Source organism: Parafannyhessea umbonata (genome assembly GCF_900111255.1).
GTDB classification, from domain to species: Bacteria; Actinomycetota; Coriobacteriia; order Coriobacteriales; family Atopobiaceae; genus Olsenella_J; species Olsenella_J umbonata_A.
In genome coordinates, this window is sequence record NZ_FOGP01000004.1 from 1 (window position 1) to 115,343 (window position 115,343).

Below are 115,343 nucleotides of genomic sequence, written 5' to 3' on the forward strand. Positions count from 1 at the left end.
GAGGCTATGCCGAACCTCTCCATGGCCTCGGGCTTCGTCATGCCCTCGTCGACGACGGCGCGCGCGGCGGCGACCTTGGTCTCATATGAGTAGACGGCGTATTTCTTTCCCATGTCTGTCAGCCCCTCGATGCCGACGGATCTGTACGTGTCGATCCATTTTCTCACGGCCTCGTAGGGAACACCGATCAGGCTGGAGATGGCTTTGACACCGTTCCCCGCGTCGTAGAGCTCGGCGGCTTTCGACCTCGTGGCGGCGTCGTACAAAGTTCTTCGGGTCATGAAAGAAGCCTCCCTTTTCTCATGTCCAAGAAAAGGGAGGCGGTTCAGCGCTTCTCTCCGGGCCCTTTTTCATTCTTGTCCGACAGCTTTTTGGCCGCCTTTAGCCAACGTCCGGCCTGTCGCCTACTCCTGCGGGCACCTGGAAAGGGCCGCCTCGTCGGCAATGACGACGCAGTTGGTGTGCAGCTGCAGGATAGACGCGGGACAGTCGGGGTCAACCGGACCGTAGCACATGCGATAGACGGCGTCGGCCTTAGCCTCGCCGCTTGCGATGACCAGGATCATGCGCGCGTACATGATCGTCTGCACGCCCATGGTGTACGCCTGGCGGGGGACGTCCTCCTCACGCTCAAACAGGCGGGAGTTTGCCTTGATGGTGCTCTCGGTGAGGTTCACGCAGTGGGTGCCCTTCGAGAAGCAGCTGTCAGGCTCGTTGAAGCCGATGTGACCGTTGTTGCCGATACCCAGCAGCTGCAGGTCAGGGTAGCCGGCCTCCCTCACCATGCGGTCGTACTCGGAGCAAGCGGCCTCGGCGTCGGGGTTGGAGCCGTCGGGCACGTGCGTGCGAGCCAGGTCAATGTTGACCTTGTCGAAGAGGTTCTGGCGCATGAAGTAGTGATAGCTCTGCGGATCGTCGTTGGTGAGACCACGATACTCGTCCAAATTGTAGGTACTGACGTTGCTGAAGTCCACGTCGCCCTTGTCGCACCACTCGACGAGCTGGCTGTAGGCGCCCAGCGGCGTCGTGCCGGTCGCCAGACCCAGCACGCAGTCGGGCTTCATAATTACCTGTGCAGAGATGACGTTGGCCGCCTTGCGGCTCATATCCTTATAGTCAGTGGTACGAACGATGCGCATGCTTCCTACCTTCCCCTAGACGTGCGTCTACAGCAAAAAATGCCAAGGGCGTCCGCGTGCCCGACGCCCGATTGCCCCACAAAACGCAGGCCGTGCATCCCTTCTCAAGGGATTGCGCAAGGCCCGCGCCCGCATCGCACGAGCGACGAACCTAAAGCTTTGCCCTCAGGTCCTCAAGCGCGTGGAAGCGGTGAGAAATAGCGTTCTTCTCCTCCGGCTCAAGCTCTGCCATGGTCTTACCCGGCGTGTCTTGTGGAAGGAAGAGCGGGTCGTAACCAAACCCGTTGTCGCCGCGGCCCACGAAGCCGATCATGCCCTCACAGTCGCCGTCGCCGCGCAGAATGCCCTCGCCGTCCTCGTCGGACTCGACCAGCACCACGCTCGAGTGGAAGCGCGCGGTGCGCTTGGCCTCGGGAACGTCCGTCAGCTCGCGAAGAAGCTTCTGGTTGTTGGCTGCGTCGTCGCCATGGCCGCCGGCAAAGCGTGCCGAGAAGATCCCCGGCGCGCCGTCGAGGGCGTCAACGCACAGGCCGGAATCGTCCGCAATCGCAAAGCGCAGGCCCGTCTCGACCAAAGCCGCACGGGCCTTGATGAGGGCATTCTCGTAGAACGACTTGCCGTCCTCGATGGGATCGGGGAACGACCCGAGCTCGCCAAGGGCGACAAAGCGCGTGCCCGGCATGCCGGGAGACAGAATCGCCTCGATTTCGGTCACCTTGTGCGCATTGCCCGTCGCAACAACAACAGTATGGCGAGGATCAAGCGTGTTGATATCTACCTTTTGCATTGGAACTCCTATCGTTGGGACTCGCTGCCCCGAAAGCGTCGCGTGTGGCGCGTGGCGTTTCGCGACAGGCTAGCTGCGAAAGCCCGTCACCTGGTTCTGAAGGTCGACAAGCTTCGCAATGGCATCCTGCCCCATGTCGAGCAGCTGGTTGAGCTGACCGCGGTCAATCGTCGAGCGCTCGCCCGTACCCTGGACCTCAACGATGCCGCCGGCGTCGGTGCCCACGAGGTTAAGGTCGACCTGAGCATGGCTGTCCTCGGGATAGTCAAGATCAAGCAGAAGCTCGTCATGAACCAGCCCCATGGATATTGCCGCAACCTGCCCCGTTAGGGGGAGCCGGTTGATCAGGCCCTTCTCGACCATGGACATGAGGGCATTGTGAAGCGCCACCCATGCACCTGTGATGGACGCCGTCCTGGTACCGCCGTCGGCCTGGATGACGTCGCAGTCGCAAGTGATGGTGTACTCGCCCAGGCGATTCATGTCGACCACGGCACGCAGGCTGCGACCGACCAGACGCTCGATCTCCATCGAGCGACCTTTGCGCTTGCCGTACTCACGCTTGGAGCGACGGTTGGTGGAGGCAGGAAGCATCGCGTATTCGGCCGTGACCCAGCCGGCACGCGAGCCCTTGCGCCAGGCAGGGACGCCCTCCTCGACGGTGGCGGTGCAGAGCACGCGCGTGTTTCCAAACTCGGCCATGCAGGACCCGTCAGCGTTCATCATCACGTCACGCGTGAGCTTGACGGGACGCATCTGGTCTGCGGCTCGCCCAAAGCTACGTTCTGACTGGCTGGATTCTGCGGACATGAAACCTCCTGTCCCACGGCACTCTCTATTCAATAGGGACAGACTATCACGGACCCCCTGACACACGCAGGTCAAAGCGCGCACCACGCACCGCGCGAACACAATGCCGGACAGAAACAACACGCTCGAAAAGAGTCCAGAACAAGGTCAAAAAAAGCCGGAAAAGCAGGGCCCGAGCAAAGAGAAGGTCACGGGGACGTTCCCCGTGACCTTCTTGAGATCAATGGTGGGCGATGAGGGATTCGAACCCCCGATCTTGTGCTTGTAAGGCACCTGCGCTAGCCGCTGCGCCAATCGCCCATTGCGGAGTGATTCTATCACAGCACCTGCGTGGACACGCAACCTGCTCCGCTGGTTTTATACTAGGCACCATGAATATGACACTAGAACAGATTGCCCGGCTGCTCGAGGAGGAGGGCCTGCTCGCGCAGGACGCTCCGAGCCTAGCCGCCGCAGGCACCACCGCCATCACGGGCGTCGACTGCGACTCTCGCTTTGCTGCGCCCAACCACCTCTTCGTCTGCAAGGGGGCCGCGTTCAAGCCGGCCTACCTGACAGGCGCGCTCGCCGCAGGCTGTGTCGCGTACCTATGCGACGAGTCGCACGGCGCCGAGCTTGCCGCGACAGCCCCCGGCGCGCCCGCGCTGGTCGTGCGCGACGACGGGCTTCGCCGCGCGATGGCAGTCACCAGCGCCGAGGCATGGGGGCATCCCGACAGGCAGCTTGACGTCATCGGCATCACGGGCACCAAGGGCAAGTCGACCGTCGCCTACATGATGCGCGCCATTCTGGACGCAGGCGAGCCCAAGTCCCACTGCGCAATCATGGGTTCCATCGACACGTTCGACGGCGTCGAGGACGCGGAGAGCGTCAACACCACGCCCGAGCCGCCCGATCTGTGGCGCCACATCGACAACGCCGCGCGCTCCGGCCTGGGCCACATGGTCATGGAGGTCTCGAGCCAGGCACTCAAGTACGACCGCGTGGTCGGCCTGACGTTGGACGTCTCGTGCTTCCTCAACATCGGGCGCGACCACATCTCGCCGCGCGAGCACCCCAGCTTCGAGGACTACTTCGAGAGCAAGCTGCGCATCTTCGACCAGGCATCCTCTGCCGTCGTCAACCTCGAGTCCGAACAGGCAGGCGTCGTCCTGGAGCACGCCCGTCGCACCGGCAGGGTCATGACCTTCTCGTCCGCTTCTGACGCAGCCGAGAAGGGCGCAGACGTCTGGTGCGAAGAGGTCACCTCCCACGGCGGCATTCAGGCCTTCACGGCACACACCCCGTCGTGGGAGGGCGAGGTCACGCTCTCGATGGCCGGCCTCTTCAATGTTGACAACGCCCTGGCGGCCATTGCGATGTGCGAGCTTCTGGACGTCCCCCAGCTGCAGGTGCGTCAGGGCCTGGCACACGTTCGCGTGCCCGGGCGCATGGAGCTCCTCCCCACGGCCGACCCCAAGGTCACCGGTATCGTCGACTACGCGCACAACAAGCTCTCGTACCAGAAGTTCTTCCACTCCGTCGCCCACGAGTTCGCGGATCGCAAGATCATCGCCGTGCTGGGCGCGCCAGGTGGCAAGGCGTACGAGCGCAGGCAGGAGCTTCCTCAGGAGGCCGCCAAATGGGCCGACCATCTGATCTTTACCGAGGAGGACCCCGCGCACGACTCCGTTGCAGAGATCTGCCGGCAGATGGCCGAAGCCACTCCGGCAGGCTGCGCGCACGAGTCTATCGTCGAGCGCCCCCTGGCCATCCGCCGCGCAGTTCAGCTTGGCTTCGCCGCACCCAATGGCGCAGTCATCTGCCTGCTAGCCAAGGGCGACGAGACCGTGCAGCACGTCGGAGACCGCTTCGTGCCCATGGAGACCGACGGCTCCGTGTTCGAGCGCGAGGTGGCGGCCGCCCTTCTGGCGGGCGCCGACGGAAACGCCCCAGACGACGCTCGTTCCAGCAGATAGTTCGCTTGTCCAAGCACCCGGTCGCCTCGTGGTGCCGGGTGCTCTCACGAAGAAAGGCATCACATGCCCTCGCTCTCGCTTCCGACATTCCCCTCCGACGCCTCGACCCTCCCCGGCGACCTCGCCGACCGACTCTCGCGCATCAAGTACGTGATCACCGACACCGACAACACCATGGTCAGCCACGGCCAGGCGCTCGCCTCGGCCGACGGCACGCCCTCCATCGAGCTGGCCCAGACCCTGGTGGACATGAGGCGTGCGGGCATGAGCGTCGTCCCCTGCACCGGACGCAACCGCGCCATGATCCGCGAGGACGTTCGCATGCTCGGCCTCCCGGGCTGGATCGGCGAGATGGGTGGCATCCTCTGTCTGCACGAGGGCACGGAGGCAGACTGGCGCTACTTCACCGCGGACATGCCATACGACCCCAGCTGCGGCCTGACCCCGCACGACGTGATCTACAAGACGGGCGTGATCGACCGCATGCTCAGGCGCTGGTACGACTGCCTCGAGGCATATAACGACAACAACATTGGCTACCAGTACCGCGAGGTCACCTTCGCGCTACGCGGAGCCGTCATCGAGGACGAGGCGCAGGCGATGCTGGACGAGACGGGCCTGCCCCTGTACCTGGCGGACAACGGCTTCGTGAGTCGCATCACCGGAAACACCATCCTCCCGCACTTCCCCGACGGCAAGGTGCGTGACGTCCACACCTACCACGTGACGCCACGCGGCCTCGACAAGGGATCTGCCACCAAGCGCTACATCGAGCTGATGGGCTGGGACCCCAGGGAGGTCATCGCCTGCGGAGACTCGCCCGCGGACTGCGACATGGCCCCGCACGTCGGAACGTTCCTGCTCATGCGCAACGGCATCAACAACCCGAAGACCCAGGCCGCCCTGGCCGATGCGGGCAACGCCTTCGTCTCGGCGGCAAACAGCACCGACGGCTTCTGCATGGCCATGCGCACGCTGCTGGCGCTCAAATCCTAGCAATCCCGCCGCCGCGAGGGGCGCCACGCGGCGGCGGCTCAATACCTGACGCGAAACGAGTCCTCGGCAACCACGGGGATGTCATTCTCGTCCACGAGCGTCGCCTTGATCCACGTGTCGGCGCTCGCCGAGGCCGCCGCAACCTCCTTTTTGAATTCATCAACCTGCCCGGGCAAGCCCTGGACCTCGACGAGTACGTCACCGTCGTCGAGGTTCTCGACCCAACCGGCGACCTCGACGCGCCGCGCGATCTGCTGGGCGGTAAAGCGAAAGCCAACCGCCTGGACCTCTCCCGCATAACGCAGACGGCGGCGCACCGCACCCTCGGAAACCGGGCGAGAAGTTCTCTGCCTCTTCCATGGCCAGGTAAAGCCCATCGCGTCTTCCCCCTCATGACGGCGAGCCACGTAACGAGAAAGGGTGCGGCCACGACGTGACCGCACCCTCATGATACGTGCCTGCGAGTCAGAAGCACCCGAGGCTTGTCTGGTACTTCCGGCAACGGGTGACGTGCCTACTCCTCGACGTAGGGCTTCTTCCAGAAGGAAAGAATCAGCGCGCCGACGACAGAGCCGATGAGACCCGCGAGCAGCCACATGGCGGGGTTGCCGATGACCGCAACGACCCAGGCGCCACCGTGGGGCGCGGGACTGGTGCAGCCAAAGAAGGCCGAGAGAGCACCCGCGACGGCAGAGCCGATGATGCAGGAGGGAAGCACGTGGCCGGGGTCAGCCGCGGCGAACGGAATGGCGCCCTCGGAGATGAAGGAGAGGCCCATGATGTAGTTCACCAGGCCCGCGGAGCGGTCGGCCTTGGACCACTTGTTCTTGAAGAACGTGGTGGAGAGGGCAATGACCAGGGGCGGAACCATGCCGCCAATCATAACGGACGCCATGACGACCTGACCGGACGCGGTGCCGGCGGCAAGGGCGCCGGTGCCGAAGACGTAGGCAGCCTTGTTGAAGGGGCCGCCCATGTCGATGGACATCATGCCGCCGACGACAGCACCGAGCAGGACGATGTTCGTGGTGCCCATGCCGTTAAGCCAGTTGTTGAGGGCCGTGTTGATGGACCCGAAGATCGGGTTGAGGACGAACATGGCAGCACCAATGGCAAGGGTGCCCAGCAGCGGGTAGATGAGCATCGGCTTGATGCCCTCAAGGGAGTCAGGCAGCTTCTCGCAGGCCTTCTCGAGCCAGAGGACCATGTAGCCCGCGGCGAAGCCAGCAAACAGCGCTGCAATAAAGCCGCCGGAGACGCAGGCCGCTGCAGCCGCATCGGGGTCGCTCATCATGAGGTTGACGTAAGCCAGGCTGTAGCCCGCCTTGGCGAACAGGCCGCCGACGAAGCCAGGCGCGAGGCCGGGACGGTCAGCAATGGACATGGCGATGAAGCCCGCGAGGACCGGGAGCATCAGGCCGAAGGCCTCGCCACCAATGGTCTTAAAGAACGCGGCGGCGGGAATGGAGGAGCCATATGCCGCGGTACCCAGACCAGGCTGGTCGACCAGGAAGGCGATTGCGGTCAGGATTCCACCGCCGATAACGAACGGAAGCATGTGACTGACGCCGTTCATCAGGTGCTTGTAGATGATGCTCCAGCCAGACTCCCCCTTAGTCTCGGCAGCAGCCGCGGGGGCGGAACCCTCCTGGACCGGGGCCTCGTTGTTGAGAATGGTATCGATAAGCCTCTCGGGCTCCTTGATGCCAGCGGAGACGTTAGTGGAGAGAACCTGCTTGCCCGCGAAGCGAGAGCGCTCGACGTTCTTGTCGGCCGCGATGATGACGCCCTTGGCGGCAGCAATCTCCTCGGCGGTCAGGACGTTCTTGGCGCCGGCAGAGCCCTGGGTCTCGACCTTGATGGTGACGCCCATCTCCGCGGCCTTCTTCTCGAGGTTCTCGGCGGCCATGTAGGTGTGGGCGATGCCCGTGGGGCACGCGGTGATGGCGACGATGTCGGGAAGGGCGCACTTACTCTCGGCGGAGTCGGAGGCCTCGGTCGCGGCCTCAGCACGCTCCTCCGCGGCCTTCTCGGCCTGGGCATCATCGATAACCTTGAGGAACTCCTCGGGGGTCTTGGCCGCACGCAGGGCGTCGGCGAAGTCCTGGTGCATCAGGAGCCTGGAGAGCTGCGCCAGAATAGCGAGGTGGGTGTTGGCCTCTCCCTCAGGTGCGGCGATCATGAAGGCCAGGTCGCTCGCGCCGCCGTCCGGTGCGCCCCAGTCGACGCCGTCGGCGATGGTCATGGCCGCAAGTCCCGGCTGCTTGACCGCGCTGGTCTTGGCGTGTGGGATGGCGATTCCGTCGCCAACGGCCGTGCTGAACTCGGCTTCGCGCGCCATGATCGCCTCTTTGTAGGCGGTCTCGTCCGCGATGTTGCCAGATGCCACCTGGAGGGCGACAAGCTGGTCGATGGCGTCGTCACGACTCGAGGCGGTGACCCCGATCCTGACGCCCTCGGGCTTCAGCAAATCCGTAATCTTCACGTGTGCTCCCTTCGCGTATACACGTTCCACAATGCAGCCCGCTCCCCTACAGGGATGCGAGCAGATTCTCTACCTCGGGACGGGTGGCCAGGTCAGGCGAGAAGGCGCTCGCCGAGCCCGTGCAGACACCCATCTTGAATGCGGTAGCGTAGTTGCCGTCGCTCTCCAGGTACCCCGCGATGAAGCCGGCAACCATGGAGTCGCCCGCGCCGACGGAGTTGACAACGGTTCCCTTGGGAGCCTCGCTCATGACGACCTCGCCGGTCTCCGAGACGAAGACCGCACCCTCGCCGGCCATCGAGACGAGCACGTTGCGCGCGCCCTTCTCCTGCAGCTTCTTGGCGTAGGGGACGACCTCCTCACGCTTGTTGAGCTCCACTCCGAATATGGCGCCCAGCTCATGGTTGTTGGGCTTGATGACAAACGGGTGATACTGCAGGACGTTGACAAGCAGGTCGCGCTCGGCATCCACGGCAATGTCGACGCCGCGGCCCTCGAGCCTGCCCATGATGCGCTGGTACATGTCACCCGGAAGCATCGAGGGGACACTGCCCGCGATGACCAGGATGTCGCCCTTTCCGAGCTTGTCGAGCTTCTGGTAGAGGGCGTCGATGTCGTCCGGGGTAATCTTGGGACCCATGCCGTTGATCTCGGTCTCGTCCTCGGCCTTGAGCTTCATGTTGATGCGGCTCATTCCCTCCGCGACCGTGACGAAGTCGCAGTCGACGCCATAACCGACAGTGCGCTCGACGATCTCGCGGCCCGTGAAGTCGGCGACGAAGCCCAGAGCGGTCGACTTGTGACCCAGGTTGTTGAGAACGATCGAGACGTTGATGCCCTTGCCACCAGGAAGGACGTTCTCGTAGTTGACGCGGTTGACCGCGCCCAGCTTCAGCGAGTCGAGCCTCACGATGTAATCGAGAGACGGGTTAAACGTGACCGTATAGATCATGGCTATCCTTTCACCTCGACGAAGTTGTCATACTGCCGGTATTCGGGATCACACGGCATTGCATCCGTGATGATCGTCGCGTCCTCAAAGGCGCCGAAGCCCACAGGCGAGACGCGATCGAACTTGCTCGAGTCACACAGGACGTACGCGTGCTGCGTCTGACGCAGGGCCGCCTCCTTGACGGTGGCCTCCTCAAGCTCGGGAGTGGTAAACCCCGCCTCGGGAGTGACCCCATTCGCCCCGAAGAAGCCAACCGTAAAGTGCATGCGGCTGATTGCCTCGACCGTGGCTGCGCCCACGACGACCTCCGTTAGCGGCTTCAGGGTTCCGCCAAGGAGAATAACGTGGCATCCGCGGCCGAGGAGCCTCTGCGCAACGGGAAGCGAATCGGTCACGAAGGTTGCACTGGTCTGGCCCATCATCTCGGCCATGGTGATGGTCGTGGTGCCACCGTCGATGTAGACGAAGTCGTCGGGCTCGACCAGCCCCACGGCAACGCGCGCGATGGCCTCCTTCGCAGAAGCGTTCAGGCGCGACCTGCTTGCCGACGCCTCGTCGTGAAGCTGCGAGTTGGCGCGAATCTTAGTTGCGCCGCCATGGACGCGAGCGACCAGACGCCGGCGGCTCAAGACCGAGAGGTCACGTCGGATGGTGGACTCCGAGGCATCGAAGGCGCTCATGAGCTCCATGGTAGAGACCGAGCCCTTGCGCTGGACATACTCGGCGATCCGCGCCTGTCTCTCCTCAGCAAGCATGCTCGTCCTCCTCGGGCGACCGATCCCCTACCGGAAAAATGATAAATCCGTCACTTTCGTTCATTATCGATCATTTCCAATCACAGTATACCTAACGGGCGAGTGGTATGCATCGAGCATTAGGCGGCGTTTTGGCCAAGAAGTACACGTCGTCTAAGTCGATGAATTGACACTTCCGCATTTCCGTTACCGCTACGTGACTGGTTTTGAACGGCTCTTCGGCCCCAGTCACGCGCCCCTGCCCCCCAGACGCACGAAGGGAGCCCGTCGGCCTGGCCGGCGGGCTCCCTCCCCTATTGTTCGCATTTATGTGGCGACGCCCTTAGAAGTTGACGGGAGTGTCGTTGTAGACGCACTCGAGCAGCTTCTCCATCTCCTCCTGCGTGGGCTGGCGCGGGTTGGAGCCGGTGCAGGCGTCGAGCAGCGCGTTGGCCGCGACGTCGTGCTTCTTCGCCTCAAACTCCTCGTAGTCGATGACGGAGGCGTCGGCCTTCACGCCGCCGGCACCATAGTTCTTGATGCCCTGCGGAATATCGATCTGGTCGTTGATGTCGCGAATCTTCTGGACCAGCGCCTCGACGAGCCCGTCCTCGGTAGTGCCCTCAAGATGCAGGATCTCCTTGGCAATGTAGGCATAGCGGCTCTTGGCGCGGGCATCCTTGGCGTTGAACTGGATGACCTTGCCCAGGTACATGGCGTTTGCGCAGCCGTGGATGATGTGGTCGCCGGTAAACGCGGCGCCAGTCTTGTGGGCCATGGAGTGGACGATGCCCAGCAGACCCGAGGAGAACGCGATGCCGGCGATGCACTGTGCGTCATGCATGTGCTTGCGGGCCTCGTGGTCGCCCGTGTAGGACTTGGGCAGCCACTCGACGATCTCGCGGATGGCGTGGAGCGCGTTAGCGTCGGTGTACATGGAGGCCGCAGTGGAGACGTAGGCCTCGATGGCGTGGGTAAGTGCGTCCATGCCGGTGTGCGCGCAGAGCTTTGCGGGCATGGTGTACGTCAGCTCGGGGTCGACGATGGCGACGTCCGGGGTGATCTCGAAATCTGCGATGGGGAACTTGATGCCCTTGGAGTAGTCGGTGATGATCGAGAATGCGGTGACCTCGGTCGCGGTGCCCGAGGTAGAGGAAATCGCACAGAAGTGCGCCTTGGTGCGGAGCTTCGGCAGGCCAAAGACCTTACACATGTCCTCAAACGTGGTCTCGGGGTACTCGTACTTGATCCACATGGCCTTGGCGGCGTCGATGGGAGAGCCGCCACCGATGGCGACGATCCAGTCGGGCTGGAACTCCTGCATGACGGCGGCACCGCTCATGACCGTCTCGACGGAGGGGTCGGACTCGACGCCCTCGATCAGCTTGACCTCCATGCCAGCGGACTCGAGGTCAGCCTGAACATCCTGGAGGAAGCCACCGCGCTTCATGGAGCCGCCGCCGCAGACGATGACAGCCTTCGAGCCCTGGAAGTTCTTGACCTCATGACGAGCGCCCTCGCCGAAGTACAGGTCACGCGGATTGGTAAAACGTCCCATAACACTCTCCTTTTTGTGGGGCCGCCAGCATTGAACGGCCAATGCACGAAGAGAAGGACTTTCGTCCTTCAGACCTACCAAATCGAGCCAGTCAGGGTCCTTCCTCACCCAACCAAGGCACAGCATACCCGTGCCAACTTTTGGCTTTCTTCTAAATCCGCATACCTTTTTATCAGGCCATTTACTGATTCGAAACAGTGTTTGCATTGACGTTTTCTAATGTCCACAAGAGTATGTACATTTGCTTTGTGTCGACCGCCGTCGCCCCAAATCCCCAAGGCGGCGCATGGCCTATATTTGGGTATGTATATGCCACGCCCCGCACGCCGGGGCCGCAACCGCCTACCACCAGGAGCCTGCGTGTCGTTCGATCCAAACAAAGAAGACTACCAGCGGCTAGGCCTCCGCTTTGCCGCATCGCTCGACGGACAGGACCCCCAGAACGTTGCGCGGAGCTTTGCGAGCTTTGGGCGGACCTTCGCCCGCGACCGCGACAGCCTGCCCCAAACGGACCAGGACCGAGCCTTTCACCTTGTTGCCGTCGCCGCGACGACCATCGACTACGAACTGCCCTTCGCCGACGACGTGCGCGCGAAGCAGCTCATCCGGAAGGGTCACCAGCTCTTGGACGAGGCCCTTCAGCTGGACCCCACAAACGTAGACGCGCAGCGCATGAAGGCCGCGGCGGACATCCCCTCGTTCGAGGGATACTACGACTTCCTGCTCGACGGGGTCGACTCCGCGCGCGAAAAGTCGTTCAAGGCCGCAGGCCAGGCCGCCGAGGCCGAGCCCCACGGAGAACGCGCGAGGCTCGCCCGAGAGCTCGCCCTTCGCCCCTACCTACGCTGGCTTTCGACCCTGGCAAGCAAGGCCATCATCTGCGGTCACAACCGCCAGGCGCTCGCCACCTGTCAGAAGGTCTTCGAGCTCGACCCTCAGGACCAGGCCGACGCGCGCTTCACCGCCGCCATCGCCTACGCCAAGCTCGAGGACGAACAGGGGCTCGAGGGGCTTCGCCGCTTCGGGCGGAAGCAGACCGGGCTTCGCTCGCATGACGGCGACGACGCCTGGCTGCAGATTGCCCGCATCTCCATCGCTTACAAGAGACACGACCTGAGCACCGCAGAGTCGCAGCTGCGCGCGCTCCTGGGCAGCTACCCCTTTGCAGCCGAGGCGATCGTTTCTCAGCGAGAGCTCCCCGACGGCGTGTTTGCCCGGCTGGCCGTACCCGCCTTCAGCGAAGACGAGCTCATTCTTGCCATCTCGGAGTGCACCGTCCTAATACAGGAGGGCCGCGACAGGGCCGGCCGCGGCGCGCTGGGCTCCTGGCTCATCCAGGCCGCCCACCGCATCGACCCCGCCGGAGCCAGCCGTGGCCTCGAGCAGGATTCCGCCGACAACCCCAAGGGAGGCCTGAGCCGATGAACGCACGAGACGAGTTCGTACTCAGGCTTGCGACAAAGCGCGGCGCCAAGCTGAGACTTTCGGACAGCGGCTACGCAGAGTTGCTCCTAGCCGTGCAAGAGGACCCCACGAAGTTCATGGAGGACGCCTCGGACGAGGCCTTCCTCTGCATTGCGCAAGCACTTCGCCGCTACAACGAATCCCGGAGCAAGGACGAGTTCCTCGACGACGCCGACTTCATGCGCGAGCGCAAGCGCCGTCTCGAGCGCATGCGCCAGGATTGCGCGCAGGCCCTCGAGCTTGACCCCGGCTGCACGGACGCCCTCCTCCTGGAGGCAATAGCCCAGGACAGCGACCTCGACGCACTTCTCGACCGCCTCTTGGAGGTTGAGCGTGAGGCGAGCGAGAAGGACGGGCCCCTTCAGGCTGCGGGGTCGGGCGACGCCTGGGATGACGTCATGGTCCGCCCGCGCCTACGCGTTCAGGCGACCATCTCGCGCACCTGCCTCGACACGGGACGCTTTCGCATGGCGGACGCCGTCGGCCAGTCGCTCATCGCTCTTTCCCACAGCGACCACCTGGGCGCCCGGCACACCTGCGCGCTGGCGCTCGCCCGACTAGAGGATGAGGAGGCCTTCGACGCACTTGACGCGAAGTTCTCGAGACGAGGGGACTGCTGGCTCCAGCTCTCACGCGTGATCCTTCTGTTTAAACTCGGGCGCATGGCAGCCGCCCGTCGCGCGCTGCGCGGCTTCAGGGGCCTGTGCGAGGGCGGCATCTACGCGCTCCTGAGACCCGTTATGGTCGACACTTACATGCCTGACCGGCCACAGTGCGATCCCTACAGCTTTGAGGAGGCTACGGTCGCCATCCACGAGGCCGACCCCATCATCGTTGACGTTCCCGACCTTCCGCAATGGGTCGAGAATCAGCCTGACATGCGCGAGGCGGCGATGTCGTTTGCGCAGAGGATGGGTTTTGACTGGTAGCAAGGGTCCCGTCTGGTATACTGCAGCGTGCGTCCCCATCGTCTAGTGGTTAGGACATCGCCCTTTCAAGGCGGCGACACGGGTTCGAATCCCGTTGGGGGCACCACGTTACTTCAGCTCTCTATCTCCAGAGAGCTTTTTTGTTAGGACAACGTCCCAGGGAGTCGAACCGCAAGGTCGCAAGGCGCCAGTGGCGCCTTGCGGGGTGAGCGCGAAGCGCGAACCCTCAGAGCCTTGCCCGAAGGGCAACGCGGGACTCCCGCTGGGGGCACCACGTGAGATTAGCCCTCCTATCTCTAGGAGGGTTTATTGTTAGGTCAACGCCGCAGGGAGTCGAACCCGTGAGCGCGTGCGTTGGCACGATATATCTGCCGAGTGCGCAATGCATTTTTTACAGTGATGGCATAAGTAACTGTCGGTATATAGATTCAAGAAGCAATGGGCTTAGCTGCCCACAGGGAGAAGGAGCACGTCAATGGAAAAGGTAGAGCGTTTGCTGGCGGAGCTGAAGGAGCATGCCTAAGCACAGGAACTCTTGAAGGAGCGCGACACGATCGAGACCATGTCGGACTTTGCCGAGGTAATCCTGTCCTCCGCGCAGAGGCTGGGGGTCGAAACGGATGTTGATGCCCCCGAGCTTGCTGGGTACCTGGAATCCATGGAGGCCTTCCAGAGAGACTCTACGGAGCAGGCGGCCGATGCGTTACTCGAGCTCGAAGATAGTGATCTGGAGAATGTTGCAGGCGGCAAAGGCCATTCGTGCGGTCAGTCTATGGGTGAGGCATTCGACCATGCGTTTGAATGCTGGAGCAACGACAAGTGCGCCACGTTCCTCTGGAACTAATCGGAGATGAAGTACATCCTAAACCGACAGATACATCTCGTTCTTCATGTCGTAGATGATGCGCTCGCTGATCCACGAGTTGATGTAGTTCTCCAGCACGCCCACCAGCTGGCTCGCGAGCATGGCGCCAAGGGCGGTAAACAGTAGCCTGACCAGCAGAGTCAGGTCATCGCCTACCAAGGCCTGGTCGACGATGCGTCCCGTGATGATGGGGGGGCAGCAGGCCCACAACGCTCGAAACAAGGATGGCCACGAAGACGGCAATGAACTGAAGCCAGTAGGGCGCAAGATAGCTGAGGATTCTCTTGAGCAGCTGTGGCGTCACCTTGGGCGCATTGGCCTTCTCTTCCTCGGTCAGAAACTGCTGTCGTCTATATCCACCCGGTGCTGGCATGGCTACTCCTCAGGTGGTGGGTTTTGCCCATAGTACCAGCGGATTGTTACCACTTTGCAGCGCGTGTTCGTCCCCGACGGGCGAGCCGGCGTTAGATTTCGCGAATCTCGCGGATGCGCCATTCGCGCGGCGTGAGGCCCGTGGCGTGCTTGAAGGCCGTCTGCAGGTGGCTCTGTGATGAGAAGCCGGTCTGGTAGGCAATCTGTGCAATGTCGTAGTCAGTGGTGTCAAGCAGGCGTCGCGCACGCTCGACGCGCACGCGCCTCACGTAGGCCGCAAAGGTCTCGCCCGTCTCGTTCTTAAAGCGTGTGCAAAGCGTCTTGCGGCTCACGCCCAGGGCGTTTGCCACCGAGTCTCCGTCGAGGCGCTGCGAGAGGTGGCTGCGTACGTAGTTCATTGCCTGATGCGAAAGCGGGTGCGTACGCGCTTTGCCCTCTTTGCGAACAGCCTTGGTCAGCTCCAACATCATGGGAAGCACCAAGTAATGGGCCACTTCCTCGTTGCTCGTCTCGTTGGCGAGGTTCATATAGTGCTGTGTGATGGCAAACGAGCGGATGGCGGGCAATCCGCCCTTGCGGGCGGCCTCAATACAGGTGCTGGAAAGGAAGGCCACGGCAGAGCGTCCCTGTAACAGCGGATCGTCTGAGGTCTTGGGCTCCATAAGCGGCATGTCGGTGCGGATGAAGCGCAGCAGACCATCGGTGTCGCCCAAGGCTATATAAGAAGCAAAGCCTTCGTACTGCTCGGCGATCTCGCGAGCAGACACGTCGGTGCTCACTGCTATGAACTGCATGTTCTTTGAGTAGGTCACGATCTCGGACATCTCGTCCTCGACGCTGGCCTTGTTGACAAAACTGACGGCGTCAATGATTTCCTGCTCGGTAAGAAGGGTGGGCATGACCAGCTCAAGATCTACGGCACTCATGAACCCTCCAATTGTGTGTGCACTACCACAAATCTAAAAAAAGGCGTAACACAGCTTGTATCTCAAACGATTTGCCATCTTCATACTTTACACACACAGTTACAGTTTGGCGCGACAAATTCAGAGGGTCGTACGAAAGCCCTCGGTTGTCATGCAAAACAGAAAGGCCGCGCTCTTTGGTCATAAAACTGAAAGGCCAAAAGGCGGTCGCGGAGAAGAGGGGAAAATCACCACATGCGTTACCTGCTTCTGGTCAGTCACGGCACAATGGCACCCGGCGTGCATAGCGTCATCCGCATGCTCCTGGGCGATCGTGAGAACGTGCTCAGCTGCTCGATGGAGGATGGCGTGTCGGCTGACACGTTTGTCGAGAAGCTTCGTGAGGTCATCGCTCCCATTACCGCTGACGACTCTGTCGTAGTCCTCGGCGACATCGTGGGCGGCTCGCCTCTCACCAATACCCTGAACACCCTCACCGAGGCTGGGCTGCTCGCCAAGACGATCGCGTTCGGCGGCCTTTCCCTGCCCATGGCTATCAGCGCCCTCATGGCCATCGAGGACGACCTCGATGACTCTGCCCTTGTTGAGAACGTCGTTTCCGAGGCAAGGGAGGGGGCTCGTCAGGTCGAGCTCGCCTTCGAGGACGAAGACGAAGACGACCTGTAAGGAACGACCCGCTTAGAAGGAAAGAAGGGAAGGCAACTATGATTTCGTTCGTCCGTATTGATGACCGTATGATTCACGGCCAGACCGTCACCCGCTGGAGCATTGAGTATCCCTGCGACGGCATCATCGCAGTCAATGACGTTGCGGCAAGCAACCCGGTCCTGAAGGCTGCCTACAAGGGTGCCGCTCCCGACAAGAAGATCTTTGTCTGGACCATGGACCACTTTAAGGAGAGCGCCGAGAAGGTGCTGGCCAGCAAGACCAAGTACTTCCTCATCACCAAGAACCCGCTTGACATGAAGGAGATCCTTGTTGACTTCGGCTTCAAGCCGTCCGACGTCAAGCGCGTCATCGTCGGCCCCTGCAACGACCGCCCCGGCACCGTCAAGCTCGGCAACAACCAGTCGATCACCGCTGAAGAGGCTCAGGCCTTTGAGGACATGACCAAGGCTGGCTACACCGTCGAGTTCGCACTGGTCAAGGAGACCTCGATTGGCGAGTGGCCCAAGTTCCGCGACCAGTTTGACGTTAAGTAGTTCCCTAGGCACCAACACCCATGGGCCCAGCTGGCAGGCGTACCCATGGGTGAGGCAAAAATGCCCATAAGGGCAATCTGTAAGTAGTGTAAACGGTTAGGAGGAGTTCATGGGAATCTCCATGTTCCAGGCCATCTTGCTTGGCCTGTTCGCCTGCTTGGCATCACTGCCGGGCATGGGCGGCACCACGGTCGGTAACTACACGCTCGGACGCCCGCTGGTGGGCGGCCTGATTGTCGGCCTCATCATGGGCGACATTCAGACCGGCATCATCGTCGGCGCAGCCATCCAGCTCGTCTACATCGCACTGGTCACCCCCGGTGGCACCGTCTCCGCAGACGTTCGTGCCGTCACCTACATCGGCATCCCTCTGGCCATCCTGGCCATCCATGCCCAGGGCCTGGATCCCAGCTCTGAGGCCGCCTCTGGTCTTGCCGCTTCCCTCGGCGCCGCCGTTGGTACCCTTGGTACCGTTCTGTTCTATGGCACCGCTACCCTCAACCTCGTGTGGCAGGGCATCGGCTGGAAGGCCATGGACGGTGGCAACTGGAAAACCATCAAGAAGACCATCCCCATGGTCGACTTTGTGTTCCCGTGGATCAGCCACATCGCATTCTCCTTCATCCCCACCGTGGTCATCTGCCTCGCCGGTGAGTCGATGGTCGGCCTGATGAAGGACTACCTGCCCATGGACGGCGTCGCCATGAAGACCCTCTTCACGGTCGGCTCGCTGCTTCCCGCCGTCGGTATCGCAATTCTGTGCAAGCAGGTCATCCAGAAGCCGCTCGACTGGGTCACCTTTGCCTTTGGCTTCATTCTGGCCGCAGTCATGGGCTGCAACCTCATCTGCTCGGCTGTCATCGCCGTCTTCTTCGCTCTGATCAACTTCAAGGTCGAACAGATCAAGCTTGCCCGTCCCGCCGTCGCTGCCGCTGGCGCAGCCTTCGACGATGAGGAAGAGGAGGACATCTAATCATGGCTGACCTCAAGAAAGTTTCCGCTGGCGCGCGCAAGAGCGCGTTCCTCCGCTGGATTTATGGCAACCTCACCTGCTTCTCGCAGGAGCACATGCAGACCTTTGGTTACCTTGCCGCCATGCTGCCCGTCGTGGACGAGCTGTATGACAACGACGAGGACAAGGTCAAGTACCTCAGCACCTATCGCACGTTCTTCAACACCGAGCCTCAAATCGGCACCATGGTTGTCGGCCTGACCGTCGGTCTTGAAGAGGCCCGCGCCAACGGTGAGCCCCTTGACGACGACACCATCAACGGCATCCGCGCCGGTCTGATGGGCCCGCTCGCCGGCCTCGGCGACTCCATCATCGTCGGCACCTTCATCCCCATCCTGCTCGGCATCGCCCTTGGTCTCTCCACTGGCGGCAGCGTGCTTGGCCCGCTGTTCTACATCATCGTGTGGAACCTCGCCATGTACTTTGGCATGAAGTTCGCCTTCGATCAGGGCTATGAGCTCGGTGGCTCCGCCGTTGAGGCTCTTGTCGGTCCGCAGTCCGCAGCTCTCCGTGACTCCATCGTCATGGTCGGCACCATGGTCATCGGCGCCGTTGCCGCAACCTGGATCAACATCACCACTGCCCTGAGCTTCCAGTTCTCCGCCGACAGCGGCCTGGTCCTTCAGGACACCCTCGACTCGATCTTCCCCAAGTTCCTCAACATCTTCTTCGTATGGCTGTGCTGGTACCTCATGACCAAGCGCAAGATGTCCCCGACCGTCGTCATGGGCCTGCTTGTGGTCGTCGCTCTCGTGGGCGTTCTGCTCGGCTTCTTCGACCCGGGTCTGTCCTACTAGTCATCAACGGAACGGAGTGGGCAAGATGGGACTTCGTGTGGCGTTTCGCGGAAAGGATGGAGAGCCCTCCCTCTATCGCCGTGCCTGGAAAGAGACCGACAACCCGCTGGTTGCCGAAGCTCGCGCCCAGACCCTCGCGATCCAGAAGCTTCAGCTTTGGTTGCGTCTTGCCTACTCCGCTCTAGCCCTGGCTGTGCTCTTGGGCTATTGGGGCTTTCAAGAAGGTGGAGGGCTCGTAGCAGGGATTGCGGGTGTCGTTATAGGTGTCCTCGCGCTCGTGTGCGTATTGGTGCTCAGAACGGGCATTAACAACGGGCGTAAGAACGTCAACGCCATGCTCGAATCGCTGCAACCAAATAAGGAGCCGCACGCTTCTGTCTCAGGTGAATAGAAACGTGACTACCTCCCTTCCTTTTTCCTTTGCCCCGCATGGACCCTCCTCCATGCGGGGCGCCCTTGTAACGGCCTGAGCTGCGTGCGATTTGCCGCAGCGCACTGAGAGGAGCTGACGTGACCGATCAGCCGCAAGTGGGAATCGTCTTTACCGACGTGGACGGTACCCTTGTCGACAACGAGCATCATCCCATGGCCGCAAGTGCCCCCACCATCAGCGTCGTTGCGAAGCTGATGCCGTTCTGCCTGGTGTCGGCCCGCTCTCCCGAGGGGCTCTACCCCATTCAGGAGCAGCTGGGCTTTACGGGGCCGCTTGCCTGTTTCTCGGGTGCGTATGTGCTCGACCACGAGGGCAACGAGCTCTTTAGCACCGTCATTCCCACCGAGCATGCCCTGCGCATCAAGCGCTACCTCGAAGAGGAGCTGCCCGATGTGGTTGCCGGTACCTATGGTTTTCACGATTGGATCGTGGACGACCGCTCGGACCCGCGCGTAGTAAAGGAAGAGTACTTCGTGCAGGCCGAAAGCCGTGAGAGTCGCGATCTTGCCGGAACCTTTGGTGACCGAGGCGTGCACAAGTTTCTTCTGATGGGCGAGCCCGAATCGATCTTGGCCGCCCAGAGCAGGGTGGCGCAGGAGTTTCCCGAGCTGACGGTAGTGCGCTCCAACGCCACGCTCTGCGAGATCATGAGCGGAGGGGCAAGCAAGAGCCACGCTATCGAGGTGCTCTGCAACCACTACGGGGTTAGCCCTGCCGAGGCTGTGGCCTTTGGCGATGGCCCCAATGACATTGACATGCTTGCCGCAGTGACGCAATCGTACGCTATGGCCAACGCCGAGGAAGAGGTCAAACGCGCGGCGGCACACACGATTTCCTGGAGCAACGTGGAGAGCGGCGTGGCACGCGCGTTGGCCCAGCTTGTGCTTGACACCGATTCCCTCTGATCTGAGGCGGGCATATCTGAGCCTGGTTCGTTTCTGCTGACAACATGAGCCATGCCTGCAGACAAGAACAGGGGGGCTGTATCAAAAAGCCTCTGAATAGAACGGGTGGGTTCCGCGAGGGGCCCACCCGTTCTCGTGCTCCGGGATGCCGCCTCACTGCCTCGCACATTGCCCGACTACCTAAACTACCTGCGGTTTTGCCGTCAATCCAGGTATAATGGAAGGAGAGCGAGAGGAGATGGGGATGTCGGAGCCCAGGTTCAAGCCCTGCATGCAGGACCTACTACCGCAGCTCTGCAGCGGCCTGTGCCGCTGCATCAATCGAGCAGCAACGGAGGCAAGCCCACGAATACGCAGAGAAACATGGCTATGAGATCGTGAGGGAGTACCAAGACTCCCCATGCCTGTCTGGGCGCGATAGCTTTCACGGTCTGCAACAGATGCTTGCCGAAGTCTCGGAGATACACCCCACCATCCTCATCGAATGGAGCGCGGATCGCATCTCACGTGACCCCTCGACGGTGGAGGTCACCAAGAAGTCCCTCCGTGACGCAGGATGCGGAGTCGAGTACATCGCTGGGGGCAGTCGAGAGGACACGCCCGAGGGCCGACTCATCGAGAGCTTTTTCGACGGCCTTGAGGGTGCTGCCTCGGCCCAATAGGGGCATGGAGGCCAGACTATGTCCAAGAAGAAGTTCATCCGTAACGACAACGATCTGGCAATCGCCTAATACCGCTACAGCAGCTCAGCGCAGAACGAGGCGAGCATCGAGCAGCAACGCGAGCAGGCGCACGCATACGCCGAGGCACACGGCTACACGATCATCAAGGAGTACGTGGATCCGGCGCGATCAGGACGAGACGAGAACCGTCCCGGGTTTCAGCTGATGCTCGCCGAGGTGCCGAAGATCAAGCCAACCGTCCTCATTCTCTGGAAGACGGACCGCCTCGCCCGTGACCAAGCGATGGCAGCGATTGCCAAGCGCGCCATCCGCAACGCCGGCTGCGCGATCGAGTTCGTTGCGGAGACCACCCCTGACGACACCCCGGAAGGTAAGCTCATCGAGAGCTTTTTCGACTCACTTGCCGAATTCTATTCTGCACAGCTGAGCGTCAACACGACCCGTGGCATGCGCTACAACGCAGAGGCGGCGAAGTTCAACGGCCACCGCGTCTTCGGTTATCGCAAGAGCGAGGACGGTCGTTACGAAATCGATCCCGACACAGCTCCCATAGTGAGACGGATCTTCAACATGTATGCCGACGGAAAGTCGATGTCCGAGATCATCGAGTACCTGGATGCCCAAGGCATCCGAAGCGTCAACGGAAACAGGATGACCATCAACAGCCTGCGTCACATACTGCACAATGACCGTTACCTCGGCATATATCGTTATGCCGACATAGAGATCCCCGGAGGAATGCCCCCGATTGTCGACCAGGTGCTGTTCGACATAGTTCAGCAGCGATTCAAGGAGAACCAGCGAAAGGGACCCCATTTCGCGAACGAGGCTGACGAATCGGACGTGCCGCGTTACTGGCTGACCGGCAAGTTGTATTGTGGGAAGTGTCGCGAGAGCATGCACGGTTTGTGCGGCACCGGCAAACATGGGGAGCGACATTACTATTACGCCTGCAAGAATCATCGTAAGCGCCGGTGCTCGAAGCGCAACGTGCGCAAGAGTCTCATCGAGGCGAGGGTCATCGAGATCCTGCGGAACATCCTTGCAGACACCGAGAACAGGGCAACCCTGGCAGTTGACATATCCAGCTACTATCGAGAGCATTACTTGGACACGCGCTACCTCGACGGCCTCAAAGGCGAGCTCTCCTCAGTGAACAAGGCGCTCAACAACCTCGTCAAGGCGATAGAGAAGGGGCTACCCTTTACCGATTCGATTGCGGACAGGCTTGCCGAACACGAGGAGCGTAAGCGCGCCCTCTCTGAAGCCATCGAGGCCGAGGAGGCGCGAGCCAGAGTCGCCCAAGACGAGGCGAGCATCAGGGCGTACTTCGAGAAGTACTCGAGCGCTGACTTCGATGACGAAGAGACTCGAGATTCCATCCTCAACTACTTCGTCGACAAGATATATCTCTATGATGACGGCCGCCTCGTCATCACGGGATGGTACTCGGACCTACACCACGAGTTGATGTTTGAGGATTTGTGCGGCGATGATGATGACTACGGTTTCGTCTACGACCAAAGCCTTGGCACAGGGTTCGCCTACCCCGCGGACGGGGGCACCAGCTTTTCAAGGAGCCGGGCTTGCGCTAGCTAACGCGCAGTCGCCCGGAGAACGGGCGGAGCAGGGTCTACGGACCCTGCTCCGCTTTTTACAGACGCTCGCGTGCAGAGCCGCTGGAACCGTCGGCAGCATAGGCGCGGCGCAGGTCGCACGCAGGGGCAGCTCAGGTGCTATGATGGGCCCATGTGAGCCCAAGACCCACCGTCCACACGACAAGAAGGCGGTCGACCATGACGAAGGGCACCGAGGACGGTCAGGCGAAAAGGCGCGATCGCGCAATCGTCAGGACCAGCGTCGTCGGGATATTGGCGAACGTGTTTCTCGCCACCTTCAAGGCGGCCGTGGGACTCACCGCCAACTCAGTCGCCATCGTGATGGACGCAGTCAACAACCTGTCAGACGCAGCGAGCTCCGTCATCACCATCGTCGGCACGAAGCTCGCCGGAAGGGAGCCGGACCAGAAGCACCCCTTTGGGTACGGGCGAGTCGAGTACCTGAGTGCCATGGTAATCTCGCTTCTGGTTCTGTATGCGGGCGTGACCGCGCTTGCCGAGTCCGTCAAGCGCATCCTCGTGCCCGAAGAGCCCGACTACGGCGCAACGTCACTGGCCATCATAGCCGTGGCCGTCGTGGTGAAGATTGTGCTTGGCCGATACGTCAAGGGCGTCGGGGAGCGGGTCGGTTCCGGCTCGCTCGTCAACTCCGGCGAGGACGCCATGCTCGACTCCGCGATCTCTGCCTCGACCCTGGTGGCGGCAAGCGTGTTCCTGTTCTTCCACGTCTCGCTGGAGCCCTGGCTCGGCGCAATCATCGCGCTCGTAATCATAAAGTCAGGCCTCGAGATGCTGCAGGAGACGCTTTCCAGCATCCTTGGGCAGCGCGCGGACGCGGGGCTGGCACGCGAGATCAAGGCGACCGTCACCAGCTACCCCGAGGTCACCGGCGCCTACGATCTGGTGCTGCACGACTACGGCCCCAACGCCCACAACGGGTCCGTCCACATCGAGGTCCCTGACACACTTTCGGCAGACGAGCTGGACAAGCTGATTCGCACGATCACGGTCGACGTCGCCCAGAGGCACAACGTCATTCTGACCGCCATCGGCGTCTACTCGGTCAACACGAAGGACCCGGAGGCGGTGGTGGCCAGAAAGAAAGTCGCCGAGATCGTACGCGACCACCCCGACGTCATCCAGATGCATGGCTTCTACCTAGACAAAGACGAGAAGACCCTGCGCTTCGACATCGTGGTCGGCTTTGCCGCCAAGGACCGCAACCAGGTCTACAGGGACATTCACGAGAAGGCGCAACGGGAGTTTCCGGGATACTCGCTCCAGATCACGCTGGACACGGACTTCAGCTGATAGGACCCTACCGCAGAGCCGAGCAGATGGTAGGGGCAGTGGGGCTCGAACCCACAAGGCCGAAGCCGGCGGATTTTAAGTCCGCTGCGTTTGCCAATTTCGCCATACCCCCAAGGGCCCAAGCGCGACTTGCGTCGCAGGGTTGTTCTACCTTAGCACGACGAGCCCCGGCTTCCAGCCGAAGGGCGCCGGAACGCCCTCCACGGCGGCGGCCGCGCAGATGGCGAGGCCAAACAGAAGGTCGCTTTCGCTCACGGTCATGGCAGTCGCCCCCGTTGCCTCGAGCAGCGCAGATATGACCGCGATGCCGCCAAGTATGACGGGCGCGCGCTTGGATTGAATCCCCTTCAGCTTCGCGCGCTCCGGCACGCTCAGGGGCGCGAGGCGCTCCAGCAGGGCGTCGACGCTCCGGGTGGGAAGGCTCTTGAGGTGCACGAAGCGAGAGTCGTACGGGTCAAGCCCGGCATCAAGGGCGACGAGCGTGGTCGCCGTTCCGCCTGTCACCACCAGGGTGTCGGGAACACCCACGTCGCCGCGCTCGGCCAGCGCGCGGGAGAACTCCTCACGTGCCCATTCGCGCGCGGCCGCGACAGTATCGGCCGGCGTCGGAGCCTTTGCCAGGTAGCGCTCGGTCGCGCGGCGCGCACCGACGTCAACCGAGCGGACCCAGGCGAGGCTGAGGCCGTAAGAGCCAGGAGCCTTCTCGTCTGCGGTCAGACGGCCGATGGCCAGCTCCGTCGACCCGCCTCCGCTGTCTGCCACGAGCAGGCTCTTCTGCCCAAAGTCCTGCGCGACGCCCAGGAACGTGAGCGAGCCCTCGATGGAGCCCGCGATAACCTCGGGCCTCAGGCCGCGCTTGGCAAGGTCGGTCAGCAGCTCGTCAGAATTGTGCGCGTCGCGGGCGGCAGAGGTCAGTGTGCAGCAGGCGACAGGCGCGCCCGCCTGGAAGGCCATGCTCAGGTAGCTGTCCACGCACTGCACGACGCGGCTGCGCGCGGCGTCGCTGATGCGACCCGATGCGTCGAGCCCCTCTCCCAGATTGCAGATGGTTGACTGCTTGAGCATGCGTTGCACGCGACCGCCCTCGACGTCGGCCACGGCAAGGCGAGCGGTCACCGTCCCAATGTCGATGCAGGCGACGCGCGTCATTCGTATACCTCCGTGGGGTCGTAGCCAAAGACGAAGTCGAGGACCTTGGTCTTCTGGTCGCGGTTGTCCTGATAGCTGACCTTCTGGGTCGGATCAAGCTCGTCGTCCTCGAGGCCCTCGGCCGTGGCGCTTGTCTCGCCCTCGTACACCCACCCGCGCTCGCGGGCAGCGTCCTCCACGCCCTCGCGCGACTGGAGGCGCGAGACGTCGTCCTGCAGCGCATCGTTGCGCTGGCCCTCTAGGGTTAGGAGCGTTTGCAGGTCCTCGTTCTTGCGCGTGCTGACGTAGGCGTCGCGAGCGGGACCGTACAGTGACGCGGCGACGAGCAGCACGACGCCCATCACGATAAAGGGAATGCGATGTCCGCGCACGAAGGAGGCGGCGGAAGTCACCACCTCGCGCGGGCTGCGGCGAGGCTTCGATGCCTCATGGCCGTGCGCTTCTCCCCTTCCGCGCGAGGTGGCGTCGGCCTCGCGCGAGACGCGGTCAACGCGGCGGGAGCGAACCGAGTCATGCGACACGTGGGTGTCTGGACGTGCCGCACGGCGATGGCCATGGGCACGCTCGCGCGAATCGCCGCGCGGAGTCGGTGACTGTCTCATGGGGCGTCCCTCCGTACGAAGCATCATGCCTTGACGGGACGCAGGCACAAGCGCGCCCGCGTTTCTATCGTAATGGTTAGTCATGTCGCCGTTTCTTCGTTTGAGCCGTGTTTCTGGCGAGCGTGAGACGCTCTCTAGTCCTAGTTATAGCAGAGCCCCGCGACGACCTTGGGTCGTCGCGGGGCAATAAGCGTCAAACCTCCCCCAGGGAGTGCCATCTTGATGGACCGTCGCAAGACCGGCTAGGCCCGCCTCTCGCGGAGCTTCGCCTCACGCCACAGGCCGTTGAGCCCCTCGGTCGAAAGGTCGCGAAGCTCGACACCGCGCTCCGCCGCCATGTCCTCCATAGCCGACCAGCGGCGGCGAAACTTGCGGTTGCTCGCCTCAAGAGCGGCCTCCGCGTCGATACCCTCGCGCCGCGCCACGTTCACGAGCGAGAAGAGCATGTCGCCAAACTCCTCTGCCGCCTCCGGGCTGCCCGAGGCCTCCGCCTCGAACTCGCGGCACTCGCTCTGGAACTGATCCCACACGTCGGCAACCGTATCCCACTCGAACCCGACCTTTGCGGCACGCTTCGAGATCTTCTGGCACTGCATGAGCGCGGGGAGCGACGCGGGAACGGAGTCCAACAATCCGGCGGGACGGCCGGCGTCCCTGGCATCCTGTCGCTCGGCCTTCTTCACGTCATCCCAGATGTCGACCACTGCCGCAGCATCGGCCGCCTTGCCGCCCGTTCCGAAGACGTGGGGGTGGCGCCGAACCAGTTTCCGGTTGAGCTCGCGGCATACGTCGTCGACGTCGAAGTCGCCCTCGTCGTCGGCTATCTGAGAGTGAAGGAGCACCTGCTCGAGCACGTCCCCAAGCTCTTCTCGAAGGTGGGTCACGTCTCCTTGGGCGATGGCGTCAACCGCCTCGTAGGCCTCGCCAATGAGGTCGCGTTGGATGGACTCGTGCGTCTGGACCTTGTCCCACGGGCACCCGTCGCTCTGGCGCAGGCGCCAGATGGTCCTCACCAGGCGGTCGAACTCGGGGTGCGTCTGGGGAGACCCATCTCGCTCCAGGCTCTCGGCGTCGACCCGCTCGACCGCCTCGATCAAGGCGTCGTCCCTCTCGTCCATATGGCTCCTCCTATGACAGGCTCAACTGGTAGCGTCCGCCCACGAAGGCATCGCGGCTGATGGCGATGGGAGCGCCCTGCCCGTCAAGATAATAGGTCTCGCTGTAGAGCATAGGGTCGCCGGCGGAGATTCCCAGCAGCGCCGCCTGCTCGGTCGTCGCGCGCACGGCGTTCACGTTCCATCGGCTGGTCGCCTTGGGGCGACGGCCGCAGAGCCCCTCGATCGCATCGAAGATCGACCCGTCCTCGAGGTCTGCGTTCAGAAGGGGCGCGCCCCACTCGTAGGGAACGACAACGCTCTCGTCCGCGACGGGCAAACCGTCTGCGCTGCGCGTGCGCCTGACCAGCACCATGAGTGCATCGTCGGCCAAGTCGAAGAAGTCGAGCTCATCATGGCGCGCGGGGACAATCTGGCGCTCGACTATATGCGCGCCGGGCACCGCGTTTATCTGTGCGCAGAGTTGCGAGAAGCTGCTTGTGTCGCTCGTGCGCAAAAGCTTGCTGTTCAGGCAGCGCGACTCCACGAAGGTTCCCCTTCCCTGCATCTTCGTAAGGTAGCCGTCGGAGCAGAGATCCTCGATGGCTCGACGCACGGTGATGCGGCTGACCTCATACCGATCGCTCAGCTCGGACTCCGAGGGAATCTTGTCGCCCTGGACATAGGTGCCATCTTTGATGGCCGCCCGGAGGTCATCGTAGATCTTCTGATATAGAGGGATGGTCGATGCCATGCTCATTACCCCCTCCTCGGCGAGAAGGACCAACGTCCGACGCCGTTACCGTCACTGACAATAGGTCATATACATACTACATGTTACTGCCGTGCCGTCGGCAAGCTCTTTGCGAGGTCCACGACATCGATGAGCTCGTCGACAACCACGTCGGCGCGAGACTGGTCCAACGCCACCCCCGCAGGCGGGCGCAAGGCGCACACCAGCGCGCCAGAGGCCTTGCCCGCCTCGATCCCGATGGGCGAGTCCTCGACCACGAGCGACTCGGAGGGAACGACCCCCAAATGCTCCATCGCGCGCAGGTAGATCTCGGGCGAGGGCTTGAAAGCCGAACAGTCGTGGCCGCTGATCGCAAGGTCGACCGCATCTGCCAGGTCAAGCTGCTCCAGGAAGTCGTCAATCAGGTCTCGGCTCGACGACGAGCAGATCGCAATCCTGATGCCGTTGCGGCGCAGCCGCCACATGGTGCACCTGACGAACGGGTTCGCCACCTTGCGCCAGGGAGTCGGGTGCTCCGCCGAATACTCCAGATAGCCCCGGTGGAGAAGCTCGCGCCGTCGCGGGTCGTCAGGAACCAGCTCTTTCCAGATGGCCTCGTCGTTGGACCCGGAGAAGTCGGGAGGAGCGTCTAGGTCAAAGCCGTGCCGTATGAGGTAGTTTGCACGCCTCTGGTTGTAGAACTGCTCGGTAAACGCCAGCACGCCGTCCATATCGAATAAGACCGCCCTTGCCATTTCCACCTCCAAAGAAAGAGCGGGCCGCAGCTTGACTGCGACCCGCCAGCCACGGACTCTTTGCAGCCGCGCTAGTACTCGAGCTTCCACATGTAGCGACGGACAGTCAGGGGGTGTTGACGCGCCTCCGCAATCTGCTCGGCAAAGACGCGCATGACGGCCGTGTGGACGAACGGGTTGAAGTAAGTGGCGACCTTGGAGCCCACGACACCGGACAGCCCATAGTCCTTGGCGTCGATGAGGGCAACCTTGGCGCCGAACCTCTGCATGAACGTGAGGGCGCGGGCGTCCATGGCACGCGTGGCCCCGTCCGCCATGAACAGCAGGTAGGGCTTGTCCTTCTCCGTCAGCTCAAAGGGACCGTGGAAGTACTCGCCAGTGTGGTAGGAACCGGAATCGAGCCACTGCATCTCGGAGAAGAGGAACATCGAGGTTGAGTAGGCGACCTTGGCGCTGGCGCCAGAGCCCAGCACGTAGATGCCAGTGTCGTCCTTGAAGCTCTGGGCAAACTCGTAGGCGGCCTTTGCGGATTGGCGCGCAGCGCTCTCGCAAAGCTCATAGATCTTGCCGAGGCCGTCAATCATGGGCTCGTAGAGGTCAGTGCCCTCGACCTGCCGCAGGATCTCGACGGCGAGTGCGACGGCATAGCCCATCTTCTCGACCTTTGCGGCGTAGTTCGCCTCGAATCCGTGAACGATGACGTGGTCGGCGCCCTCGGTCAGAGCCGAGCCCGCGACGTGCGTGATGGCGGTGACGGGCGCACCGAGCGCCTTGGCCGTCTTGTTCGCAGCAACGGTCTCGGGGGTGGAGCCGCCAAGCGAGCAGGTGATCACGAAGGTGCTCGGTCCAACCCAGGCAGGCGTGTCATAGTTGAACTCGTTGGCCGTGAAGAGCTGGACGTTGAGAGTCTTGGTGTTGTTGGCCAGGAAGTACTTCGCGGGGTAGAGCTCGGACATCGATGCGCCGCAGCCGACGAAGGCCACCGAGTCGATGCCGTGATTGGACAAAACGTCCGCGACAATCTGCTTGGGCTGGTTGAGGTCGATTTCGTACATGATGCACTTCTCCTTTTGGAACTATTCTTCGAGTCCGCCCTTCGGACCCGATGACGACAAGGCGGCCGAGCGCGCTACGCGAGGACTCCCAACGCGGAGAGCGCGACGCCTCCGATGATTGCGATCAGCAGAAGGGGGCCGCTCTTGACGTTCTTCTTGATGAGGTAGTAGAAGGCCATCGTCAGCGCGAGGGAAATCATCTGTGGCATGATGCTGTCGAGGACGTCCTGCAGGACGAGGGCCCCGTCGGCGAAGGTCGCGGGCGTCGTCGCGCCGATGAGCGTCGCGATCATGCTGCCCACTGCCATGAGGCCGACGATGCCACAGGCGTACATGACCTTCTCCATGGCTCCGCCCTGGAGCCTATCGAGGTACTTCGCGCCGCCCTCGTAGCCAAGCTTTGCGGCGAACCAGGTGACGAGCACCGACGGGACGATGGAGAGGACCATCGCAAGCACCGGGCCGAGGAACGAGCCTTGCTGTGCAAGCGACACGCCCAAGCCGAACGCGATGACGCGGATGGTGCCCTGGAAGAACGAGTCACCGATTCCGGAAAGGGGGCCCATGAGCGCCGTCTTCATCGCGTTGATGCCGTCAGGGTCAATGGCGCTGGGGTCCCTTGCGTACTCCTCCTCCATCGAGGCGGAGAGGCCCAGCACGAAGGCGCTCGTCTGCGGCGTGCAGTTATAGAAGGCCATGTGGCGTTTGTAGGCCTCCTTCTTGCGCGCCATCTGCTCCGAGTCGCTGTCGGCATCCGGGTAGCAGCGGTCGATCGTCGGCGCGATGCCGTAGAGGAAGCCCATGTTCATCTGTCGCTCGTAGTTCCAGGAGTCCTGAATCGCCCAGGAGCGCCAGAAGAACTGGCCGAGCTTCTTGCCCTCGGAAACCTCGGTGATCGCATCCTGAGAAGTCTTGATGTCAGTCATGTCTAGTCCTTCCTACTCGTCGTCTTCGAGCGGATCGTAGTCAGGGTCAGCTGGCGCCGTCGCCACACGGGCGTCGCCGTCGTGATACTTAACGCCCAGCAAAACGACAGCCAGGCACACCGCAATGAGGGAAACCGCGGTGACGGAGAGCTCGAGGTACGAGGAAAGCAGGAAGCCCAGGAACAGAAAGGCGGCCATCTTTTTGTTGAGCATGAGACTGAGGAGAAGGGCAAGGCCATATGCCGTGAGAAGCATTGCAGAGACGTTCAGCCCCGTGGACAGCCACTCGGGAATGAGGTTGACGACGGCCTGCACGGCGTCGGTCCCCAGGAGGACGGCAAAGAAGACAGGCAGGAAGTACATGAGCGAGTAGAGGATGGTTCCCACGACGATGTGCATGTTGGTCGCGGTCTTGAACTTACCCTGCGCGATGGCCGCATCGGCACGATGCGTGAGCACGGCGATGACGGACCTGAAAACGATGCCGAGCAACTGCCCCAACACCGCAATGGGAATGGCGATGGTCATGGCGGTCTCGACGCTTGCGTCGGTAAGGCAGGCGAAGGCAGCAGCCACAATGCCACCCAGGACCATGTCGGGTGGGACGGCAGCTCCGACGGAGACGAGGCCCATGCTGACGAGCTCCGTCGCTGCGCCGACGGCGAGGCCCGTGCCAGGATCGCCTAGGGCGAAGCCCACGAGGGTGGCGCCGACGAGCGGCTGCTCGAAGTTCATGCGGCCGAGCAGGCGCGAGTCGAGCATGCAGAACACTGCAACAAGTCCAACAAGAATCGCGCTGACAAGCGAGTTCATATAGCTCTCCTTTCACTGTTTCCAACAATCAAGCCCCCGCCGAATCGAAAGACGGCACCACATCGATGCGGTGCAGGGGTCTGTACCGCTTACAGGCTTTCGAGTTCGACGCGCTTGTAGGTGGGCGTCTGCTGGACGAAGATCTTGGTTCCCAGGCCCAGAAGCTCCTTGGTGTCCGCCTGCTCGGAGGCGTCGAGGAATACCGAGCCGTCCTTTCCGCCGTACTGGACGGCGCCATCCTTGTTGGCCGTCGCGCCATAGTTGACCTCGGGAAAGGCATGGCGCTCGGAGAACTCCAGCAGCTCATGGGTGTTCCCGAAGATGAACATGACCTTCTCGCCCAGCATCTCGAGCTTCTTCATCTTGGAGAGGGCGCATTCGACGTCGAACACGTTGAGTCGGACGTTAGCCGGCTTCGCGAGCTTGAGGGCACGCTTCTTCACCTCGTCGTGCGCCGAGGCCCCGTCGACGACGATGATGCGGTTGGCCCCGGTCTTGCCCACCCACGAGAAGACGACCTGCCCGTGGAGGAGGCGATAGTCAAGTCGAACGAGCGCAATCTGGGAGCGCTTGCCCGTGGTCGGGACGGGAGCGGCAGGGGTCGTCGTTGGGACGGGCTCGCAAGCGTCGCCGGGGCTCGTGCAGTCGACAATCGCCGAGCGGGCGTCAGCCAGCGTCGCCCTCAGCTTCCCGGCAGAAAGCGGCTTGGAGCTCAAGACGAGCGCGAGAACGAGCGGCATGTTCATTCCCGCGATGACCGTCAGCCCGGAACGCGTCGCCGCATACTCCACCATCGCGTTGTTGACGCTCGAGCCCAGCATGTCCGTAAGGACGTAGACCGTATCGCCCTGGTCAAAGGTGGCTATGAGTCGCTTGACCTTTGCGGTGATCGGCTCCCTATCGTCACGCTCGAGCGTGACGGCATGGGCATTGGAGACCTCGCCCACGACCATGCGCACGGTGTCGAGCGCACCCTCTGCCAAGCCACCGTGCGACGCAAGGATGATCTGGTTCATGTATTACAACCTCCATATTCTTAGACAGTCCTAACGCCTCGGTCATCATATATGACTTATATATATCGTAATACACGTATATAACGTTTTATAACAAGCGGTAACCATCTGAAGACGAGCGGTTAATAGTCGCCCGGGGGCGGGCACGCCGCAATAGTCGGATGGGGACGGCCCGAACGCGACGTGCCCTGGAGGGGCGTACCTAGTATTCGACCTTCCACATGTAGCGGCGGGTCATGTAGTCCTTCGAGGTCGCTTTGGAAAGCGCCCTCATGTACACGTTGTTCAGGATGGGCGAGAAGAGAATGTGGTTGAAGTACTCCGAGACGGAGTCGGGAAGGTCGTTCAGACCAATCTCCTTGCCGTCCAGAACGTAGACGTTGCATCCGCCATAGCGCTCAAGGAACGCCAGTGCACGCTCGTCGGCCTTGCGGCAGCGGCCCACGCTCATGAGCAGGAACACCGGCTTCGACTTGTCGAGCACCTCGAAGGGACCGTGGAAGAACTCGCAGCAGTTGATAGTGGGCGAGTCTATCTGCAGCATCTCCTCGATATTGCAGATCGAGAAAATATAGGCCGAACCGTAGGCGGGGCCAGAACCCATGACATAGATGGTCTTCTCGCCCGCCATCTGTTCGGCCCAACAATGCGCCAGGGGACGCGCGTATGCGACGGCCTTGCGATACACCGCATCGACGACGTCGAAGGCCGCCATCGCCGTCTCGTACTCCGCATAACCCTCGAGCTGATTGACCAGCGCCATCGCGATTTGGAGCGCAATGCTGGAGTTCACGCGCTCAACGCGGGACTCGTCCAGCGCAATGGACTCGTAGGCGATCTTTTGGTCGCAGACTGCCGTCAGGTCGGACTGCTCGACATACAGTGCGATGGTCGCCGCGCCAAGCTCCTTTGCGGTCCTGGCCGCCTCGCAGGTCTCCTTGGTGCCTCTCATCGAGCAGATGACCGCAAGAGTGTGCTCGTCAACGTAGGCCGGAGGGGCCAGGACGAACTCGTTGCTCGTAAATGTCGACGAGAAGATCGCCTTCGACTCGCGCTCCATGAAGTAGTTGGCCGCATGGAAGCCGCCAAACGAGCCACCTGCAGCAACCCAGACAACATGTGTGATGTCACGAGACTCGAGTACGCGCCCGACAATTGCTGAGACCTCTTGCTGAATAGACACTCCCATCACTCCCCTTTCGGATTCAGTCATTAGCCGACTGTGGTTCTAAGCATCATATTATCATAGTCGTTATAGATGTTTCATACTAATTTTAATCGTCCTTTTTCGCCTGGAGTCAGAAGCTCCTGTCAAACAGGGGACGGGGGCAAGGGCACCTTTGCCCTCGCCCCCGCCTACGCGAAAGTCAATCTATATAGCCAAAGGGTCGTACGCCCAGTCAGACGCCCCTACTCCTCGCCCTCGTCGTCGCCGCCGACCTCCTCGAGGACGCCCAGCGCTGCGGGAAGGAGCTCCTCCTTGCCCGTGCGGAACGGATAGTTCATCTTCTTGGTCTTGGGATAGATGATCGCCCTGCGCTCCTTGAGCTTGAGTGCGGTGTCACGCGGGACCTCGATGTTGGCATACGTCAGGCGACCGTTTGCGAGCGACACCGACGTCACGCCCATGCGCTGGGCGCGGATGCGTATGCGCGCGCGGTCGAAGAGGTTCTTGCCCGCAAGCGGCAGTGCTCCGTACTTCTCTTCCAGCTCGACCTGGAGCGCGTCGACGTCCGACAGCTCCGTCGCGGCGGCCAGTTTGCGATACGCCAAGACGCGCTTGTCTACGTCGGGCAGGTACTCGTCGGCCAGATAGAAGTCGGCCGGCAGGTTAATCGTAACCTCGGGCAGCTCGACCTCGCCGGTCTCACCGCGGGCCTCGCTCACGGCCTGGCCCAGCATCTGCGTGAAGAGGTCAAAGCCGACGCTCGAGAGATTGCCGTGCTGCTCTGCGCCGACCAGCGAGCCGGCGCCGCGAATCTCGAGGTCGCGCATGGCGATGCGCATGCCGCTGCCCAGGTCCTGGTTCTCGTTGATCGCGATCAGGCGGTCGGTCGCCTCTTCGGTCAGGGGAATCTCGCCCGGGAACATGAAGTAGGCGTATGCCTGGGTGCGCCCACGGCCGACGCGGCCTTTGAGCTGATACAGCTGGGCCAGGCCCAGGCGCTGGGCGTCCTCGATGATGAGCGTGTTGGTGTGCGGGTTGTCGATGCCACTCTCGATGATGGTCGTCGCAACCAGGACGTCGATCTCGTGCTCCTGGAACTGGAGCATGACGTCCTCAACCTGCGCCGCGCTCATCTTTCCGTGGGCCACGCCGACGCGCGCCTCTGGCGCGGCCTCCTGCACTCGGTCGACGGCGTCCTGGATGGTAGTCACGCGGTTGCTCACGTAATACACCTGGCCCTCGCGCGACAGCTCGGTACGGATGGCGGTGGACACCACGTCGGGATCCCACTCGCCCACTGTCACCTTGACGGGCAAGCGCCCGGGCGGCGGAGTCAGGATGAGGCTCATGTCGCGCACACCGCTCATGGCCATCTGCATGGTGCGCGGGATGGGCGTGGCGGAGAGCGTCAGCACGTCAACCTGCTCGCGCATGTTCTTGAGCTGCTCCTTGTGCTGGACGCCGAAGCGCTGTTCCTCGTCGATGATGACGAGACCCAAATCATGCGGGTTTACGTCGGCAGACAGCAAGCGATGCGTGCCGATGAGCACGTCGACGTCACCCGAGGCAAAGCCTTCGAGCGCCTTGCGCTGCTGGGCCGGCGTGACGAAGCGTGAGAGCACCTTGACCGTCAGGTCAAAGGGCGTGAAGCGCGAGAAGAACGTCTCGTAATGCTGCTGGGCAAGAATGGTCGTGGGACAGAGCACCATGACCTGCTTGCAGTCCTGGCAGCACTTGAAGGCGGCACGCAGCGCAACCTCGGTCTTGCCAAAGCCGACGTCCCCGCACAGAAGGCGGTCCATGGGCTTGGAGGACTCCATGTCGGCCTTGATGTCTGCGATGGCCCCCTCCTGATCCGGGGTGACGGTGTACGGGAAGCTCGCCTCCATGTCCAGCTGGGCCGGGGTATCGAGGGCAAAGGCATGGCCGCTGACGGCGGAGCGCCTCGTGTAGAGGTCAACGAGGTCGAATGCGAGCTTCTTGGCAGACTTTCTGGCCTTGCCCGTAGCACGCGACCAGTCGGCGGTGTTCAGGCGAGTCAGGCGCGGGCTCGACCCGTCGGGGCCAACATAGCGCGTGATTCGGTCGACCTGCTCGAGCGGCACGAACAGCTTGTCGCCGCCCGCGTACTCAAGCAGGAAGTAGTCCCTCTGACGCCCGCCGACCTCCTGGCGTACGATCTGCGAGAACAGGGCGATGCCATGCGTCGCGTGCACGACGTAGTCACCCGGCTTGAAGGGGAAAGTCACGCTGGTGGGATCGATCTTGCGCACGCGGTGCTTGTGCTTCGCCATTCGCGCAGTCAGGTCCGAGACCGAAAACACCCCAAGGTGCGCCGAGGGAATCACGATGCCTGCGGGCACGGGAGCGTCGAAGAACGTCACCATGCCCCGGTCCAGGGGAACGGGCGTGCGGTTGGCCTCGGCGTCGGTCACGGGCTGTCGGTTCTCGACCGCCGCGGCAAGCGACTCCTTGATGGGAATGTTCTCGTCGGTGAAGGTAAGCTCAAGCGCTTCGCGGGCACCGCGATCGGGAACGGCAAACACCACCGAATCGTTCACGTTCACCAGTTGGCGCATTCTTCCCAGTAGCTTGCTGTCGGAGCCGGCAACGGCAGGCTGGCGAACCTCGATCTGCGCGGTCGTCGAGGACCCCGTGCGCTGGAGTGACGAGAAGGACAGGCGCTGCTGCTTGCCAAAGTCGAGCTCCCGAGGACTGGTAAACAGCCCTTCGGGGCGCACGTGATTGTTGCGCGCCATGGCCTGGATCTCGTCCGTAGCACGCATGCAGTCGTCAAACAGCGAGCGCGGCTCCGAGAGGACCACCAGGGCGTCCTTCGAGATGTGGTCAACGGGACTGGCGGAAGACCCGTAGAGCTCGACCAGGTACTTCTCGAGCGTGGGGTCGTCGGCCTGGGCCTCGATGAGCTCGAGGTCGGCAGCCACCTTCGAGTTATCCTGCGCGCGGTTGTAGAGCGCCTTGCGCGCGTTGGCCACCGTCTCAGAAGTCAGCGCGAGCTCGCGGCAGGGCAGAATGGTGACCGACTGTAGCTCACCGATGGTCTGCCCCGTCGAGGGCAGCATGCGACGAACACGGTCGACCTCGTCGCCAAAGAACTCGATGCGCACAGGCGCCGTCGCCTGGGCGGAAAACACGTCCACGGCGTCGCCGTGCGCGCAGAACGCGCCGGGTTCGTCGACCTCGCCGGCGCCGCCACGGTCGCTATAGCCCATGTTCACCAGGATGCGCGGGAGGTCGTCGGGTTCCATCTGGTCGCCCACGGCCACCGAGCAGGAGTCATAGTAGCCCGAGCCCACGGGTGGGACGCAACGGAGAAGGGCACGCGCACTCGAGACCACCAGGCACTTCTCGCCCGCGGCAAGACGCGACATGGCGTGGACGCGCGCGCCGACGACCGCGTCGTCGGCCTTGGTCGCGGACCAGGGCCAGTCGCGACGCTCGGGGTAGCGACATACGACGTCCATGCCTAGCCATGCCGCAAGGGCGCGGGCCGTGCGGTCAGCCGCCTCTTCTCCGGCGACGATGTAGAGACAGGCCCTGGGATCTTCCGCCCAAAGGGAGGCGAGCATGAGGGGCCGCGCGCTCTGAGCAATGCCCAGGGTCGCATCAGCGCCCGCACTCAGCTCGGCACGAAGCGGCTTGAGCTCCGGGGCGGACAGGAGCTGCTTGGAAACACGATTAATAAACATGGCCCCATTGTACAGGCGTGGCCCCACCCCTCTGAGGCAGACGAGGCCACGCCTCTAATTGACCATGCTCGCGCGAGTGGCGGCCGCTATAGATCGCGATAGGTGATCAGCCTAAGATCGTCCTGCGACTCGAGCCACTCCCCAATCTCAGGGTCGATGAGTGCGTCAACGTCCTTGGTCCTGTTGGCGGCCAGCCTGACCCACGCCACGGGCAAGCGCGACCGCCTGCCGGCCCTTTCCGTCCTCGCGCAGCGCCGCGTTGTTGTTGGTCCCCCTAATCGCCCGCACTTCGCCACCTGCCGCTCTCCCGCGCCAGTTCGTCCAGCATGTTAGTCGAAGCCGCCACGTCGTCATAGTCGGCACGCCAGCTCCAGTTGCCCTCAGCGACGCCGGGCACGTTCATGCGCGCCTCGTCGCCCAGCATGAGAACGTCCTGCAGCGCGAGCATCACGACGTCCGCTTCAGAGGCAAGGCAGCTGCGCGCAATCTTGGTCGCAAGGTCACGGGCTAGAAGGGCGGTCTCTCCATCGTCGGAGAAGAGGCCGAAGCGCTCGCGCGCCCACCCCAGCAGGGTTTGGGTGTCATGCGTAGAGGTGTAGACCAGCTTGTCAGGCTTGGGCTCATAGCCCTCGCGGACGTCGCCGTCGAAGAACTGGACAACGTCCATGCCGGGGAAGCCCGTCGTCGAGACGAGGGCGCGGACCGCCGGCGTAATGGTGCCCAAGTCCTCCGCGATGACCGGAAGAGGGCCGAACTTCTTGTACGCGCGCTGGAACAGATCGAGGCCGGGACCGAAGAACCAGGCCCCCTCCTTTGCGCTCGCGCCACCCGGAATCCTGTAGTACGATGAGAAGCCCAGGAAGTGGTCAAGGCGCACGTAGTCGTACAGCGAGAACGCACGCTCGAGGCGGCGCATCCACCACTGGTAGCCCGTCTCCTTCATGTGGCGCCAGTTGTAGGTGGGATTGCCCCACAGCTGCCCCTCCTGCGCGAAGGAGTCGGGCGGGCATCCCGCCACCTCGGCGGGATAGCCGTTCTGGTCAAGATAGAACAGCTCTGGATGCGCCCAGACGTCCGCCGAATCGGCCGAGACGTACATGGGCATGTCGCCGATGATCTTGACGCCGCGCTCGCGCGCGTACCCGCGCATCTCGTTCCACTGCTGCATGAACATGTACTGGAGCTCGACCTCGCGATTCACGGCATGAGAAAGCTCGGGGTCCCGCGCCAGCGCCGAGTCGTAGGTTCGGTACTCCTCTGGCCATTCCTGCCAGGGCTTTTCACCCAGCTTGCTCTTAATGGAGCGAAACACGGCGTAGGGAATGAGCCAGTCCTCGTTGTCCTCGACGAAGCGTCGGAGCTCTGGCGTTCCCTCGAACTTGGTGGAGAGGGTCGCATTGCCTTGCTCTAGACCCCACATGAGGTCCGTGTTGCCCGCAAAGGCGGAAAGGCCGGCATAGGGCGACCCGTACTCGTCCGTTGGGTTGACGGGCAGCATCTGCCAGTACGTCTGCCCGCCGCGATACAGGTAGTCAATGAACTTTCGCGCCGGCTCGCCCAGGGTACCGGGCTTTCCAGGGTTGTCCAGGTTGGGAATCGAGGTGATGTGCGCCAGCACGCCCATGCCACGCTGCATGGGGGCCTGCAGACGCTCCGGCTCGTGAAAGTAGAGCACCGAGGTGCCGAGCGGCCACAGGAATACTTCGACCTCGCCGTCCGCCACGCGGGGCGGCCTGCCGGAAACGATGTCGTCCACCCGCGTGGTAACCTGGGGTACGCGCACGTTGTACTGGTTCGCGAGGCTTGCGTTCGCGAGCACGCACACCTTGACGTCGCCCTTGCGGCGCCAGAAGCCAAACACATCGTCGTTGATGCTGAAGGGCTCGAAGTCACCGTCAACGAACACGGGTAGTGACTTCCTGACCGCGATGGCGTTACGGTAGGTCGCCAGACAGTCACGGTTCTCGTGGCCCCAGGGGAAGCTCGCGCGGCAATACGGATCGGCATAGCCCTCGAGCCCGGCCTCATCGCCATAGTAGACGCAGGGCACGCCCGGCATGGTCATCTGGATCAGGGCAGCAACCCATAGCCTGCTGATAGCGAGCCCACGGTGGCTGTCGTCCAGACGGTAATGGTAGCACTGCTCGTCGGTCATGTCCCCGGGCAGGGGCGCTCCACCCAGAACCGTGAACAGGCGCATCCGGTCGTGGCTGCCCAAAAGGTTAAGCTCGCTGTAGAAGGCCTCAGGCGGATAGTTCTCGTACAGAGACTCAAGCTCCTCGGCAAGGTCGGCGGCGGTACTCCGGTTGGTCAGGAAGAACTCCAAGGCATGGCGCAGGGGGTAGTTCATCGTGCCGTCAAGCTCACGCCCCAGGAAGTATTCCCTAAGCTTGCCATACGCTCGCTTGTTGCTCGCGTCCTCCCAGACCTCTCCGATTACGACCGCATCGCTTTTCTCGGCCAGTGCCGACGCCTTGATGTCGACGATGAACTCGTCGGTGAGCTCGTCAGCCACATCTAGACGCCAGCCGCGCGCGCCCAAGCGCAGCCACTTGCGCACAACGCCATCGCGCGCACATATGAGGTCTTGGAACCCGGGGCTGTCCTCGTTGGTCTCAGGCAGATCGTCCACGCCCCACCAGCTGGCATAGCTCCCGTCATCGCGGAAGTGGAACCAACTGCGATAGGGCGAGTGCTCGTTGCCCATGGCGCCGATGCCGCCGTAGTTGCCATACTTGTCGAAGTAGAGCGAGTCCGAGCCCACGTGGTTGAAGACGCCGTCGAGGATAATCGATATGCCGTGCCTGGCCGCCTCGTCGCACAGGCGGCTGAAGGCCTTTTCGTCGCCAAGCATAGGGTCGATCCGAAGGTAGTCGGCCGTGTCGTAGCGGTGGTTGGACGCCGCCTCGAAGATGGGGTTCAGGTAGACGGCAGTCACGCCCAGGCTCTCAAGGTATGGGAGCTTCTGGCGCACGCCGTCCAGCGAGCCTCCGTAGAAGTCCCATGCGGCGATGCGGCCCTCGGCCGTGCGCTCGTAGTGTGGATAGGTCGCCCAGTCGTCCACAAGGCGGCGCGCAGGACCCTTGCGCGGCTTCTCGAGCGCAGTCCGTGCACGGCCTTCCCAGTTGTCATCGCGAGCAAACCTGTCGGGAAATACCTGGTAGACAATGCCGTTCTTGTACCACTCCGGAAGGACCTCTCGCGTGCGCTCGTAAACGGTCAGCTGGAACGAAGGCGGCTCCCCAAAGGCAAACTCGCCCTCGCCGCACGAATGGTCCGCAGCGGCACCATAGCGCCAGACCGAACCGTCCGACGCGATGATCTGGAAGCTGTACCACACGATCTCGGGCTTCGAGGGAGAGAAGCTCGCCTCAAAGCGCATGGGCGTATCGGGACCTGCATCTTCCCCCTGCCCGACGAACGCCATGTCGAGCAGTTCCTCGCCCCTATCATCAACCCAAAGACGCAGCTTGACCTGCACGTTCGGGTCATCCCAGACGTCGATGCGAATCAAAACGGCGCCGCCCACCTGGACGGCGCCAAAAGGATCCCTGTACTGACGGTCTGAGGTAACGTGCTTTGCTCTCACGTCGCACCTCTTTGTCCTATCGAGCGAGCTCCGGGTGAAGCCCGTAGTACATGTCCAGGTAGTCGTCGGCCGCACGACTCCAGCTGAAGTCGGTCTCCATGGCCTGCTTCTGAATCCTCTTCCAGGCTTTCTTGTCAGTCCAGAAGACCTCGCAGGCATCCAGGAGGACGTTGGCCATCTCGTCGGCATTCATGTTCGCGAAGCGGAAGCCCGTGCCCTCGCCGGTGTACTGGTTGTACGGGATGACGCTGTCCTGCAGGCCACCCGTCTCACGAACGACCGGAAGGGTGCCGTAGCGCATTGCAATCATCTGCGACAGGCCGCACGGTTCGAACTCGGACGGCATCAGCAGGATGTCGCCGCCCGCATACATGCGATGCGAAAGTGCGTTGTCGAAGGCGATCTTCGCGCACATCTGGTCGCCGTATGCCCAGTCGAAGTACTTGAAGGCGTCCTCCTGGTCCTTGTCGCCCGTGCCCAGAACGGCAATCTGGACGCCACGCTCCATCAGGCGGTTCATTGCGTAGCGAACCAGGCCAAGTCCCTTCTGGTTGGTCAGGCGGCCAATCATGACGACCAGGGGCTTCTCGGCATCAACAGCCAGGCCGAGCTCCCTCTGGAGGGCCTCCTTGCACTTGGCCTTGTTCTTCATCTTCCCCGGCTCGTAGTTAGCTTCGATCATCGAATCGGTCGCAGGATTCCACGCGTCGACATCGATGCCGTTGAGAATGCCGCGCAGGCTCGAGCTCCTACGACGGAAGATACCGTCCATTCCCTCGCCGTAGAAGGGCATCTGCAACTCGCTGGCATAGCTCGGGCTGACGGTCGAGATGGCGTCCGAATAGAGAAGGGCACCCTGCATGTAGTTGACGGACGTCGCGTCACAGTACAGCTGCCCGGCAGCCGTCGGGTTGTCCGCAAGGCCCAAGATGTCGTTGAGGACCTTATCGCCGAACTGTCCCTGGAATTTCACGTTGTGCACGGTAAAGATGGTCTTCACGTTGCGGCATGCCGCGGAGCCCTGGTAGAACTCGCGCAGGAACACCGGAGCCATGGCGCACTGCCAGTCGTTGCATTCCAGCACGTCCACCTGAAGCTCAGGCAGATACTGGATTGCCTCGCAGATTGCCTTCGAAAAGAACGCGTAGCGTTCACCGTCATCGAAGTAGCCGTATACGCCGTCGCGCTTGAAGTATCCCTCGTTGTCGACAAAGTAGAAGTTGACGCCTTGGTAGGTGAGCTTCTCGATTCCACAGTAGACGCTCCTCCAGGCGAGGGGAACGTAGAACTCTGCAACGTGCTTCATCTGCTCCTGGTACTCCTGAGGGATGATGGAGTACTTGGGCATGATCACCGAGACGTCCGCCCCCTCATGGTTGAGCGCACGGGGGAGCGAGCCCGCAACGTCGCCCAAGCCACCCGTCTTCACGAACGGGACGGCCTCGGCCGAAGCGAAAAGTACTTTGATCTTTCTGCCTTGGACTGCCATAGTTCTATCCCTACTCCGTAGGCTTCTCCTTGACGTACGGGGCCTCAGACGTGCCCTTGATCTCGGTGCCGGCAGGCACCTCGTTGTTGCGGTCAACGATGGCGTTCTCGACACGGGCGCCGCTCCTCACGATGCAGGATTGCATCACAATGGAGTTGTTCACGACGGCACCCGGCTCGATCACGACGCCACGACCAAGGATGGAGTTGGTGACGGTGCCGTAGATGCGGCAGCTACCGGAGATGCGGGAGTTGGCGACGTGCGAGCCAAGCTCGAACTTCGCGGGGGCGTTGTCGTGATTCTTGGTCCTGATCGCGCGACCCTCGGGAAAAACCTTGGAAGCGACCGCCGGATCGAGCAGGTCCATGTTGGACTTGAAATAGGTGTCCTTGTTGAAGATGCCCTCGGCGTAGCCGTCGAAGTCGCAGGTCCTGACATCGACGCGATCGTAGTCGGCGGCCATGGCCTCGAACAGGTCGAGGTAGTCGGTCTGCTGGTACCAATCGAGCAGCTGGAGCAGGAACTCGCGGCCCATGACGAAGCAGTCGAGGAAGCCCGTGTCGCCAGGCTCCACACCGTGTTTCACGCCCTTCACGCGGTCGCCCTCGCACGTAAAGCCCGTGATGTCGACGTCCTTGCGCGTAGCCTGCTGCGTGAGGACCGTAATGTCGGCACCGGTTGCACGATGAGCGGCGATCAGGTCGTCGTAGTCCATGTTGTAGACGAAGTTCGCAGACGAAAGCAGCACCAGGTCACAGGTACCGCGCTCAAGGAAGACCCTGTTGTGCTCAAGGTCGCGCAGGAGGAAGCGCGAACCCGTACGCGAGGTTCCGAATGCGGAGCCGGGCAGGATGAACAGGCCGCCCTGCTTGCGGCTCAGGTCCCAGTCACGACCAGAGCCAATGTGGTCGATGAGCGAGCGGTAGTTGTACGGCATGACCATCCCGATGGTATGAATGCCGCAGTTCACCATATTCGAGAGTGCAAGGTCGACAAGGCGATAGCGTCCCATGAACGGCACAGATGCCGCGGGACGTGACTCGGAGAGTGCGCTCGGATACTTAGTGGAATAGTTGGCAGTGATGATCCCCAGGAGCTTATCCATGGCTACTCCCCCTTCCCGACAACGACGTCATTGCCAATGACCGCCGTGTCCTTCGTCTGGTCGATGCTTCCGAGAACGACGTCGTCCTCGACCGTGGAGTTCTCACCCAGGATGGCGCGAACAACGTGCGCGCCCGCCTTGACGGTCGCTCCGGGGAGAAGGACGGAGTCCTCTACGACAGCACCCTCACCGACAAAGGCAGAGGTGGAGATGATGGAGTGAACGGCACGACCGTAGATGCTGCTTCCGTTTCCGACGAGGCAGTCCTCAACCGAACCGTTGGGACCGACGTACGCGGGAGGGTTAGTGTTCGCGTTGCTCATGATAGGAGCGCCAGTGTCGTACAGGTCAAAGTCGGGATTGGCGCCAAGCAGGTCCATGCTGGTCTGGTGGTAGGAGGCAATGGTGCCCACGTCGCGCCAGAAGCCGTTGTACTCGTACGTGTACAGGCGTTTGCCGTCAGCAAGCAGCTTGGGAATGACGTCGTTGCCAAAGTCATGCTCGGAGGTCTGATCGATGGCGTCAGCCTTCAGGGTCTCAACCAGAAGCTTCGCATCAAAGATGTAGATGCCCATGGAGGCAAGGTTAGAGTCGGGCTTGTTGGGCTTCTCGGTGAACTTCACGATGCGTTCGTCGTCATCCTGCGTAATGATGCCGAAGCGCGAAGCCTCCTCCCAAGGCACCGGCATGACGGCGACGGTCAGGTCGGCCTTGTGACGCTTGTGGTTTGCAAGCATCTTCTGGTAGTCCATGTTGTAGAGCTGGTCGCCCGAAAGGATCAGCACGTACTCAGGGTCGAACTGCTCAATGTAGCCAATGTTCTGCGTAACCGCGTCCGCCGTGCCCTCATACCAGACGCCGCCGGTCTGCGTCGCATACGGCGGAAGGATCGAGACGCCTCCGTCGCTCTGGTCCATGTTCCACGCGGCGCCCGTTCCGATGTACGAGTGAAGAAGGTACGGACGATACTGCGTCAGGACGCCAACGGTGTCGATTCCCGAGTTGGCGCAGTTGGACAATGCAAAGTCAACGATGCGGTACTTGCCGCCGAAGGATACGGCAGGCTTCGCGACCTCCTTGGTAAGGACGCCAAGTCTGCTGCCCTGGCCACCGGCAAGAAGCATCGCGATGCACTCCTTCTTGCTCATGTATAACTCCCCCTTATCTCTTCTATCCCCTAGGCATCAATGTGCCAAATATCACGAGCGTATTCGCGGATCGTCCTGTCGCTCGAGAAGTAACCCGAGCGAGCCGTGTTGTGAATCGCGGCCTTGTTCCAAGCACGACGATCGCCATATGCCTGAGCCAGCTCGTCCCAGGCATCGACGTACGAGTAAAAGTCCTTCAGAACGAGGTCGTGGTCGTTGCTGATGGACAGCTCGTCGCGAATGCTCTCGAAATTACCCGAAAGGTGCGCCAACGTTCCGTCGGTCAGTTCATCGATGATGCGACCCAGACGGATGCGGTCGTTGTTGTAAAGGTCCCACGCCCAGTAGTTGCCGGCAGCCCTCAGGGCGTCGACCTCCTCTGTGCGTAGGCCGAAGATTTTAATGTTGTCCTGACCCACGAGATCGCAGATTTCCACGTTAGCACCATCGTAGGTGCCAAGCGTTATCGCGCCGTTCATCATGAGCTTCATGTTGGACGTGCCAGAGGCCTCAGACCCCGCCCAGGAAATCTGCTCCGAAATGTCCGTGGCGGGGTAAATCAGCTGCGCACTCGAGACGGCGAAGTTGGGAACGAAGGCAACGCGAATCTTGTCGTTCACGCGAGGGTCGCCGTTGACGACCTCGGCAACGGAATTGATGAGGCGGATGACCTCCTTGGCAAAGGTATAGCTCTGGGCCGCCTTGCCCGAGAAGATGAAGGCCGTCGGACGGGGGCTGAAGCTCGAGTCGCTCAGAATGCGATTGTACAGGTCCAGAATCTTGAAGACGTTCAGCAACTGGCGCTTGTATGCGTGGAAGCGCTTCACCTGAACGTCGAAGACCATGCTCGTGTCGAGCTGCGTGCCGGTGGCCTCGAAGATGTACTTGGCCAGGCGCTCCTTGCTCCAGCGCCGCGCCTTCTCGAACTCCTCTTGGAACGAGGGGTCGTCCTCGTACTTCTCGAGCTGGCTAAGCTGGTTTGCGTCTGCAAGCCACCCCTCACCGATGGCGTCGCAGATGAGCTTCGCGTACTTGGGGTTCGCGTTGCCCAGGAAGCGACGGTGAGAAATGCCGTTTGTCTTATTGTTGAACAGATCGGGACGAAGCTCGTAGAACTCGTGAAGCGTGCTTGCCTTCAGAATGCCCGTGTGGAGCTCCGACACTCCGTTGACGGAGTGGGCGAAGATGACCGAGAGGTTTGCCATGCGCACCTGGCCGTCCCAGAGGATGGCCGTCTTCGAGAGCACGTTTGCCCAACCCTCGACGTCGTGGGGGAGCGTGTCGCGATAGCGACGGTCAATCTCCTCGATGAACATGTACAGGCGCGGCAGCAGGTGGCGGAAGACCTCGATAGGCCACTTCTCCAGAGCCTCGGGCATTACGGTGTGATTGGTGTACGAAATCGTCTTGCGTGCGACGTTGAACGCGGTGTCGAAGTCGACGCGCTTCTCGTCCACGAGGATGCGCATGAGCTCGGGGCCACACATGGCAGGGTGAGTGTCATTGGTGTGAACGCTCACGTGATCGCCCAGGTGCTCCCAGAGCTTCTCGCCGTAGCGCTTGCCGAACTTCTTCTCGTACGTGCGAAGGATTGTCTGGAGGCCCGCAGAGACAAACAGGTACTCCTGCTTGAGACGCAGAACACGACCGTGCTCGCCCGCGTCGTTGGGATACAGGATCTGCGAGATTGCCTCGACGTCGGAGCGGAACTTCATGGCCTTGGCGTAGTCGCCGGAGTTGAACGCATCGAGGTCGAAGTCCTCCGTCGCAGGCTCGGCACTCCACAGGCGAAGCGTGTTCACTTTCTTGGCACCGTAACCCAAGATGGGCACGTCGTAGGGAACGGCCTTTACCTTCTCGCCGCCCTCCTGGGTGAACCAGAAGCGCTCGCCGTCCTGGTGTCTAACGACCTGGCCGCCAAACTGAACGACTACGGCGCTCTCGTTCTTGCGCGTCTCCCAGGGGAAGCCGTGCTCGAGCCAATTGTCCACCATCTCGACCTGGCGTCCGCCCTCGATCTCCTGCCTGAACAGGCCGTAGCGATAGCGCATGCCGTTGCCGTTGCCGTTGATGCCCAAAGCTGCCATGGAATCCATGAAGCAGGCGGCGAGGCGACCGAGGCCTCCGTTGCCCAGACCGGGGTCGGCCTCGCAGGCGACGAGCTCCTCAAGCGGCGTCCCAAGCTGCTCGCAGCCCGCCTTGACGATGTCCCTGACGCCAAAGTTCAGAAGGTAGTTGTCCAGCAGCGGGCCGATGAGGAACTCAAGCGAGAAGTAGTAGACCTGCTTCTCGTCATTCTCGCCGTCGACCTTGGCGTTTCTTGCTTTTCCCGCAATTAGGCTCGCAAGAGCGTAGTATCGCTCGAAGTCGTTCAGCTCGTCATACGTCTTTGAGAAGATGCTTTCGCACTCCTCGCAAAACTGTGTCTTGAAATCCGTTGCATCCTTGAAGACCTGGGGCTTGTTGTCCGTGTTCATTTCAATCCTCATTCATTCCCCGCGCCTTGCAGCGTGCGGCGTCTGTTCGCCGTGTCCTAGCCCTTCTTGTCCGCCTTTACCGAGGAGCCCTTTCTTCCGGTCGTCTTAGCCTTGGGCGCCGTCTTTCGCGCGTCCTTCTTCGCGGCCTGCTTGGCGACGGTCGGCTTCTTGTTCGTCGTCTTCTTTGCGTCCGGCTTCTCGGGCACCGTCTTTTTGACTGGAGCCTTCTGCGTCGAGGCCTTCTTGGCCGTCGTCTTCTTGGTCGCAGTCGCCTTCGCGGCCGTCGCCTTGGTCGGAGCCTTATTCGCGGGCGCCTTTGCCGCGGCGTGCTTTGCGGGCTTCTTCGGCGGAAGCGAGCCGGCGTACTTCAGGACAACGCCGCCTAGGGGCGGAATGCGTAGTTTGATCGACTGGCTTCGCATGTTCCAAGGCTCGTCTTCGGTCGCGAACTTGACGCCCTTGTTGGTGACGCCGGAGCCGCCGAACATCGTGCTGTCAGAGTTGAACTCCTCGACCCAATATCCCTCGCGCGGCATGCCAACCCTGAAGTCCTCGTGCGGGTTGACCTCGAAGTTGATGATGACCACAAGGTCGTCGTCGGGATTGTCCCCGTGCCGGGCAAAGGAGATGAGGCACTGGTCGCTGTTGTCTGCGTCAATCCACTCGAAGCCCTCGGGGACGTAGCCGCGCTGCCACAGGGCAGGATGCGCCTTGTAGAAACGGTTCAGCGCGCCGACGTAGGCCTGCTGGTGCGCATGGCTCTCGTACTCGTCCGAAAGGAAGTACTGGATACCCTCGTAGTAGCGCCACTCGATAAACTGGGCAATCTCGTTGCCCATGAAGTTCAGCTTGCCGCCCGCATGGGTCATCTGGTACAGCGCAAGCGAGCGCATGCCCGCGAACTGCCTCCAGTAGTCACCCGGCTGGCGTGTGATGAGTGAGCACTTTCCGTGGACGACCTCGTCGTGCGAGAGCGGGAGCACGAAGTTCTCGTTGAACTGGTACATGGTCGAGAAGGTCAGCAGCTTGTGGTTGCCGGGACGATACGGGAAGTCAGTCTGCATGTAGTGCAGGGTGTCGTTCATCCAACCCATGTCCCACTTGAAGTGGAAGCCAAGGCCGCCGTCGGAGATGGGATAGGTAACGAGGGGCCACGCGGTAGACTCCTCGGCAATCATCATGACGTCGGGGTCGTACTTGCCGACGGTCTCGTTGCACCTCTGGATGAACTTGATGGAGACGAAGTCCTCCTCGCCGCCCTTCTCGTTGAACTTCTTGAGGCGCGGGTCGTCGATGCCGAAGTTCAGGTACAGCATCGAGGTGACGCCGTCGACGCGAATGCCGTCGGCGTGGTACTCCTCGATCCAGTACAGGAGGTTCGAAATCAGGAAGGTCTGAACTTCTCCCCTGCCAAGGTCGAACTTGAACGTGCCCCAGTTCGGGTGCTCCTCTTTCTCGTACAGCTTGTCACCGTTGAAGTGAACCAGGCCGTGCTCGTCGCGGCAGAATCCACCGGGAACCCAGTCGAGGATGATTCCGATTCCCGCCTGGTGGCAGGAGTCGACAAAGTGCTTGAACTGCCTGGGGTTGCCATAGCGAGAGGTGGGCGCATAGTAGCCCGTCACCTGGTAGCCCCAAGAGCCGTCGAAGGGATGCTCCATGACCGGCATGAGCTCGATGTGCGAGTAGCCCATCTTCTTGACGTAGTCGACAAGCTCGTCGGAAAGCTCGTCGTAGCTGAGGTACGAACCGCTGTGCTCGTCGGTGTCGGAGCTGCCGTCACCGGCAAGGCCGTCGTCGTGGCGCTTCCAGCTGCCCAGGTGAACCTCGAAGATGTTGAGGGGGCTCTTCATGAAGTCGCTCTTGGCGCGGTTGGCCAGGTAGTCCTTGTCCTGCCACTCGTAGCTCGAGATGTCAACGGTGCGCGACGCAGTTCCCGGTGGGCACTCCGCGTAGAAGGCGTACGGGTCTGCCTTGTACAGCAGGTCGCCGTGCCTGGTCTCGATCAGGTACTTGTACAGCGCGCCCTCTTCGACACCGGCGACGAAGCCGTGCCAGACGCCACCGTCCTTGGTGCACTCGAGGTAGTTCTCATCGGGGTTCCAGTCGTTGAAGTCGCCGAGGACGCGGACGCTCCTAGCATCCGGCACCCAGACTGCAAAGTTGTAGCCTGTGACGCCACCTTGACTGGCAGGGTGAGCTCCCATTTTCTCGTAGCTTCGGTACCAGTTTCCCCCCGCCATCATGTACAGGTCATCGCTGGTAAGAGTCAAATCCGAAATGGGAACGCTCATAATCTCCCCCGACGTTATGGGCTAAGTGTCTGTTTACATTCAACGATAGATGTCAGTTGATGTACGGAACATTCTATTTCATTGTTTCGATATATTTGGAAAATCGGAGTTCCAAAATGGCAACTAATCTTTTATCGGTCTAAAAAATTCCTGCTACGGCACTACAAAATGCAGTCTGCGGGTACCCTTGCAATAGCGGGAAACGTGTTGATGCATCAAGCATTTGGAGGCATTCGGATGGCTCGCGAGACCAAAGCGCTCAAGCGCGAGCGGGGGCGGGAGGTATGCCGCCGACTCGACGGCATCTACCATGCGGCAGAGAGCGCACTGGACTACAGCAACCCGTTCACGCTCGTAATCTGCGTCCTTCTCTCCGCGCAAACGACCGACGCCGCGGTCAATCGCGTCACGCCCGAGCTGTTCCGGCGATGGCCCACACCGGCAGACATGGCCCAGGCAAATCCGCAGGAGCTCGGCGAGGTCATCCGCACCATCGGGTTCTGGCGCGCCAAGGCGGGACACTGCATCGCGACCGCCCAGATGATTGTCGCCGACTACGGCGGAGAGGTTCCTCGCACCATGGAGGAGCTCACCCGCCTACCGGGCGTGGGTCGCAAGACCGCAAACATCGTGCTCAACAAGGCATACGGAGTCGTGGAAGGCATCGCGGTGGACACCCACGTCTTCCGCATCGCCAAACGTCTGAGACTCACCAGTGCCCAGACGCCAGCGGCCGCCGAGAAGGACCTTCTGTCGCTGCTGCCGCACGAGCTCTGGCGCGACGTCAACGAGCAGTGGATACACTTTGGCCGCGAGACCTGCAGCGCGCAGCGGCCCTCGTGCGATGCATGCCCACTTGCGGACATCTGCCCGTCTTTCGGCCAGCCGAACCGCTGGTTCAAGGGTAAGAAGTAGGCCGGCCACATCCAACGACAGTCGAGGGGAGACGTCATGACTGACCCTGGAAGGCACTTCTGCACCTGCAAGGACCTCGCATGCCCCTGTAACCCCAACAACCCAAAGAACCTCGCAAAGGGCGGGCTCGGCTGCGACGCCTGCATACGAAAGAACCTCGCTCGCGGCGAGGTTCCCTCGTGCATGTTCATCAGCCTCGGCGACACCAGCGAATGGGACGACTGGTCTGTCGAGGGCTTCGCGCGCTTCGTGTCGCTGCACCCACGCAGCGAAGAGGGGGGAAGGTCGTCTGCCGAGCACTCGGCCGCCTTCGAGGCCGCACGCAAGAATTAGCGCCCTGGCTTACGCCCTGCTGATTGCCTGGTCCAGATCGGCGATGATGTCGTCGACGTTCTCGATGCCCACCGAGAGGCGAACCAGGTCCTCTGAAAGGTGCGCGGCCTCGAGCTGCTCGGCGGTCAGCTGCGAATGCGTGGTTGACGCGGGATGGATGATGAGGGACTTCGCGTCGCCCACGTTCGCCAGGTGGGTGAAGAGCTTGACACCGCTGACCACGTTCAGACCCGCGTCACGACCGCCTTTGAGGCCAAAGACGACCACACCGCCGAATCCGTTGTGTAGGATGCGCGAGGCGACCTCGTGGCTCGGGTCATCCTCGAGGCCGGAGTAGCGGACCCAGGCGACCTTGGGGTTCTCCTTGAGCCATCGGGCGACCGCTAGCGCATTGTCGCTGTGGCGCTGAACGCGAAGGGAGAGCGTCTCGATGCCGATGCCGATGAGCTGGGCCGCGTAGGGAGAGAGCGTCGGGCCGAAGTCCCTCAGCTTGTTCGCAAGAACGCGCGTCGAGAAGGGTGCGGCGGGCGCGGCGTCGGCAAATACCGCCCCGTGGTAGGATGGGTCGGGCTTGGCGATGGTCGGGAACTTGTCGGCCTGGGCCTTCCAGTCGTACACGCCGGTGTCGACGACGGCACCGCCCAGCGTCGCGCCGTGGCCACCGATCCACTTGGTGAGCGACTCGATGACGACGGCGGCACCGTCCTCGGCGGGACGATACAGGTACGGCGTGGCGAAGGTATTGTCCACGAACACGGGAACGGGAGACGGGAGCGAATTGGCCGCCTGGACCAAGGCGGGGACGTCAGCCACGTCTACAAGCGGGTTGCCGATGGTCTCGACGTACCAGAGCTTTGTGTTCTCCTTGGTCGCCGCGACGAACGCGTCGATGTCGTTATTCTCGACAAACGTGGTCTCGACTCCTAGGTCGCCCAGCGTATGCAAAAGGATGTTCCACGTCCCGCCGTACAGAGAGTCCGAGGCGACGATGTGGTCGCCCGCACCAACCAGGTTGGTGATCGCGAGGACTTCGGCCGCGTGTCCAGAGGCGACGGCCACCGCGCCTGCCGCACCCTCGAGGGTCGCGATGCGTGTCGCGACGGAGTCGGTGGTCGTGTTGGTCAGGCGTCCGTACACGTTGCCAGGCTTGGCGAGCGCGAACTTCGCGGCGCCGTCTGCGGCGTCGTCGAACTGAAAGGCGGCCGACGCGTAGATGGGGAGCGCCGCGGCGCCGGTCGTGGGGTCCGGCGCAAGGCCGGCATGAACCTGGAGCGTGTCGAAGTGGGCGCTGGGATCCTGGGCAAAGGTGGTGTCGAGTTCGAATGCCATGTTTTTCTCCTTCTGTATTATTAGCTTTCGTTATAGCGACTATAGGAGTATTGACTCATCTATTGAATATCTACGCTGAACATCTCTATCAATTACAACGTATTCCCAGCTAGATAGCTATTACCTGCTTCCCATTACGTGTTATCGCAATTATCGATAACCATACAGGATACTATCGACGCAAAAAGGGACCCAGCCAAAGCTGGGTCCCAAGTCGCTGTCACAGGCTCGCGAGGTGCGCGAGGCAGACCTAGTAGTTGATGACCTGCTCCTCGAAGTAGGACTGCGGGTGGTTGCACACAGGGCAAACCTTGGGGGCCTTGGGGCCGACGTGCAGGTGGCCGCAGTTGATGCACTTCCAGACCTTGACGCCCTCGCGCTCGAAGACCTCGCCCTTCTCGACACGCTCGACGAGCTTGAGATAGCGCTCCTCGTGGGCCTTCTCGATGTCGCCCACCATCTTGAACTTGGCCGCGATCTCGTCGAACCCCTCCTCCTTTGCCTTGGCGGCGAAGGTGGGGTACATGTCGGTCCACTCGCCGTTCTCGCCCGCCGCGGCATCCTTGAGGTTGGTCAGGGTGTCGGGGACGTCGCCGTCGTGAAGGTACTTGAACCACAGCTTCGCGTGCTCGCGCTCGTTGCCCGAGGTCTCCGCAAAGATGTTCGAGATCTGGACGTACCCCTCCTTCTTGGCCTTGCTCGCATAGTAGGCGTACTTGTTGGTCGCCTGGCTCTCACCCGCAAAGGCCGCCTCGAGGTTCTTCTTGGTCTCCGAATTCTCAAAATCCACTGCCATGTATGCTCCTCTCACCTTTTGCACTTGGGCGCTCTGAAACGAGCGGCAAGGCCCATGGTAGCGCTACGCGCTCCAAATGTCACCAATGCAATGGCAAAAACCTTCGCCCTCAAGCTCGCCCAATAGTTCCCTGACGTAATCGGGGGACAAGGCATTTCTACCCGCCTTGCGCTCGAGTTCGCTCAACTCTTCGGCGGCCGTGTCGAAATTCACGCCACCGTCAATGCGATGGTCAAGCAGGATGCGCACGAGGGCCGCGCGCTTCTGGCGGTGCGACCCCTCGAAGCGCGACTGGCGTGTGTGCGACGAGGAGCGCCTGCTGGGGTTGGGCATCGTCCTCTTGAGGTAGTTGCCGTAGTCCAAAAGAGCGTAGTACCAGCTTCGCGGGTCATCGGCTGGGTTCGAGTCGTCTGGCGGGCAGCAAGCCTCGACCAGAGGCGTCAGGACCTTATCGCTCACGCTGTCCTCACCCGGAAAGAGCTCGTGGATGAAGACCGAGCGCACGTTGGTCTCAAGGTACACGCCCGGCTGGTTGTAGGCGAACGCTCGTATGCCCGCGGCCGTCGCCGGCCCGATGCCCGGCAGGGCGAGAAGGTCCTCGAACTCGGTCGGCATCTCTCCCCCGGCCTCGGAGACCATGGTCGCAGCCTTCAGGAGCGACAGCGCACGGCGATTGTAGCCCATGCCCTGCCACTCCTCCAATACGTCCGCAGAAGACGCCGCAGCAAGGGCGTCCGGGGTCGGAAAGCGGTTGATCCACCTCTGCCAGCGACCGTCGACGCGAGAGACCTGCGTCTGCTGAAGCATGACCTCGGATATCCAGATGGCATACGGATCGCGCGTGCGGCGCCAGGGCAGGTCGCGATAGAGCTCCGCGCCCCTCGCCAAGACCGTGGAGCGGAGGCTGGCAAGAAGCACGGGGGCGATGGGCGTGGCCTTTTGCTCTGCGTTACTCGACAATGGCTATCCCTTTGTTGTTGCAGCGGGGACTAACGGGCACTGGGGACGTCGGGCTTGGGGTGCTCGGGACCCACGAGAATGAACTGGTTTCCCTGCGAGAGGATGGGGTGCTTCTTGTCGACGACGACATCGTAGAGCGTCGCCATAGAGAAGTACGCGTCGAGCATGCGCTCGGCCTCGCACCAGACGGGATTGAAGTGGCACTCAGGCCTGAAGGGGCAGGGGCCTCCATCCTCGGCGCAGGTAGCGCACGTCGCAACGTAGATGGGCCCCTGGACGGCCTCGATGATCTCCTTGATGGTGGTCGTCTTGGGGTCGACGGCAAGCCTCATGCCGCCGTGGGAGCCGCGCGTGCTCTCGATGATGCCAGCACGAACCAAGTCATGTTGAATGGAGCGCGCAAAGGAGTACGGCACCTCGTTCTGCTCGGCGGCCGCGCGGACGGAGACAACCCCTCCGTCACTCCTGACGAGTTCCGCGAGCATGCGGAGCGAATAATCCGTCTTTCTTGAGATGTCCACGCGACCACCCTTTCTATCCCAAGGCAAATGGCTTGCCGTAATCTCTCGCTTTCAAACTTGCCAAGGCGCCCTGACGCGCCTTACTTCCAATTAAGAATCGCCCAGTCCCTTCGCCGGGCAGTGCGCCTAAGAGTGCGGCCAGGCGTAACCGCAAAGGGCTGGACGGCAGCCCCCAGGAGGTCCCTGTCGCTGTAGTGGTCGCCGTAGGCGTAGGCGACGGTCCAGGCGCCAGCGCCAATGTGCTCGTCAGCCCACCGGACGACGGCGCTCTTCTTCTCGGGTCCGGCGACGACCTCGCCCTCGACCTCTCCGGTGTAGTTGCCCTGGGCGTCGCGCTCCATATCGGTTGCGATGAACCCATCGAATCCAAGGTCATGGGCGCAACGTTCGGCAATCTCCTGGAAGGTAGCCGAGACCAGAAGGGTAATGCAGCCCTCGTCGTGGCGGCGGCGGACCTCATCCACGGCATGCGATCTGTAGCGCGGGGCCAAGACCTTCTCGTAGAAGTCTCCCATGAGCCGAGCAATCTCGTCGGCACCACGTTCGTTCAGGGCCGCGAAGATAATCTCTCGAGACTCGGCCTGACGCTTGGGCAAATGCAGGGCGTAGCGAATGCCCCACCACGAGAGCCTAAAGGTTTTTGCGGGCGAGAAGTAGCCGCGCGAGAAGAGATACCTCGCGAGAAGAGACCCCGACTGGCCAGAAATGATAGTGCCGTCGAAATCAAATACGGCAAGACGTGCAGGGTGCTTGTCGCTATAGCTCTGACTGAAGCTCAAGCCGATTCACCTTCTGGACAGAACAATGTGCCAAGTGCTCTCGAGTGCGCAAATGCGCACCTCATAAATTGTACCTCAGTGGTGACAATTATAGGACCCACGACGCTCGATTAATAAAGCCGTTAACAAGGCGGTGTCTCGAGACATAAAAAAGGGCTTGGATTTCTCCAAGCCCTAGAACCATCAATGGCGGGATATGCGGGACTTGAACCCGCGACCTCCGACGTGACAGGCCGGCGCTCTAACCAGCTGAGCTAATACCCCGTGCATCAGTGCGGGAGTTAATATACACGGAATCGGTGCCTCTTGTCTAGCGATTTTTAAAAAGTACTCTCGTTCACAAGTTGACCACAACCATGCTCGCAACAAAGCCATTCGCCAAGACGCCAGCAGGAGTCCGCTAGACAAGCGCGACGTTGGTCGTCTTGCCTGACGAGTCGGTAACCACAAGGTTGGGATCAGAAAGCTTCACGGAGTCGATCGAGCCCTCTCCGGTTACGGGACTGTCGTCGGGACCCATAACCTGGGTAGGCAGGGCGCCCGCGCCAATGGTGTAGCTCAGGACGTCCCAGCTGCCGTCAAGGTTCTCGGGAATGATAAGGGCCCCGTTGTAGAGTACCAGCTGCACCGGCGTGCCGTCGAACTCGAAGTAAGACGTGCCGTCGTCCGAGCCCTCGGGGTAGCCCATAAGAGCGTACTTCCCGTTGGACTGCTTCTCGACCTTGTACGTGACTCCCCTGTAGGCGATCGACTGGCTCGCTTCAGTCTGCGTCTGCTCCACGACGCCACCGCCGTCAGGCTGCTTGAGCGAGCTCAGGACGCCCCCCATGACGAAGAGCGTGATTGCGACGACCACGATGGCCGCGATGGCGATACCCGCGAACAGACGCGTGTTGGTCTTCACCTTCGGCTCGCGACTGCTCACCCTGGGGCGGTTGCGCCCCTGAAGGCGGCTGTCGGCGATGCGCGATGGCCTCATGCCCACCACTCCGGAGGACGCGAGCCTCGACACGTTATCGCGGGTCTCGACCCTGGCGCCCATGCTGGGATCGATGCGCTTGAAGGAACCCGTCGCCGAGGGGTCAAGGACAGGCCTCGGAGCCTCCTGCTCGCCCATGCCGTCCGAGTCAAACAGAGCAGAGCTCGACCGAGGCTTGTAGGAAGGAGAAGAGGGCGAGAAGTGCGTGCCTCCCGCGCCGCGAGCGCCTACAGGACGGCGAGACGGACGTGCTCCGCCCGCCGCATGCCGCGCGTGACGCGGTGCGTCGTTGTTGCTGTACTGACCCATGTCAGACCTCCTGTCTGGCGTTGGTGCGTTTATGCTACAGGGTCCTGCGGGCCTCGATCGCGCGACCGAGCGTTACCTCGTCAGCATACTCCAGGTCCCCTCCCACGGGCAGGCCGCTCGCCAGGCGCGAGACGTCGATGCCCAGGGGTCGGATGACCCTGGAAAGATACGTTGCCGTCGTCTCTCCCTCGACGTCAGGATTCGTGGCCAGAATGACCTCGCTGACATCGTTGTCGGCAAGACGGGACAACAGTTCCTTCACGTGAAGCTGCTCGGGACCGATCTTGTCCATGGGAGAGATGACGCCCCCGAGCACGTGGTAGAGGCCGTGGTACGAACCCGTGCGCTCGATGGCGCTCACGTCACGCGGCTCGGACACGACGCAGATGACGCTGCGGTCGCGTGACACGTCGTCGCACACGTCGCAGTGCTCGCGCGTGGCATAGTTGAAGCAGATGGGACAGAAGTGCACCTGCTGCTTGACCTCAATGATCGCGTTTGAGAGACGACGTGCGGTCTCGATGTCCGCCTCGAGGAGGAAGTATGCAATTCTCTGCGCGGACTTCGGGCCGATGCCCGGAAGGCGTCCCAGCTCATCGAGCAGGCGCTGCAGCGCGCGGTCGTCCCTATAGTCGCTCACCCTAGAACAGCCCCGGGATGTTCATGCCGCCGGTAATGGCGCCAAGCTGCTGATTCGCGGCATTCTGGGCGCTGGCGAGGCAGTCATTGACCGCGGCGAGGATGGTGTCCTGCAGGATGTCGACATCCTCGGGGTCAAGCGCCTCGGGGTCGATGGTGATGGACGTGATGCTCATGTCGGCGGTGCCGGTGACCTTCACCATGCCACCGCCCGCAGAGGCAGAGACCTCGATGTCTCCCAGCTTGTCCTGTGCATCGGCAAGCTGCTTCTGCATCTTCTGGGCCTGCTTCATCATCTGCTGCATGTTCATGTGCGCTACTCCTATCGGGAGAATCTTATATTCGAGAAGGGCACGGGCGCGCGCTCGTGACACAACCTAGGAATGATACGGCTCTCTTACCGCACGGACGTCGGCGCAAGGCTTGAGCGCGGCGAAATCATAGGCCTTAAAACCTACTTCTTCTCGACGCTCACGGTGACCCCGTCGCCAAAGACATCGGTGAGCATTGCCATGATGTCCTTCGCCTCGGGAGGGACCTCGGCGGGCGCCGCCGGAGCCGCAGGCGCAGCCGGCGCAGCCGTCACGGGCGACGGCTTGGGGGCCGCGGGTATGGCCGGCTTGGACGATGGCGCAGGAGCCGGCTTCCGCGCGGGTGTCGGTTCCGACTCCGGCGCGGGTGCCGGCGCGGCAATGTCGGGAACGCCATTCACCTGTGCGTCCTCGTCGTAGGACATGGCTGCGGCGTCATCATAGGGAACGGGCTCGTAAGCCGGCACGTCGTCCCAGGGCATTGGCTGCGAAGGCGCGGCTGATACGGGCGCCGGGGCGGGCGCAGGAGCCGGTGCCGGCACGGGCCTAGGTGCCGGAGCCGGCGCGGCGGCGCGCTGGTTGCGGGCGATGTTCGCCCCCTGCAGGCTCGCCTCGGCGTAAACGATGGACCTGCGGCCGAAGATCGACTCGACCACGGGATCGACGATGGAGCGCACGTCGGAGCGGTCGAGCATCTTGACTGCGAAGCCCGAGCCCTTGGGAAGGTTGACCAGAAGGCGGTTTCCGTCATCGGAGAGGATGCTGGAGGTGAGCAGAAGCGACCCGCGCGAGGGGTTGGTCCTCACCAACGCGTCAACGGCCTGCTTCCACTTGCGCTGGAGCTCACCGGCGTCGGTGACGGCAGGGGTCACGGGCGCGGACGGCGCCGGGGCGGGCGACGGAGCCTGCTTGGCGGGTGCCGGCGCGGACTTGGGCGCAGGAACGGCCTGGGACACCCTCTGCGGCGCCGGAGCGACTTGCTGGACCGGAGGCTGCGACGCAGGTGCAGGAGAGGGCGCGGGGGCGGAAGCCGGTTTCGATGCAGGTGCGGGCGCGGCGACAGGCGCAGCCGAGTTCGCGGGCTGGACCACCGCATTTGCAGAGAGCTGCGCGACCTGGCGCTCAAGCTGGCTCACGCGGTCGGCAAGGGAGTCGAGCGTCATGTCGCTCTTGGGGCGAGCGAGGCGCGTCAGGGCAATCTCGAGCACCAGGCGCTGGTTGGTCGCGGTGCGCATCTCGTTGCCGGCATCGTTGATGACGGCAAGCGCGCGAGAAATGCGATCGACCGAGCCGAAGGCAAGGGCCTCGTCCTTAAGGTTCTGCAGCTCGTCCTCGGTCGCGTCCACGACTCCGGGCTTCGCGCCCACGGCGGACACGACGTACACGTCGCGCAGATGCCCCGCGAGCTCACGCGAGAACTGCAGGAGGTCGCGGCCAGACGTCACCAGTCCCGAGACGGCGTCAAACAGGGTGGGCACGTTCCTCTCGGCAATTGCGCAGGCGACACTCACCAGCATAGACCCCGAGACCTCACCCAGGAGGTCCTGCGCGGAGTCAATCGAGATGTTTCCGTCGCCAAATACCGAGAGCTTCTCGAGCGTGGAGAGCGCGTCGCGCATGCCACCACGGGCGTGGCGGACGATCAGGCTCAGGGCGCTCTTGTCAAAGGCAAAGCCCTCCTGCGCGCAGATGTCCTCAAGGTGGGCCTCGATGTCCTCGGAGCCAATCGCCCTGAAGTCGAAGCGCTGCACACGCGAGAGGATGGTGTCGGGGATCTTCTGGGGGTCGGTGGTGCACAGCACGAACACTACGTGCGACGGCGGCTCCTCAAGCGTCTTGAGCAGCGCGTTGAAGGCCGCCGTGGTGAGCATGTGGACCTCGTCGATGATATAAATCTTATAGTTCGCACGAACCGGGGCGTAACCGACGCTGTTGATGATCTCCTCGCGCACGTTGTCCACGCCCGTGCGCGAGGCCGCGTCGAGCTCGTAGACGTCGGGATGCTCGCCGCGCGCGATGAGCTGGCACTGCTCGCAGGTGCCGTCAGGCAGGTTGCCCGGCCCCTTCTCGCACATGAGCGCCTTGGCCAGAAGGCGCGCCATGGTGGTCTTGCCCGTTCCGCGCGGTCCGCAGAAGAGGTAGGCGTGGCTGGTCTTGCCCTCAAGAACGGCGTGCTCGAGCGTCGAGACGACGTGCTGCTGGCCGACGACGTCGGCAAAGGTCTGCGGGCGGTACTTTCTGTAGAGCGATTCCATGGCGCCTCCGATAGGTCCCCGCAAGGGACGGTGTTTGCTAGGTTCCAAGTATACCCGCGGGCACGGCAGGGACAGCTGCAGGCAGGGCAGGCGCTTCTCGGCGAGAAGGGCCTGACGCCTTGGCCGTTACGCCTCCTGGTCCGGATTCCCCTTGGCGAACTTCGCCTTGAGGGCCCCGGCGAGCGCCGGAATGACCGACACCAGGATGATGCCCACGATCACGAGCTCGAAATGAGCCTGAACCGCAGGGATGCCGCCGAAGAAGAAGCCCAGGAGCGTGAAGAGGGTCGACCAGGTGATGCCGCCCAGAACGTTGAAGGCGACGAAGTTGCGCCAGTGCATGCCACCCATGCCCGCGAGGAAGGGGACGAAGGTGCGGATGAAGGGAAAGAACCTGCCCAGGAAGATGGCCAGGTGACCCCACTTGTCCAGAAACGCCTCGGTCTTCTGGACGCGCTCGGGAGTCATGGCCTTGACCCTGCCGGACTCGATGATCTTCCTGCCAAAGAAGTGGCCGATCATGAAGTTGCACTGGTCGCCCAAGATGGCTGCGCACCAGGCAACCCCCAGCAGCATGAAGATGTTGAAGCCGCCACCCTGGGCGAAGAAGCCCGAGGCGAAGAGCAGGGAGTCTCCCGGTAGGAACGGGAAGAAGACGACGCCCGTCTCGACGAAGATGATGACGAAGATGAAGCCGTATGCGGCAATGGGACCGGCTGCGATCATGCTGGCGATGGCCGCGCGGGGGTCCTTAAGAAGCTCGGCAATAAACTGTACGAATCCCATGGATAACCTCGTGAATCGCGGGGGTGCCTCGGCCTCGCGAAGACTGGGTGGGCCACCCCCAAGCTTACAAAAACGCCCCTCGGCCGCGGGTCTCGCAGTCTGGGGGCGCATACAAAGTGAGCTCGATGGGAACGGGCGCCCGTCAGAGGCTCCTTATGGCTGCTGCCTCCCGGCCCTGACCAGGTTCGGAACATGACGTCGCCCGAACCCATCGAGCTCACTCACAACAGTAGACTATACCAGAGAACCCACAGGTAGGTGGTGAACCACAATAAAGTCACCCCGAGGCGCAAGGGGTGTCATGGCGGAAGTTCGCTCCGTCACCCGAGACTCTGTTCCGCAGGACAAATCGGCATCGCCAAGCGCATCCGTTCCACGGCCTTTTGCGCTACGCTAGCGTGAAAATGAACATGCAACCGACGGAGGCGTCCGATGCTCAACAAGTTCTGCAAGAAGCCGCTCTGGGAATGCAACGAAGACCTCGTCCGCGTCGCCCGAGGTGATGAGTTCGCAGACCTCGTGATCAGGCACGCCGATGTCGTCAGCGTGGCAACGCAAGAGATTCTGCCCGACAGCGACATCGCCATCAAGGATGGTCGCATCGCCTACCTCGGCATGGACAGCCACACCGCCGAGCACTGCATCGGACCCGACACGCGAGTCATAGACGCCACGGGCCTCGTGGCCACGCCCGGTCTCATGGACAGCCACATCCACGTCGAGAGCTCGATGACCAGCGTGTCAGAATACGCCCGCGCCGTAGTCCCCCATGGCACGACGGCCATCCTCACCGACCCCCACGAGGTCGGCAACGTCCGCGGCCTCGAGGGTGTCAAGAGCATGTTCGAAGATGCCAAGAACGCGCCGCTCAAGTCCATGATGACGCCACCCTCCTGCGTCCCCGCGGTGCTTGGCGTCGAGGACACCGGCGCCAGTATCACCGACAAGGACATCGCCGAGACCATGACCTGGGACAACGTCGTCGCACTGGGTGAGATGATGAACTTCCCCGGCATTCTTTCTGGCGAGAAGAACGCGCTCGGCGAGGTCCGGGCAACGCTTCGCACTGATCGCGTCGTCACCGGGCACTTCCCCTCGCCCGACGTCGACCGCGACCTCAACGCCTACATTGCCTCCGGTGTCAGCTCCGACCACGAATGCGGCAGCTGGGAGTCGGTTCTCGCCAAGCTGCGCCTAGGCCAGTACGTCCAGCTTCGCTACGGGTCGGCCTGGCTCAACCTTCCCGGCTACCTTCCCCAGCTTATCGAGAGCGGCGTATGCACCGCCCACTGTCTGCTGTGCACCGACGACTGCCACCCCAACACGCTCGTGAGTGACGGTCACATGGACCGCGTGCTGCGCGAGGCGGTGCGCCTGGGGCTCGACCCCATCGTGGGCATCCAAATGTGCACGGTTAACGCAGCACACTACCTCGGCCTGACGGACATGGGCGTCATTGCGCCCGGCAAGTGCGCTGACATCGTCCTCTTTAAGGACCTCAGCGACTTCGATGCCAAGATGGTCTTCATCGACGGCGAACTTGTCGCACAGGACGGCGTCGCAAAGTTCCCCCGCGCCGACCACCAGTGGCCCGACTGGATGACACACACGATGAGCCTGGGCTTCGAGGTGACGCCGCAGACCTTCGAAATCCCCGCGCTGCGAACCAGCAAGCTCGGCGTCGCCGTTCCCAACGGAGCGACTGTCGCCGAGGGCCTCGGCGACGATGCATGCGCGCCCGTGCCCGATGGCACCGTGACGGTGCGTGCCATCGGCATCACGCCCGGAGACACGATCACGCGCGACGAGTTCGTCGAGGTTCCCGTCAAGAACGGCCTGCTGGTAGCAGACCATGGTCATGACGTACTCAAGGCCTGCGTGTTCGATCGTCACCACGGCGCCGATGGCGTCCACAGCTTCGGATTCGTCACGGGTTTCGGCATCCACGGCGCACTCGCTCAGACCGTCAGCCACGATGCTCACAACCTCCTCGTCATGGGCGACAACGACGAGGACATGGCACTTGCGGCGCAGACGCTTGTCGAGTGCGGGGGAGGCGAGACAGCGGTCGTAGACGGCAAGATTCTCGCACTTGTCGAACTCCCCGTCTGCGGCCTGATGAGCGCGGGCAGCGTCGATGACGTGGCCGCGCAGGTAGCCAAGGCCGAGGAGGCGTGGAAACAGATGGGCTGCACCATGCCCTCCCCCTTCATGACCATGGGCGTCATGTCGCTCGCCTGCGTCCCCGTGCTGCGTCTCACCAACCGCGGGTACGTCAACTGCGTCACCTTCCAGATGGAGCCCCTGATGGAAGAGAAGTAGCCCAGTACCGCCCGAATCGCAAGCACTTCAACCATTAGGGGAGCAGGATGTCCAAGAAAACGAAGGGTTCTCGCAGGGCCGGCGCAAGGAAGAGAAGTCAGCCGTCGGACGAGGCCGCGGAGCAGAACGAGACGCACGCAAAGCGCGATGCCGAGAGGTACGGAGACGTGCTCTTCTCGGCGACGTACGACATCACCGAGAAGCTTGCCAAGCAGGCAGCCGTCCTCTACGGGGCGCCCCGCCTTTCCGACGCCGCGATCGTCATGCTCGTCGTCGGCCTGGTTGGCCTCGTGGTCACGCTCGCGACGCCCTATCACGACGTGTTTGTCATGCTCGTCTCGCTGATCTTCGCAGTTACTGGGTCCACGGCCACGCGCAACTGGCCGAACATCCAGGCCTGGGCTCTCATGGGGACCAACATCGGCGAGTCTCAGACCGACGTGCACCGCCATGTCGTGGTCACTTCCGATGAGGTGGTAGTTGAGGGACCGGGTGCTGAGGTCGCCCGGTACCCCCTCTTGCAGCTCAAGCGGGCGCGGCACGACGAGAACGGCTGCCTTGCAAGCTTCGGCAGGGGGCGCGTCGCTTATTTTCCCGCGCGCGTGATGAGCGCCTCTAAGCTGCGCGAACTCGTTCAGATGTTTGAGGGGACATGCTAGCCGCCGGCCATTCCGCAGCAAACGCACGCCATATAACAGAAAAGGTCAGCGCCCTCAGGCGCTGACCTTGAACTTTCTGGTGACCCCGATTGGATTCGAACCAACGACACCAGGTTTAGGAAACCTGTGCTCTATCCCCTGAGCTACGGGGCCGTGCTCATGTATTCTAGCATCACTTTCGTCTTGCGCGAAGCAGATTGTGCAGGCGAGCGACAGAAGCCCTCAGCCGACTACTTGTGCTGCTCGTGCCTGCCGCTCTCAACGGAACGCCTGGCAGCCTTGGCCCTGTCCTTCTGGGACTGCTCCTTGGCCGCCTCGCGTGCGTCTTCCTTGAGCACCTGGCTCATTTTCTTGACCGACATCGACTGGGCGGCAACCTCGGCGGCCTTGCGCATGGGGCGCACGATACGCCAGTCGTAGATGAACGCCGCGATGATCACGGCATACGCAAGCACCATAAGGACAATCATCAGGATCCCCATGGGAGAGCTGGTGCCCTCCATGACGCCGGGCACGAACTGTCCGATTGCCCAGCTGGCAACCGTCGAGGCCAGGCCGATGCCAAGAAGGGTCCACCACACGCGCTGGGAGCGCCTGTAACCCTTGGTATTGGTCAGGAGGACATGAGTCGCGGACATGCGGAGGTCGTCCTTCTCGCGCTGAGCGGCACGCGCGGCCTTCTTCTCTTCCTTGGACATCTCGCTCATGGCCTTGCCAGAGGAGACAACCTTGCCGCCACTCGTCTTTACGACGCGCACGCCGTCAGCGGCCTCGCGAGCAGGCTTGGCCTTGGCAACAGACTTCTTGGAGAAGCCCTGCTTGGCCTCCTTGTTCTCCGTCGCGTTCTTCTCGGAGTCGGCACTCAGGGGGCTGTTTCCCTCGGCCTCCTTCTTGGCAGCGTTGATCGTATCGATGAGCGACATAAGACTAGTTCTCCTTCATGGGCGTGAACTTGGTACCAGTAATGATCTCGAAGGCCTCCTGGTAACGCTTGGAAGTGCCCTCGATGACCTCCTGGGGCAGGTGCGGCGCGTCGCCGGTCATGTCCCAGTTGGCCTTAAGCCAATCGCGGACGTACTGCTTGTCGTAGCTGGGCTGAACCTTGCCGGCCTCGTAGCCATCTGCGGGCCAGAAGCGGCTGGAGTCCGGGGTGAGGCACTCATCGATCAGGGTAAGCTCGCCCTCGATGAAGCCAAACTCGAACTTGGTGTCAGCGATGATGATGCCACGGGTCGCAGCATAGTCTGCAGCAGCATTGTAAATCTTAAGAGCCGCGCTGCGAAGCTGCTGGGCAACGTCGTCGCCGATGAGCTCCTCGCAGCGATCGAACGAGATGTTCTCGTCGTGATCACCGAGCTCGGCCTTGGTGGAGGGCGTAAAGATGGCCTCCGGAATCTTAGAGGCCTCGTGCAGACCCTCGGGCAGGTGGATGCCGCAGACGGTGCCGTCCTGGTCGTAGGTCTTCTTGCCCGAGCCAGTCAGGTAGCCGCGAACGATGGCCTCGACGGGAATGGTGTTGGCCTTCTTGACCAGCATGGAGCGCCCCGTCAGGTAGTCCGCATACTTCTGGAACTCCTCCGGGTAGTCCTTCACGTCCATAGAGATCAGGTGGTTGGGCATGAGGTCGGCGAACTTGTGGAACCAGAACGCCGAGATTCGCGTGAGGATCTCGCCCTTGTACGGGATCTCGTCAGGCAGGATGTAGTCAAACGCACTGATTCGGTCGCTCGCAACCATCAACAGGCTGTCGCCGCAATCATAGATGTCGCGTACCTTGCCGTGAGAATCCGGACGAATCTCCATGGCTCCCATGTTTTTGGCTCCCCTCAAGAGACTAATACAGTGACTACGCCTGGCCAACAGACGCAGCATGTTCGATTGTAGTAGATGCCACAGGAGATTTCGCAGGCACAAGCGCGCTGTCACGCAATGACAACGCTAGCCAATCAGCTCTTCGCCCGAGGGGTTCGGCTTGTAGCTGCGGTCGCGATCGATGGGGATGCGGAGCGTGAACGTCGTTCCCTTGCCAAGCTCCGACTCGACCCCAATGCTCCCGTTGTGCTTGTCGATAATCTCCTTGGTGAGCGCAAGGCCAACGCCCAGGCCACCCGAAACCCTCTCGCGACTGGCGTCAGAGCGCCAGAAGCGCGAGAAAACGCGTGGGATGTCCTCCTTGGCGATGCCGATGCCCGTGTCGCGCACCGAGATGAGCATCTCGTTCTTGAAGCGGTCGCGGTCAATCGCAACGACGACCCAGCCGCCCTCGGGCGTGTACCTCATGGCATTGGACATGATGTTGGTCACGGCCTCGCGAATGAGGTCGGGATTCACGTCGGCATAAAGCTCGTGCGTCGGGATCTTATCGTCAAAGCGCAGGCGGAGGCCGCGGTCGTTAAAGAGCTGCTCCTGCATCGAGACGAGACTTTTGACGACGTAGACCATCTCGGTTCGCTCGGTTTTAAAGTCGGTGTTGTTCTCAACACGGGACAGGTGCAGCATCGCATCGACCAGCCGAGAAAGGCGTCGTACTTCTCCCGCGACAACCTCGAAGTGCTCGTTGTCCGAGGGCAGCACGCCGTCTTGCATTGCCTCGACCGTCGCGAGCATTGCCATGAGGGGCGTGCGCAACTCGTGGGCAACGTCCGAGGTCAGTCGGTGCTCGAACTTGATGTCGCGCTCGAGCTCGGTGGCCATGCTGTCGAAGGTCTCGCCCAGGCGTCCAATCTCATCGTCGCCCTTGAGGTTGGTCCGCGCAGTCAGGTCGCCGTTTCTGATCGCGCGCGCCGTCGAGGTGATCTTCACCACCGGGCGCGTCAGCGTTCGCGAAGAGCAGTAGCCGATGACACCGGCCAGCGCGATTGCGATGACGCCGGCAAGCGCCATACCGTAGTACGAGTTCATTTTGAACGCGGCGTCCGACTTAGTGGTGACGGCCTCGGCGTCAAAGGCCCAGAGCCTGACCGAGCCGAGTTTGATGCCCGACCTGTCCAGAACGTCGGCCGACACGATGGAATCGACGTTGTCCTGATCATTGATGTCATTGGGAGAGGCACCCTCGTTAGATGACGACTTGCGGTTGACCGTGGTATCGTCGTACAGGACATTTCCCGAGGCATCGAGCACCTGCATTCCCAGGTCGGGATAGGCGGCCGTGATCGCGGGGGCATAGCCCACCACGTCGGGGGTCCAGCCGCCCGATTCCTCATACTGGCTGGAGAGCGCATCGGCCGTCTGCTGGGCAAGCCTTTGCATGTTGTCCCGCGCATAGCCCTGGAACTGCTGCTCCCACACTGTTGCCAGAACGACGGTGAAGATGGCGACGCACATGACAGCGGTCATGACGAAGTAGAACGCCATCCTGCCGGTAAAGGTCTTCGCCGGGCGCGTCGGCCTCGCATCACGCTTGAGCGTGCTGAAGTAGGCCTTGGACGACTCCGACATGTCCATGTTCAGGACCTCATCGTAGTAGCGGGCAATGTCCTCGGAGTAGAGGTCTTCTTTCGGCATATCGTCACTTTCACCCATCTGTCGACACCTCACTCAGAAAAAAGGGCGCCAAGCAATCTGCCTGGCGCCCATTGCTAACGTTGCATGCGCAATCCAACCGCGAGGCTACTTTGCCTCGTCCGCCGCACCGTCCTTGTTGGCAGACTCGAAGCGATAGCCAACGCCGTGGACAGTATAAAGCCAGCGGGGATTACGAGGATCGTCGCCCAGCTTGGCACGGAGGTTCTTGACGTGCGAGTCGATGGTGCGCTCGTAGCCCTCGAAGTCGTAGCCCAGGACTTTCTCGACCAGTTCCATGCGCGTGTAGACGCGGCCCGGGTAGCGAGCGAGGGTGGTCAGCAGCTTGAACTCGGACGCGGTAAGATCGACTTCCTTGTTCTCGACCATGACCTTGTGGCCCGAGATGTCGATGACGAGGTCGCCGAAGTCCAGAACCTCAAGCTGGGGCTCGCTCTCGGTGTGGGCACGGCGGAGCAGCGCACGCACGCGGGCGACGAGCTCACGCGGCGAGAAGGGCTTGATCAGGTAGTCGTCGGCGCCAAGCTCCAGGCCAATGATGCGGTCCTCGACCTCGCCCTTTGCGGTCAGCATGATGATGGGCACATTGGAGGTCTCGCGAACGGCGCGGCAGACGCGCTCACCCGAGAGCTTGGGAAGCATGAGGTCGAGAATGATGAGGTCGAAGGAGTGCTTCTCGAACTCTTCGAGGGCGCTCTGCCCGTCACCCACGCCGCGGACGACGTAGCCCTCGCGCTCGAGATAAGCGGCAACCGCATCGCGGATCGTCTTCTCATCCTCAACAAGGAGGATTCTCTTCTCCTCTGAAGCCATCTGGCTGCTCCTTACTTTTCGTACCTGGACGCGCGGGCGGAAAACCGGAGGCGCAACATCGTTTCAAACGGTGCCATTCAAAAATGGCATAGGCTAAGTGACAGATTAATGGTCATAAGCGTTTGCTATTTTAACGCAGCTTACAAATTATCGCTTGTGACTCATTACGAAACGGCCTAAGTGTCACTCTTTACAGGTCAAACGCACGCACCACGACGGTGGACGGATAACCGGTATCCTCCGCCTTAACGGTGCAGAAGGTCACGAAACGCGACGTGGTGCCCACGCTTGAGGGGTACTCGCCGTAGTCGAGCGACCGATTGGTCGCGGCGAGAATCGAATACGAGCGCTTGTCGGTATCGACCACGAAGTACGACGACGAGCTCTTGATGAAGTATCGGCTACCCTTTCCAGCAATCTGGGCGGAGGGCTCACGCGAAAGAGCCACGAAGGGACCATCCGCGCTGCCGATGTAACTGCCCATGTTACCCAGCAGGCCGCCGGAGGCATAGTTGGCCTCGATGGAGAAGGCGAACTTATCGCCCATGCGCACCGCACTGAGAGGCTTGACCGACGCCGGAAGGATGAGCTGGTCAAGCTGCTTGTAACCATCACTCAGGTCATACGCCGTGATGCCATAGTAGGTTCCCTTATCGCCCTTCACGCGCGGGACCAGAGTCAGAACGTCATCCGAGACGGCAAGGGGCGCTCCAAACCTGCCGGCGGACTCGACGATTGCGTCGGCATTGCTTCCGCCCGCCTTCCAGGCGTAGCAGAACGAGTGCTCGGTAGACTTGCCGCCCGTGGCGTTCGGCATGACCAACCAGAACACGCGCGAGTCGGAACAGGCAATCTGGGGCGGGTCGTAGTCGGCGGAAGCCTCCCAGAGCGTGGAGATGTCCCCCGTCAGGGCGCCGTCCGAGAAGCGGGCGGCATACAGGTGCCAGCCGCGGTCAAGCAAGTTGATTTCAACCCAGGCGTAGACGCTGTCGCTGCAGCAAGCCTCGTAGATCACGACGTTGTCGGCATCCTTGGTGTGCGGCTCCGAGACCACTTCCACCAGCTTGCCGGTGGTGATGGCAAGTGCCGACGCCTTGACCGGCGGGTTTGCGGAAGAGCCCGCCGTAGTGACGGGAATCCAGGTGTCCCCACCGCCGGGGCGAAGTACGCTGCCCAAGGCGATGTTCCAAGTGTGCGTCGGCGAGAGGGACGACTCGTCGTACGAGAACTTGTTCTCGTTCGTGTTGGGATCGATCACGTAGTCGGCGGATTCGGAATCCACGACGACCGGGTCGCCGCTGCCGTTGCTCGCGTTCTTGCAGCCGTCGAGCGAAGCCGCGACGACGGCGACGGCCGTAGTGGCACCGATGCCCTTGAACAGGCCGCGGCGCGTGATGGCCCGACGTCCGTCCCCATTGCCAGCGAATGGCGCGCCCTCCCGCGTGTTCCTGAAGAGCGCCAAGCTAGGCCTCCGTCTGGATTCCGGCCGACTTGCGGGCCTCAAGCAGACCAAGGGTGAGCTGGTCGGCACACGAGGTCTTGCGCGGGCCACAGGTGTTGCCGGCAAGGGTCTCGACGACCTCGTCGACCGAGCGACCCTCAATGAGCTTGCCAATGGCCTTCAGATTGCCGTTACAACCACCCTCGAACGCGACGCCCTGAATGGTCTTGCCCTGATCGTCGAGCTCGATGTGGATGACGCGCGAGCAGACGCCCCGGGGCCTGAAGTCGTAGTGGATCATGTCCTCCCCTTCCGTTTTTCCTCCCTCAGTATACCCACCACCTCGCAAAAGCAAGTCGCCCGCACGACCATGCGCACGGGCGACCACAGAACAGGTATGCGGTTGCGAATCAGGGCTGCTTGCTCAGGAGGGCCCGCGTACTTCTCTCCTGGCGCAAGCCGGGCTAGTCGAAGTCGAGCTGCTCGAGGCGGTCGAACACCGTGTCGATGCGACCGAGGAAGCTCCAGGGGTCGAAGATCTTGTCGAGCTGCTCCGCTGTGAGCTTGCAGGCGGGATCGGCCTCGAGCTTGGAGCGGAAGGTGGTGCCGTTCGGATCGCACTGCTGCACCTCATGCCAGGTTGCCATGGCGTTCGACTGGACGATCTTGTAGGCATCCTCGCGCGTGATGCCCGTGTCGACCAGGGCAAGCAAGACCTTGGAGGAGTAGATGAGGCCGCGGGTCTTGTTGAGGTTAGCCAGCATCTGGGCGGGATACAGAATCAGGCCGTCGACGATGCGGTTGAGGCAGGTGAACATGTGGTCCAGGGCGATGAAGCTGTCTGCCTGGGCGACGCGCTCGGCGGAGGAGTGGCTGATATCACGCTCGTGCCAAAGAGCGACGTTGTCAAACGCGACCTGCGCGTTCGCCTTGACGACACGAGAGAGACCGCAGACCTTCTCGAGCGTGATGGGATTGCGCTTGTGCGGCATGGCACTGGAGCCCTTCTGGCCCTTGCGGAACGGCTCCTCGGCCTCGAGGGTGTCAGTACGCTGGAGGTTGCGGATCTCGGTCGCGATGCGCTCGCAGGTCGCGGCGGTCGTGGCAAGAACGCCGGCAAGATAGGCGTGGTGGTCGCGGCTGATGACCTGTGTCGACAGGGGGTCGTGAACCAGGCCCAGGCGCTCGCAGACGTACTCCTCGACGCGCGGGTCGATGCTGGAGTAGGTTCCGACGGCACCCGAGATGGCGCCGAAAGCGACGTTGTTGCGGGCGTCCTGCAGGCGATCGAGGTCGCGCTTGAGCTCCCAGGCCCAGCTGCCGAACTTCATGCCAAAGGTCATCGGCTCGGCGTGGATGCCGTGGGTACGGCCAACGCAGAGGGTCTCGCGCTCCTCGAACGCGCGACGCTTGCAGATCTTGCCGAGCTTGCGGCAATCCTCGATCAGGATGTCGGTCGCCTGGACCAGCTGGTAGCACAGCGCGGTGTCGCCAAGGTCCGAGCTGGTCATGCCATAGTGGACCCAACGGCTGGGCCTGGGCTTGCCCTCGGGGACGTCAGCGTCAATGTAGCTGCCCATGTTGGTCAAAAACGCGATGACGTCGTGGTTGGTGACAGCCTCAATCTCGTCGACCTCTGCCTTGTTGAACTTGGCGTGATCGCGAATCCACTGCGCCTCTTCCTTGGTGATGCCGTTCAGCCCAAGCTCGGCATGGGCCTCGCAAGCCAGGACCTCGATCTCCTGCCAGATGGCGTACTTGTTCTCGAGCGAGAAGATCTTGCCCATCTCGGGACGGGTGTAGCGATCGATCATGTGGCGTCCTTTCATAAGGAGAAGTGCATGCAATCACGCACAGACAAATGAGCCGCACAAGATTCTACCGCGGCGCCGCACGACGAGGAGACTGCGCAACCAGAGCGCAAACTACCCCCATCGACTCAGGACGTGTGCGCTTCTTTCTTGAAAGGTCGGACCAAGGCGGAGGTCGAATCAGATGTCGGCCACGACGTATCGGCCGGGCTAGACGGCCTTGGCGGCAAGCGACTTTGCCGCAAGTTGGTCGCGACCGAGCGTGTCGTGCGCCTCGCTAATCTGGACGCGAACGGCCTCATGGCCTGTCCCGCCATAAGTGTTGCGCGCACCGGCGATGCCAGCGGGATCAAGGTCCCGTGCGATGTCGTCCTCGAAGAGCGAACTCGCCTTCTTGAAGTCCTCGAGCGTGAGGTCCTCGAGCCCCATGTGGTGCTTCTCGCAGTAAAGGACCAGCTCGCCCACGACCTCGTGCGCGCGACGGAACGGCAGGCCGTGCTTGGCCAGGTAGTCGGCGACGTCGGTCGCGGCAGTGAAGCCCTGTCCAGCCTCGTCCAGCATACGCTGCTCGTGGACCTCCCAGGTTCTCACCATGCCCTCGACGCAGGTCATGCAGTCGTGAAGTGTCTCGGCCGCATCGATCGCGCCCTCCTTGCACTCCTGAAGGTCCTTGTTGTACGCCAGCGGCAGTCCCTTCATAGTCGTGAGAAGCGTCATCAGGTCGCCGTAGACGCGGCCCGTCTTGCCGCGCGTGAGCTCAGCGAAGTCTGGGTTCTTTTTCTGCGGCATGATAGAGGATCCGGTGGAGTACGAGTCGCTAAGCGTGATGAAGCCAAACTCGGTGGTGGACCAGGTGATGATCTCCTCGCACAGGCGCGAGAGGTGCATCATGCTCACGCTGCAGGCGTACTCGAGATCGAGCAGGTAGTCGCGGTCGGACACCGCGTCCATCGAGTTGGGAATGGGGTGGTCAAAGCCCAGGAGCTCCGTAGTGTAGTGACGGTCGAGCGGATAGGTAGTTCCCGCAAGGGCGGCCGAGCCAAGAGGGTTGGCGTCAGCCGCATGATAGGCCGAGGCGAGGCGGCCGAAGTCACGCGTGAGCATCCAGAAGTAGGCAAGCAGGTGGTGCGAGAAGAGCACGGGCTGCGCGTGCTGCATGTGCGTATAGCCTGGCATGACCACGCCGAAGTACTTCTCCGCGCCTTCGAGAAGAGCGTCGCGCAAAGAGCAGTTGGCCTGAATCAGCCCAAGCAGGAGGTCCTTCGCGAGCAGCCGGATGTCAGTTGCAACCTGATCGTTTCTGGACCTTCCGGTGTGCAGGCGGGCACCAGCGTCGCCAATGTCTGCAGTCAGCGCACCCTCGACGGCCATGTGGATGTCCTCGTCGTTGACGTCCCACTCGAAGGAGCCCGATTCGATCTTCTCCTTGATCGCGCGAAGGCCGGCCTCAATCTTCCGGACGTCCTCCTCAGAAAGGACGCCCTGCTTCGCGAGCATCTTGGCATGCGCAATGGATCCGGCGATGTCCTGCCGGTACATCTTCTTGTCCACCTCGAGCGAAGCGCCAAAGCGCTGGGTAAACTCATCGACGCCCTGCTCGAACCTGCCGGACCATAGTGCCATGTGCTTCTCCCCCATCTTGCTAAAAACCTATGCGCAAACGACGTGAACCTTGGCCTTCTCGGTAGGAGCCTGCGGAACAGGCGTCGCCGTGTTGCCAATCTGGAACTGCTTGACCTCATGCTCCGACAGCGACTGGACGTGCTTGGGGCCCTGCTGCTTGGACCAGGTCTGCGTGGGCAGCGAGTGGAGGCTGATCCAGCCGGCCGACTTGGAGCGATCGAAGAGGTCGCCGTCGCCGTAGGTGGCCAGGCCCTCCTGATACAGAGAGTAATCGGACTTGCGGCCGGTGACGACGAAGGTGCCCTTGTAGAACTTGGCCCTCACCTCACCGGTCACATACTGCTGGGTGCTCGCGATGAACGCATCGAGGGAGTTCTTGAGCGGCGAGAACCAGAGGCCGTCGTAGATGAGCGTGGCCCACTTCTGATCAACCGACGCCTTGTAGTGAAGCGTGTCGTGGTCGAGGCACATGGACTCGAGGGCCTTGTGGGCGTTGATGAGTGCGAGAGAAGCGGGGCACTCGTAGCACTCGCGGCTCTTGATGCCGATGACGCGGTCCTCGATCATGTCGATGCGGCCATAGGCGTTGGCGCCGGCAATCTTGTTGAGCTTCACGATGAGGTCGAGCATGGACATCTTCTTGCCGTCCAGGGAGACGGGAACTCCGGCCTCGAAGCCAATGACGACCTCGGTCGGCGTGTCGGGAGCCTCCTCAGGACTGACCGTCATCGTCCAGATGTCCGCAGGCGGCTCGTTCCAGGCGTTTTCGAGCACGCCGCACTCGATGGCCCTGCCGAACAGGTTGTCATCGATGGAGTAGGGCTTGGCCGCCGTGGTGGGAACGGGCACGTCGTGTGCGGCGGCCCACTCCATCTCCTGCTCGCGGGTCAGGAGGTCCCACTCGCGAACGGGAGCGATGACGTTGAGCGAGGGATCGATGGCGTGGATGGAGGTCTCGAAGCGCACCTGGTCGTTACCCTTGCCGGTACAGCCATGGGCAATGTAGGTGGCACCGTACTGGTGCGCAGCCTCGACCATGTAGGCCGAGATCATCGGGCGGGAGAGGGCCGAGAGCAGTGGGTAGGTTCCCTCGTATAGGCCGTTTGCGGCCACGGCCTTGGTCAGGACCTGCTCGGCGTACTCGTTGCGCATGTCAACCGACTCAGCGGCAATGGCACCCATGTCGAGAGCCTTCTGCTTGACCCAATTGAGGTCCTGAGACTCCTGGCCCACGTTGCAGCAAATGGCAACGACGTCGAGGTTCTTCTCGACCTGAAGCCACTTGACCATAACGGAGGTGTCAAGGCCACCGGAATACGCGAGGACTACCCTCTCCTTGTTTGCCGTCTCTACCATCTGTATCACTCCCATGTTTGTTGGCGTGCTCGCCACTTGCTTCCGTCAGTTTCCATGACTATTAGCTACGCTGCATAAGAAAAATGGCACCCGGGCGCGATGCCTGGGTGCCATTGGGTCTCTGTATTTCGAGGTGTATCCCTCTTAGAAGACACAAGTCAGCACGCGCTGGCATCGCAGCGTGATTCGTCGGTTCTGGCGTCGGAGGGAGCTCACTGCGGTCATGTTGTGCTGCATATTGGCTTTCCCCCTTCGTAAACCAGCAGCTCGTTGCTGCGCGAGACTTGTTGGGTTGGTACTTTAGCGTGCTAGACGGCGATTGCCAACGATTTCCGCCGTAGGTAATTTTCTTGAAACAAAAGGCTAACATTTCTGCGCGCTCACGTAACAATGCAGCACGTTTGTCGACAAACGCCCCACAAATCCGCAGGTACTCTGCGTATGCGGTCATATGCATATAATATTGCAAGCGTCGTATATGCCACAATGGCCTGACTTTTACGCGCGTTCGTCAAACCCAGATACGAAGACGGGGCCGGAACGTCAGCCCCGACCCCGTTCGCGCAAATTTTCTACCAAAACTTTGCGCAGCTCTACTTGACTCGCACACCCTTCATCATCGCGCCGCCGGCAGTTAGGATGCCGGCGGCGACCAAGATCAGCGGCGCCACGTCAACCGCAAGGTCGCCCGTCTTGGGAAGCCCGGCGTATGCGGCCTTCGAGCGGGCCTGATGCGAAGGCGCGGAGGTTGCGGCGTAGATGGAGGAAGAATCGTCGCTCGCCTCGGATGCGTTTTGGGCCGCCTTGGCAACGGCAAACGCAGTCGAGAGGTCAAACTCACCCTCACCGTAGTCATAGGCGAGCGCCAGAGCGTGCTTGCCCGCGGAGAGCGCGTCGAGGAAGCTCGACGAGAGCGCCAGAACGGTCGAGCCAGGAAGAACCTCGTAGTCTCCCTCGCTCACAGCAACGCCATCAACGAGCACCTTTACCAGTTTGTCATGACGAGCGTTGGTCTCGAAGACGAGGCCTCTCTCGGAGCCCGCGACATACGTCGCATTTCCGCCATTGGTGAACTGGTAGTCATACGAAAGGCCGAAGCCGCGCTTGTACAGCGTCGGCGAGGGGTCAAACGTGTAGGAGCCGTCATCCTTCTTGGTCATACTCGGGATGTTGACCGGAAGCTCTCCCGTAGGGTTCCGCGCGTCGAACATCGCCTCGACGGCCGCGATGATATTCGCGTTGTAGGCACCGGCGTTTCCGGAACCACGGTCGGTGGGGTCCATGTTGGTGCCAGAGGCCATGTATGCGAGCACGATTGCGTCGGCGTTCTGATAGCGAGCGACGTCGTAGGGCAGGTTAGCGCTCAAGAGCACGAACTTTCCACCGGCGGCGTGAGTCTGGTCGATGGCCTTCTGAATGCCCTGGTGGTAAGGAGAGTCATCCTGCAAGCCCGAAACGTTGTACATCTTGCTCAGGGCAATCGTCACGTCAGCGTGCGCGAGGGCGTCGATGAGGTCCTGACTGTAGAGGGCGGTGCCGGTTGATGCATCATAATAGAGGGCGATGACGATCTTCATGGCGGAGGAGTCCGAGCCGCGGGTCGCGCCCGACACCAGGTTGGTAACCTTGGCATCGGCAGCAATGATGCCCTTCTCCTGGAGGTCCTTGATTGCGTGGTCGAGGACGACCTCGTCGCCCTGCTGGCGGCCAAGGACCACAACGGCTCCCTTGTGGCCGGAGACGGGAAGCGTAATGCTGTCGTTCTTGATGACCGTGACCACCTGCTGGGCAACGTCCATCTCGGTCGCATGGTTCTCGTCGCTGCCCACGACCTGCTTCGCGTTGGCAACGGCCTGATCGAGGTTGATCGCGGAAACGTCAAGGTCGAGAATGCCGTACTTCTTCTTTAGCTCGAGGATGCGCCTGACGCTCTCATTGATGCGGTCCACGGGGATGGAGCCGTCGTTCACCTTCGCGATGAGCGCCGCGATGTACTGGTCGTAGAATGCCGCGGCTTCCTCGCTCTTCAAATCAGTGGGAATGAGGAGCATGTCGGCACCGGCATTGATGACCTTCTCGGCAACGTTCGTGCAGTACTCAACGGACCCCTTTCTGCCAGGAACCAGACCGCCGTCATACACGGCGCCCATCTCGAGGGCGTCGGTAACGATGACGCCGTCGTAACCGAGTTCGCGGCGAAGAAGATCGGTCAGAATCTTGTGGGACATCGTTGCGGGATAGTAGCCCGTGGTTCCGTCGGCGAAGATGACAGGATCGTCGAACTGGGGCAGCGTGATGTGTGCCGTCATGATAATATCGGCGCCGCCCTCGACAACGAACTTGAATGGAACGAGCTCGGTCTTGCGGAGCTCGTCACCAGTCTTGTTGACCGACGCTCCGCCCGTGTGCGTGTCGGTCGCCGTGTCGCCATGGCCCGGGAAGTGCTTGAAGGTCGCGGCAACGTTGCTCTTCTTAAGGCCGCGCATGAACGCCATGGCAAGCTTTGCGACGGTCTTGGGGTCATCCGAGAAGGACCTCACGCCAATCACGGGGTTGAGCGGATTGTTGTTGACATCGGCATCAGGCGCAAAGTCCACGTTGAAGCCAAGGGCCGCAAGCTCCTTGCCAATCACTTCTCCGGTCTTCTCCGCATTGGCCTCGGCCTGCTCGCCCGTCGCGCCGGTCGCCATGCTGCCCGTCATGCGGGTGCCCATAGAGAGGCGTGTCACAACGCCACCCTCCTCATCGATCGGCATGAGGTACGGAATCTTGCTTGTCGCGCCAATCTGACCGTTGTTGGCCTGAAGGTCATACACGAGACGGAACGTCTGCTCTACACCCTTTACGTTCTGGCCAAACAGAATGATGCCGCCATACTGGTGCTTGCGCAGCGCAGCAGCCAGCTCGGGCACCGCGGAAAGGTCAACGACCTCTTGGCCATTCCAAGTACGGATGGCAGGAATGATCATCTGGGCGATCTTCTCGTCGATGGTCATGTGAACGATGATCTGATCGACGTCGCTGTCGGACTGCACGGCAATCTTTGGTGCCGCCGTAGTCGGAGTGGCGCTCGCGGGCAGATGACCGGCATCCGCAGGCACAACCCGCGATGCGGCGGATTCCTGCGCAGTCACAGGAAAAGCGGGTGCGCCCGTCGCGGGCTCGGGGGCTGCGGGGGCAGCGGTTGCCTCGGACACCTCGGCAGAAGCCTGATACACCTGGGCTGACTCATCCTTCGCTTCCAGGACCTCACCAGGTCTCTTGGTAGGAGCCACACTCGCTTCCGGCGAAGGTTCCTCAGCCTTTGCGTCGCCCTGGGCAGCGACCGAGTTTGACGTTACGACGTCTTGCGCGTCTTCGTCTGCCCAGGCAACCCGTGAAAGCGCCGTGGCGGCACCAAAGACCAATGCCGTCGAGAGGAACGCTCGCAACAGGATTGCGACAGGGCGTCTGCCACAACACTTTTGAGCCATTTTTGCCTTCTCTCGTAACCGTAGCCTATGCGCCCACTCGAATGTAGCACCTGGATTGTGACAAGACGTTTCATATAGTTGAGCGGTTTCTTATTGAACCTTTGCGTCAATATCAATATGAATAGTGGTTACAACACCGTGGTACCAGACGAGAAGGTCATGGCATCCGGAGTGGGTGCATGCCGGTTGCCCGACGTGCTACATAAGAAAACGGGCCAGAGGCTAAGCCCCTAACCCGTTGCATTCTTTGGTGGGTCGTGTGGGTCTCGAACCCACGACCTTGGGATTAAAAGTCCCCTGCTCTACCAACTGAGCTAACGACCCTTTTGCAGGTGAATCATACCACGATGAGTGACCCTCGAACTAGACGACCCACATGGATGAGATTACTGGTTCTCCCAGGCCCACTGCCCCTCGACGAAGACGGGAACCTGGTCGCCGTCCTGCGTAATGCCCCAGATGTTGATGTCATCCGAGCCAATCATGAAGTCCACGTGGACGGCAGACTGGTTGACCCCGTGGGCGATGAGCTCCTCCTTGTTCATCTCAAGGCCGCCGGCGAGGCACTCGGGGAAGCCCATGCCCAGTGCAAGGTGACAAGAGGCGTTCTCGTCGTAGAGCGTGTCATAGAACAGAATCTCGCTCTGCCGGATAGGGGTGTTCTTGGAGATAAGTGCGCACTCCCCCAGTCGACAGGAGTTCTCGTCCGTCTCGATGATGTGGCGCAGGACCTCCTTGCCGCGCTTGGCGCCAAAGTCAATCACACGGCCGCCCTCAAACCTGAGCCAGAACCCATCGATGATCTGACCCGCATGGACAAGCGGCATGGCGGAGTACACGATGCCGTCGGCACGCATACGATCGGGCGAGGTAAACACCTCTTCGGTCGGGATGTTGGGGAAGTACGAGACTCCACCGACGGTCGTTCCGGCACCACCATCCCACAGTGAGCCCTTGTTAAGGCCGACGGTGAGGTTGGTGCCGTTCTTGGCCTCGTAGCGAAGCGCGTCGAAGGCAGCCTCGTTCAGACGGCGCTTGTTCTTTTCGAACGCCGCATTGTGCGTCTCCCAGTCGCTTTGGGGATCGGCACCGTCCGCTCGGGCGGCCGAAAGGATGGCGAGCCACATCTTATAGATGGGCTCGACCCCGTCAGTCTCAGGAAAGACCTTCTTGGCCCAAGCCTCGACGGGAACGCCGGCGATGCACCAGGCGTTGCGACCGAAATCCATGCCATCACGAAAGGCCATGCACTCGGTGTTGCGCGCAAAACGTGCGGCCGCAGGCTTCTTAGGATCGATTCCGTCGAAAATGGAGGGGTCGGAGCCTTCAAGGAACAGGAAGCATGCACCGTCTTCGGCAAGGCCGTTGAGCTGTTCGCGCTTCCACGCGGGCACATGCTTGAAGTAGTCGATGCCAACGTTCTGATACTCCAGACGACTCATCTGGTCGTCAGCCCAGATTACGGTAACGTGCCCGGCACCAGCCTCATATGCCTTCTTGACAACGACGCGGGCGAAGTCCGCGCGCTCGACCGGAGAGTTAACGACAACCTCCTGCCCTTTCTGAACCGCAATGCCCTTGCGGACAATCAGCTCGGCGTAGGCTTCAATCTGGGGAGCCAGCCCCTCGAGAGCGCGCCTGGCCTCTTGCTCGGTCATGGTCTCGACCATGTAGTATCCCTTCGTTCTCCCAAAAAATGGGATGGGCCCCAAGGACCCCGATTCAATTAAAAGCGCAAGGGGGATTTTAAACCATCCATCCGCATGCAAGGTGTAGGTATCAGAAGTATCCGCATCCAACGTGTGACCCGTTCACGCACGCCCGGCCCCGGAAGCGACACGCGCCGAAATTGACCGCTCGGATAGGCGTCGGTTGCGACAAGTGTGCTACTATTCATCCGTACGCGGGCGTCGCCAAGTGGTAAGGCAATGGCTTCCCAAGCCATCATCCGCGGGTTCGAGTCCCGTCGCCCGCTCCAGTGACTTGACAGGGACCCTTCCGTCGGAAGGGTCCCCTTTTTATGCGCCAACAACGCAATCCCCTGGGCAGAAATCGACAACAGGCAAGCCTACCGCAGCTCAAGTCCGTGGTCAGATTCGTGCTACGCCCAAGGTCTACCCTTCTCTCACAAGCCCGCAAAAGAACAATCGCGGCTCGGAAGGGTTCCACATGAAACGTCCGTCACCAGACATAAGGCCAGTCCTTTGGGAAGCAAACACGCACATTCAGCCCCTTAGCCAGGGGCCCAGCGAGAAGCGCCTGCCTCTCGCTCGCGTGCCCGTTCTGGCTACGGAGTCCCCAGCCCTCTTGACACGCAACGCCTTCGGGTACGGCCATGCCGGGGCGCGACGGCTCAACCTTTTGTAACAAGCGCAGCGAAAAAGCAGGGGTTCCAGCCGTTACGTGGGTAATATCTAATCGTCCGCAAAACGAAGGAGGTACCATGGCTGAAGAAAAGGAACTGGTTCTGTACTACAAGCCCACTTGTCCGTTCTGCGCTAAGGTGCTCGACTTTATGGAAGAGGACGGCATCGAGCTTCCGCTGCGCAACATCCTCACGGATGACGCCGCGCTCAAGACGCTTATCGAGGTCGGTGGCAAGAAGCAGGTCCCCTGCCTCTTTATCGACGGCGAGCCGTTGTACGAATCCAACGACATCATCGATTATCTGCGAGCCAACTGCTCCTAAAGCAAGGCGAGCGCTATTCTTGCCCATATCATAGCGACCGGACACACAAGGAGGCCCACCTCGTCGAGGCGGGCCTCCTGCTCTTCTTGATACGAGACTATGCGCGGCGGATGAGCTCGGCAACGAGTTCAGTGACCGTTGCGACCTGCGCTCGATCGATGTTGGGCGCAACGTCCTCAGCCGTATGCGACAGCGCCGGAACACCGGAAGGCGCCGTTCCCATGATGGTGGTCGCGCGCATGTTCGCCTTCATGGCGGGCGTAGCATCAGTCGTCGCCCAGTTGTACTTCCTGTGACCCAGGGCAACGTGCATGTCCCTTGCGATGTTGAGGAGTAGGCGACCCATCCTCCTGTCCGCGCGACGGATCTCGGCGGAGCCCTCGTGGCTCAGGATGGTAAGGTCGCCGGCACCGACGGAGTCCAGGTTGACGACGAAGGCGCCACGAACGTCGCGGCGATACTCCGCTAGGAAGTTCTTGATGCCAGCATGATCGAGCGAGGAAGCTCCAACGGCGACGAACCAGATGTCGTGTGCGAGAAGCTCGTCGTCGTTCATTCCCAGGATGGCCTCGCGGACGTCTTCGTCGTTCGGCTCCCCACCAGACTCAGCAAGCGGCTCGGAGTAGCCGTCATCGTAGGGCGCAGCAGCATCCTCGGGCGAATGCGTTTGCTTACCATACTCGTACTGGACTTCGCCAGCACCCTCAGGACCCGAAGAGAGCTCGTATCCCACGGCGCCCTCGGGCTCAACGTTCTGCTCGCCCTCAACGACGCGGAACCCAGAGCGGGTGGTGCCGCCACCCTTCCAGTTGCCGCGGCCCTTCTCGGACTCGTCCTTGAAGTTGTCCCAGTTACCAATCTTGCGGCCGTTCTTCTTGGCGTCATAGTCCTGCTCGACGCCAAGCCAGTCGCTCATCGATTCCGGCTCTTCTGCCTTCTTGTGTCCGAACAGTGAGAAGTGCTTCTTCTGACGCTTCTCGGCAGCCTGGACAGACTGGCGCAGGGGCGCGTCAGCACTGCTGACGAATCCGATGGCCTGGCGCTCTCCATGGCGTGTGCCCTCGTCGGTCGCTTCGGCGCGGTGCTCGGGAGCAACGGACTCAATCGGCTTGACCGGAGCGTTATCGAGCGTGCTCGGCGTGGGCGACGTGGAGTCTGGGTCGCTCACGAACGGATCGGACGGGGTGACGGACGGGTCGGGAAGGTCGAACAGGACCGCGCGGCGGGCGATGTTGGGCTGGGGCATCGGGCGAAACGAGCTTGTCCCCCATGACGGATCCTCGATAGGTGCGGGGTTGGGCTTCTCCTCCGAGACACCCTTGATGCCCAGGCCGTCGACGGACAGGGCGTCGAGGCCGCTGACGTCCTTGGTTGCGAGCTCCTCCTCCGGAACGTCCTGCTCGGACGAGAAGGTCATTGCGCTTACGGCGATGGTCGCCTGCGGATCGATGTCCTGCTTGGGCATCGGCGCGGGCTGCATGGTCTGGATGTCCTGGCCGAGCCTTTCCGAACGAGGGGAGGGCTCGTGGGTCGTCTCAGGAAGGGGCTCGAAGCCAACCGTCTGGGTTGCCTCGGACTCGTCAGCACCGGAGGCTGCCTTCGCGGAGGGTGCTGGCTCGAATGCCGTCGTCTCGCCCGAGCCTGCCTCCTCGGCGCTCGGCTCGGCAATCGTCGGAGTCTCCACTGCGAAGTCGCCGCTCTCATCGGCGACGGCCTCGGCGGCGGTGTCGGCGACCTCGGTCACGTCAGAGTCAGCGGGCGCCGCGGCGTCAGCGGCACGCTCGACCTGCTCACGACCCTCAGCCGAAGCAGCGGGGCTCCTGAAACGCTCGACCAGTCGGCCCCAAGCCGTCTTGAGGTTGTCCAGAAGCGCAGGCGCGGCACCGGCCGAAGCCTCGCCCCCATCGGAGACGGTCTCGAACTCCGCATCCTCGTAAAGGGGCTCGACTTGGGCAGCAACTTCCGGATGCACAACCGGTGCGGCCGCGTCATCGGCGGCGCCGACCTCTACGGGAGCATCCTCCGCCGCGTCCGCAACGGGAGCGAAAGAGGTGGTCTCCTGAGCATCAAATCCAGCCGGCGTCTCCTGCTCCGCGCCATCAGCGTCCATCAGGGGAAGTTCGGGCACGATAGGCTCATACTCAGCCGGCACCCCGGCATACAGAGGCTCGTCGGCGGCGGAATCGCCGTCCGCGCTGGCGGCAGCGCCATCGGGCTCGTCGGGCACGGCGGCTTCGTCGGAGGACTGGAACGCATTCGCGACCGCATTTAGCTCGTCGGTCTCGGGGACCTCGGGAACTATCGACGCAATGGGCTCGAAGCTCGGGACGTCTTCGAGCGAGCTCTCGTGCTCGGACTCCGTCCGGGTTCCGAGGTCCTGTGTCGAAGCAACAAAGGACTGCTCCGCATCAGGCAAGAAGGACGTGGTCTCGGAAAGCTCGGTCCTCTCGGTGACTTCGGCAAAGCCGTCCTCTTCCGTACCCTCGATGGGCTCGTCGGCAGCGGCGGCACGAGGGGTGGGCTCGCCTACCGCAGAGTGCTCCTCGAAGGCGCCCGTCGACGCAACCTGGACAGGCTCCGGCTGGACAAGCTCATAGTGGGCAAAGGGGTACTGCTCTTCGTACGTGACGTAGTGGAGAAGGCCGTCCTCGTCGTACTCCGGGTACTCGTAGTACTCGGGAATCTCATGGTCGTACTCGACGAATCCAGACGGCTGGGGTGACGCGGCATTCTGGTCGGCAAGGCCCTCGGCGGCAAGCGCCGCATCCTCCTCGGCGTAGAGGCTCGAGAAGTCCGGAATCTCGGGAATCTCGGGAAGGTCAGAAAGGTCGATCTGCGGAGCGGGCGGCTCCTTATAGATGATCTGGCAATCCTCGGGAAGGATGTTCAGGCTCTGCATGAACTCGGCGCCGCGGCGGACCCTGCCCGCAAGGAGCTCCTTGTAGCTCGGCACGCTCAGCTCGTCCGCCTCGACATCGACGGCGACGGAGTGGTCGTCGGACTCCTCCTTGGCAAGCACTTCTCCACCGAAGGCCTCTGCCTGGGGAGAAGCGATCTCCTGGTAGTCGTCAGCCGGAGCTGGCCCGAAGGTCGACGCGCCATAGACCTCGTCCTGAGGCCGTTCGACGTATGCAGGATAGTCGGCAGGCTCGGGCTCGGCGACAGGCTCGTCATCGTAGCCGCGCGGCACGTAATGATTGACGGCAACGTCGTCATCGCCAGGGTACTCGGGCTCGTCGAAGGCCCCCTCGGGCTCGGGAGCGGGAACCGCCTCGATGTGCGGGTGCAGGGCCATATAGCGTTTAGCCTCGTCGTCGGAGGGGTGCACCTTATCCATCACGCCGAGCATGGCCGCAACGGACGCCTTGTTGTCGTTCGCTCCCTCGGTGCAGGGGGCAAAGCGCCCGTAGATCGCCGCAACGCCGACCAGCAGCGAGGGCAACGAAGCCAGGATGCCCACAATCCAGAGGAGGTGTCGGAACGACTCGGGCAGGAAGCCCATGATTTGAATGAGCGCGCACACGGCAACCACGTTGGTGCAGACGAACGTCGAACGCCGGATGAGCGGCTGAAAGACCGAGAACTGTTCGCGGTACAGAAGGCCCTCGTTGGGAGTGTCGTAGTGAGCGACAATCACGATGGGTCGGTTGCCCTTCACCACGAGGGGACCGGAGGCGCGATGCACGCCGATAACGTTCTGGCTGCGCGCCTTGGGCCCAAGGTTGGCCAGAACGTTCCTCCCACTGTACTCAAGAACAAGGAGCGCAAACGGGACGCCCACCAGAAGCAGGCCCACGAGCGCGACAACCGAACCCAGGAAGCCGACGAGCAACATGCCCAGGAACATGATTACGTACATGACGTTGCGAGGCAGGTCGCCGGCGGCAGGCGTATCGAAATCCTGCATCTGAACCTCGAGCCCGTGTTCCTGCATGAGTGAGCCCAACAGCTCCGCAGCGTCAAGCTCTTCCTGGCTGTTCGCGGGAGAGATGTCTATCTTCTCGTTGAGGTAATCAAGATACGTGCGAGTTTCTGACATGCTTTATCGTCCTTTGCCGGGGCAATGAAATTCAATAGCGATATACAGCTTTCGAGTATACGTCTAATGCTCCGAGAATTCGGATGGAGCAAGCAGCAATTACGGTGACGTACACGATAAATTGCCTTGATGGGTGCCATTTGGAAACCACAGTCGCTCGCTTCAGACGGTCCTTAAGACAGAAGAACGTATAGTCTTGCTAGAGAGACGATAGGGAGAAGAACACATGACCAGTGCCCACGAAGCCCCCACGAACAAGGACGTCAGAATCTCGAAGGACGACGAGCAGGCGATGCGCCTGGTCAACCTACTCGTAGGCTTTTCCAACGCGCATCACCCCCTGACAAGCGCCGAGGTAAAGGCCAATTGGTACGCAGTGGGCGAAAAATGCAAGATATCCGACGACAGTTTCTCAAAAGCTTTCTCTCGTGACCGCAAGCAGCTGGCCCGCCTGGGCGTCATCATCGAGCAGGCAGGCTCGCGAGACAGCCTCAAGCTGTGGCAGCTCAACGGCACCGAGTCCTTCGTCGACCATAGTCAGGAGCTCTCGGAAATCGAAAGCATGCAGCTGGTTGTCGCACTCAGCCCGCTGCGTGACGACCCAGCCTTTCCGTTTCGCTCGGAGCTCAGTCGCGCCCTCAGCAAGATAAACACGTCCTTCTCCATTGCACCGCAAGGCGTGAGTGTGGGTCGAGAGGAAGCACGCAACCCCATAGAGAATCACCTGAGCGACGCGCTGCTGTCGCAGCACTTCGTCAGGGCTGACTATCAGAAGGCTGACGGCAAGCGCGCACGCTACCGCCTGGCGCTGCTCGGAACCTTTGGCAACTGGTACCACAGCTACTACGTCGCGGCGAAGGTCGACGAGAAGGGCGAGTTCGATGTGGATGCGGCGCGCGTCTTTCGGCTGGACCGCTTTGCGCGCGTCTCGGTCGAGGAGCGTTCTCACTACGAAATCCCTCTCGACTTCAACGCCGAGAGCTACCACGTTCTCCCCTTCCAGATTGGAGAGCCTACGGAGAGCTTGACGTTTTTGGTTGCGCCAACACCCAGCGACGAGGTGCAAAACGCCTGCGTACGCTCGGGGTCTGTCCAACGAGACGAGTCCGGATCCATGCGTTGGGCCGTCAGTGCGGCAGACGTTAGCCTCGCAGCGCGTTGGGCCGTCGCCGAGGGCATCACTCCCCTGTCCCCCCGGACGCTGGTCGACGCATACAACACGATTGTGAAAGAGGCGGCCGACACGCATGCCAAGGCTAACGTCGTCAGCCGACTCCAAGGCTCTGGCGGCAAGCAGAGTCAGAGCGTCACGAAGCGATCAAAGGGACGCCCTGGCGGCATCGAACGAGCCAGGGATCTCTTTGCCCTCATCGGCGCGCTGCAGAACGACGCGGACTCGCTTTCCGTCGAGGCCGTGGCGAAGCGACTCAACTGCAGCACCGATCACGCACGAAGGCTCACGGACCTGCTCATCCAATCCACCGCCGAAGGCGAGGGCACACACCTCCCCCTCACCTACGACGAGGCCACCGGCGAGGTCGGGCTCAGCTCATCCACTCCCTCGAGAGCACACGGACGACCGGTTCGACTGCTTCCCAGCGAGGCATACGCCCTGCTCAAGGGTATGGCGGCAACCGGAATCTCTTTGGGTGGCCCCCATGGTCGGAAGCTAGTTCGCGCGCTTGCCGAGCGCGTTGCCGAAGGGACGCGCCTCCGGGCGTTCCCGTCCGTGTCGCCCACGCCTCGGACGGAAACGCCCGCACAGTCAAACAACGATGGAAAGAAGATCCTCACCTGCTCCCAGGCACTCAATGCGCAGAAGAACGTGCGCTTTGACTATCAGTCGGCAGGCTTCAAGTCATCCAGAACGGTGAGGCCGCTTGGCCTTGTCTACCAAGAGGGTCACAGCTACCTGAGCGCCTACGACCTTGGACGACAATCAGAGCGCCTGTTCAGGACCGACAGGATGAGCAACGTAAGCGCCACGGACTCGAGCCAGGCAAGCGATTGGCTGCCGGAGAGTTCTGAGCCCAGGCCGATCGTCTTCGAGGTGCTCGACCGCAAGACCGTCATGTCCTTCAACTGGCCCAACACGCACTTCTTCACCGCAGACGGCAGAACCATGGGACAGACCGACTACTATGGCGGAATGTGGCTCGTCCGCAGGTTCGCCGCCCTTTCGAGAGCCGTCGCACTTGGCGACGAGGGGCTCTGCCTGTCCGTAGGAGACTACGCGCGCGAGCTCCTCCACATGCCGATGTAGCGCCGGACGTTAGCGCGTTCAAGCAGAGTCGCGTCGCTCTTGGGGAGCGAAGCGATGAACTGTCGGCCGTAGCGCTTGGTGACCAGGCGCGAGTCGGCCAACACCAGCACGCCGCTGTCCGTCGCGGTCCTGATGAGGCGACCGGCAGCCTGCTTGACCTCGATGACCGCCTCGGGAAGGGAGTGGTTGAACCAGGCTCGCTCCTCGCGCAAATCGCGCTCGCGAACCAGTGGGTCACGCGGACTTGCAAACGGCAGTTTCGGAATGACCACGCAGCGCAGCGTCTCGCCCGTGGCGTCGAAGCCCTCCCAGAACGACTTGAGCGCGAGTAGCGAGGTAGTCTTGTTCTGAAGGAACTTCTGCCTGAGCGTGCGGGCGGAGGTACCACGATCCTGACTCAGCAGGTCAAGCCCAATCTGCGAGAGCCTGGGCGCAAGCCCCTCGTACACGCGCTCCATATCGCGACGATTCGTGAACAGGGTCAGAACCGAACCACCCATGGCGCTGTGAATATCAAACAGCAGGTCCTCGAGGGCATCCAGGTATTGTGGGTCGTTCGGCTGAGGCATGTCCCGGGTAACGATGACCGACATGTTGTTCTCGTAGTCAAAGCTTGACGAGAGCTGCACGTCCTTGTACATGGAGCGATCGAGCAGGTCAAGTCCGACCGCATGATCGAAGTGGTCGAACTTGTCTGCAACCGTCATCGTCGCCGAGGTGTATACGACGCTCATCATCTCGGGAAGCCAGCGGCTTCCCAGGTCGGCGCCGATGTCGAGCTTTTCCGCCACCAGCTTCTCGCTGCCAATGTCCTTCTTGCGCCGAGACAGGTACGCAGAGTACACGTAGCTCTTGTCTTCGCCCTCGATAATCAGGCGCAGGTTGTCAAGAAGCTCGAACAGGAATCTGCTTGACTCACCCAAGTCACCTGCCATCTCGGGAGAGCTTTGGGCCAGAACTTCCACGGTCTCCCTAGCGCTTTTGGTTGCCTCTTCCAGCCGCTCGATGGCCTGGTGTGCGCACTCCGAAAGCGCAGCCCACTCCGGCGTCGATCGAGCCTCCTCGTCAATCCAGAGGGTCAGGCTGTCATAGCCTCCCCCGCCTCGTACGACGCGGGACAGCTCGTGAAGTCGGAAGAACATATCGCTCGTCGAGATAGACGCCCTCGACGCAGCGGCAGCCACCTTGGTAAGGAGCCTCGTCACAAGCGTTGTCTCTTCGAGATTCGAAGACTGCGTCATGAGGGCGTGGATTGCCCCGCTCTTCGTGCCGCCGAGCATCTCAAATCCCTCTCGGACGGAGTCACCCGAGACTTCACGCGCCCATTGGCGGCGAGCCTCAGCCTCAAAGCCGTGCGCCTCGTCGATAACCCAGTGCCTCACGGGCGGTAGAATCTTGCCGTCCATGTCGATGTCTCGAAGCAGCAACGAATGATTGGTCACCACAACGTCGCTCGAGGCCGCTCTGCGGCGTGCACCGTGGACCAGGCACTCGTTGGGATAGTACGGGCACTTGCTTCGCAGGCACTCCGCGGGCGAGGTGGTAAGCATTTCTCGGGGAACAAAACGCCACCTGATTCCCAGGGCATCAAGGTCTCCCTCGGGCGACTGGCATGAGAACGCATAGACGACCGCAAGCGCCGTCAGGACGTCGGCCTCGACCGAGGCGAGCGACTTTTGCCCCTTGTCCAAGAGGATTCCCGAAAAGTCGTTTATCGCGGCCTTGTCGACGCGATGCAGGCAGGGGTAGTGGTCATACCCCTTCAGGCTGGTAAAGCTCACTCCCCCTTTGATCGCCGCGTTGAGCGCGGGAAGCTCGTGGGAAACAAGCTGGTCAGTAAGGGCGTTGGTCTTGGTGGCAACACCCACTGTGACGTTGTTGAGCTTCGCAAACTCAATCTCAGGCACGAGATACGCAATCGACTTGCCAACGCCCGTGCCTGCCTCGACGGACCGATGGGTCGAGGTTGCGAGAGCGTTCCTCACCTCGACGGCCATCTGAACCTGGTCGGGACGCGACTCAAACGAGTCGTACATCTTCCCCACCAAGCCATCAGGCGAGAAGGACTCGCGCACGGTGTCGCGAGTCTCTACTTCAAACGGCGTGTCTCTTTCGGCTGCGTCGCAACGCGCGTGGTAGTTCTTCTGCGCAATCAGGTCATGGCGCACCTGCTTGAGGGAGAAGGGGGCGTCTGCGTCCCCCCACATGTCAGCAAGGTACGAGAAAATTGGCCTGAACTGCCACTCGACGTCTGGATGCAGCCGCGAGATATATCCCAACAGGCCCGTGGGCATATCGCTCAGGCCTAGCAGCAGAATGCGCCAGATGCCGGCGAGCGCGTCGACGTCGTCCATCGCACGGTGCGTGACGGTATCGCACCCAAAGGCGGAGGCCATGTCGGACAGCCGATGGGTCACAAGGCGCGGAAGGGCTATGCGAGAGAGCGAAAGCGTATCAATCCAGTGGTCGCTCACCTCGCGGCCGCCGGAAACCGATTCGATGAACGTGCGATCGAAGGTCGCGTTATGTGCAAGCACGGGCATGCTGCCTACGAAGTCGGCGAGGGCAGACACGGCCTCTTTTGCGGACGGCGCGTCGCTCACGTCGAGGTCGGTAATGTTGGTTAGGGCGCTGATCTCGGGGGGAATGGGACCGCTCGGGTGCACGAACGTGCGGAAGCGCTCAACCAGCTTGCCACCCGACATGCGCGCGGCGGCTATCTCGATTAGCTCGCAGTTCCTGAAGGATAGGCCCGTAGTCTCCGTATCTAAAAACACTATGTCGTCCTCGAGAACGCCAAAATCCGCCGTCTTGGCACGCTCTTCTAGGGAGGCATACGCCTCGGCCGTCTCCCTTGGAGTTCCTGGAATCAACAGCGAATCGATGGACATATACGTTCCTATCTTCTAACACCCTATAAACGCAAGAAGCCGCACGTTTGTGCGGCCCCTCAGCTACTCTGCGCTTCGCTCGGCGTACGCCTCTAGTGCCCACTCCACAAACATCTTGCAGAGCTGCGGGAACTCGATTCCGTCACGGCGTGCAGAGTCTGGCAGGAGGCTGCTCTCGGTCATACCGGGAATCGTGTTGGTCTCGAGAATGACCGGCGTGCCATCGGCCTTCACGATGAAGTCGCTTCGCGAGGCGCCGCGACAACCCAGGGCCTTGTGAGCCGCAACCGCGAGCCCCTGCGCCCTCTTGTAGGACTCCTCGGGCAGGCGGGCAGGAATGACATGATGAAGCTCAGAGGGTTCATACTTGACAGTGCTGTCGTAGAAGTCCGCACCGGTTACGACCTCGATGATGGGCAGCGCGCGCGGCGCGTCGTTGCCGATGACGGGAACCGATATCTCGGTTCCCTCGATGCAGGACTCGACTAGCACGCGATCACCCTCCGCACCAGCCGTCTTAACGGCATCGGCAATCTGATCCGCGGCGGTAACTCTCGAGACGCCGTAGCTAGAACCATTGGCGGCCGGCTTCACGAAGAGGGGAAGTCCCAGCTTCTGCACGAGCTCATTTGCCTGCTCGTCTGAAACCTCCTGGTCGCCGGGAATGTCAACGCCCTCGGGCACCGGAATGCCAGCGGAGCGATAGATCATTTTGGCGACTTCCTTCTCGGTGCCAGCAGCAGAGGCGAGCACGCCCGAGAACGTATAGGGAATATGCATAATCTCAAGCAGACCCTGAATACTTCCGTCCTCACCATAGCGGCCGTGCATCGCCACGAAACAAACGTCGTAGTCGCCCGCAACGAGCTTGGAGACAAAGTCCTTCTCGGCGACGTCAAGTATGTCAACTCGCGAGAAACCAGCCTCTTGCAGTGCTCGCGAGCACGCAGAGGCAGAGGCGAGCGAAATCTCCCGCTCGTCCGACCAGCCACCGGCCAGCACGGCTACGCTGCATTGTGTAACGTCGGTCTTCTCCATCTTTAAACTCCCTAAAACACCCCGTAGGTGCGATAGACTCTGCTCATAGCGATTACTCGGGTCATTAGGGTAACGCACGTATAAGTTCAGATACGGACGAGGATGCAAATCATGCAAGATGACAACATGGAGCGCAACGCTGCGCCCTCCCCCGTAGCCAAGCGCGACCTCCACTCGCTCACTCACGGCGAGCTTCTCGAACTGCTCGAGAAGCTCAATCAACCTAAATTTCGCGCCAAGCAGATTGAAGAGTGGGTTTGGGAGAAAAACGTTTTATCTTTTGATGAAATGACTAACCTTCCCAAAGTTCTTCGTCAAGCTCTGGCAACTAGCTGCACCCTCGGTGGCGTGCAGGTTGCGGCACGACAGGTCTCCTCGGACGGCAGCCGCAAGTATCTGCTTCGCTACGATGACGGCGTTGCCGTAGAATGCGTTGGCATGCCCAACAGGAACAAGCTTGCGGTATGTGCTTCGACCCAAGCGGGCTGCGCCATGGGCTGCGCCTTCTGCGCTACGGGCGCGGCAGGCCTCACGCGCTCTCTTACCGCCGGAGAGATTTACGAGCAGGTCATGCACGTACGCGACGACTTCAATTCCCGCGTTACCAGCGTCGTCCTCATGGGCCAAGGAGAGCCTTTCATGAACTACGACGCGGTGCTCGAGGCACTACGCCGCCTCAACTCCCCTGACGGAGCCGGCATTGGCGCGCGTCACCTGACCGTTTCCACCTGCGGGGTCATTCCGATGATCAAGCGCTTCGCCAACGAGCCAGAGCAGTTTACGCTGGCGGTTTCCCTTCACTCTGCCGTTCAGCGCACAAGGGACCTACTCATGCCCGGCGTAAAGAAGTACTCGCTCCTCCACCTCTACGACATTATGGGTGAGTACGTCGACAAGACCGGAAGACGCCCCACCTACGAATATGCCCTTATCAAGGGCGTGAACGACTCTGAAGACGAGATTGCGGCCCTGTGCGACTTCTGCCGCGATAACCTCGCTCACGTGAACCTGATCAAGCTCAACGACGTTAAGGGCTCAAAGTTCCAGCCCTCTTCCGACGCCAAGGCCCTCGAGTTTGTTAAGCGACTTGCCGCCGTTGGCGTTGAGGCAACGATTCGTAATTCCCGCGGCTCTGACATAGACGCCGCATGCGGTCAGCTTCGTCAGAACGTCGAGAAGAACTTCTAATTCGCCCTTCTCTTAGCTTACCTTTTCTTAGCTTACCAATACATTAATGGGGTCTCACGTTATGCGAGACCCCATTTTCTTATACATGTTGTTATTGGATTTCTCTAGAAGCCTATATGCTCCCACTCTTCGTTTACCTGCTTTAACCTATCTTCTACACCTTCGTCAACGTACTGCCCAACATCATCATTAGTTTTATCTTTTATTTTCTGAAGATTGTTCGCTACGCCAGAGGTCATATTTCTCAGAGAGACTTGAGCTTCTTTGGTTAGCAGTAGTTTATAGGCTAAATATACGCTCGCGGTTGTGAGGCAAGCCAAAACTGCCAATTTTTTGAGTCGCTTCATTATTCCCCCAGATCAACGCCCGTATCACTTAGCGCGTTGACAAGACGGAGTAATTCTTCCTCACTCTTAAACTCAATCTCAATCTTATTCTTGTTTCTAACTGTCTTCACCTTGACGTTAGTATCCAAGGCAAGTCTTAGTTGTCGCGCTGCGCGCTTGAACGACTGTGGAGCCGGAATACGATGCGGTTTATCTGAAGCATCATTAGTGCCAGAAAATAACGGAGCAAGATTTTCTGTCTGTCTGACTGTAAGATTTTCGTCTACGACCTTCTGGGCAAGCTTCAGTCTCCCCTCCTCGCTATTCACAGCAAGGATTGCCCTAGCATGACCAGCGGTCAGCTTTCCCTCACTCATCATCTCCTGAACTTCTGTTGGAAGATCAAGGAGCCTCAACGTATTTGCGATTGCAGACCTAGACTTCGAAAGTACTTTACCAAGTTCCTCTTGAGTGAAGTCGTTGTCCTCCAGAAGTTTTTGGTATCCTCGTGCTTCCTCGATTGGACTAAGGTCAGATCGTTGAAGATTCTCAATTAGCGCTAGCTTAAACACATCCTCATCAGAGATGTCCTTTATGTTGACAGGAACCTCTTTGAGCCCGGCCATCTTAGCAGCCTGATATCTACGCTCACCAGCAACGATCTCGTAGCCGTTTCCCTTCTTTCGGACAAGGATTGGCTGTAATATGCCGTTTTGTGAAATAGAGTCTGCAAGCTCAGCCAACAGATCAGGATCAAAGCTCTTTCTTGGTTGAGATTTGTTAACCTTAATTTTTGAGAGCGGGACAGTTGATTCGGGAACAATTGCGCTAATTTCCGCATCAGCGCCCCCTATTAGTGATTCTAAACCCTTCCCAAGCCCCGATTTTTTAGCCACGACGCACCACTTCCTTTGCAAGCTTCATATATGCAAGAGACCCCTTGCTCACGCGTGCGTACATAGTAATAGGAAGACCGTGACTCGGTGCTTCAGAGAGTTTTACGCTACGAGGAATGACAGTCTTGAATACTTTATTGCCAAAATAGCTTCTAACTTCGTCTACAACTTGCTTAGAGAGCGTTGTTCTTGCGTCAAACATCGTCATAACGACGCCAAACACATCAAGTTCTGGGTTCAGCCTTCCCTTAACCATCTTCATTGATTCAAGGAGTTTTGTTACCCCCTCAAGAGCGTAGAACTCACACTGAATAGGAATCAACAATGAGTTTGCTGCTACAAGTGCATTAATTGTCAGAAGGCCAAGCGATGGTGGGCAATCGATAAAGACATAGTCGAATTCATCTTTGACTTTAGAAAGAATAGCTTTCAGAATGCTCTCTCGCGCCATTGCGGAAACAAGTTCGATTTCGGCTCCAGCAAGCTGAATAGTTGCAGGAACGACGAATACGTTCTGCTCAATTGTCGGACAAATTATGTCCTCTATTGGAAAATTGTTCATTAGAGCATCATAAATATCATTTTCGAGCTCTTCTTTTTCAATTCCATATCCGCTAGATGTGTTTCCTTGAGGATCCAGGTCAACGATTAGTACTTTTTTCTTATTCTCACCAAGTGCTGCTGAGAGATTTACTGCAGTTGTAGACTTTCCGACGCCACCTTTTTGATTAATAATTGCGATAACCTTTGCTGGTCTACCTGGAAAAGCTCTTTTTATATCTTTAAAACCCAATGTTCCTCCTATATGCTGCATTTCTATTTCAATTCTTCTGCTTTTTGTTGGTCTATATGACTGTTTCACGTGAAACAATACACAAGCTGTAAATTGTTTCATATGAAACAGCTACATGAAGTGACACTATGTTTCACGTGAAACATAATAATCACTAGTTAGCGACTCTGCATAACAACCTAAATCAATCATCACCTATAACAAGATAATTCATCTTCGGCTCTTAAGAATTCTTAATATCGTAGAAAATAATTCTATAATGGTCGACGCTTTGCGTCGCCTGGCTTACGTGGAAGTTTAACTGAAGGATACGATGTCTTAGTAAACACCATCAACTCGCGGTGGCCAGAATGTTTGGGCAACTCAAACGTTTCACGTGAAACAAGTTCAAGACCACAAATCTTAGAAACCCTAAGTGCATCGGATACTTCTTCGTCAGATGGATTACCCTTAGAAATGACAAGAGAACCACCCATCTTAAGAAGAGGCGCAGCATACTCAATTAATACATTGGTCTCTGCAACGGCACGCGCAGTACAAACATTAAAGTTCTGAGACCGATGTTTGGCAAGGAGCTCAGCCCTTTCCATGGAGAAGTTTACGTTACTTAAGCCAAGGGCATTAATGAACTCTTGATCGGCCCTAATCTTCTTCTGAACAGAATCGAGAAGGGTAACCCGAGAAGAAAGAGTAATGGCAAGGGGAATACCTGGAAATCCAGCACCTGTACCAATATCAAGAACATCACCATCATCAGGCTTCTCAAGACAATTTCTAACAAAGGGAAGAAATAGGAGAGAGTCAACCAGATGACGAATGATGCCATCCTCAACGTTATCAATACGAGTAAGATTGAGAACCTTATTCTTCTCGATCACCAAATCAAGATGCTTTAAAAGAAGAATAGCCTGACCATCAGTTACATCTATCAGATAGTCAGAGCAATAATTCTGTAAGAGCTCAACAGACTTCGAAAAGTCTTCTGTAGTCATTAGTCCTCCTGACAAAAACTTTCGATACGTGATTTTTTGTCATAAGAAAAGGGGAGAGGCAAATGCCTCTCCCCAAACAATATCAAAATCTATTCCCCTGCAGATTATGAGCAGAAGAAATTAGCTCCTAACGTACGTAATCACAACCCTTCTGTCAGGATCTTCACCCTCAGAATGAGTGCTCACTTCAACGTCATCGACAAGCGCAAGGTGAACAAGACGACGCTCGTAGGCATTCATCGGAGCAAGAGTAACAGTACTCTGTTGACGCTTGGCACGAGAGGCCGCGGAACGAGCAAGGCACATGATTTTCTCCTTGCGACGACTCTTATATCCCTCGATATCGACAACCATGGGGAAGCGGAACTTAAGAAGGTTGCTCATAAAAGATGAAACTATCATCTGGAGAGCATCAAGCGTACGACCATGTCGTCCGATTAAAACTGCAAGATTGCCACCACTGATGTCAAGAATCAGCTCGCCGTCCTCGCCGTCATACTCATCAATGGTGACCTGTTCTTCTCCAAAGTAGGAAAGCAGGTTGCGAATGTAATTGATGGCAACGTCAGCAATCGCATCAATTTCGTCGTCCGTCAGGTCAACACCAGCCTCAAAGTGCTCTCGAATGATGGCAAAACGATCCTCGTGGGCAGCAGGAACCTCTTCGGTATCAACGGCCTCTGCAAGCTCTTCTTCCATTCCAACCTCCTAAAAAAATAGCGCGGCACAATCTGAGTGCCGCGCAAAAATATATCAGACCTGACTTAGCCCTTCTTGTGAGGACGAGGCTTGCGCTCCTTGCGGACAACGTCAACCTTGACCGACTGAGCGGCCTCCTTGGCAGCCACGCCAGCCTTCACCTTGTCCATAACGCGCTGGGTGACAACTTTCTGCTGGATGACCTGCCAAACTGCAGACGTGTCGTAATACAGGAGGACGGCAGCGGGAACGCCCCAGCCGAACCAGAGCATCATAACAGCCATGACGACGCCCATGATAAGCGACTGCTGACGCTGCTCCTCGCTCGTGTTGGCGAAGTTCATGACCATCGGGATAAGGGTCAGAACACCGAAGGCAACATCAAAGAGGATGTAGATCCAAGAACCTGCAATACCAAACTGACCAAAGGCAGAGGCCGCGGAGGTAGAAAGCGAGGGAATAATGTTGAGGAAGTGAGCGTCACTGGGAACGAAGTCCCTGGCTACCGTGAACAGCGCGAAGAAGACCGGCATCTGTATGAGGATGGGGAGGCAACCACCAAGCGGGTTGAACTTGTTCTCGGAGTAGAACTTGCGCATCTCCTCAGCCTGACGCTCGGGGTCATCTGCGTAGCGCTCCTGGATTTCCTTCATCTTGGGCTGCAGCGCCTGCATGCGAGCACTAGAGGCCGTAGACTTCGTCATGAGGGGCATGACGAGGAGTCGCATGATTACCGTCAGGATGATAATCGCGACGCCCCAGTCGCCAGCGAAGTTGGCGAAGTGCTGAAGAACATTGGCTAGAAAGTTAATAAACCAATCCCACATGGTTCCTCCGGGCTATCGGGTTTAGGGAACGGGGTCGTACCCACCTTTATGAAAGGGATTGCAACGAATGATGCGGCGGAAAGCAAGCCAGGAGCCTTTAAGGGCACCGTGTTTCTCGATAGCCTCCAGAGCGTATTGTGAGCATGTGGGCTCGTAAATGCACGAAGGTGGAAACAGGGGAGAGAGGTACTTCTTGTAACCCTTTATCAATAAGAGGAGAAAAGAACGCATTATGGTTCCCATCCCCTCTTACCTAGAGCCCTGCTCGGCTTTTGATCTGTTTAACTGCGTTCGTAAGGTCTTCAACGCTGGCGTCGCGTGTGTTGCGCGTCGCAAAGAGAATGACCTTCGCTCCGTCGAGCGGCAGACCATTGGCGCGTGCTGCTTCCCTCAGAACTCGTTTGCATCTGTTGCGATACACCGCGTTGCCAAGTCTCTTAGGCGCAACGAAGGCGACTTTTCCCAAGCCGCCTTCGTCATCCTTCAAAACTGTAGCGCGGACGAGCCTGTGATTAACCCGCTTTCCGCTGGAGAAGACCTCATCAAACTCCCTTTTGGATTTGATGGTCTTCATAAGTCTCCTAGACGGTAAGACGCTTGCGGCCCTTTGCGCGACGACGAGAAAGAACGGCGCGGCCAGCCTTGGTTGCCATGCGAGCACGGAAGCCGTGGGTCTTCGCGCGCTTCCTCTTGTTGGGCTGATATGTACGCTTCATGTCTAATCCTCCATGAATTTAGGTCGAACGTAATGCTTCAAGCTCCAAGATTGTAGTGGTGTTCTGCAAGAAATGTCAATTAATCCAAAGCTAGAAAGCTCAATTCACTGTTTGTCCGCTTTTCTCCACATGCCGTTCCTTTTTCACCACCCATTCCACCATTAGAATGACTCATGAATGGATTTGAGAATACTTCCGTCTCAACTGCGGGTTTACAGCGTTTCGATGATAATATCTTTCATCTATTAGAGAAATTTATTGGCAGGTTATCAACAATGTTTGTTCATGTGTTGAAAACTTTTATTCGGCATTCATTCGGTCTGAATAGTTTTCGACAGCAGATGAACAAATGTTGAAAAGGCATAATAAAATAGAGTCGAAGGTACCGAGGAAGACGGGGAGGGGGTCAGAATGGCCCACGCGTTTTACCCATTTGTAGAGAACGAGGGCCAGAATTCCTCCATGGAAAGAAACGTTGAAAAGGCCGAGGTGAAACTGGAAGCCAAATATCCAGCACGCATCGCCGTCTATGACGACGCCGCCGCCGCACCGCGCGTGGTGGTAGTTGAGCCGAAAGACGTCCGCGACTACCTGGAAGAAATCACCAATACCGTCGTCAGGCTCGAGAAGGAGCAGGGCGGGTCTATCCCCTTCATGGTCATCAGGGAAGTCGTGGAGAACTTCATCCACGCCTACTTTATCGAGCCTACGATCAGCATTCTCGACGGGGGAGAGACCATTCGCTTCTCGGACCAGGGTCCGGGCATCAAGGAGAAGGACCGCGCACTGGAGTACGGGACCTCCTCCGCAACCGAGCCCATGAAACAGTTCATACGCGGCGTTGGGTCGGGACTTCCTTACGCACAACAATATATGGAGGACCGAGGCGGCACCCTTACCATCGCAGACAACATCTCGGGTGGAACCGTCGTTACCCTTTCGACGCTGGGTGATGAGGAAGACCTCGTAGATGAGCCAGCGTATCCGGGTTCGCCGATACAGGGGCAGCCGAAAGGCTACATACCACGGCAGGGATATTCCCAGGGATACCCGCAGGCCTACCCGCAGCAGACCTATGTGCAAGGGACCTATGGCTATCCACAGTACGGCCAGCAACTGGGAGCCTATCAACCTGCCTACCAGCAGATTCAGCAGGGGTATCCCATGGCGCCCGCGGGAGCGATGCCTCAGGGCACACCCTATAGCATGGGAGGCGCGCAACTGCCTATGCAGGCAACGCCCATGCAGGTTAGTGTCACCAACAGGGGAATGCAGATCCTCTCGTACCTGACCCATCACGAGTCAGTAGGCCCCACCGAGCTCTCAAAGAACTTCGAGGGATCCCAGCCGACCTGGTCGAGGGAGCTGCGTGCTCTTGAGCAGGCGGGTCTCATCCACAAGAGCAACGGCAGCCAGAAACGCGGGCTAACGCCGGCAGGCAAGGCCTTTATCTCCCAATTTCCACAGATGTAGTGCCCTGTAGAAAAGTTTTCATCATATAATGGGTCCACTTTTCAACAATTCTAAGATATACGGGGAAAAATGGACCAGTCACAGCAATCAGATGCGGACTTCCTCTGGCAGGACGCACTCACGCTCCTGGAGTCAGAGGGGCTTCCAGCGGCGAACGTAGCAATGCTCAAGAGCTGCGACCCCGTCTCGTTTGACGGGGAGACTCTGATCATCTCGACTAACCTTGGCTTTGCCCAGAGAAAGATTTCGCAGATCACGCCGACCATCGAGGAATGTCTCGAGAAGGCCGCCTTCCAGCCCGTGACCCTTCAGGTCACGCTGTCTCAGGACAGGACGCCAGTCACTATCGACACTAGGTCATCAATGACGGCAGAGGAGATCGGTCGCGCGAACAAGGAGTCCCACGAGCACGAGCTTAAGGACTTCTCATCCGCAAGTTGTCGACAGACTGCCGCAGAAGCTCCCACTCCGACCCCGAAACAAGAGATCAAGAGTTCCTTTGCCTCCGAAATCGTCGACCCAGCAACGTCTAAACTCACCTTTGACCGCTTCGTCGCCGGTGATGAGAACGAGCTCGCTTACGATGCCGCGAAGCAGGTCGCGAATGGAGAGAACAAGAGTTACAACCCCTTGTTCATATATGGAAAGAGCGGCCTGGGCAAGACACACCTACTTCGCTCCATCCAGAACTACATCATCCAGAACGACCCCTCGCGGCTTTGCGTCTACCGAACCTCTTCTGAGTTTATGGATGACTACATCAAAGCAATGAACGACCCTCAGAAGAGCGCCCGAGATGCCCTGGCGCGCGACTACCAGAACGTCGACGTGCTGATAATCGATGATATCCAGGGCATGAGCAAGGCAGCGGGCACCATCGGGTTCTTCTTCGACACCTTCAACTCCCTGGCATCCAGGGGCAAGCAGGTCGTGCTCGCGGCCGACCGCGCACCTTCTCAGCTGGGCATGGGCGACAGCAAGTTCGACGAGCGAGAGACGAGCCGCATGGACTCCGGCGTCACCGTCAGCGTTCAGGTGCCGGACTACGAGCTCAAGGTAAAGCTCATCAACAACTTCTACGCCCGTATGCGCGAGGACGCCGTCACCGAGCACATACCCCATATGGACGCAAACATCTCAGAGGAACTGCTGAGGCTCATGGCCGAGAGGGCAGGCACCAACATCCGCGTCATCGAGGGCTTCGTCCAAACCTGCCTCATGTCAGCCAGCAACAAGCGTGAGCACGGGCTCGACTTCACGCGAGACGACGTCATTCGCATAGCACAGGCAAAGTGGCCGAGCGGACAGCGCATCATGAGCATAGAGCAAATCCAGAAGGCCGTGGAAGCGTTCTACGACGTAGCCCACAATGATCTGGTAGGCTCCAAGCGCAATAAGGAGCTCATGGAGCCTCGTCACGTTGCCATCTGGATGGCGCGAGAGCTTACTGACAACACGCTGGCTGACATCGGGAAGAAGTTCGGCGGTAGAAGCCACGCAACGGTAAAGCACAGCATCCATTGGGTGGAGGACGCCTCTAAGGAAGACCGCATCTTCCAGAACCGCGTCGAGAGTCTAAAGGAGAGCATTACCGACAACAGCTAGTGTTGAATGGCTTGTCGAAAACCTGTCGAGCCTGTAAGAAAAGTCACCGAGGAATGTAGACAATAGTTTTCGACAAGAATTTGGTAGAAAAGTGGCTCGGAGTTTTAAGACGAAATCGTTTCTCAGATACCTCAATCTACCAGCAGTTTTAGAAAGCTTTGAACATTTCAACACCGGCTATTATTACTACTACTCTTTAATTTAAATATAAGTACTAATAATAGGAGGCCAAGGAGCACCATGAAGTTCACCGTCAGTCAGTCGTCTCTTGCCCAAGCCCTCTCTGTAGTCTCAAAGGGAATGGCATCCAACTCCACGCTTCCCGTCCTCTCGGGCATCTATATCAAGGCGGAAGAGGGGACGCTTGAGTTTCAGACCACGAACCTAACCATCTCCATTCGCCACAAGATCGCGGCAAACGTTGAGGAGCCCGGCACCACCGTCGTCTCTGGCAAGATTCTTGCCAACATCGTCAAGACGCTACCTGACGCCGCGGTCGAGTTCGAGGGAGGAGAGAGAGTCGTTTCCATCAGCTGTGACAAGTCCTCCTTTAGGCTCAACACTCTCGATCCCGTGGACTTCCCCGAGTTCCCCCAGTTCGCCCTCGATCAGACCATCGAGCTTCCCTCGGAGCTTTTGAGCGAAATGGTCGACAAGGTCTATAAGGTCACCTCTAAGGACACCTCGCGCCCCATCCTCTCTGGCATTCTGCTGAACGTCGAGGAGAACACAATTCGCCTCGTCGCGACTGACTCGTACCGTCTTGCGGTGTGCGATTCCAACGTCGAGACTTCGACGCTGGAGAGTGCCTTCCAGACCATCGTTCCGGGCAACACCTTCCACGACGTGCTCACGCTCCCATCGATGACCGAGAAGGTGCTCATTGGCACTACGGCAAGCCAAGTCGTGTTCGTGTTCGGCAATACCACCTACATCTCGCGCAAGATTGACGGGCAGTTCCCCAACTACAGACAGCTCCTTCCACCTAGCTGCAACACCTCGGTGAAGATTAACATCCCGCAGTTCAACGCCGCTCTCAAGCGCGTTTCGGTCATCGCTCTGACCAACCCCTCCGTCAGGTTCGACATCGATCCTGACGGAAAGGTGATGAAGCTCTCCGCGAGCTCGCCTGACCAGGGCGAGTCGACGGAACTTCTGCCCGTCGAGGTCGAGGGTGACGGCATGTCGATCGCACTGAACTACCACTACGTCTTTGACTGCGTCAACGCGGCGTCCGACGAGAAGGAGATTACCCTCGAGTTGCAGAGTACGATGCAGCCGGGCATCTTCAAGTCCTACTCCAAGATCAACTACCTCTACCTTCTCATGCCCGTCAGGATGTAGCGTGGGGCTGCTGGTTCGGAGCCTCGTCCTTCGCAATTGGCGAAACTTCGAGGAGAAGAGCATAGACTTCTCGGACGGAATGACCATCCTCTGTGGGCACAATGCCGTTGGGAAGACAAATACGGTCGAAGCCCTGCAGATTCTTACTGCGGGGTTTTCCTTCCGCAAGCCGAAGCCGTCGCAACTTATCCGCGAGGATGCCGCGTCAGCGAAAATCTCGGCGCGCCTCGAGGGGGACGGACGTGTCATTGACGTTGCATGCGAGGTCGACTCGAAACGCCGCCACTTTATGAGAAATGGGAAGAAATGCACTTCTCAGGATCTTCCCGAATCTCTGATGTCGGTGCTCTTCAATCCTGACGACCTCTCCTTCGTCAAAAGAGGTGCGTCGTATCGCCGCGATGAGCTCGATGGCTTTGGTCGTCAGGCGAATCGCGGCTACGGGAAGGTCTTCTCGGCGTATCAGAGGTCCGTCGAGCAGAGGAATCGCCTGTTGAAAGAGGACTGTCCCGACCTCGCGCTGCTGGACGCTTGGGATGCCTCGGTCGCCTTGGGAGGTGCCGCCCTCCTTGTGGCGCGCTATCGCCTGTTCGAGAGGCTTCGCACTCATCTGCGTGCCATATACCAAGAGATATCCGAGGGCGAGCAGGTCGATTGCACCTATGAGTCGTCGCTTGGGATAGACCTTGCGGGACGCGGCCGCGACGAGGTCTGCGAAGCATTCGCTGCAAAGCTCTGCGAGATGCGCTCGGCCGAGCTGCGAAGGCAGCAGACGCTTGTGGGTCCGCAGCGCGATGACCTCGCGTTTACCATTAATGGGCGCGACGCTCGCGCCTTTGGCTCGCAGGGACAGCAGCGCTCCATTGTTCTTGCGTGGAAGATGGCCGAGGTGGAGCTCTCGCGCGAGCTCTCCGGGGAAACGCCCCTGCTCCTGCTGGATGACGTTATGAGCGAGCTCGACGAGGGCAGGCGCGGCGCCATGACCAGGTTCGTCCAGGGCAGCATCCAGACGGTCGTCACCACGACCAACCTTGGGTACTTCCCGCAGGAGCTTCTTGACGCAGCTAAGACGGTGATCATGGATGAATAGCTATGACAACCTGGGGGAGCTTTTTGACGGCCGCGATGACAACTCCTCGTCGCTCTCCGACGCGCTCTCCAGCATGCTTGGCAAGGACCTACGCACCCATATGAGTGCCAACCAAAAGGCTGCCGCCACCTGGTATGGCGCCAACGGCGATGTGGAGCGCGAGCACACGACGGGTGTCTTCCTGAAGAAGCCCCGCGTCCGCGGGGCGGCGCCCATTTTGGGCGTCTACGTAGACTCTCACTCGCGCATGACTGACTTCACCGTCAATCGAGAGATCTATCTCTCGCGCATGTATGCTGCTGGCCTCGAGCTCTCTGGCATCGAGTTCATCCTCAACAAGCGCAAGCCCGCAGAGGCGAAGTCCTCATTGGGGCGCGAGACCTCGCCGTCTGCAAGGAAGGTGGCACCTCTTCCTGAGCTGAGCGACGAGGAAAAGGAAACGATCGAGGAGGAGTGCTCCGTTCTGGAGGAGCCGCTTCGCTCGAAGGTGGCGAGAGCGATGGAATTCTCTCTTAGAAGAGAAAAGTCCAAAAAGTCGCAAAATGGCGAGAAGGGCGAAATTTAGCGTCCTGAGGCCCTCTGACGAGAATCAGCCACGTTATTTAGACCCTTTTTTTGCAAAGGCCCGCGGTTTTCTACAGAGTATGAAGTAAAATTGCTCCGTCTCTTTGCTATGAGATAGAGAGGAAAATCGCGTGGCAAACCAAGAAAACAACTATGGCGGAAGCGAGATCAAGGTCCTCAAGGGTCTCGAGGCCGTTCGCATGCGTCCTGGCATGTATATCGGCACGACCAGCTCCGCAGGTCTTCACCATCTCGTTTGGGAGATCGTCGACAACTCGGTTGATGAGGCAATGGCTGGCTACTGCCACAACATCGCCGTCACGGTGCACCCCGACAACTCCATTACGGTCGTCGACGATGGCCGCGGCATCCCCGTCGACCTTCACCCGACCGAGAAAAAGCCGACCCTCGAGGTCGTTCTGACGATTCTCCATGCGGGAGGCAAGTTCGACAACAACGCGTACAAGGTGTCCGGCGGCCTTCACGGAGTGGGCATCTCCGTCGTCAATGCGCTCTCCAAGAAGCTCGTCGCGCAGGTAAAACGCGACGGAAAGATCTTCGAGATGGAGTTTGCTCGCGGCAACACCACCCAGAAGATGAAGGAGATTGGCACTTCGGAGGAGACCGGCACCACTGTCACCTTCTGGCCTGACGAGACCATCTTCGAGACGACGGTCTACGACTTTGACACCCTCCACGATCACCTGCAGGAGACGGCGTTCCTGAACAGAAACCTCAAGATCACGCTTACCGACGAGCGCGAGATGGAACCCCGCGTCGTCGAGTTTTGCTATTCCGGCGGTATCAACGACTTCGTCAAGTACCTCAACGAGGGAAAGGCCATCCTCCCGGGCCTCAATCGTCCTATCTACATTGAGGGAAAGACCGACGAAGATACGCCCCTCGAGCGCCGTGGTGAGGTAGAGGTCTCGATCCAGTGGAATGCGGGCTTCTCGGAGCGCGTGATGTCGTTCGCCAATGACATCTACACCGAGGAAGGCGGCATGCACCTCGAGGGCTTCCGCACTGCTCTGACCAAGGTGGTCAACGAGTATGCGAGGTCTCACAAGCTGCTGAAGGAGAAGGAGGCCAACCTGACGGGTGACGACATCCGCGAGGGCCTCACGGCGGTCATTTCCGTTAAGCTCCCCGACCCCCAGTTTGAGGGTCAGACCAAGGCAAAGCTTGGCAGCTCGTACATGCGCACCCTCACCAACAAGATCGTGACCAAGGGGCTCTCCGAGTATCTTGAGGAGCATCCCAACCAGGCCAAGGAAATCTTCAAGAAGGGCTCCCAGGCGGCAAAGGGTCGCCTTGCCGCCCAGAAGGCCCGCCAGGCAACTCGTCGCAAGGGACTCCTCGAGAGTGCTTCTCTTCCCGGCAAGCTTGCGGACTGCTCGGTTAAGGATGCCGAGCTCACCGAGCTCTTCATCGTCGAGGGCGATTCCGCAGGCGGCTCTGCAAAGATGGCGCGTGACCGCTCCATCCAGGCAGTGCTGCCGCTTCGCGGAAAGATTCTGAACGTCGAGCGCGTCCAAGAGCACCGCGCCCTCTCCTCCGAGACCATCACCTCTCTCATCACGGCCATTGGCACCGGCGTCGGCCCCGAGTTCAACATCGAAAAGGCCCGCTACCACAAGATCGTCATCATGACCGATGCTGATGTCGACGGTGCCCACATCCGTATCCTCCTGCTCACGTTCTTCTACCGTTTCATGCGCCCCATGATCGAGGCGGGCTACATCTACGTCGCCCAGCCCCCTCTCTACCAGCTCAAGCCTAAGGGAAAGAAGCGCGGGAAATACCTCTACACGGACGAGGAGCTCGCGCTCGAGGCGAAGAAGTACGAGGACTCCAGCAAGTACACCGTCCAGCGCTACAAGGGTTTGGGCGAGATGGACCCCGATCAGCTGCAGACCACAACGATGGACCCCAAGAACCGCATCATGTTGAGGGTCACCATCGACGATGCGCTGGCTGCGGAGCGCGCGGTTGCCGACCTCATGGGTACGCAGGTGGAGAAGCGCAAGGACTTCATCCAAACGCACGCAAAGGACGTTCGCTTCCTCGACATCTAACGAAAGGCTAGATAGTGGCAGACGATAACAACAGAAACGACGACGATCTCGGAAACGAGACCGACGACCTGAACCAGAACGACGATCTGGATCTCAACGACGCGGACGACGTCGATGAAGAGGACCTCGACGAGTACGAGTCCGACGACGAGGACGATGACTTCGACTCTGATGAAGAGGATGAGGACGAGGACTACGGCTTCGAGGCCGACGACAACGCGAAGCTCGCGGGTGCGGGGCTTGATCACACCATCTCCGACGAGGCCGGCACGCGCCTTGACTTGACCGATATCCATGGCGGCGCACTCAAGCCCACTGACCTTTCCTCCGAGATGAAGGCCTCCTTCTTGGAATACTCCATGTCGGTCATCGTTGCCCGCGCACTCCCCGACGTGCGAGACGGCCTCAAGCCTGTCCACAGACGCATCCTGTACGCTATGAACGAGGCCCACATCGTCCCGACCCGCCCGCACAAGAAGAGTGCGTGGACGGTCGGCGAAGTCATGGGCAAGTATCACCCGCACGGTGATGCGGCCATCTACGACTCTATGGTTCGTATGGCGCAGGATTTCTCCATGCGCCTTCCTCTGGTTGACGGTCACGGCAACTTCGGCTCCATCGACGGCGATCCCCCCGCGGCAATGCGTTACACGGAGTCGCGTCTCACACATGCCGCCATGGCGATGCTCCAGGACCTCGACAAGGAGACCGTCGACCTTCAGCCCAACTACGATGAGTCTCTTCAGGAGCCTGCGGTGCTGCCGTCTCGCTTCCCGAATCTGCTCGTCAACGGCTCGGCCGGCATCGCGGTCGGCATGGCGACCAACGTTCCTCCTCACAACCTGAAGGAGGTCACCGACGCCGTTTGCATGATGATCGACAACCCTGACGTCACCACCGACGAGCTCATGACTGTGCTTCCCGGTCCCGATTTCCCGACCGGTGGTGTCATCATGGGCACTTCGGGAATTAAGGAGGCCTACGAGACGGGCCGTGGCACGATCACCATTCGCTCGAAAGTCCATGTCGAGAACATCGGCAAGGGCGGTCGTCAGCGCCTTGTCGTCACCGAGATTCCCTATGCCGTGAACAAGGGGACCCTGCAGGAGCGTATTGCCCAGCAGGTCAACGAGAAGCATATTGAGGGCATCTCCGACCTTCGTGATGAGTCCAACAGCAAGGGCATGCGAATCGTCATCGACCTCAAGAGTGGTGCGGTCCCGCAGGTTGTCCTGAACAACCTCTATAAGCGCACGCAGCTGCAGTCGAACTTCGGCGTTATCGACATTGCCCTTGTTGACGGCGTCCCCCGCACCCTTTCGCTGAGGGAGATGCTGCGCTACTACATCGACCATCAGGTCGACGTGGTTACTCGTCGTACGAAGTTTGACCTCGACAAGGCTCTCAAGCGTGTTCATATCCTCGAGGGTCTGCTCATCGCTGTCGACAACATCGACGAGATCGTCCACATCATTCGCTCCTCCCGCGATGACGCCGAGGCCAAGGCGCGCATGAACGACCGTTTTGGCATCGACGACATCCAGGGTGAGGCAATCCTTCAGATGCGCCTTCGTCGTCTCACCGGCCTTGCTCGCGATGAGCTCGTTGCGCAGATTAAGGACCTTCACGACAGGATTGACTACTACCGCGACCTCCTCGAGCACCCGAACAAGCTCCTTGGCGTCATCAAGGACGAGCTGCGCCAGATCTCCGATCGCTTCTCTAACAAGCGCCGTACGAGCATCTCGGAGCACTCGGTCGAGAACCTCGACGTCGAGGACCTCATTGCCGAGGAAGATATGGTTGTCACCTTTACACACGCCGGCTACGTCAAGCGCGTTCCCTTGGCGACCTATCGTGCGCAGAAGCGCGGTGGCAAGGGCATTCAGGGGCTCTCACTCAAGGACAACGACTTCGTCGAGGATCTCTTCGTTGCGTCGACGCATGACTATGTCATGTTCTTCACCAACAAGGGCAGGGTCTACCGCGTGAAGGTGCATGAGCTCCCGCTTGGAAGCCGCCATGCCCGTGGCTCCGCGCTCGTGAACGTCGTTCCCCTTTCCGAGCGCGAGCACCCGACGGCCGTCGTGTTTACCCGCGAGTTCCCGGCCGACGAGTACCTGCTCTTTGCAACGAGGAACGGAATGGTGAAGAAGACCGCCATGAGCGACTACGACAAGAGCCGCCGCGATGGCATCATCGCCATCAACCTCAAGCCGGGAGACGAGCTCGTCAACGTCCACCGCGTTAAGCCGGGCCAGAAGGTCATCATGTGCTCCGACGAAGGGAAGGCCATTCTGTTCGACGAGTCTGAGGTCAGGCCGACCGGCCGCGACACCTCCGGAGTCCGTGGCATCACGCTGAAGGATGGCGTGAGAATGCTCGGCATGGAGATTACCAACGGTCAGGGCGACCTTCTGGTCATGACCGAGAAGGGCTATGGAAAGCGTACTCCGGTTGCCGAGTATCCCGAGCACAAGCGTGGTGGCATGGGCGTCGCTACGATTGTCATGACCGAGAAGAAGGGCAACCTCGTGGCCTGCCGCGTCGTCGGGCCCCAGCACGAGCTCATGGTTGTCACCGAGGAGGGCGTCGTCATTCGCGTCAAGGCGACTGACATCTCGCGCCTCGGGCGCGCCACCCAGGGCGTGAAGATCATGAACATCGCCGACAGCGACAAGGTCGGTGCCGTTGCTCGCATGGTCGCCCACAAGAAGAAGGCCGCCAAGGCCGATCCCGCACAAGGGTCGCTTGCGATTCCTGTGACCAACAGCAATGACTTCGATGAGGAAGACAGCATCGACATTGGTAGTGACGATGACTTCGATGAGTCCGCCCTCGACGAGGACGAAGAGTAGCGAGACCAACGAGGTCACATCGCGAAACGAAAAGTCCGGCCACCTTCGGGTGGCCGGACTTCTTGTGTCGCGTCGGACATTTGGGCATGAATCTGAACAAGAGGGCGCGCCCTCTTTGGCGCGCGTTATGATATGTCGCTGTGACGGCGCGTGTTAAGAGAAGTCCTCGGGGGAGAGGGTCTCTACGAACTCGTGGAACTCGCGCATCTCCTGCTGCTTCTCGGCATCCTCTACCGCGGCGAAGTCTGGCATGGAGGCCGCATCGATGACCTTTTCCTCTGCAAAGATGGGGACATGTTGACGCACCGCTATGGCTATGGCGTCCGATGGGCGTGCGTCGACACGGGTAGAGGTTCCGTCCGCGCGTGTCAGGCGCAGCTCTGCGTAGAACGTCGTTCCATGCACGTCAACGATGTCTATGGCTTCGAGAGTGGCCCCGAGGGAGCGTATCGTCGCCGCAAGGAGGTCGTGTGTGAGAGGTCTCGTGGAAGAAGACCCCTCGGCTCCGAGCGAAATGGCGGTTGCCTCGATACTACCGATGCGGATGGGAAGCTGGACCGAAGTGTTTCCCTTGTAAGGCGTGTGGGTGCGGAGAACCACAAGCGACGAGACTGGCCCGCCGCCGACAACGATAGTCTGAATGTCCATGCGAATCATGACGTTCACCTCTTCTCTTTTGTGGTGGTTATGGTACCCGCTTGGGGGAGAACTAGTAGAGAAATTCCTAAATCGGTACATATGTGAATAATTCTTCCATGTAAGTTATCAATGCTTAATTAGTGGTTACAAGCAATTTAACAGTGATATTTTTTGATAGCTATCTGAAGTAAACATTCATTATTGATAATTGTACGAAGAAATTTGGAACGAATTTAATATTTCGGTTGACCTAAGAGGGAACCATGCGTAATATTACTTCTCGCGTTGGGCCCGTAGCTCAGTTGGTTAGAGCGTCCGGCTGATAACCGGGAGGTCACAAGTTCGAACCTTGTCGGGCCCACCATTTATTTGTGAATAGTCGCCCCAGCGTGAGCCGAGTCGCCGCTGGGGCGATTATTAATCACAAGAGGGCGATTCCCAATCGCGCGCAGAATCGGGGACGTAGCTCAGCTGGGAGAGCGCGGGCTTTGCAAGCCTGAGGTCGTGGGTTCGATCCCCATCGTCTCCACCAAATTATCTATAGGCCGAGGCACTTGCCCCGGCCTATTTTTGTGCCGACTGGCCGCCGCCAGCACAAGCATTTCTCTCGCGCTATCATCACAGAAAACGGGTGCGAAGGAGCCATTCATGAAAGAGGAAATCAAGCGCAAGGACGGCGTATCGCCCGAGACCGACGAGCTGTCGAGCACGCTTATGGGTGACGCCTTCGACCTCCTTGCCGAGGGAACGACTTTCAACGTCCTCCTGGTGATTCAGGATGGCGGTGGTGAGGTCGCCTCGTATGAGTTCTCGCACGACGGCGTCGAGGCTTGCCTCGAGGGCGCCCGAGAGAAGGTCAGGAAGGTCGCCTCTGCCCACGGCGATCCCGACGCGCATCTCGCCGACCCGCTTCGTTATGCGCTTTCGTACCTTGGTGCCGTGGAGGACGAATCCGGGGCTTACAGGGATGCGCTTCTCCTCGAGTTTGGCGAGAAGGGTTATATCTCATATTCCGCATACTCGTTCGTCGAGGGCATCGGCTCAGGTGACGAATTCGCCTGGAGCGAGCCGGCGCCGGCGGGGGAGACGGAGCCCCTTCTGTAGCTTCGCGACGTGGCCGCCGACGTCACGTCCATACCACTCGCTGCCCTGTCTTGCAAAGCGGGCATATGGTGGGAAGGTGCCTTCGGCAAGCAATTTACATGGAGTAACGCGACGTACGCGTCACATCGCCTTTGGCTGAGATAAAGTTTTTCAGTCTATGTCGATTAATCTGCGCGCCGCGCAGCATCCTGACGTCAAAGAGGTACACATGCTCCAGGAGCACATTCGCAACATCGCAATCATCGCGCACGTTGACCACGGTAAGACCACTCTGGTTGACCAGATGCTCAAGGCGACTAACGCCTTCCGTGAGAATCAGCAGGTCGAGGACCGTGTTCTTGACTCCAACGATCAGGAGCGCGAGCGCGGCATTACCATTCTGGCCAAGAACATCTCCATCGAGTACAACGGTATCAAGATCAACGTCATCGATACGCCTGGCCACGCTGACTTTGGCGGTGAGGTTGAGCGCGTCCTCAAGATGGCTGACGGTGCCGTTCTGCTGGTTGACGCGGCGGAGGGCCCCATGCCCCAGACGCGTTTCGTCCTGAGTCACGCCATCGCGGCCGGCCTGTCGATCATGATCTGCATCAACAAGATCGACCGTGACGGCGCCAACCCCGAGAAGGCCCTCAATGACTGCCTTGACCTCATGATGGACCTCGGTGCCGACGACGAGCAGCTCGAGTTCACCATGGAGCACGTTGTCTACGCCTCCGCGGTCAACGGCTTCGCCCGCCTTGACCCCGAGGATGGCAACATGGACATGCTGCCCCTTATGGACATGATCGTCGACGCGCTGCCCGCGCCCGATGTGGACGTTGAGGGCCCCCTCGCCATGCAGTGCGTTACCATCGACCACTCCGAGTACGTCGGCCGCATCGGCATCGGCCGCATCTACTCCGGCGTCATCCATGTGAACGACAAGATCCTGGTCGTCAAGAACGACGGCTCTCGTACGATGAGCCAGGTCAAGCAGCTCTTCACCTTCGACTACCTTGGCCGCAAGGAGTGCAGCGAGGCGCAGGCCGGCGACATCGCCGCAGTGGTCGGTGTTGACTCCACGGATATTGGTGACGTCTACACCGACCCCGAGAACCCTGTAGAGCTCGATCCCATTGAGATTGATCCCCCGACCCTGTCGATCATCTTCGAGCCCTCCACCTCGCCGCTCGTCGGCCGCGAGGGCGATATCGTTGGCGGCCGCCAGCTTAAGGAGCGTCTCGAGCAGGAGCGCGAGAACAATGTCACCATGCGCATCGAAGAGCTCCCCGACAAGACCGGCACCGAGGTCTCCGGCCGCGGCATCCTTCACCTTTCCGTCCTGATGGAGCAGATGCGCCGCGAGGGCTTTGAGTTCCAGGTCGGCCGTCCCCGCGTCCTGTTCAAGAAGGACGAGCATGGCAACACACTTGAGCCAATCGAGCAGGCCGTCGTCGAGTGCCCCAACGAGTACTCCGGCAAGGTCATCGAGGTATTCGGTAACGTCGGTGGCACCATGACCAACATGATGGCCGGCGTGCAGCAGACGCACCTCGAGTTCAGCATCCCCACCCGCGGCATCATGGGCCTCAAGACGCGCATCCTCAACGTCACGCACGGTGATGCCGTCTTCTATCACACGTTCCAGGAGTACGGCCCCTATGCGGGCGACATCGCCGGTCGCCAGAACGGTGCCATGATCTCGATGTCGACCGAGAAGGCCGTTGCCTACGCGCTCGGCACCCTGCAGGAGCGCGGCCAGCTCTTTGTTGGCCCTGGCGACGAGTGCTACGAGGGCATGCTGGTTGGCGAGCGTTCCAAGCCTGGTGACATGGTCGTTAACATTGCGCGTACCAAGTCTTTGGGCAACCAGCGTTCCTCGACCGCTGACATTGCGGTGCAGCTGACCCCGCCCAAGTCCTTCACGCTCGAGGAGGCTCTCGAGTACATCATGGACGACGAGCTTGTTGAGATCACACCGCAGAACATTCGTATGCGCAAGCGCATTCTGAATGAGACCGACCGTCGCAAGTGGCGCGTCAAGAACGGCATGGTCAACAAGTAGTCTGCCTTGAGTCTGACGTTGGATGGCTAAGGTCGGCGTCCGTGCGCAAAGACACGTAGTGACGCAAATAGAGCGGCCGAGGAGGAAAGTCCTTCTCGGCCGCTCTCTTCATTTGTCTAGGCACTTGACAGGATGGAATGAGGCTTTGCTGGGTCCTGCTATTTGTTGCTGTCCTTCTTCTCTTCGTGGTCGTGGACCAGAACGAACCTGTGGTCATGGGCCTTTTTGCGCGCGAGCCTTCGGGTGATCTTCTTTGAGCGGTGCATGCCCTCGTCGATGGCCTGGCGGTACATTTCCCTTGCGCTCTCTTTGACCTTTGGCACGAGGTCGACGTCGGTGGGGGAGAGTACGTTGAACCGAAGCGAGTACCTTCTGAGGCCGACCGTTATCGCCACGCATAGAACCACGGCCCAGGTTCGGTTGAAGCAGATGAGAAGCACACCTGCGTAGTAGGCGACGGCGCCGGCGAGGGCACACACCGCGTAGAAGTTGCTCCGTTGGAAGATGCGGGGCGTGTCTCCCAGACAAATGTCGCGCACCATGCCTCCTCCGACGCCCGTAATGGTGCCCATCAGCACCGCCGCCCAGGGGGTGAGGCTGTACACGATCGCCTTGTCTGTGCCGGCCGCGACAAAGAGCCCGACGGAGATGATGTCTACCCATTCGAGTAGGTTGGGGAATTTCTTAAGGATGCTCGGGAACAGGAAGCCGAACAGACCTGCCGTCACCGTAAGGGGAATGGCTGCGGCTGAGTCGAGCATGTAGACCCCACCACGCTGCATTATCACGTCACGAACCAGGCCGCCGCCCAAACCGCATATGACGGCGAGGGCAACATATCCGACGGGGTCAAGCTTGCGCTCCTGCGCGACAAGTATGCCCGACACCGAGCCGATGACGACGGCCGATAGGTCGAGCCAGACGGGAATGCTCATCGCGGACATGTCTGGTCCAGTGGAGGAAATGATCTCGGGTATCACAACGCGCTCCTCGTACACGCATCAAGCTGACAACTATATTTGAGTAAGAATATGATAGTAATACCTTAGAGTCGCTTCGGTATGCCCTGTCGGCAGATGAATTGGTATTGAAGAAATAATGTGCGTCGCAATGTGACTGGAAGTAATGTATACTACCCCTTGCGGTTTTAGGGAGAGTTGTCCGAGTGGCCGAAGGAGCACGATTGGAAATCGTGTATACGCCTAAAGCGTATCCTGGGTTCAAATCCCAGACTCTCCGCCAGAATCTTCCAAGTGGCGCCTCAGGGCGCCACTTTTGAATCACCCTTCGGAGGGGTGGCAGAGTGGTTGAATGCGGCGGTCTCGAAAACCGTTTACCCGCTTCGCGGGTACGAGGGTTCGAATCCCTCCTCCTCCGCCATTGCAAGAACAAGCCAGCCTACGGGCTGGCTTTTTCTTTACCTACAGGTTTCCTGTCATCGTGTGAAAAGCTCCCGGAACGCTGGAAAACGGGTTATGCCCTAGACTATACGTAGGTTAATCGCATGCCTATGATCGCCGGCATCCTTTGGATGCCGAAGACGGAAGGAGTATCACATGGCATCTGAGAGCGCAGGCTACTACGGCCGTGCATGGGCCCTCCTCACGAAGGACAAGGGTTGGATTAAGACCATTCTCGTCGCGGCCATCGCGCTTTGGGTCCCCGTTGCGGGCATCCTGGGCGTAAATGGCTACGTGCTTGAGTGGGCTCGCCTCACTGCCTGGGGCGTCGACTCTGCTCCCAAGCAGAAGAACGTTCAGGTTGGCGAGTGCATCAAGAGTGGTTGGCGCGCCTTCGTCCCCACGTTCGTTTGGGTTTGTGTCTGGGGTGCGGTGAACTACTTCATCAGCGTCCTGTTCAATCACCTGCCCATCGTTGAGCTTGCCGTCAACGTGCTGGGCATCTTCATCGGCGTCGCCTTCATGGTCAACCAAATCCGCGTGACCATCTATCAGAGCATGGGTGCAGGCTTCCAGCCCGTTGTCATTGCGAACATGATTAAGGCTGACGCCAAGGGCTTTGCCAAGGTCGCTGGCATCTTCACGCTCATGCAGCTCATCATCGGCATCGTCTTCGCCTTTATCGTTACGGTTGCGATTGTTCCCACCATCGTCAGCATCGGCGCCAATGCCTATGACGCTTACTTCTATTCCTATAGCGACAGAATGATGATGTCCCACATCATTTCGGCGATCACCGGACTCATTCCGGTCATTCTTGTCGTCATTTACATTTGCTGCATGGGCGAGGTGTTCTCGACCATGATCGCCTACACGATGGCCGGACTCTGGGTCAGGCAGTTCAATGTTCCGGCCTGGGGCGACATGCACGCTCCTCTACCCGCCGTCACTCCGTATCAGCCTGTGACCTCTGCTCCTGCTAATCCGCAGCAGGGATATCAGCCCGTCGCCCAGGACCCTGCATACCCGCAGTCTGCTCAGCCCGCCGCTCAGCCCGCGCCGACTGCCCAGCCGGCTCCCGCAGTCCAGTCTAATTCCGCCCCTGAGGCCTCGGAGAGCGTTGAGACTATTTCCCTGAGCGGCAACGCTTCCCAGCATGGCGAGGAAGGTCCTTCTCAGCAGTAATGTGGCGACTTTGAGATTCTCAGAAGTCGAAAAGGAATAGCCGTAATTTCTTACAAGGGTTTGACCTGCGTCATCACTACCCCCGTGCAGTTACGCGCTGTACGGGGGTAGTTTTGTGTCAGGCGGGGCTATTAGCTTTGGATGTGGGATGTGTGTGGGAGAGGGAATGAGCCGATTGCGTATGAAGAGGCTGATGTCATTTGTGTTAGCATGACAGACTGACCTTTCCTGCTCCGGATGCAACCTTCACTAACCGGAGCCGTTAGCCCAGAGGAGGTGACCACATGAAGGCTTATGAACTGCTGTATTTTGTCGATCCCGCGACCACCGAGGAGGCTCGCGCCGGCGTCTCCAAGCGTATTGACGTCGCTGTCACCGAGAACGGCGGCACGATCGACAACGTCGAGGACTGGGGCAAGCGCAAGCTCGCCTTTGAGATCGACAAGCTCACTGAGGGCGACTATACCCTCGTCAACTTCCACGCAGATCCCGCTCAGATCGCCGAGCTCGACCGCGTTCTCCGCATCAACGATGCCGTGAAGCGCCACATGGTCGTGCGTCGTACCGACAGGGACTAGTTTTGGAAGACCGGACGTAGAGTCCGTGGATGAGAGGCAGTGAGCAACGTGAGCATCAACAGGGTGAACATTTCCGGAAACCTTACTCGTGATCCCGAGCTGCGCGCGACGGGTGGCGGAACCTCGGTTCTTACCTTTGGCGTCGCCGTTAACGACCGCCGCCGCAACCCGCAGACTGGCGAGTGGGAGGACGTTCCCAACTTCGTAGATTGCGTCGTGTTCGGCAATCGCGCCGAGCCGCTCTCTCGTTTCCTCTCTAAGGGCCAGAAGGTTGCCATCGAGGGCAAGCTTCGCTGGAGCTCTTGGGAGCGCGACGGCCAGAAGCGCAGCAAGCTCGAGGTAATTGTTGACGAGGTTGAGTTCCTCTCCTCGAGGAACTCCGGCCAGCAGGGCGATGGTGGCTACCAGACCTACAGCGCTCCCGCTCCCGCGCGCGCCCCCCAGCAGTCTCGTCCCCCCGTCCAGAATCCGCCTGCGGCGGATGTCTACGACGAGGACATCCCGTTCTAGGATCTTAATGACGGCCCGTCAGGGCTGTCGGTAGAAAGGCATTAAAGACATGGCTAAGCAGAGGAAAGTTGAACAGCGCCAGCCGCGTCGCAAGTATTGCCAGTTCTGCAAGGAGGGTGTCGAGTTTATCGACTACAAGGACACCCAGCTCCTCCGCAAGTACATGACCGATCGTGGCAAGATCAAGCCCCGTCGCGTCACTGGCGCCTGCACGCAGCATCAGCACGACATTGCGATCGCCATCAAGCGCGCTCGCGAGATGGCTCTTCTTCCGTACACCGTCACCGTGGTTTCTAGCCGTGGTGGCCGCAACCGCGGGTAGTAGGGCTACTTCAGAAGGATCTAGTTATCGTTGAGTGAAGACTACGACAGCAAACGTCCCGTACCACCCCAGGGATACGAACGTATCCCAGGGGGTGAGGTTCCTGAGGCAAAAGTCTCTGGAGCACAGAAACGGGGAGACGGGCAACGCCTTGCAAGGCCCGGATCCTTTTGGGCTGTGTTTGGCGCCGCTAT

Annotated in this window: 98 protein-coding genes, 11 tRNA genes, 1 other RNA gene and 2 pseudogenes (1 of these 112 running past the window's edge); 42 read left to right on the plus strand and 70 right to left on the minus strand. The window is 60.4% G+C overall.

The genetic code is table 11. The annotated features are described in order from the left end of the window. From BMY31_RS05625 to BMY31_RS05645, 5 genes are all read right to left on the minus strand, one after another. The coding region (locus BMY31_RS05625; protein ID WP_143802944.1) for a helix-turn-helix domain-containing protein at positions 1-281 on the minus strand (281 nt) is incomplete at its 3' end. A gap of 123 nt (positions 282-404) precedes the next feature. Next, positions 405-1,139 (minus strand): glucosamine-6-phosphate deaminase, encoded by a 735-nt coding sequence (gene nagB, locus BMY31_RS05630; RefSeq protein WP_078687388.1) that lies wholly within the window; start codon positions 1,137-1,139, stop codon positions 405-407. A gap of 151 nt (positions 1,140-1,290) precedes the next feature. Further along, complete coding sequence (gene rdgB / locus BMY31_RS05635) at positions 1,291-1,926, minus strand: RdgB/HAM1 family non-canonical purine NTP pyrophosphatase (protein WP_091009034.1); 636 nt, start codon at positions 1,924-1,926, stop codon at positions 1,291-1,293. A gap of 69 nt (positions 1,927-1,995) precedes the next feature. Beyond that, positions 1,996-2,736, minus strand: a complete 741-nt coding sequence (rph, locus tag BMY31_RS05640; RefSeq protein WP_091009038.1) for a ribonuclease PH — start codon at positions 2,734-2,736, stop codon at positions 1,996-1,998. Positions 2,737-2,960: 224 nt separating this feature from the next. Beyond that, positions 2,961-3,036, minus strand: a tRNA-Val gene (locus BMY31_RS05645). 77 nt (positions 3,037-3,113) lie between these two features. On the opposite strand from BMY31_RS05645, the gene BMY31_RS05650 reads away from it, so the two are divergent. Together BMY31_RS05650 and BMY31_RS05655 are read left to right on the plus strand one after the other, a co-directional pair. Continuing rightward, positions 3,114-4,694: a Mur ligase family protein gene (locus BMY31_RS05650; protein WP_257612381.1), complete on the plus strand. Its 1,581-nt coding sequence runs from the start codon at positions 3,114-3,116 to the stop codon at positions 4,692-4,694. A gap of 63 nt (positions 4,695-4,757) precedes the next feature. Next, on the plus strand, positions 4,758-5,690 hold the full coding sequence (locus BMY31_RS05655; protein ID WP_078687384.1) for an HAD hydrolase family protein: 933 nt from the start codon (positions 4,758-4,760) through the stop codon (positions 5,688-5,690). Positions 5,691-5,728: 38 nt separating this feature from the next. Here BMY31_RS05655 and BMY31_RS05660 read toward each other — a convergent pair whose 3' ends face one another. The 5 genes from BMY31_RS05660 to BMY31_RS05680 form a co-directional block, all read right to left on the minus strand. Continuing rightward, complete coding sequence (locus BMY31_RS05660) at positions 5,729-6,067, minus strand: acylphosphatase (RefSeq protein WP_159443996.1); 339 nt, start codon at positions 6,065-6,067, stop codon at positions 5,729-5,731. 137 nt (positions 6,068-6,204) lie between these two features. Next, entirely contained in the window at positions 6,205-8,175 is a 1,971-nt protein-coding gene (locus BMY31_RS05665; RefSeq protein WP_091009042.1) for a PTS fructose transporter subunit IIABC, read from the minus strand. Between the two features lie 46 nt (positions 8,176-8,221). Further along, the gene (pfkB, locus tag BMY31_RS05670; RefSeq protein WP_078687381.1) at positions 8,222-9,127 is read right to left on the minus strand and encodes a 1-phosphofructokinase; all 906 of its coding nucleotides are present in this window, start codon (positions 9,125-9,127) and stop codon (positions 8,222-8,224) included. A gap of 2 nt (positions 9,128-9,129) precedes the next feature. Beyond that, on the minus strand, positions 9,130-9,882 hold the full coding sequence (locus BMY31_RS05675; protein WP_091009045.1) for a DeoR/GlpR family DNA-binding transcription regulator: 753 nt from the start codon (positions 9,880-9,882) through the stop codon (positions 9,130-9,132). 322 nt (positions 9,883-10,204) lie between these two features. After that, positions 10,205-11,419: an iron-containing alcohol dehydrogenase gene (locus BMY31_RS05680; RefSeq protein ID WP_078687379.1), complete on the minus strand. Its 1,215-nt coding sequence runs from the start codon at positions 11,417-11,419 to the stop codon at positions 10,205-10,207. Between the two features lie 360 nt (positions 11,420-11,779). On the opposite strand from BMY31_RS05680, the gene BMY31_RS05685 reads away from it, so the two are divergent. The 4 genes from BMY31_RS05685 to BMY31_RS05700 all read left to right on the plus strand — a co-directional run bounded on the left by BMY31_RS05685 (position 11,780) and on the right by BMY31_RS05700 (position 14,656). Then, entirely contained in the window at positions 11,780-12,844 is a 1,065-nt protein-coding gene (locus BMY31_RS05685) for a response regulator receiver protein (protein ID WP_078687378.1), read from the plus strand. Continuing rightward, the gene (locus BMY31_RS05690; protein ID WP_078687377.1) at positions 12,841-13,812 is read left to right on the plus strand and encodes a hypothetical protein; all 972 of its coding nucleotides are present in this window, start codon (positions 12,841-12,843) and stop codon (positions 13,810-13,812) included. The genes BMY31_RS05685 and BMY31_RS05690 overlap by 4 nt, the downstream gene beginning before the upstream one ends. Positions 13,813-13,843: 31 nt before the next feature. Further along, positions 13,844-13,918: transfer RNA gene (locus BMY31_RS05695), tRNA-Glu, on the plus strand. A gap of 429 nt (positions 13,919-14,347) precedes the next feature. Then, the gene (locus BMY31_RS05700) at positions 14,348-14,656 is read left to right on the plus strand and encodes a hypothetical protein (RefSeq protein ID WP_078687376.1); all 309 of its coding nucleotides are present in this window, start codon (positions 14,348-14,350) and stop codon (positions 14,654-14,656) included. Between the two features lie 18 nt (positions 14,657-14,674). Here BMY31_RS05700 and BMY31_RS05705 read toward each other — a convergent pair whose 3' ends face one another. Beyond that, positions 14,675-14,899: an ABC transporter ATP-binding protein gene (locus tag BMY31_RS05705; RefSeq protein WP_143802945.1), complete on the minus strand. Its 225-nt coding sequence runs from the start codon at positions 14,897-14,899 to the stop codon at positions 14,675-14,677. A 242-nt stretch (positions 14,900-15,141) separates the two neighbouring features. Next, positions 15,142-15,975, minus strand: coding sequence for a helix-turn-helix domain-containing protein (locus BMY31_RS05710; RefSeq protein ID WP_078687374.1), 834 nt, complete (start codon positions 15,973-15,975; stop codon positions 15,142-15,144). A 234-nt stretch (positions 15,976-16,209) separates the two neighbouring features. Here BMY31_RS05710 and BMY31_RS05715 point away from each other — a divergent pair, with 234 nt between their 5' ends. From BMY31_RS05715 to BMY31_RS05755, 10 genes and pseudogenes are all read left to right on the plus strand, one after another. Further along, entirely contained in the window at positions 16,210-16,641 is a 432-nt protein-coding gene (locus BMY31_RS05715; RefSeq protein WP_078687373.1) for a PTS sugar transporter subunit IIA, read from the plus strand. Between the two features lie 38 nt (positions 16,642-16,679). Beyond that, the gene (locus tag BMY31_RS05720) at positions 16,680-17,177 is read left to right on the plus strand and encodes a PTS system mannose/fructose/N-acetylgalactosamine-transporter subunit IIB (RefSeq protein WP_078687372.1); all 498 of its coding nucleotides are present in this window, start codon (positions 16,680-16,682) and stop codon (positions 17,175-17,177) included. A gap of 109 nt (positions 17,178-17,286) precedes the next feature. Next, positions 17,287-18,150, plus strand: a complete 864-nt coding sequence (locus BMY31_RS05725) for a PTS mannose/fructose/sorbose/N-acetylgalactosamine transporter subunit IIC (RefSeq protein WP_078687371.1) — start codon at positions 17,287-17,289, stop codon at positions 18,148-18,150. A gap of 2 nt (positions 18,151-18,152) precedes the next feature. Then, positions 18,153-18,986: a PTS system mannose/fructose/sorbose family transporter subunit IID gene (locus BMY31_RS05730; protein WP_078687370.1), complete on the plus strand. Its 834-nt coding sequence runs from the start codon at positions 18,153-18,155 to the stop codon at positions 18,984-18,986. A 16-nt stretch (positions 18,987-19,002) separates the two neighbouring features. After that, positions 19,003-19,377, plus strand: a complete 375-nt coding sequence (locus BMY31_RS05735) for a hypothetical protein (RefSeq protein ID WP_143802946.1) — start codon at positions 19,003-19,005, stop codon at positions 19,375-19,377. A 119-nt stretch (positions 19,378-19,496) separates the two neighbouring features. Then, complete coding sequence (locus tag BMY31_RS05740) at positions 19,497-20,324, plus strand: Cof-type HAD-IIB family hydrolase (protein WP_159443995.1); 828 nt, start codon at positions 19,497-19,499, stop codon at positions 20,322-20,324. A 293-nt stretch (positions 20,325-20,617) separates the two neighbouring features. Then, positions 20,618-20,986 (plus strand): annotated as a pseudogene (locus tag BMY31_RS05745) (recombinase family protein); the annotation flags it as partial. Positions 20,987-21,067: 81 nt separating this feature from the next. Beyond that, positions 21,068-21,463 (plus strand): annotated as a pseudogene (locus BMY31_RS08930) (recombinase family protein); the annotation flags it as partial. Further along, complete coding sequence (locus BMY31_RS05750; RefSeq protein ID WP_257612388.1) at positions 21,455-22,606, plus strand: recombinase family protein; 1,152 nt, start codon at positions 21,455-21,457, stop codon at positions 22,604-22,606. The pseudogene BMY31_RS08930 and the gene BMY31_RS05750, both read left to right, overlap by 9 nt. Positions 22,607-22,803: 197 nt before the next feature. Then, positions 22,804-23,937 (plus strand): cation diffusion facilitator family transporter, encoded by a 1,134-nt coding sequence (locus tag BMY31_RS05755; protein WP_091009057.1) that lies wholly within the window; start codon positions 22,804-22,806, stop codon positions 23,935-23,937. 27 nt (positions 23,938-23,964) lie between these two features. On the opposite strand, the gene BMY31_RS05760 is transcribed toward BMY31_RS05755, so the two are convergent. The 19 genes from BMY31_RS05760 to glgB all read right to left on the minus strand — a co-directional run bounded on the left by BMY31_RS05760 (position 23,965) and on the right by glgB (position 49,060). After that, a tRNA-Leu gene (locus BMY31_RS05760) sits at positions 23,965-24,049 on the minus strand. 35 nt (positions 24,050-24,084) lie between these two features. Next, positions 24,085-25,086: a Ppx/GppA phosphatase family protein gene (locus BMY31_RS05765; protein WP_091009060.1), complete on the minus strand. Its 1,002-nt coding sequence runs from the start codon at positions 25,084-25,086 to the stop codon at positions 24,085-24,087. Continuing rightward, positions 25,083-25,688 (minus strand): hypothetical protein, encoded by a 606-nt coding sequence (locus BMY31_RS05770; RefSeq protein ID WP_091009062.1) that lies wholly within the window; start codon positions 25,686-25,688, stop codon positions 25,083-25,085. Before BMY31_RS05770 ends, BMY31_RS05765 begins: the two co-directional genes overlap by 4 nt. A gap of 242 nt (positions 25,689-25,930) precedes the next feature. After that, a complete protein-coding gene (mazG, locus tag BMY31_RS05775) occupies positions 25,931-26,806 on the minus strand; it encodes a nucleoside triphosphate pyrophosphohydrolase (protein ID WP_091009065.1) in 876 nt (291 codons plus the stop codon). Positions 26,807-26,816: 10 nt separating this feature from the next. Continuing rightward, positions 26,817-27,542 (minus strand): GntR family transcriptional regulator, encoded by a 726-nt coding sequence (locus BMY31_RS05780; RefSeq protein ID WP_091009068.1) that lies wholly within the window; start codon positions 27,540-27,542, stop codon positions 26,817-26,819. 77 nt (positions 27,543-27,619) lie between these two features. Beyond that, entirely contained in the window at positions 27,620-28,270 is a 651-nt protein-coding gene (locus BMY31_RS05785; protein WP_091009071.1) for an HAD family hydrolase, read from the minus strand. Between the two features lie 71 nt (positions 28,271-28,341). After that, positions 28,342-29,325 carry an SIS domain-containing protein gene (locus tag BMY31_RS05790; RefSeq protein WP_078687360.1) on the minus strand — a complete coding sequence of 328 codons (984 nt, stop codon included), beginning with the start codon at positions 29,323-29,325 and terminating at the stop codon, positions 28,342-28,344. 74 nt (positions 29,326-29,399) lie between these two features. Beyond that, positions 29,400-30,251 (minus strand): PTS system mannose/fructose/sorbose family transporter subunit IID, encoded by an 852-nt coding sequence (locus BMY31_RS05795; protein ID WP_091009073.1) that lies wholly within the window; start codon positions 30,249-30,251, stop codon positions 29,400-29,402. Positions 30,252-30,263: 12 nt separating this feature from the next. After that, a complete protein-coding gene (locus BMY31_RS05800; protein WP_078687358.1) occupies positions 30,264-31,064 on the minus strand; it encodes a PTS mannose/fructose/sorbose/N-acetylgalactosamine transporter subunit IIC in 801 nt (266 codons plus the stop codon). Between the two features lie 89 nt (positions 31,065-31,153). Then, positions 31,154-32,080: a PTS mannose/fructose/sorbose transporter subunit IIAB gene (locus tag BMY31_RS05805; RefSeq protein ID WP_090991440.1), complete on the minus strand. Its 927-nt coding sequence runs from the start codon at positions 32,078-32,080 to the stop codon at positions 31,154-31,156. Positions 32,081-32,282: 202 nt separating this feature from the next. Further along, positions 32,283-33,263, minus strand: a complete 981-nt coding sequence (locus BMY31_RS05810) for an SIS domain-containing protein (RefSeq protein WP_091009295.1) — start codon at positions 33,261-33,263, stop codon at positions 32,283-32,285. 227 nt (positions 33,264-33,490) lie between these two features. Further along, positions 33,491-36,958, minus strand: coding sequence for a transcription-repair coupling factor (mfd, locus tag BMY31_RS05815; RefSeq protein WP_091009076.1), 3,468 nt, complete (start codon positions 36,956-36,958; stop codon positions 33,491-33,493). Positions 36,959-37,044: 86 nt separating this feature from the next. Beyond that, the gene (locus BMY31_RS08935) at positions 37,045-37,173 is read right to left on the minus strand and encodes a hypothetical protein (protein WP_255375263.1); all 129 of its coding nucleotides are present in this window, start codon (positions 37,171-37,173) and stop codon (positions 37,045-37,047) included. Positions 37,174-37,232: 59 nt separating this feature from the next. Next, positions 37,233-40,547, minus strand: coding sequence for a 4-alpha-glucanotransferase (locus BMY31_RS05820; protein ID WP_091009079.1), 3,315 nt, complete (start codon positions 40,545-40,547; stop codon positions 37,233-37,235). 16 nt (positions 40,548-40,563) lie between these two features. After that, on the minus strand, positions 40,564-42,036 hold the full coding sequence (gene glgA / locus BMY31_RS05825; RefSeq protein WP_078687354.1) for a glycogen synthase GlgA: 1,473 nt from the start codon (positions 42,034-42,036) through the stop codon (positions 40,564-40,566). Positions 42,037-42,046: 10 nt separating this feature from the next. Continuing rightward, positions 42,047-43,141 (minus strand): glucose-1-phosphate adenylyltransferase subunit GlgD, encoded by a 1,095-nt coding sequence (gene glgD / locus BMY31_RS05830; RefSeq protein ID WP_078687353.1) that lies wholly within the window; start codon positions 43,139-43,141, stop codon positions 42,047-42,049. Between the two features lie 2 nt (positions 43,142-43,143). Continuing rightward, a complete protein-coding gene (locus BMY31_RS05835; RefSeq protein ID WP_078687352.1) occupies positions 43,144-44,289 on the minus strand; it encodes a glucose-1-phosphate adenylyltransferase in 1,146 nt (381 codons plus the stop codon). Positions 44,290-44,318: 29 nt separating this feature from the next. Next, positions 44,319-46,766, minus strand: a complete 2,448-nt coding sequence (locus tag BMY31_RS05840) for a glycogen/starch/alpha-glucan phosphorylase (RefSeq protein WP_078687351.1) — start codon at positions 46,764-46,766, stop codon at positions 44,319-44,321. 56 nt (positions 46,767-46,822) lie between these two features. Next, complete coding sequence (glgB, locus tag BMY31_RS05845; RefSeq protein ID WP_180371369.1) at positions 46,823-49,060, minus strand: 1,4-alpha-glucan branching protein GlgB; 2,238 nt, start codon at positions 49,058-49,060, stop codon at positions 46,823-46,825. A gap of 237 nt (positions 49,061-49,297) precedes the next feature. On the opposite strand from glgB, the gene nth reads away from it, so the two are divergent. Both nth and BMY31_RS05855 read left to right on the plus strand, forming a co-directional pair. Continuing rightward, on the plus strand, positions 49,298-49,975 hold the full coding sequence (gene nth, locus BMY31_RS05850; RefSeq protein ID WP_091009084.1) for an endonuclease III: 678 nt from the start codon (positions 49,298-49,300) through the stop codon (positions 49,973-49,975). 36 nt (positions 49,976-50,011) lie between these two features. After that, positions 50,012-50,308 carry a DUF6485 family protein gene (locus BMY31_RS05855; RefSeq protein ID WP_180363878.1) on the plus strand — a complete coding sequence of 99 codons (297 nt, stop codon included), beginning with the start codon at positions 50,012-50,014 and terminating at the stop codon, positions 50,306-50,308. Between the two features lie 9 nt (positions 50,309-50,317). On the opposite strand, the gene BMY31_RS05860 is transcribed toward BMY31_RS05855, so the two are convergent. From BMY31_RS05860 to ffs, 12 genes are all read right to left on the minus strand, one after another. Beyond that, the gene (locus BMY31_RS05860; RefSeq protein ID WP_091009086.1) at positions 50,318-51,637 is read right to left on the minus strand and encodes an O-acetylhomoserine aminocarboxypropyltransferase/cysteine synthase family protein; all 1,320 of its coding nucleotides are present in this window, start codon (positions 51,635-51,637) and stop codon (positions 50,318-50,320) included. Positions 51,638-51,887: 250 nt separating this feature from the next. Beyond that, positions 51,888-52,433, minus strand: coding sequence for a rubrerythrin (gene rbr / locus BMY31_RS05865; protein ID WP_180363879.1), 546 nt, complete (start codon positions 52,431-52,433; stop codon positions 51,888-51,890). 63 nt (positions 52,434-52,496) lie between these two features. Continuing rightward, entirely contained in the window at positions 52,497-53,393 is an 897-nt protein-coding gene (locus tag BMY31_RS05870) for an adenine glycosylase (RefSeq protein ID WP_091009088.1), read from the minus strand. Between the two features lie 29 nt (positions 53,394-53,422). Beyond that, positions 53,423-53,914, minus strand: coding sequence for an RrF2 family transcriptional regulator (locus BMY31_RS05875; RefSeq protein ID WP_078687346.1), 492 nt, complete (start codon positions 53,912-53,914; stop codon positions 53,423-53,425). 80 nt (positions 53,915-53,994) lie between these two features. Continuing rightward, positions 53,995-54,693, minus strand: a complete 699-nt coding sequence (locus tag BMY31_RS05880; protein WP_078687345.1) for an HAD family hydrolase — start codon at positions 54,691-54,693, stop codon at positions 53,995-53,997. A gap of 187 nt (positions 54,694-54,880) precedes the next feature. After that, positions 54,881-54,957, minus strand: a tRNA-Asp gene (locus BMY31_RS05885). A 136-nt stretch (positions 54,958-55,093) separates the two neighbouring features. Further along, positions 55,094-55,981: a hypothetical protein gene (locus tag BMY31_RS05890; RefSeq protein WP_091009091.1), complete on the minus strand. Its 888-nt coding sequence runs from the start codon at positions 55,979-55,981 to the stop codon at positions 55,094-55,096. A 34-nt stretch (positions 55,982-56,015) separates the two neighbouring features. After that, positions 56,016-56,621, minus strand: a complete 606-nt coding sequence (gene recR / locus BMY31_RS05895; protein ID WP_078687343.1) for a recombination mediator RecR — start codon at positions 56,619-56,621, stop codon at positions 56,016-56,018. A 1-nt stretch (position 56,622) separates the two neighbouring features. Next, positions 56,623-56,931 carry a YbaB/EbfC family nucleoid-associated protein gene (locus tag BMY31_RS05900; RefSeq protein ID WP_078687342.1) on the minus strand — a complete coding sequence of 103 codons (309 nt, stop codon included), beginning with the start codon at positions 56,929-56,931 and terminating at the stop codon, positions 56,623-56,625. Positions 56,932-57,074: 143 nt separating this feature from the next. Then, positions 57,075-59,186 carry a DNA polymerase III subunit gamma/tau gene (dnaX, locus tag BMY31_RS05905; RefSeq protein WP_078687341.1) on the minus strand — a complete coding sequence of 704 codons (2,112 nt, stop codon included), beginning with the start codon at positions 59,184-59,186 and terminating at the stop codon, positions 57,075-57,077. Between the two features lie 126 nt (positions 59,187-59,312). Beyond that, positions 59,313-59,972 carry a VTT domain-containing protein gene (locus BMY31_RS05910; RefSeq protein WP_078687340.1) on the minus strand — a complete coding sequence of 220 codons (660 nt, stop codon included), beginning with the start codon at positions 59,970-59,972 and terminating at the stop codon, positions 59,313-59,315. 119 nt (positions 59,973-60,091) lie between these two features. Beyond that, an RNA gene (gene ffs / locus BMY31_RS05915) (signal recognition particle sRNA small type) lies at positions 60,092-60,187 on the minus strand. 217 nt (positions 60,188-60,404) lie between these two features. Between ffs and BMY31_RS05920 the strand changes: the two genes are divergently transcribed. Together BMY31_RS05920 and BMY31_RS05925 are read left to right on the plus strand one after the other, a co-directional pair. Continuing rightward, positions 60,405-62,294 (plus strand): adenine deaminase, encoded by a 1,890-nt coding sequence (locus BMY31_RS05920; RefSeq protein WP_091009094.1) that lies wholly within the window; start codon positions 60,405-60,407, stop codon positions 62,292-62,294. Between the two features lie 47 nt (positions 62,295-62,341). Next, on the plus strand, positions 62,342-62,953 hold the full coding sequence (locus tag BMY31_RS05925; protein ID WP_078687338.1) for a hypothetical protein: 612 nt from the start codon (positions 62,342-62,344) through the stop codon (positions 62,951-62,953). A gap of 77 nt (positions 62,954-63,030) precedes the next feature. Here the strand turns inward: BMY31_RS05925 and BMY31_RS05930 are convergent. From BMY31_RS05930 to BMY31_RS05990, 13 genes are all read right to left on the minus strand, one after another. Next, a tRNA-Arg gene (locus BMY31_RS05930) sits at positions 63,031-63,106 on the minus strand. Between the two features lie 77 nt (positions 63,107-63,183). Further along, the gene (locus tag BMY31_RS05935) at positions 63,184-63,876 is read right to left on the minus strand and encodes a hypothetical protein (protein WP_078687337.1); all 693 of its coding nucleotides are present in this window, start codon (positions 63,874-63,876) and stop codon (positions 63,184-63,186) included. A gap of 4 nt (positions 63,877-63,880) precedes the next feature. Then, a complete protein-coding gene (locus BMY31_RS05940) occupies positions 63,881-64,765 on the minus strand; it encodes a phosphoribosylaminoimidazolesuccinocarboxamide synthase (protein WP_180363880.1) in 885 nt (294 codons plus the stop codon). A gap of 126 nt (positions 64,766-64,891) precedes the next feature. Then, positions 64,892-66,460 carry a sensor histidine kinase gene (locus BMY31_RS05945; protein ID WP_091009097.1) on the minus strand — a complete coding sequence of 523 codons (1,569 nt, stop codon included), beginning with the start codon at positions 66,458-66,460 and terminating at the stop codon, positions 64,892-64,894. A 105-nt stretch (positions 66,461-66,565) separates the two neighbouring features. Next, the gene (locus BMY31_RS05950) at positions 66,566-67,291 is read right to left on the minus strand and encodes a response regulator transcription factor (RefSeq protein WP_078687335.1); all 726 of its coding nucleotides are present in this window, start codon (positions 67,289-67,291) and stop codon (positions 66,566-66,568) included. Between the two features lie 190 nt (positions 67,292-67,481). After that, positions 67,482-68,753, minus strand: a complete 1,272-nt coding sequence (locus BMY31_RS05955; protein ID WP_091009101.1) for a Tat pathway signal protein — start codon at positions 68,751-68,753, stop codon at positions 67,482-67,484. Position 68,754: 1 nt separating this feature from the next. After that, positions 68,755-69,033 (minus strand): TIGR03905 family TSCPD domain-containing protein, encoded by a 279-nt coding sequence (locus BMY31_RS05960; RefSeq protein WP_091009104.1) that lies wholly within the window; start codon positions 69,031-69,033, stop codon positions 68,755-68,757. Between the two features lie 163 nt (positions 69,034-69,196). Beyond that, complete coding sequence (gene purB / locus BMY31_RS05965; RefSeq protein WP_091009107.1) at positions 69,197-70,546, minus strand: adenylosuccinate lyase; 1,350 nt, start codon at positions 70,544-70,546, stop codon at positions 69,197-69,199. Between the two features lie 207 nt (positions 70,547-70,753). After that, complete coding sequence (argH, locus tag BMY31_RS05970; RefSeq protein WP_078687331.1) at positions 70,754-72,166, minus strand: argininosuccinate lyase; 1,413 nt, start codon at positions 72,164-72,166, stop codon at positions 70,754-70,756. Positions 72,167-72,193: 27 nt separating this feature from the next. Continuing rightward, positions 72,194-73,522 (minus strand): argininosuccinate synthase, encoded by a 1,329-nt coding sequence (locus BMY31_RS05975; protein ID WP_091009109.1) that lies wholly within the window; start codon positions 73,520-73,522, stop codon positions 72,194-72,196. A 593-nt stretch (positions 73,523-74,115) separates the two neighbouring features. Beyond that, positions 74,116-76,797 carry a glycoside hydrolase family 3 protein gene (locus BMY31_RS05980; RefSeq protein ID WP_180371370.1) on the minus strand — a complete coding sequence of 894 codons (2,682 nt, stop codon included), beginning with the start codon at positions 76,795-76,797 and terminating at the stop codon, positions 74,116-74,118. 446 nt (positions 76,798-77,243) lie between these two features. Next, positions 77,244-77,319 (minus strand) — tRNA-Lys (locus tag BMY31_RS05985). Positions 77,320-77,381: 62 nt separating this feature from the next. Beyond that, positions 77,382-78,665, minus strand: a complete 1,284-nt coding sequence (locus BMY31_RS05990; RefSeq protein WP_091009119.1) for an aminopeptidase — start codon at positions 78,663-78,665, stop codon at positions 77,382-77,384. Between the two features lie 233 nt (positions 78,666-78,898). On the opposite strand from BMY31_RS05990, the gene BMY31_RS05995 reads away from it, so the two are divergent. After that, positions 78,899-78,973, plus strand: a tRNA-Gly gene (locus tag BMY31_RS05995). Positions 78,974-79,438: 465 nt separating this feature from the next. After that, complete coding sequence (locus BMY31_RS06000; RefSeq protein WP_078687327.1) at positions 79,439-79,684, plus strand: glutaredoxin family protein; 246 nt, start codon at positions 79,439-79,441, stop codon at positions 79,682-79,684. Between the two features lie 97 nt (positions 79,685-79,781). On the opposite strand, the gene BMY31_RS06005 is transcribed toward BMY31_RS06000, so the two are convergent. Further along, entirely contained in the window at positions 79,782-83,723 is a 3,942-nt protein-coding gene (locus BMY31_RS06005) for a M28 family peptidase (protein WP_091009122.1), read from the minus strand. Positions 83,724-83,949: 226 nt separating this feature from the next. Between BMY31_RS06005 and BMY31_RS06010 the strand changes: the two genes are divergently transcribed. Beyond that, positions 83,950-85,986 carry a helix-turn-helix transcriptional regulator gene (locus BMY31_RS06010; protein ID WP_091009123.1) on the plus strand — a complete coding sequence of 679 codons (2,037 nt, stop codon included), beginning with the start codon at positions 83,950-83,952 and terminating at the stop codon, positions 85,984-85,986. Here BMY31_RS06010 and BMY31_RS06015 read toward each other — a convergent pair. Together BMY31_RS06015 and BMY31_RS06020 are read right to left on the minus strand one after the other, a co-directional pair. After that, positions 85,953-88,877, minus strand: coding sequence for a helicase C-terminal domain-containing protein (locus tag BMY31_RS06015; protein WP_091009126.1), 2,925 nt, complete (start codon positions 88,875-88,877; stop codon positions 85,953-85,955). The two genes, BMY31_RS06010 and BMY31_RS06015, sit on opposite strands and share 34 nt — an antisense overlap. Before the next feature lie 63 nt (positions 88,878-88,940). Next, entirely contained in the window at positions 88,941-89,915 is a 975-nt protein-coding gene (locus BMY31_RS06020) for a D-alanine--D-alanine ligase family protein (RefSeq protein ID WP_091009129.1), read from the minus strand. Between the two features lie 111 nt (positions 89,916-90,026). Between BMY31_RS06020 and rlmN the strand changes: the two genes are divergently transcribed. Then, positions 90,027-91,103 carry a 23S rRNA (adenine(2503)-C(2))-methyltransferase RlmN gene (gene rlmN / locus BMY31_RS06025; protein ID WP_180363881.1) on the plus strand — a complete coding sequence of 359 codons (1,077 nt, stop codon included), beginning with the start codon at positions 90,027-90,029 and terminating at the stop codon, positions 91,101-91,103. A 104-nt stretch (positions 91,104-91,207) separates the two neighbouring features. On the opposite strand, the gene BMY31_RS08780 is transcribed toward rlmN, so the two are convergent. From BMY31_RS08780 to rpmH, 9 genes are all read right to left on the minus strand, one after another. Beyond that, positions 91,208-91,450, minus strand: a complete 243-nt coding sequence (locus BMY31_RS08780) for a hypothetical protein (RefSeq protein ID WP_143802947.1) — start codon at positions 91,448-91,450, stop codon at positions 91,208-91,210. Further along, positions 91,450-92,325, minus strand: a complete 876-nt coding sequence (locus tag BMY31_RS06030) for a ParB/RepB/Spo0J family partition protein (protein WP_078687322.1) — start codon at positions 92,323-92,325, stop codon at positions 91,450-91,452. The genes BMY31_RS08780 and BMY31_RS06030 overlap by 1 nt, the downstream gene beginning before the upstream one ends. Beyond that, a complete protein-coding gene (locus BMY31_RS06035) occupies positions 92,318-93,118 on the minus strand; it encodes a ParA family protein (protein ID WP_234970719.1) in 801 nt (266 codons plus the stop codon). The genes BMY31_RS06030 and BMY31_RS06035 overlap by 8 nt, the downstream gene beginning before the upstream one ends. A 254-nt stretch (positions 93,119-93,372) precedes the next feature. Beyond that, the gene (gene rsmG / locus BMY31_RS06040; protein WP_091009132.1) at positions 93,373-94,110 is read right to left on the minus strand and encodes a 16S rRNA (guanine(527)-N(7))-methyltransferase RsmG; all 738 of its coding nucleotides are present in this window, start codon (positions 94,108-94,110) and stop codon (positions 93,373-93,375) included. Between the two features lie 120 nt (positions 94,111-94,230). Next, on the minus strand, positions 94,231-94,809 hold the full coding sequence (locus BMY31_RS06045) for a Jag family protein (RefSeq protein ID WP_078687319.1): 579 nt from the start codon (positions 94,807-94,809) through the stop codon (positions 94,231-94,233). Positions 94,810-94,874: 65 nt separating this feature from the next. Further along, positions 94,875-95,636 carry a YidC/Oxa1 family membrane protein insertase gene (locus tag BMY31_RS06050; RefSeq protein ID WP_078687318.1) on the minus strand — a complete coding sequence of 254 codons (762 nt, stop codon included), beginning with the start codon at positions 95,634-95,636 and terminating at the stop codon, positions 94,875-94,877. 21 nt (positions 95,637-95,657) lie between these two features. After that, on the minus strand, positions 95,658-95,879 hold the full coding sequence (yidD, locus tag BMY31_RS06055; RefSeq protein WP_234970718.1) for a membrane protein insertion efficiency factor YidD: 222 nt from the start codon (positions 95,877-95,879) through the stop codon (positions 95,658-95,660). 10 nt (positions 95,880-95,889) lie between these two features. Continuing rightward, on the minus strand, positions 95,890-96,210 hold the full coding sequence (gene rnpA, locus BMY31_RS06060; protein WP_078687316.1) for a ribonuclease P protein component: 321 nt from the start codon (positions 96,208-96,210) through the stop codon (positions 95,890-95,892). A gap of 7 nt (positions 96,211-96,217) precedes the next feature. After that, positions 96,218-96,352, minus strand: coding sequence for a 50S ribosomal protein L34 (rpmH, locus tag BMY31_RS06065; RefSeq protein WP_078687315.1), 135 nt, complete (start codon positions 96,350-96,352; stop codon positions 96,218-96,220). Positions 96,353-96,763: 411 nt separating this feature from the next. Here rpmH and BMY31_RS06070 point away from each other — a divergent pair, with 411 nt between their 5' ends. The 7 genes from BMY31_RS06070 (at position 96,764) to gyrA (ending at position 107,364) form a co-directional block, all read left to right on the plus strand. After that, a complete protein-coding gene (locus BMY31_RS06070) occupies positions 96,764-97,825 on the plus strand; it encodes an ATP-binding protein (protein WP_091009135.1) in 1,062 nt (353 codons plus the stop codon). Positions 97,826-97,894: 69 nt separating this feature from the next. Next, complete coding sequence (locus BMY31_RS06075) at positions 97,895-99,430, plus strand: chromosomal replication initiator protein DnaA (RefSeq protein WP_078687313.1); 1,536 nt, start codon at positions 97,895-97,897, stop codon at positions 99,428-99,430. 240 nt (positions 99,431-99,670) lie between these two features. Next, positions 99,671-100,774 carry a DNA polymerase III subunit beta gene (gene dnaN / locus BMY31_RS06080; protein ID WP_078687312.1) on the plus strand — a complete coding sequence of 368 codons (1,104 nt, stop codon included), beginning with the start codon at positions 99,671-99,673 and terminating at the stop codon, positions 100,772-100,774. Between the two features lies 1 nt (position 100,775). Next, the gene (gene recF / locus BMY31_RS06085) at positions 100,776-101,864 is read left to right on the plus strand and encodes a DNA replication/repair protein RecF (RefSeq protein WP_078687311.1); all 1,089 of its coding nucleotides are present in this window, start codon (positions 100,776-100,778) and stop codon (positions 101,862-101,864) included. Then, positions 101,857-102,429 (plus strand): hypothetical protein, encoded by a 573-nt coding sequence (locus BMY31_RS06090; RefSeq protein ID WP_078687310.1) that lies wholly within the window; start codon positions 101,857-101,859, stop codon positions 102,427-102,429. Before recF ends, BMY31_RS06090 begins: the two co-directional genes overlap by 8 nt. A 130-nt stretch (positions 102,430-102,559) precedes the next feature. Continuing rightward, complete coding sequence (gene gyrB / locus BMY31_RS06095; RefSeq protein ID WP_078687309.1) at positions 102,560-104,506, plus strand: DNA topoisomerase (ATP-hydrolyzing) subunit B; 1,947 nt, start codon at positions 102,560-102,562, stop codon at positions 104,504-104,506. A gap of 14 nt (positions 104,507-104,520) precedes the next feature. After that, positions 104,521-107,364, plus strand: coding sequence for a DNA gyrase subunit A (gyrA, locus tag BMY31_RS06100; protein ID WP_091009139.1), 2,844 nt, complete (start codon positions 104,521-104,523; stop codon positions 107,362-107,364). 153 nt (positions 107,365-107,517) lie between these two features. On the opposite strand, the gene BMY31_RS06105 is transcribed toward gyrA, so the two are convergent. Beyond that, positions 107,518-108,021 (minus strand): bifunctional nuclease family protein, encoded by a 504-nt coding sequence (locus tag BMY31_RS06105; protein ID WP_078687406.1) that lies wholly within the window; start codon positions 108,019-108,021, stop codon positions 107,518-107,520. Positions 108,022-108,290: 269 nt separating this feature from the next. On the opposite strand from BMY31_RS06105, the gene BMY31_RS06110 reads away from it, so the two are divergent. The 4 genes from BMY31_RS06110 (at position 108,291) to typA (ending at position 111,154) form a co-directional block, all read left to right on the plus strand. Then, positions 108,291-108,367: transfer RNA gene (locus BMY31_RS06110), tRNA-Ile, on the plus strand. 92 nt (positions 108,368-108,459) lie between these two features. Then, positions 108,460-108,535, plus strand: a tRNA-Ala gene (locus tag BMY31_RS06115). A gap of 116 nt (positions 108,536-108,651) precedes the next feature. Next, a complete protein-coding gene (locus BMY31_RS06120; RefSeq protein WP_078687307.1) occupies positions 108,652-109,107 on the plus strand; it encodes a hypothetical protein in 456 nt (151 codons plus the stop codon). 208 nt (positions 109,108-109,315) lie between these two features. After that, on the plus strand, positions 109,316-111,154 hold the full coding sequence (gene typA, locus BMY31_RS06125) for a translational GTPase TypA (RefSeq protein ID WP_091009143.1): 1,839 nt from the start codon (positions 109,316-109,318) through the stop codon (positions 111,152-111,154). Between the two features lie 158 nt (positions 111,155-111,312). Here typA and BMY31_RS06130 read toward each other — a convergent pair whose 3' ends face one another. Then, entirely contained in the window at positions 111,313-112,134 is an 822-nt protein-coding gene (locus BMY31_RS06130; RefSeq protein ID WP_234970713.1) for a trimeric intracellular cation channel family protein, read from the minus strand. A 171-nt stretch (positions 112,135-112,305) separates the two neighbouring features. Here BMY31_RS06130 and BMY31_RS06135 point away from each other — a divergent pair. The 7 genes from BMY31_RS06135 to BMY31_RS06165 form a co-directional block, all read left to right on the plus strand. Further along, positions 112,306-112,396: transfer RNA gene (locus tag BMY31_RS06135), tRNA-Ser, on the plus strand. 47 nt (positions 112,397-112,443) lie between these two features. After that, a tRNA-Ser gene (locus tag BMY31_RS06140) sits at positions 112,444-112,534 on the plus strand. Between the two features lie 176 nt (positions 112,535-112,710). After that, positions 112,711-113,739 carry a DUF4013 domain-containing protein gene (locus BMY31_RS06145; RefSeq protein ID WP_091009146.1) on the plus strand — a complete coding sequence of 343 codons (1,029 nt, stop codon included), beginning with the start codon at positions 112,711-112,713 and terminating at the stop codon, positions 113,737-113,739. Between the two features lie 284 nt (positions 113,740-114,023). After that, positions 114,024-114,317 (plus strand): 30S ribosomal protein S6, encoded by a 294-nt coding sequence (rpsF, locus tag BMY31_RS06150; RefSeq protein ID WP_078687304.1) that lies wholly within the window; start codon positions 114,024-114,026, stop codon positions 114,315-114,317. Positions 114,318-114,365: 48 nt separating this feature from the next. Next, positions 114,366-114,827, plus strand: coding sequence for a single-stranded DNA-binding protein (locus tag BMY31_RS06155; protein ID WP_078687404.1), 462 nt, complete (start codon positions 114,366-114,368; stop codon positions 114,825-114,827). A gap of 49 nt (positions 114,828-114,876) precedes the next feature. Next, a complete protein-coding gene (gene rpsR, locus BMY31_RS06160) occupies positions 114,877-115,149 on the plus strand; it encodes a 30S ribosomal protein S18 (protein WP_078687303.1) in 273 nt (90 codons plus the stop codon). Between the two features lie 30 nt (positions 115,150-115,179). Beyond that, a protein-coding gene (locus BMY31_RS06165) for a DUF2232 domain-containing protein (protein WP_143802948.1) crosses the window boundary here: on the plus strand, positions 115,180-115,343 show its 5' end (the start). 880 nt of this gene lie beyond the right edge of the window; only the first 164 of its 1,044 coding nucleotides appear in the window; the start codon lies at positions 115,180-115,182; the stop codon falls past the right edge of the window.

Bases quoted from the DNA above. Each gene is read 5' to 3' on its own strand.
- BMY31_RS05925 (WP_078687338.1), top strand. From the start codon at position 62,342: ATGTCCAAGAAAACGAAGGGTTCTCGCAGGGCCGGCGCAAGGAAGAGA.
- BMY31_RS06070 (WP_091009135.1), top strand. From the start codon at position 96,764: ATGGCCCACGCGTTTTACCCATTTGTAGAGAACGAGGGCCAGAATTCC.
- BMY31_RS06015 (WP_091009126.1), bottom strand. From the start codon at position 88,877: ATGTCCATCGATTCGCTGTTGATTCCAGGAACTCCAAGGGAGACGGCC.
- BMY31_RS05800 (WP_078687358.1), bottom strand. From the start codon at position 31,064: ATGAACTCGCTTGTCAGCGCGATTCTTGTTGGACTTGTTGCAGTGTTC.
- BMY31_RS06000 (WP_078687327.1), top strand. From the start codon at position 79,439: ATGGCTGAAGAAAAGGAACTGGTTCTGTACTACAAGCCCACTTGTCCG.
- glgD (WP_078687353.1), bottom strand. From the start codon at position 43,141: ATGGATAAGCTCCTGGGGATCATCACTGCCAACTATTCCACTAAGTAT.
- rpmH (WP_078687315.1), bottom strand. From the start codon at position 96,352: ATGAAGCGTACATATCAGCCCAACAAGAGGAAGCGCGCGAAGACCCAC.
- BMY31_RS06105 (WP_078687406.1), bottom strand. From the start codon at position 108,021: ATGATTCGCATGGACATTCAGACTATCGTTGTCGGCGGCGGGCCAGTC.
- BMY31_RS06090 (WP_078687310.1), top strand. From the start codon at position 101,857: ATGAATAGCTATGACAACCTGGGGGAGCTTTTTGACGGCCGCGATGAC.
- BMY31_RS05890 (WP_091009091.1), bottom strand. From the start codon at position 55,981: ATGGGTCAGTACAGCAACAACGACGCACCGCGTCACGCGCGGCATGCG.
- BMY31_RS05650 (WP_257612381.1), top strand. From the start codon at position 3,114: ATGACACTAGAACAGATTGCCCGGCTGCTCGAGGAGGAGGGCCTGCTC.
- rbr (WP_180363879.1), bottom strand. From the start codon at position 52,433: ATGGCAGTGGATTTTGAGAATTCGGAGACCAAGAAGAACCTCGAGGCG.
- BMY31_RS05770 (WP_091009062.1), bottom strand. From the start codon at position 25,688: ATGAGACAGTCACCGACTCCGCGCGGCGATTCGCGCGAGCGTGCCCAT.
- rdgB (WP_091009034.1), bottom strand. From the start codon at position 1,926: ATGCAAAAGGTAGATATCAACACGCTTGATCCTCGCCATACTGTTGTT.
- nagB (WP_078687388.1), bottom strand. From the start codon at position 1,139: ATGCGCATCGTTCGTACCACTGACTATAAGGATATGAGCCGCAAGGCG.
- BMY31_RS05835 (WP_078687352.1), bottom strand. From the start codon at position 44,289: ATGAGCAAGAAGGAGTGCATCGCGATGCTTCTTGCCGGTGGCCAGGGC.
- BMY31_RS05750 (WP_257612388.1), top strand. From the start codon at position 21,455: ATGCGCTACAACGCAGAGGCGGCGAAGTTCAACGGCCACCGCGTCTTC.
- BMY31_RS05945 (WP_091009097.1), bottom strand. From the start codon at position 66,460: ATGCCGAAAGAAGACCTCTACTCCGAGGACATTGCCCGCTACTACGAT.
- BMY31_RS05680 (WP_078687379.1), bottom strand. From the start codon at position 11,419: ATGGGACGTTTTACCAATCCGCGTGACCTGTACTTCGGCGAGGGCGCT.
- rnpA (WP_078687316.1), bottom strand. From the start codon at position 96,210: ATGAAGACCATCAAATCCAAAAGGGAGTTTGATGAGGTCTTCTCCAGC.
- BMY31_RS05975 (WP_091009109.1), bottom strand. From the start codon at position 73,522: ATGGTAGAGACGGCAAACAAGGAGAGGGTAGTCCTCGCGTATTCCGGT.
- BMY31_RS05755 (WP_091009057.1), top strand. From the start codon at position 22,804: ATGACGAAGGGCACCGAGGACGGTCAGGCGAAAAGGCGCGATCGCGCA.
- yidD (WP_234970718.1), bottom strand. From the start codon at position 95,879: ATGGGAACCATAATGCGTTCTTTTCTCCTCTTATTGATAAAGGGTTAC.
- BMY31_RS05790 (WP_078687360.1), bottom strand. From the start codon at position 29,325: ATGTACGAAATCGACCTCAACCAGCCCAAGCAGATTGTCGCGGACGTT.
- BMY31_RS05805 (WP_090991440.1), bottom strand. From the start codon at position 32,080: ATGAACCAGATCATCCTTGCGTCGCACGGTGGCTTGGCAGAGGGTGCG.
- BMY31_RS06005 (WP_091009122.1), bottom strand. From the start codon at position 83,723: ATGTCAGAAACTCGCACGTATCTTGATTACCTCAACGAGAAGATAGAC.
- BMY31_RS05960 (WP_091009104.1), bottom strand. From the start codon at position 69,033: ATGATCCACTACGACTTCAGGCCCCGGGGCGTCTGCTCGCGCGTCATC.
- glgA (WP_078687354.1), bottom strand. From the start codon at position 42,036: ATGGCAGTCCAAGGCAGAAAGATCAAAGTACTTTTCGCTTCGGCCGAG.
- BMY31_RS05910 (WP_078687340.1), bottom strand. From the start codon at position 59,972: ATGGGATTCGTACAGTTTATTGCCGAGCTTCTTAAGGACCCCCGCGCG.
- BMY31_RS05730 (WP_078687370.1), top strand. From the start codon at position 18,153: ATGGCTGACCTCAAGAAAGTTTCCGCTGGCGCGCGCAAGAGCGCGTTC.
- BMY31_RS05785 (WP_091009071.1), bottom strand. From the start codon at position 28,270: ATGGCAAGGGCGGTCTTATTCGATATGGACGGCGTGCTGGCGTTTACC.
- rpsF (WP_078687304.1), top strand. From the start codon at position 114,024: ATGAAGGCTTATGAACTGCTGTATTTTGTCGATCCCGCGACCACCGAG.
- purB (WP_091009107.1), bottom strand. From the start codon at position 70,546: ATGATCGATCGCTACACCCGTCCCGAGATGGGCAAGATCTTCTCGCTC.
- glgB (WP_180371369.1), bottom strand. From the start codon at position 49,060: ATGAGCGTTCCCATTTCGGATTTGACTCTTACCAGCGATGACCTGTAC.
- BMY31_RS08780 (WP_143802947.1), bottom strand. From the start codon at position 91,450: ATGAAGCGACTCAAAAAATTGGCAGTTTTGGCTTGCCTCACAACCGCG.
- dnaX (WP_078687341.1), bottom strand. From the start codon at position 59,186: ATGGAATCGCTCTACAGAAAGTACCGCCCGCAGACCTTTGCCGACGTC.
- rlmN (WP_180363881.1), top strand. From the start codon at position 90,027: ATGCAAGATGACAACATGGAGCGCAACGCTGCGCCCTCCCCCGTAGCC.
- BMY31_RS06010 (WP_091009123.1), top strand. From the start codon at position 83,950: ATGACCAGTGCCCACGAAGCCCCCACGAACAAGGACGTCAGAATCTCG.
- BMY31_RS06120 (WP_078687307.1), top strand. From the start codon at position 108,652: ATGAAAGAGGAAATCAAGCGCAAGGACGGCGTATCGCCCGAGACCGAC.
- rpsR (WP_078687303.1), top strand. From the start codon at position 114,877: ATGGCTAAGCAGAGGAAAGTTGAACAGCGCCAGCCGCGTCGCAAGTAT.
- BMY31_RS05715 (WP_078687373.1), top strand. From the start codon at position 16,210: ATGCGTTACCTGCTTCTGGTCAGTCACGGCACAATGGCACCCGGCGTG.
- rph (WP_091009038.1), bottom strand. From the start codon at position 2,736: ATGTCCGCAGAATCCAGCCAGTCAGAACGTAGCTTTGGGCGAGCCGCA.
- mfd (WP_091009076.1), bottom strand. From the start codon at position 36,958: ATGTTTATTAATCGTGTTTCCAAGCAGCTCCTGTCCGCCCCGGAGCTC.
- BMY31_RS05725 (WP_078687371.1), top strand. From the start codon at position 17,287: ATGGGAATCTCCATGTTCCAGGCCATCTTGCTTGGCCTGTTCGCCTGC.
- BMY31_RS05690 (WP_078687377.1), top strand. From the start codon at position 12,841: ATGAACGCACGAGACGAGTTCGTACTCAGGCTTGCGACAAAGCGCGGC.
- BMY31_RS05950 (WP_078687335.1), bottom strand. From the start codon at position 67,291: ATGGCTTCAGAGGAGAAGAGAATCCTCCTTGTTGAGGATGAGAAGACG.
- typA (WP_091009143.1), top strand. From the start codon at position 109,316: ATGCTCCAGGAGCACATTCGCAACATCGCAATCATCGCGCACGTTGAC.
- BMY31_RS06145 (WP_091009146.1), top strand. From the start codon at position 112,711: ATGGCATCTGAGAGCGCAGGCTACTACGGCCGTGCATGGGCCCTCCTC.
- argH (WP_078687331.1), bottom strand. From the start codon at position 72,166: ATGGCACTATGGTCCGGCAGGTTCGAGCAGGGCGTCGATGAGTTTACC.
- rsmG (WP_091009132.1), bottom strand. From the start codon at position 94,110: ATGACTACAGAAGACTTTTCGAAGTCTGTTGAGCTCTTACAGAATTAT.
- BMY31_RS05720 (WP_078687372.1), top strand. From the start codon at position 16,680: ATGATTTCGTTCGTCCGTATTGATGACCGTATGATTCACGGCCAGACC.
- mazG (WP_091009065.1), bottom strand. From the start codon at position 26,806: ATGGACGAGAGGGACGACGCCTTGATCGAGGCGGTCGAGCGGGTCGAC.
- BMY31_RS05780 (WP_091009068.1), bottom strand. From the start codon at position 27,542: ATGAGCATGGCATCGACCATCCCTCTATATCAGAAGATCTACGATGAC.
- dnaN (WP_078687312.1), top strand. From the start codon at position 99,671: ATGAAGTTCACCGTCAGTCAGTCGTCTCTTGCCCAAGCCCTCTCTGTA.
- BMY31_RS05900 (WP_078687342.1), bottom strand. From the start codon at position 56,931: ATGAACATGCAGCAGATGATGAAGCAGGCCCAGAAGATGCAGAAGCAG.
- BMY31_RS06020 (WP_091009129.1), bottom strand. From the start codon at position 89,915: ATGGAGAAGACCGACGTTACACAATGCAGCGTAGCCGTGCTGGCCGGT.
- BMY31_RS06075 (WP_078687313.1), top strand. From the start codon at position 97,895: ATGGACCAGTCACAGCAATCAGATGCGGACTTCCTCTGGCAGGACGCA.
- BMY31_RS05860 (WP_091009086.1), bottom strand. From the start codon at position 51,637: ATGGCATTCGAACTCGACACCACCTTTGCCCAGGATCCCAGCGCCCAC.
- BMY31_RS05655 (WP_078687384.1), top strand. From the start codon at position 4,758: ATGCCCTCGCTCTCGCTTCCGACATTCCCCTCCGACGCCTCGACCCTC.
- BMY31_RS05795 (WP_091009073.1), bottom strand. From the start codon at position 30,251: ATGACTGACATCAAGACTTCTCAGGATGCGATCACCGAGGTTTCCGAG.
- BMY31_RS05935 (WP_078687337.1), bottom strand. From the start codon at position 63,876: ATGTCGCTCATCGATACGATCAACGCTGCCAAGAAGGAGGCCGAGGGA.
- BMY31_RS05710 (WP_078687374.1), bottom strand. From the start codon at position 15,975: ATGAGTGCCGTAGATCTTGAGCTGGTCATGCCCACCCTTCTTACCGAG.
- pfkB (WP_078687381.1), bottom strand. From the start codon at position 9,127: ATGATCTATACGGTCACGTTTAACCCGTCTCTCGATTACATCGTGAGG.
- BMY31_RS05840 (WP_078687351.1), bottom strand. From the start codon at position 46,766: ATGAACACGGACAACAAGCCCCAGGTCTTCAAGGATGCAACGGATTTC.
- BMY31_RS05765 (WP_091009060.1), bottom strand. From the start codon at position 25,086: ATGACGCGCGTCGCCTGCATCGACATTGGGACGGTGACCGCTCGCCTT.
- BMY31_RS05920 (WP_091009094.1), top strand. From the start codon at position 60,405: ATGCTCAACAAGTTCTGCAAGAAGCCGCTCTGGGAATGCAACGAAGAC.
- BMY31_RS06050 (WP_078687318.1), bottom strand. From the start codon at position 95,636: ATGTGGGATTGGTTTATTAACTTTCTAGCCAATGTTCTTCAGCACTTC.
- BMY31_RS05990 (WP_091009119.1), bottom strand. From the start codon at position 78,665: ATGGTCGAGACCATGACCGAGCAAGAGGCCAGGCGCGCTCTCGAGGGG.
- BMY31_RS05660 (WP_159443996.1), bottom strand. From the start codon at position 6,067: ATGGGCTTTACCTGGCCATGGAAGAGGCAGAGAACTTCTCGCCCGGTT.
- nth (WP_091009084.1), top strand. From the start codon at position 49,298: ATGGCTCGCGAGACCAAAGCGCTCAAGCGCGAGCGGGGGCGGGAGGTA.
- BMY31_RS06045 (WP_078687319.1), bottom strand. From the start codon at position 94,809: ATGGAAGAAGAGCTTGCAGAGGCCGTTGATACCGAAGAGGTTCCTGCT.
- BMY31_RS05940 (WP_180363880.1), bottom strand. From the start codon at position 64,765: ATGGGAGCCATGGAGATTCGTCCGGATTCTCACGGCAAGGTACGCGAC.
- BMY31_RS05675 (WP_091009045.1), bottom strand. From the start codon at position 9,882: ATGCTTGCTGAGGAGAGACAGGCGCGGATCGCCGAGTATGTCCAGCGC.
- BMY31_RS05855 (WP_180363878.1), top strand. From the start codon at position 50,012: ATGACTGACCCTGGAAGGCACTTCTGCACCTGCAAGGACCTCGCATGC.